Source organism: Vibrio sp. THAF190c (assembly GCF_009363355.1).
Lineage (GTDB): Bacteria > Pseudomonadota > Gammaproteobacteria > Enterobacterales > Vibrionaceae > Vibrio > Vibrio fortis_A.
The window spans coordinates 461371-576713 of record NZ_CP045339.1; the positions used below are offsets into that span (position 1 = coordinate 461371).

The window sequence follows — 115343 nt, forward strand, 5'->3', positions numbered from 1 at the left end:
TTGTTGTCGTTTTTAAACTTGAGGTTTGAAAGGTCTTTTTTACCAGTTTCTCCGAGGTGTTTGCTAATACGGACAAACCACTTGATCCCATCAAGTGCTTTTGAAAAAACAGAAGTGAAGCCAAAGTTTTCAAAATCGTTTTCCGCCATTTTTGACGCTGCTTTACTAAAATAAGCAGTTGCTACTACTCCAAGTCCAGCTTGTGCCCATCCAGCAACTGTTTCAGGCACTAAAGCCTCCCAGGACCCTTTTTGTACCCTCATTGGTATTTCAAAGTCGATATGCTTCAGATCTGGCGCTTGTTTAGAAATAAGCTCTCTAATAGCGCCATCATATGCAAGTAAAGCTTTGGCTTGCCTCCTTGCATCCATTAGCCCACTTTCAACTAACTCACCATCATACTTTATGTAGCCCAAGTACTTTTCTTGTTCCATTGTCGAACCTCAAGCAATATTTATTTTGAGACTGATATAACAACGAACCAAATAGTGTTTGAACATCAGTACCTTAGCGATAAACCGCTTTTATGATACTACTTTTGTATACAATTGAGTGCAATTATAGAAGCGTGATACACATTACAAAATCATAATAGGAGTACCTAAAATACACAGTAGTTTTCTATATGACTTAATATTGAAATATCACGAAATACTATTTATTAATTTCAATCATCGTCATCTATTTCCAATCACGACATACCTGTTGTCGTGGTGTTCACTCGCTTATTGCATGCTGCACTCTTTAAACTCACGCCATCTTTTCGAGTTTAGAGGTTGTTATGATCCGTTTCTTACTGTGTAGTTTTAGCTTTGTACTGCTCTACCCGACTGCCATTGATCTGTATTTAGTCGGCTTGCCGCAAATCGCGGCGGATCTTAATGCGACCGAATCACAGCTACATACTGCGTTTTCGATTTACCTAGCAGGCATGGCGAGCACTATGTTGTTAGCCGGTAAAGTGGCAGACCAACTAGGGCGCAAGCCTGTCATCATTATTGGTGCTTTGATCTTTATCGCGGCATCTCTGTTTGCGGGCAGTACCGAACAAATCTCGGTGTTTTTAACCGGTCGCTTTTTCCAAGGGGTTGGGGCTGGAGCGTGTTACGTGGTCGCCTTTGCGATTCTTCGAGATGTGTTGGATGATCAAGCCAGAGCTAAGGTGCTGTCTATGCTCAATGGCATCACTTGTATTATCCCAGTGATAGCTCCGGTGGTTGGGCATATGATCATGCTCTACTCACCATGGCAAACCCTATTCACGGTGATGGCCGCGATTGGTGTTTTGGTATGTGTTCTCGCCACCTTTGTGCTGCGTGAAACCTTGACTAAAGAACCATCCAAGGCCACTCAAGAACAGAGCTCCGAGTCTTTTATCAATGGCTACTTTTTAAGAAGATTGGTTATTACGACCTTAGGCGTTGCCACCATTCTTAGTTATGTGAACGTATCACCGATGGTAATCATGGGAACGCTAGAGATGGATCGTGGTGGTTACTCATCTGTCATGGCATACACCGCACTGGCGGGCATGCTCACCTCTTTCTGTACACCGTTTGTCCTGAATTATGTGAATCAGAAAACCCTAATCGTTAACGCACAGCTTCTATTTGCGACTGCGGCGACTGGGTTGTTGCTCTCTTCTCAATTACAGCTCGCTACACCGTATTATCTCGTATCGTTCGTCGCCTTGTGTATTGGCTTCTCTTTAGGCTTTGGGGTAACAATGAGTCAGGCATTAGCGCCATTTAGCCAACGTGCGGGAGTTGCCAGCTCACTACTTGGCATTAGCCATGTCTCTTTCTCGGCAGCCTATATCTGGCTGATGGGAGTGCTAGGCATTAATGCATTGAATATTCTGTTCTTTATCCTAGTCTTAGGTAGTATCGCCAGTTGCGCTCTATTACTATTAGAACGAGTACAAACAACGAATCGTCACTATGAAGAAAGCTCTCAACCGTCTTGATCTCAACTTACTTTTCACGCTGCAATTGCTAGTGCAAGAACGCAGCGTGTCAATGACAGCAAAAAAACTCAACGTTACGCCGTCTACTGTGAGCAAGTCTTTGAACAAGCTGAGGGATTGGTTTGACGACCCTCTGTTTGTGAAAACACCAAAAGGATTAGCGCCTACGCCCCTAGTCGAGAGTATGGAGCAAGACCTATCAGAATGGTTGCAAAAAAGCCATCAACTAATGGACAAACGCAGCGAAGCCGCAACCAATAAGGTGCACTTTGATCTTCATATTGAATCTCCCTTGTTGCTGACGTTCTTGAACGACCTACTACTCAAAATTGAGCAGCGTTATCCCAATGCAAGTGTTAAAACCAGCAACTGGGATTATGATTCGATAGACGCGTTAATTCGTGGAGAGGCTGATATTGCGTTTACAGGGCGTGAGACTCACCCAAGGTCAAAAGAGTCTCTGGATCTGATGCCTTACTCTATCGATTTTGAGGTGTTGTTCAACGACGAGCCTAAGGTATTCCTACGCAACGATCATCCCGCTTTAAATGAAGAATGGACGCTCGACACCTTTCTCAAATATACCCATATCAACATCGTATGGGAGAAAAGTGAGACGTGGGCACTGGATGAAGTTCTAAAAGAGATAGGGAGAACCCGCAATGCAGGTTTAACCCTATCTAGCTTTGAGCAGGCGCTTTATATGGCCGCGCAACCAGGGCATCAAATGCTGACGACGTCTCCCGGTTATTGTGAGGACTATATCAAGCAGCTTCACCCAAACCTTGTGGCACTGCCTCTGCCATTCGACAACGAACAGTTAGAGAAAATGACGATTCCGTTCACTATGATTTGGCACAAGCGCAATGCTTATAACCCTAAGCTCGTCTGGCTCAAAGAGACACTCAGAAGCTTAATGGCGAACTGAGCCTAATAAAGCAGCCTTTGCCGGTTTATTTTGCTTGGTTTACAGCATCATGCAGTAACTGCAGCGAAGCTTTCAGCTGCTCCAATGGCGCAGCAAAGTTCATGCGATAGAAGTTCTTATCAGGTTCGCCAAACCAAGTACCTGGAGTCAACGCCAATTTCGCATCATTTACAAGCAGTGATTTAAGTTGTTCGGCCTCTAGGCCTAATCCCGTAAAATCAAACCAAATCTGATTGGTACCTTGTGGCTTGAACACTTTTACTTGCGGTAAGTGCTCAGCCATAAAGCTAACAATCCAATCACGACTCTGTTGAGTGTATTGGAGGAATTGCTCAAACCACGCTTCCCCCTGTTGGTAAGCCGCAATCGTCGCATAGGTGGTAAAAGCGTTACCGTGATTAAGTGCCATGGATTCTACAGTCGCGTTAATTTGCTCTTTCAGCTCATTATTAGCTGTGTAAATGTAGCCATTGGAGATGCTGTTGAGGCCGAAGTTTTTCGCCGGAGATCCAATAATGGTCACGCTATTTTCATAATCGAACTCGGCCATGCTGGTAAATTTCGCGCTATCGAAAACAATATCCGCGTGTACTTCATCACTCACGATCAAAGTCTGGTATTTCTCTGCGATCTCAACCATTCGAGCCAGTTCCTGCTGTGTCCAAACTCGACCAACTGGGTTATGAGGGTTGCACAGCAAAACCATCTTCACATTACCATCACGAAGTTGATTTTCGAACGCATCAAAGTCCATCACATAATGGTCTTGTTCAATCTTAAGTGTGTTATTGACCACGGTTCTCCCTGCCGACTCAATCAAGCGGCGGAATTGATGGTAGACCGGAGTTTGAATAAGGACGCCCTCACCTTTCTCTGTAAACTCGCGAATAAGAAGCGCAATCGCACTTAACACACCCGGCACCTGCACGAACTTAGTTGGCTCTAACTCCAAGCCATGACGTTTCTGATTCCAAAGCGCGATCTCTTTGAAAATGGTTTCAGAATCAAACTCATAGGAGTAACTTTCACGGCTCACTAAATCCTGCATGGCTTTAGTAATTGGCGTCGCGATAGGAAAAGCCATATCGGCAATCCAATAAGGGGTAACGTCATCCGAGCCATAAACTTGTTTGAGCATTTTGCTGTCATGCTTAATGAATTTATCGGCGGCGTTTGGGTTGTCAGGAATGGCTTTAAACATCGTTTCTCTCTACTAATCTTAAGTTTTGTATCTATAAGACGTCGCAGCAGAGAAAAAGATGCAAAATATTTTCGATTTTTTCGAAATATAACCGTTTTCTTACAATAGTCGATTCTTATACTGCTCTGGTGTTTGCCCTGAGTACTTCTTAAACATAGAAATAAAAGGGCTGGCTTGGTTGTAGCCTAGGGTGAGCGCAACCTCTTTCACCGATTGGCCGTTACGTAGCAGATCCATTGAATAGAGATAGCGAACACGTAAACGCCACTCAGTGAAGCTCATGCCTAACTCACTTTGGCAATGGCGTGACAAGGTACGTTCAGTGGTGTGAACGCGCTCTGCCCAATCCTTAAGAGAAATCTCATCGGTTGGGTTCTCTTCAATCGCAGCAAGGATTGGGGCTAAATACTTGTTGTCGGTTGACGGTAAGAAGTGGTGTTCAACTTGTCGCTCTGCTAATTGATCAAGCAGTACCTGCACTAAACGCTTGTCGGGTTCGCTTTCAGCGACATTGATGTTCCTTTCTCGAAAATCATCAATGATCGACGATACGATCGGCGTGATCTTTATTAGGCTGGTCTTTTCTGGCAAGTGTTGAGTCAGCTCTGGCGCAATATTCAGTGAGCAGTAATCTAGGGGCTTACGATTATAGCTACAGTGCATCACGCCAGCTGGCACCCAAATAGCAAGATGTGGCGGTGCTAAGAAACGCGTTCCTTCCGCTTCCATTTCTAAGATGCCACCACTGATCAGTTGTACTTGTCCCCATGGATGGCTGTGGACTCGGGTTTCAGTATTAGAGAGAAACGCTTCGAAATTCATAAATACGTTGGATGGTGCCTTATCAATTGATAAGGACGGATGAAGGTTTCTTGATTGTTTTTTCAAACTTGTCTTCCTATCGCGTTCGATGTCTTTTTAAAGATATCTGTTAGTGTAACGACCTGTCAAACTATGCACATCAACTCATTCTGCGATGGAATTCACATGTCATATCTTCTGCCATTTTTTACTGTTTGTATCTGGGGTGCCAATGCTATTGTGAATAAGATGGCGGCGAGCGTTATCGAGCCAAGCGCAATGAGTTTCTTCCGTTGGTTTGTCGCCATGCTCATTCTTACGCCTTTCTGCCTGCCAAGTGCCATTAAACAGTGGCCTGCGATCAAGCCGAATCTGGCTAAGCTAGCATTTCTAGCTTTGCTGGGAATGGTTCTGAATCAATCTCTTGGCTACTATGCTGGCCTTACCACTAGTGCATCAAACATGGCGTTGATTACCTCGCTGGTACCCTTGATTAGCGTGTTTTTAAGTGTTCCGCTGCTGCATAAGTCGATCTCAGGGCTGAGCATTGTCGGTGGCGTGCTATCGCTATCGGGCTTGGCATTTATGCTGGGTAAAGGTGATCCACTGTTTTTCTTGCACCAAGAACTCACCCAAGGTGATGGCTATATGTTGATTGCGGCTTTTGTCTACGCCTCATACTGTGTACTGCTCAAGCGTTGGAAGATGCCGGTGAGTAACTGGGTAGTGATCTACATGCAAGGTCTATTTGCGGTCGCGATGTTAACGCCTCTATGGTTGTCAAGCGAACAGCTGATGCCTTCTCAAGAGTCGCTACCACTTATCGCTTACGCTGCAGTTGCTGCTTCAGTATTGGCTCCTTGGATGTGGGTGAAAGCCATCGATGCAATTGGAGCAGACTCTAGCGCTATGTTTATGAACTTATTGCCTGTCGTTGCCGTCGTTCTTGCAGCCACTTGGCTTGGTGAAACGGTACATGACTACCACTTCATGGGCGGTATCATGGTGATCTCTGGCGTGATTATGGCGCAAATCAAGAGAAAGCAGGTGGTCAAAGCGGCTGTTCCCCAACAAGGATAGTGCCGGTTAATCGAGAAAGTAGGCATGAAAACCTATGTAGCCGCTAAAAGCTCTGGCGATAACACCAGAATGACTCGCTCTTGAGCATTTGGTGGCTACCCAAACCTTCAACACTAATAAATCACCTGCAGCAATCCCTCTTTATTACCATATCCAAACTTGCTTTGTAGGTAACTCCTTGAAAGGTTTACCAATCATTAATCCGAAGGGAAACATCTACGCGAAGGTCCCATATCTTGTGGTGAAATGTTCAAAATTGTATGGCAATACCCACACAATTAGTATAGGATACGCTTTAGTTAACCGAATAAGCAACGGTTAGTTGGCTATAAAAATAGAGGCTAGATAATCAGCCCAATCATGGAAGGCACCGAGCTCAATACTCGGTGTTTTTTCATATCCGCACCAGTTAATTCTCCCAATAGCTCTCGCGTCAATATTTCCCCGCTCAACCAGCAAACTCTGCTTTTAATTCCTACGACTAAAGTATATGTTATTGGTAAGTAACATAGTTGTTGCAGTACAACATAAGAATAAAAAGGACTAAAGATGAGCAGTAGTCAAAATGGAAAGCGCGACGTAACCTTGCGTTTTTTAGCTGAGCCCGGAGATGTAAACTTTGGTGGTAAAGTTCACGGTGGTGCCGTGATGAAATGGATCGATTTAGCAGCCTACGCTTGTTCAGCAGGTTGGAGTGGCAAATACTGTATTACGGCCTATGCCGGTGGTATTCGTTTTGTTGCGCCGATCCACGTGGGTAACTTGGTCGAAGTAAGTGCAAAAGTGATCTACACAGGCTCTTCTTCCATGCATATCGCGATTGATGTACAAGCGAGTGATCCGAAAGAGCTCAATAACCGCCTAACGACCCACTGTATTGTTATCATGGTGGCAGTTGATGAAAATGGCTTGCCAACCAAAGTGCCAGAGTGGGTACCAGAAACCCAAGAAGATATTGAGCTACGCGATTCTGCTGTTCGCCTCATGAACATGCGTAAAGAGATTGGCGAAGAGATGGAAGCACACGTCAAATATCTGAAATAAATCTTAGGGTTACACACTTAACCATTGAGTGTGTAACTCCATTTTCTCTTCTTGTTCGTTTATCAAGTCACGAGTCTGTAAAATATTATAACTGTAATAAAGTCGTCATTTAGCTCTGCTTAAATACTGCCATCTAACATGGACATCACTGTATTTCTGGAGCACCTCTTGAGCGTTACGCGCACTACTTTGAGTGAATCAACCCTAAACAATCTTAAGGCGGTTGAGTATCAATGGGTAAGAACCCTGTACGTAGAAGGCTACAACAACGAAGAGATCAATCACTATATCCAAACCTGTTTTGGTGGCGATAACACCTTCGCAGACCTCTTTAGACGCGTCGCATTAGACCAAGAGAGTATCTACGTATTGCTGCAACATCTCGGCTGCGCTCCGTCCAATAGAGAACTCTAATCCAATACATTTCAGTCGCTTATAAATAGTGAATTATTGATAAGCGACTAATCCCCTTGTGGAACTCATCTTCAAGCAGCCTTGCCATACATTTTTTATGCAACACTGATCATTGTTGCATGACTTTCATTGAAGTCTCACGCAGTGGGCTTTGACCAAAGTATCAATTCCCTTTTGCCTATTTATACTGGCTTTACGATTAGTTGGTAACGAGACAATGAATGACTAGAGCTATGATGAGCATGTCATCTCGAACAGGGTAAGAAGATCTTAAAGAGATGTAAGCGCATTTGAAAGGAGTGGTTTTCTGCAGATATAAAAAAACCCAAGTAAGTACCTGGGTTAGAGTTACAAAAACCACTAATCATTGAATAGCGTAAGGAACCTGATTAGTAGCCAGCTATGCGTAACCTGAGGGTTATTTTTATTACTGATCGGCGGCCAAACCAAATGATGTAATAAAAATGCCAATATAGAGCGACCTTGCGGTCGCTCTTTGTCTTTCTTATAAGCTCTAGCTTATCCTTTTACACCACCTGCCGTCAAACCACCAACTAGCCAACGTTGCGCTAATAGGAAGACGATAGTGATAGGAAGTGCCGATAGTACTGCTGCCGCCGCAAAGTCACCCCATAGGTAGTTTTGTGGGTATAGATACTGCTGCATACCAACCGCTAGTGTGTAAGAGTTCACGTCTGAAAGCAGGATAGATGCAACCGGAACCTCACCAACAACACCGATGAACGATAGGATAAATACTACCGCTAGAATTGGCACAGACAGTGGTAATAGTACCAATCGGAATGCTTGCCACGGCGTAGCACCATCTAGCGCTGCCGCTTCTTCTAGAGAGTTATCAATCGTTTCAAAGTAACCTTTGATTGTCCAAACGTGCAGTGCAATACCCCCTAGGTAAGAGAAGATAAGACCACCGTGTGTGTTCAAGCCTAGGAACGGAATGTACTGACCTAGTTTGTCGAACAACGCGTAGATTGCAACCAATGCTAGTACCGCTGGGAACATCTGGAAAATCATCATCGCTTTTAGAATCGTATCTTTGCCTTTAAAGCGCATACGAGCGAAAGCGTAAGCTGATGTTGTAGACAGTGCCACAATCAGGATTGATGTGATACCTGCAACTTTTACTGAGTTCCATAGCCAAGTTAGTACTGGGAATGGAGGTGGTGTTACCGAGCCATCTGCGTTAGTTACTGGGATACCCAGTGCCAGTTTCCAGTGCTCCAGTGATGGGTTCTCTGGAATCAAGCTACCTGTCGCAAAGTTACCTTCACGGAATGAGATCGCGATGATCATCAGTAGTGGGAAGATAATCAGTGCTAGGAAGCACCACAGCGCAATATGCGTTGCCCACACTCGGTATTTCAGGCTTTTACCTTGTACCATAGCCATTGTCGTGCTCCTTAATCTTGAGACAGTTTAGTGAAACGAAGGTTTAGTAACGCTAGGGCACCTACTAGTAGGAAGATAAGCGTTGCGATTGCACTTGCTAGACCGAAGTCTTGACCGCCGCCGCCTTCAAACGCGATTCGGTACGTGTAGCTTACAAGCAAGTCTGTGTAACCCGCAGGCTCAGAAGTACCAATCATGTTTGGACCACCATTCGTCAACAGCTGAATCATTACGAAGTTGTTGAAGTTAAATGCGAATGCTGCAATCAGTAGTGGTGTTAATGGCTTAATCATCAACGGGAACGTAATGCGCTTGAAGTTATCGATGAAGTTCGCACCATCAATCGCAGACGCTTCGTATAGGTCATCAGGAATCGCCTTCAATAGACCCATACATAGGATCATCATGTAAGGGAAACCTAGCCATGTGTTTACGATAAGCACCATGGTCTTCGCTAGGATTGGATCAGAGAACCAGTTCGGCTTAAGACCGAAGATGCTCTCTAGCACCATGTTGATTTCACCAAAGCTTTGGTTGAACAAACCTTTAAAGATAAGGATTGAGATAAACGCTGGTACTGCGTAAGGCAAAATCAGTAGAACACGGTAAACAGCGCGGCCTTTCAGCTCTTCCCACTGTACGATATTCGCAAGAATCAAACCGATAGCCAGAGTGAAGGCAACGGTACAAATCGAGAATACAACCGTCCAAATAAAGATGCTGATGAAAGGTTCTTTGATGCCTTCATCTTTCCAAACACGCTCAAAGTTAGCCGTACCGATTTCAACAACGAAGCCCGGAGAGATAGTATTACCAATGAATGCACCGTTCTCATCAACTGGTTGGTAGAAACCTACTTCCATATTTGGTTTTAGAGTTTCACCCGTTTCGTTGTTGTATAGCGTTTCGCCATCGTCTTGCATTGTGTAAAGCGGAACCACAGCAGCAAACTTACGTAGGCCGCTCATGCGGATGTCTTCACCTGATGGTAGGTGGAAATCAACAGCACTGATTGCAGTACGATTTTGGATGATCGTTTTGATCTTCTCTTTTTCGCCTTGAGCAGAGTCGATTGCCTTCAGATCCATGTCAGTGGCGTTCAAGCCGTCTAACGAGAACTCTTCAGTCGCGAGAAGTTGCTCACCATCTTTAACCACGATTTGGTGGCCGTTGTCTGTTTTGTACAGAGTGAATGGGAAGCTGTCACCGCTTTGGAACGTACGGTCCATGAGGACAGTTTGAGTACGCTCAAGCGAAAGTTGGTTTTTTGCACTGTAGTTAGTGAACGCAAGACCGACGGTATAAGCCAAAGGGAAGAGAATGAAAAGAATCATTCCGGCAATACCAGGGTAGATGTAACGGTGTGCGTAAGTTTTCTTGCTACCGAAAACGTAAAGAGCTAAAGCCGTTAGGATCACTGTAAGCAACGCGAATGCGAGCTCACCGCGAGAATACATTAGGATTGTAGCGTAGCCATTGATTAAGCCAACGCTACCAAGCAATCCCCACTTAATGAAGACGCTTTTACTTCCTGGAAGGCTTGTTGGTGCTTGAATAGCATCTGTACCTTGAACTGACTGCATAGAGGAACCTGCTAGCGATATATAAAATAGAAAAGTAAGGAGGGGTTACCCCCTCCTTAAAAGGGTGTTTCGTCGATATTATTTAGTCATGCGTGTTTCAGCAGCTTTAAGAGCTTGGTCTACAGTTTGACGACCGTCAACTACGTTACCAATTGCCTCTTCCATGCTGTACCAGAACGTTGTGAACTGAGGGATGTTAGGCATGATTTCGCCGTTCATCGCGTTGTCCATTGTCGCCGCGATACGAGTATCGCTGTCTAGTTGACGTTGGAAAGAGTTAAGCGCTACAGCACCTAGTGGCTTGTCGTCGTTTAGGCTCTTAAGACCTTCGTCAGTCAGTAGGTAGTTCTCCATGAACTCAACCGCTAGGTCACGGTTTGGAGAAGCAGTGCTGATACCACCAGCCCATACACCAACGAAAGGTTTAGATGCTTTACCGTTGAATTTAGGTAGAGTTGCAACACCGTAATCTACGCCAGATTTCTCGATGTTTGCCCAGCCCCAAGGACCGTTGATTGTCATTGCTACGTTACCAGCAACGAACTCAGATTCTGCTACAGAGTAATCCATGTCAGCAGAGATCACTTTGTCTTTAACCATCTTCTCGATGAAGCCTAGAGACTTCTGAACACCGTCAGTCGCTACGCCAGCATCTTTAATGTCGTAACCTTCAGCGCCTTGCTTGAATGCGTAACCGCCGTCAGCAGCAAGTAGAGGCCATGTGAAGTATGCGCCGCCACGTAGAGGCCACATGATCGCTTTCTTACCGTCTTTTTGTAGCTCAGCGTTAAGTGCTGGGATCTCTTCCCAAGACTTAGGTGGCGTTTCGATAAGTGCTTTGTTGTAGATTAGAGAAACTGACTCAACCGCTACAGGGTATGCAATTGTTTTACCTTCGTACGACACTGCGTCCCATGCGAAGTCTACGATACCTTCTTTAGTCTCTTTAGAAGGTTTGATATCCACAAGAAGACCCGCTTCTGCGAAGCCACCGAAACGGTCGTGTGCATAGAAAATCATGTCTGGGCCGTCACCCGCAGCTGCAACTTGAGAGAATTTCTCTTCTAGTTTGTCTGGGAAAGCTACAGTAACTTTTACGCCTGTGTCTTCTTCAAAGCGTTTACCTACTTCTGCCATGCCTTCGTAAGCTTTATCACCACCTACCCAGATTGTTAGTTGGCCTTCTTCGATAGCAGCGTTTGCACCGAAAGAACCCAGAGCAACTATTGTACCTAGAGCTACAGCGCTTAGAGCGTTTTTCATGTTAATATCCTTTTTATATTTATACGTAGGGCGCATTCATTTAAGACGAGCCAGTTTTCGATAGATATGATCTGAAAAAACCGTCTTAAGCTCATCATCCTAGCCACTACGCCCCAGCTATTATGGCTTAAATTCGTGATCACCATCGGGTCGGATTAGAGAGCGAAATCACAAAAATCGTAAGCACCGTGATCAATATCACCGTTATCCGATGAATTTATTTGAAGTGGATCGCCTATTGCGTTTCACCCTCTTTATCTACTCCTCCCCTCCTACTCCCCCTCGTTAATTTTCCATTAGGAGGATGTACTCTTTCTTGGATTAACCGAAACTGCAGTCATCCAAGAGTGGATAGTAAGAACCCTTTACCGGCAATTGTTTGTTGCTCTTATATAGACCGAACAATACTTGTTGGCTTGCATTGCCCGCTTTTGTCTTAAATTAAGCATCAAGCTAAACCAGTGATGGAATCACGGGGGAGGTTTAACTTGATGTGGGGGAAAGAGACATCTGCTTGGCTATGAGGGTGTGCTTGGTTGGACTGACAATTTGTTGAAACCACCAAGCACACCCGTTTTTTCTTACACACTCAATGCTTACCAATTCCTACAGTTACTGCTGACCCAATAATCTCTTATAATGATAAGCAGTAAATTTTAAAATTTGATCGATCGAGGACGAGCTAGATGGCGAGTGTCACGTTAAAAAACGTTTATAAATCATATGGTGATGTACAGATTTCTAAGGACGTAAACTTAGAGATCAACGAAGGTGAGTTTGTAGTATTCGTTGGACCATCAGGTTGTGGTAAATCGACACTATTGCGCTGTATCGCAGGTCTAGAAGATATCACTTCAGGTGATTTGTACATTGGCGACGAGCGTATGAACGACGTTGAGCCATCTAAGCGCGGCGTGGGCATGGTATTCCAATCTTACGCTCTATACCCTCACCTAAACCTATACGACAACATGTCTTTCGGTCTTAAGCTAGCGAAAGCAGACAAGGCTGAGATCGACAAACGTGTTGAACATGCTGCTGAAATCCTACAGCTAGGTCATCTGCTAGAGCGTCAACCAAAAGCGCTTTCTGGTGGTCAACGTCAACGTGTTGCTATCGGTCGTACTCTGGTTTCTCAACCAAACGTATTCCTGCTGGATGAGCCTCTATCTAACCTAGATGCGGCACTACGTGTTCAAATGCGTTCTCAAATCACTAAGCTACAACGTCAGCTTGGTTGTACCATGATTTACGTAACGCACGACCAAGTAGAAGCAATGACGATGGCAGACAAAATCGTTGTTCTTGATGGCGGTTACGTATCTCAAGTCGGTAAGCCTCTTGACCTATACCACTACCCTCAAAACCGCTTCGTAGCAGGCTTCATCGGTTCACCTAAGATGAACTTCATGTCTGTTCACATTGAAGCAGTAGAGTCTGAGCGTGTAATGGTTCAACTTTCAAACGGCATGACTTTCTGGGTTCCAGTAGATGGCACGACAGTTAACGTTGGTGACCGTATGTCACTGGGTGTTCGTCCTGAGCACTTGCTGTCTGCAGAAAACGGCGACGCAACCATCGAAGGCGACGTGATGATTGTTGAGAAACTAGGTAACGAAACTCAGGTTTACTTAAACCTAGAGAGTGCAGATGCTGACGTTATCTTCCGTCAACCAGATACATTAGACGTTGAAGTAGGCGACAAACTTGCTATCGGTATCCCAGCACACCGTTGTCACCTATTCCATAGCGACGGTAAAGCATGTCGTCGTCTATACGTAGAAAAAGGTACAGAGTAAGCCTCGACTATAGATTCAAGCTCTGTTTCTAAGAATAAATTGCCCTATCAAAATCCCTCCTCGTGAGGGATTTTTTGTCTCAAAGGCAGGGTGAATTGATACCAACTAGATGGCCAACATGAGTAACCTATAATACCAATCGTAGTAAATAACTGCTCGCCCTAGCTTGTTAAAATGCTCGATAACTGCGTTAGAATTTTTGATTGTAGAATAACTACTTATCGAAAAATCTTGCCTTGTTCTCAAGCCTTTTTTCTGCGCTATTTCTGAGCATTTACTTACTGTGATTGGTATAAGGCGGTTCTACTCCCCTACTCCAAACCATCTAAAAGCCCTGTCAGCCCCTACAAAAAAGGCCCAGCACTCGCTAGACCTTTGTCATTCTTTAGAGGGTTGCCCCGGCACCGACCAGATTAATGGATTGGTGTGTTCTTTTGGTTGAACTTACCGAAGTGCTCTTCTAGTACTTCTGGTGTCAGTTTACCTTCCGCTTCTAGACGCTTAAGCTCAGCAACAACGGCTTTTTGCTCTTCTAGTGACGGTAGCTTCACTTCTGGCTCGTCGCCCATCTCTTGAGACATAAGCTCAAGTTCTTTTTCAAAATCGCTCATGATTTTTTCTTACCTAAACATTAATACTAAGACAATTTTACTCATTTCTAAGCAATGATGCTAGGAGCTTTGGCCTTACCCCAAAAACTAAGGTAAGGCCGATGCGCAAATCAATATTTTAAAACTATAAGCTTAAAGCTTAAATGAGCCAACCATCTTATCAAGACGAGAAGAGAGCGAACGTAACTCTTGGCTTGCATCAGCCAGTTGTTCAGCTGTACCCGTCGTTACTTCGTTAATCGCGTTGATCTCTTCGATGTTCTGGTTGATGGTGTGAACTACTGTCGATTGCTCTTCAGTCGCTGTCGCCACCTGAGTATTACGGTCGGTGATGTCTAGGATTCGATCTGAGATGCCACCTAACACTTCAACCGCCTCATCAGAAGCTGTTACACCTTCCATCGTAATGATCTTGCCAGCACTCATTGCGGTCACCGCGTCTTTCGCATCGCTCTGCAGCTGGTTGATCATCTTTTGAATCTCTTCCGTTGAATCTGCAGTGCGGCTTGCTAGGTTACGAACCTCATCCGCTACGACAGCAAAACCACGACCTTGCTCACCAGCACGCGCCGCTTCAATCGCCGCGTTAAGAGCCAATAAGTTAGTCTGCTCAGAGATATCACGAATCACACCAAGAATAGAGCCGATGTCTTGAGTGGTTGACGCTAGCTGCTCGATCACCTGACCTGTGCTCTCAATGTCTTGAGCCAGTCGGCTGATTGCATCTTTCGCTTTGTTCACCACTTCACGACCGACTTCAGTGTTGTCTGAGGCGTGAGTCGCTGTTTCTGCAGCCGTTGCCGCATTAGACGCGATCTCGCTGATGGTCATACCCATCTGGTTGATTGCCGCTACCACTTGAATGGTTTGGTCACGCTGCTCTTGGCTGTTGTCATGCGTAATGTGGGCTTTGCTTGATACGCTTTCCGCCGCGACTTGAAGCGCTTGGCTGGTTTCGCATACCTCTTTCATCGATAAGTGAATCTTTTCGATGAAGCCATTAAAGCCTGCAGATAGCTGTGCAATCTCGTCGTTACCTTTTACTTCGATACGCTGCGATAGGTCGCCATCGCCTTTACCTAGGTCAGTAAAGCGCTCAGAGAGAAGTTTAATTGGCTTGGTGATGCTGTTCGCCAATAAGAAGCCCATAAAGATGAACACTAGAGCAACAATCACCGTCATGATCAGCATCTTTTGTGCGGTTGCATCAAGTTCTGCAAACACTTCAGACGTTGGAACCACACCGATTACGAACCAATCCATTGACGAAACATACAAGCTTGCAACAAACAGTTCTTGGCCTTGGAACTCTGTCGTGATCAGGTTAAAGCCTGATTTGTTCAACAACTGGCTTGCTTGCGCGCCATATAGTTGTTGTAGAGATGAATCACTGCGCGCTCTGTCACGGTGAATCTGTACATCACCTTGGCTGTTGGTTAAAAAGACAAAACCAGTATTCTCAATCTTGAAGCTGTTTAACAAGTTAACCATGTCATCCATGGACTTAGACAAACCAGACATCGCTTTGCCAGCAGGTTGCTGATAGTTCGCGAACATCTTCACTTCGCCGTTCGCTTCTTGGAACATGCTTACCATGGTCGGTTGACCAGATTGAGTAAAACCAAAGAACCAGCCATCTTGCTGCTGGTTAAGCTGGCGTAGGAAGCCATTTTGGTTCCAGTAGTAAGCCGTTTCACGGTTTGCTACCGAGGCATCATTCAACTGGTATTGATTGCGAACGTTGTTGAGCTGCTTGACTAACTTGGCTTCAACTTCAGGATCGCGATAGGTTGATTCAATCGCATCAGCAATAAACTCATTCGACGCAACTTGTTCAGCTGCAAGTAGCAGTTGCGATACTTCACGGTCGATTTCGCCATTGATGCGCTCGAGTAAGCCTGGAAGCTCGATATCTATCAAACGGTGGCTTAGTACGTCTCTAGCTTGGCGCTGGGCCATTGCACCAACGATGACCGTTGACGCTAGTACCGCAAATGTGATTCCGGCAACCACTTTCTGCTTAATACTCATTGAATTTAAATTGAACATCTCTCTACACCTAAATTGGGCAAGTAAAATTGTAACTCACTTATTATCGGCCAATTATTCATAAGCTTTAGCGTATGGCAACACTAAAACCATAAATCTCGATGACCTTTAAGCAAACGTTTGGAACGGCAAACATTGCTACCAATATGCGTGTAAATGTTAGTAAAAGACGAGAAAACGATGCGTTCTTCTGCCTAAAAAATATTAATTATTTTGATTATTGTCACTGAATTGAAGATAAAACCATCAATCAAAATCAGTTCTTTGTTAGTTCTTAACATTCTGCGGAACTTTTGGCTAGATTTTCTAACCAAGTAGCTAATACACTGTGATTACACAGAAAATTCCTATTTCAATACAAGATACTCCGAGACAACGTCATGCATTCAAACGCCTTCAACACGCTGAAAACTTATCTAGAGGCTCAAATCATTGGACAAGAGGAGCTGGTTAAACAGCTAATGGTTGCGCTGCTCGCCGATGGTCACATTTTGGTTGAAGGGCCACCGGGCTTGGCAAAAACTCGCGCCGTTAAATCGCTTGCAGATTGCGTAGAAGGTGACTTCCACCGTATTCAATTTACGCCGGACTTATTGCCTGCCGATCTAACCGGAACGGATATCTTCCGCCCTGAGACGGGGGACTTTACCTTTCAGGCGGGGCCAATTTTTAACTCTTTGATTCTTGCCGATGAGATCAACCGAGCGCCCGCGAAGGTACAAGCTGCAATGCTAGAGGCAATGGCAGAAAAACAAGTGACAGCCGGACGCAAGACTTATCCACTGCCAAAGCTTTTTCTCGTCATGGCGACGCAAAACCCGATTGAGCAGGAAGGCACCTACCCGTTGCCAGAAGCACAGCTCGACCGTTTTCTACTGCACCTTGATGTCGCTTACCCAGATATGGAAAGTGAACTAGCAATACTTCGCTTAAATCGAGGTGAGGCTCAAGGCCAAGCACTCGAGCAGCCAGAACCAATGCCGCAACAAGCTGTATTTGAAGCGAGACAAGAAGTGTTGAATGTGCACATGGCTGAGAGCATTGAGCAATATATTGTGAGACTGGTTATGGCGACTCGTCAGCCAGAGAAATACAGCCCACAGCTCGCTCAATGGTTAGAGATGGGGGTTAGCCCTCGTGCCACTATTGCGCTTGATCGCTGCGCGCGTGCTCACGCATGGTTGTCGGGCCGTGACTATGTCACTCCTGAAGACGTACAAACGATGGCCTTCCCAGTGCTGCGTCACCGTTTATTACGTAGCTACCACGCACAAGCTGAAGGTATCACCCCAAATCAGGTGATCACTCATCTTATCTCTCTTGTTGGCAGCGCGTAGTTTTTAGCATGAATCAGCAACTCCCTCGGCACAGTAACGGTGTGTTACTCAGCTTAGATGAACTTTTGCAATATAAAGCTCAAGCGATTCGTTGGCTGCCACCCGCAAAAAGCCTTTGGTCCCAGCTCAACGGCCAACATGAAAGTCGTAGTAAAGGTAGAGGCATGAACTTTTCAGAAGTTCGTCAATACCAAGCTGGCGATGACATTCGCAGTATTGATTGGCGCGTCACGGCTCGTACTGGCAAGCCACATACTAAGATATTTTCTGAAGAGCGAGAGCAACCTGTCATCCTCTACTTGGATATGTCGAATAGCATGATGTTTGGGTCGACTCTATTGTTAAAGTCGGTTCAGCTTGCTCATCTAACCAGCCAACTCTGCTGGCTGACGATTGCTGGTAAAGACCGTATAGGTGCAGTTATCGATGACGGCCAAACGCTAACTGAGATCAAACCAAGCTCTAGCCACCACGCACCATTACGTATCTTGCAGCAGTTGATTGCGATTAATAACCAGTCGGTGCAATCGACTAGGCTTCCTTGTCAGACGGATTTTTCAATGGCACTCAAGTCATTGAACCGACTCAGTCCTAAAGGCAGCGACATTATTTTCTTAAGCGACTTCAATCGTTATAAAGATAGTGACTACTCACTACTAAATCAGATGCGTCAACACAACAGAATCCGTTTTGTTCACTTCTATGACCCTTTAGAGCAAGGCAACACCAGTTTTAAAGGCATGAAACATGTCAGCGATGGTGAGCGAACTCAATGGTTTAACTTCTCTTCAAAAGCGGAGAAGAACAAGCTAAAGACCGCCTTCGAAGAGCATCAACAACAGATCAAAGACCTCTGCTTACGTCTTGCTATTCCCCATAGTTCAATCACCAGCGCAGAGCCTTTGATGAAGCAAATTTCTGGGGGTAAGCATGACGCCTAAATTAGACCTCAGCCCCGTTATTGCTCCCGAAGCACCACATTGGTGGCCACTCGCTTGGGGTTGGTGGTGCCTTGCTATTGCCGTCATCGCACTCGCTGTGATTGGTCGAATGCTTTACAAAAAATATAAGCAGGAGCGCAAGGTTCAAAACATCGCTCTAACCAAACTGACGGAGAACCCTGAGCTTTCACCCGCAGAGGCGCTCGCAACAGTTCGCCAAGCGGCAATGAGCTACTTCCCTCGAGAAGCGATCGCCTCTTTGCAGGGAGAACAGTGGTATCAATTTCTTGATGCGCAGATAAAGTCACCTCGTTTTGTTGACCATAGCGAGGCGTGGCAGCGAACTCTATATCAGAGCGAGCAGGCTCCAATCGATCCCTCAACACGCGACATGCTAATCGATGATTGCATCTATTGGGTTCGCCATGCATTGCCACCGAAGAGAGTTCAATTATGAGTAGTTTATTGAATATTGAATTTGTGTGGTGGTGGATGTTTTTGCTGTTGCCGTTACCACTGCTTGTACTTCGTTTGGCACCAGCCGCCAAGCCAACAGACACACTGACACTGCCTTTTTTACCTAGCAACACCAAGGGTAAAGCGCCTAGCACTCGCCTACCTAAAGTTCTAGCCTCGTTGATATGGCTGATGTTAATCACGGCCAGTGCCAGACCCGTCTGGTTCGGCGAGCCGGTTGAGTTTCAACCTAAGCACCGTGATTTGATGTTGGTGGTAGACCTCTCTTACTCAATGAGCCAAGAGGATATGGCGTTTAATGGCGAGTACATCGACCGTTTATCGGCAGTAAAACGTGTGCTCAGTGACTTCATCGATAAACGCAAAGGAGATCGCGTCGGACTCGTACTGTTTGCCGATCACGCGTATCTACAAACGCCACTCACGCTCGACAAAAACACACTCAGCCAGCAGCTTAATCAAGCGGTGTTGAGGCTCATCGGCACTCAAACAGCGATTGGCGACGGCATTGGCCTTGCCACTAAAACCTTTGTCGACAGTGATGCACCACAGCGTGTGATGATCTTGCTCAGTGATGGCAGTAATACCGCTGGCGTTCTCGATCCGCTTGAAGCGGCTGATATTGCCAAGAAGTTCGACACCACTATTTACACCGTTGGCGTGGGCGCTGGCGAAATGGTGGTCAAAGAGTTTTTTATGTCGCGTAAGGTGAATACTGCCGAAGACCTAGATGAGCGAACATTAATGGACATAGCAGAACGAACCGGGGGCCAATACTTCCGAGCTCGCGACAGCCAAGATTTGGCGACTATCTATGACACGATTAATAGTTTAGAGCCAATATCAGGCGCAACTAAGGTATGGCATCCACAGCAAGAGTGGTTCCACTGGCCGCTTACAGTTGCTGTCGCTTTATCACTGATTTTGTTAGTCATTAGGAGAAACAATGTCTAACTTTACCTTTATCTATCCAGCTTGGTTGCTCGCTTTGTTTGCGCTGCCTGTGATTTTGATGCTATCGCGCCGTAACCAAAAGCAAGGATTACTCGCGCCACACATCGCGCAGTACTTAGACCCGGCGAAAGCAACCAATTCGCGCAGCAAGTTATCCCTTTTCTCTGTTTGGTGGATCATCACCATCATCGCGCTAGCGGGCCCAAGTTTCAGTACCAGCGAACGCCCAAGCTTTGAAAAAACGCAAGCACGAGTTTTGATCATGGATATGTCAATGTCGATGTATGCCACCGACGTGAAACCTAACCGATTAACCCAAGCTCGTTACAAAGCGTTGGATCTATTTTCTCAATGGCGTGAAGGAGTAACAGGCATGGTGGCTTACGCGGGTGACGCTTATACTGTCAGCCCTCTTACGACCGACAGCGCGACCATCGCAAACCTTGTCCCTAACTTGTCGCCAGATATTATGCCTTATCAAGGTGCTGATGCAGCCAAGGCGGTCGAACGAAGTATCGAGATGCTACAACGTGCCAATGTCTCTCAGGGAGATCTGATATTGATCGCTGATGACATCGACGACAATGAGAAAGGAGCGATCAATGACCTACTTTCTGGTACACCTTGGCGCTTGTCAGTTTTAGCCGTTGGTACTCGAGCTGGTTCACCGATCACGATGAGCAATGGTTCCATGCTCACTCAAGATTCAGGCCAAACGGTAATCGCCAAAAGCGACATCAGTAACATGCGTTCAATCAGCCAGTCCAACCAAGGTGCGTTTGCTTTGGTACAAGCTGACAACTCAGACATAGAGACAATTACCCAGTTTATTGAATCTCATAGCCTAACCGCTGAAGTTGAGAAGACGACACAAGGTGTCACTAGCCGCGTTAATCACGGCTTTTGGCTACTGCCGTTAATTCTACTTCCTGCGTTAGGGCTATTCCGACCGGGCGTGATTTGGAGCGTACTAGGCTTTGCGTTATTGGCTACTCAACCAAACCCAGCATTCGCGAGCCCTTGGTTCACCGATGATCAAATAGCCCATCAATACTATGAACAAGGCGACTTTGAGCAGGCAGCAAAGCTGTTTACTGATCCGGAATGGAAAGGTGTCGCTCAATATCAAGCAGGGCAATATCAAGAGGCCGAAAACACACTCTCTGCTCTAGATACGGAACGTGCTCGCTACAACCATGCCAATGCGCTCGCACAACAAGGTAAGTTCGGGCCCGCTATCGACGAGTACAAGCGCATCCTTGAGAACAACCCTAACCACGCCTTTGCTAAAAGCAACCTAGAGATTCTGGAGCAACAGCAACAGCAACAGCAACAGCAACAGCAACAGCAACAGCAACAGCAACAGCAACAGCAACAGCAACAGCAACAGCAACAGCAACAGCAAGATGGTGATCAGAACCAACCTCAAGATCAAGCGAACCAGCAAGGTCAGCAAGGTCAGCAAGGTCAGCAAGCAGAAAATGACCAAAGCCAGGATAGTTCGTCAAGCTCCCAAGGCCAGTCACAACCATCGGCTTCTGATTCAAGTGGAGAACGACCTCAGCAATCGGCAAACCAAAGCCAACAGCAAAATGACAACAGTGGTGACGGCCAAACATCATCATCTGAACAAGAACTATCACAGACAAGCGGCAGCAATGCTAACCAAACTCAAGCTGGCGAGGGGGATGAAAAACAAGGCTCAACTGCCTCGGCTACTCCCACTTCAGCCCAGCAACAAGAGTCTGATTCCGAAGGTTCGCCGCAAATGGCACATGCTCAACCCTCAGAAGCCTCGCAAGACCCAGACCGTAAAAAACTTGAGCAAGTCGAGAGTGTACGCGACCCAAGTCGCCTGCTTCGAGCTCAAATGATGTTACAAGCGCAAGAACAAGGCGCTCCAAATAACCAATCGAAAAAGTGGTAACCATGCAACGTATTCATACACCATTTTTAACGCTGCTGTTCGCGCTCATCATAAGTATTTTCAGTAGCCATACCGCCTATGCAGCGACAGCCGTTGCTAGTGTTAGCGAGAACCAAGTTACTAAAGACGAAGTATTTCTATTAAGAGTTTCAACCGATGAAAAAGTCAGCTCAGACGCATTAGATCTAACTGCGCTTGAAAATGACTTTTACATTGGCAGGCCAAACTTTGGCTCTTCGATTCGCATCATCAATGGTAGCCGCACCGTTTCAAGCGAATGGACCATCACCCTAGCACCACTGCGACTGGGTAAGTTAACCATTCCAGCCTTTGATATCGAAGGGACGCAGACTCAACCGATTGAAATCAATGTCGCTCAAAACAAAGCCGCACCGACACAAGATCAGATGGCTGAGTTCAAACTCGACCTGAACAGAGATTCGCTCTATGTCGGTGAGGTGGCGATTTTAGATGTGAAACTGATCATCAAGGCGGACCCAAGACGCTTGCAAGATCCGCGCATTGATCCCCCGAGTTCTTCGAGCCTAAAGGTTGAACCTATTGGTGAATCAAAACAGTACCAAGATGTATACCACGGCAAAGAGGTGACTGTTGTTCAGCAGAGCTTTGAGATATCGTCAGATACTGCGGGTAAGTTTAAGTTGCGCGGGCCAAAATTGACAGGTGCGGTTGTCTACTCTGCTAACAACTCAAACAAGACACGTCTGTTCCAGCTCGACACGCCAGTTCAAACGCTGCCAGTCGAGGTATTAGCCATTCCGGGCGATGCACAAGGTGATTGGTTGCCAACGGCTGACTTAAACGTCAATCAAGTATGGAGCATTAACGATACTAGGCTTACTCGCTCCCCAGAACAATTAGATCTAGAAGCAGGTGATGCCTTAACACGTACCATTACTGTGAGTGCTAAGGGCATTAAAGCTCATCAGTTGCCAAGTGTTAATGTTCAGTACCCAAATAGCGTACGTGTTTATGAAGAGAAACCTCAGTTTGGCAAAACTGACTCTGGAGACAATCTTGTCGTCTATAAACAGGTATTGATTCCAAAATCAGCAGGTACGATTGAGCTCCCGGGGCTGGAACAAGCTTGGTTTAACACTGAAACCAAACAGAAAGCCACCAGCCAAATTAAAGGGCTAACCTTAAACGTCACTGGTAATAACGATGCGCCAGTGCAGGCTCCAACATCAACAGATAAGCCAAATAACGTTGAAGTAGTAACAACTTACCAACCAGGTATTTGGCCTTACCTAACCGCGCTTTTTGCCTTATTGTGGCTAATCACTTCTGTATTTGCCTTAAGCCTATGGCGTAAAAAAGGTTCAACGAGCACAGTGACACCGAAAGTCGTCGGCAAAGATGAGACCCAAGCTGAGCTTATCGACGCGATTCAGAGAAAAGATGCCCTGATGGCGAGCGCCAAACTCAGTCAGTGGCAACAAGAGAATCCAGATCTTCCACAGCAGCACCTTGATACTGTGAAGCAAGAAATCGACACACTCAACCAGCACTTATTTGGTCCGCAATCGGATGACGGGGCTGGCTGGTCACCAAATTCAGCCATCGAAGCAATTAATGTAGCCAACCGCAACCGTACGATAAAAACAAATGACCAACTTACGGCTTTATAGCTTGTCGTTAGAAGCTTAAAACACAAAAACTAATAAGCCCCTGAGTTCGAGAGAGAACTCAGGGGCTTTTTTATCCGGTCATCTAATTTAATAGGCCAGCGCTTGGCTAATAAAATGTCGCCTCTATCTGGCTGTTTTCAAATGCTGAGACCACGCGATTACGTCCGCGATCTTTAGCTTGATACAGCGCCTTATCTGCCATGTCATAGAGTAAGTCGAAGTCAAGACAATCCAAGCTCGCACTCAACGAGGCAAAACCCACTGAGGCTGTTAGATAGTCGCTGGTTGAACTCTCACTATGCGGGATCTGCGCTTCTTCAATACAACGTCTGATACTGTCGGCACGCTGCTTGGTTTCACTATCACAAGTATCCACCATCAATAGCATAAATTCTTCGCCACCAATGCGGCAGAAGGTGTCATTCTCATGCAGAATATGGTCGTTTAGAATTTTTCCAACCGAACGCAGCGCAGAGTCACCTTCCGTATGACCATAAACACTGTTGTATAAACCGAAATGATCTAAGTCGAGCAAGATCAATCCAAAAACGACCTTCTCATTCGGTCTGCTTGGTTCGAAGTGGGTTGAATTCAGGTTCTCCAATACCTGTGCCAACATACGGCGATTGCCGAGGCGCGTCAGAGGATCCAACTTGGAGATAACATCCAGTTGCTCATTAGCCAATTGCAGCTCTAAGGTGCGTTTTTTCACCTCTTCCTCTAGCCTTTCATTGAGCTCCTTAAGCTCTTCCTGCGCCATAGTTCTTTGCAGCACTTCAGCCAAGCTCGATGCAAAGATGCGTATTACCTCTCGAAGCTGAGAAGTTAATGAACTGCGCGTTAATAAGTTATCAGCAGCAATAAAGGCAATCGGCACACCAGTATTACTGGTCAGTAGTGTCATCGCCGTCCAGCCCACCCCGACGATATTGTAGTCATGGTAGATAGGCACAGACTCTTCAAAAGCGACTTCGTTAGGGCGCGACCTTGCTGCTGCTACAATGTCACGTTCAACCAAGTCAGAGTGATAGTAAGACTCATCGACAATATTACCTTGGATATCGGTACCCCAAGTCCCCTGCATGTAGGAGCACTCTTTATCGGTTAAGAACACGGCTAATCGATCAATACCAAGATGTTGAATGGCGAAGCTTACCGCCGATTTGCACACCGCACTGACGTTGTCACAGCGTGATAGTTCGACCATGCTGGAGTGCAACATACGAATGTTCTGCTCTTGGCGTTTGCGAATGTAGATCTGAGACAATAGCGAGCCAAAAGACTCCAACATCTGTTTTTGATAACCGGTTATTGGGGCGCGATTAATGTAGTTATCCATCGCTATCCAGCCAACAGGCTTATCCCCTTCCCTCAAGATCAGCATTCCATTCCAACCCTGCCCCACCACTTGGCCTGCGGTATAAAGCGGGGCTTGTTCGATGATAACCAAATTGGTGTGGTCGTCAGAAAGCGCCTCTATGTATTCACTTTCCAACTGATGGAGATCGTACTGAGTATGGTGTTCGCTGTTGGTCTTTCCATGCTCATCGGTACCGTAAGTGCCACTAAAGCAGCGCTTCTTCATATCAAGCAACATGAAGATTGCGCGATCAAACCCGAGACGATCTCTAACCGCTTCAACCGACGCTTTATAGAGCGCATCTAACGAATCTGGGTTAGAAAGATCTAACGCGACCTGATGCACTAGCTTCATGTTCTCAACGAACTGCTCTCTGAGGTTAATCTCATCAAGGTACTGCGCTTCACGTGTGTCTCTATTCTTTATTTCAATTGCGGCATTTTTTTCAGCACGTATACATTGCCACCTCGCTGCCGCCAACTGCAGCACATCAACCCCATCACGGAAGGTTTGATTCACTCTTTCAGCAGCGCAGTTCTGAATAATGAGATAGGTTCGACAACTCGGACAGTTGTCTAGCATCAAGATAAAAGACTCACCACCGAGGGCATCGAAATGATCCCAATTACAGGTATTGATCGCCATAGGCAAAACGCCATCAGCGGTATCAAATTGAGAAACCCAAGTCCAAAAAGTCGCTGGGTAATTGTTTAGACTCGCCAGTTCACCACACTGATACATGGGTGTGCGATTAGAGAGAGAGGCTGGCTCGACAAAAATGCCAATACCATGTGGATCCAATAGATGAGATAGGTATTCGAACAGAGAATCAGCCAAAAGACGGTGGTCGCGAGTGGAAGATATTTGTTTTGCAAAGGCTTTTACTGGCACGACGTTCCATCCAATGGTTGTAAGAGTGTAGCAAAAATACCTAAGCCTTAATATGCAATCAATCGAAGACAAAATGAGATGTTAAGCGACTCGCAATTTCCTATTTTCCTTTATCACAAGCTTGAGAAGCGCTACAAAAATGGGATTTTCTACCCAAAATTTCGTCGACAAAATAGCTTTCTTCTATACACAAAAAAGCCCCACGAATCAGTGGGGCAAAAGTCCATCGCTTATTATTGTAGTGATATGCCAGTATATTAAGCGCGGTGATGGCAAAGGTTAAAATTAACCAAAATCACCATTTACGTAACCCTTAGTACGGTCGTCTTTCGGGTCACTGAAAATAACTTGAGTGTCATCGTGCTCAACCAATTCACCCATTAGGAAGAATGCAGTTCGGTCTGAGATACGACGAGCTTGTTGCATTGAGTGCGTTACGATAACGATGGTGTAGTTCTTCTTCAGATCTTCCATCAGCTCTTCGATCTTGTGTGTCGCGATTGGATCAAGTGCCGATGTAGGTTCATCCATCAAGATAACGTCTGGTTCCATCGCGATAGTACGAGCAATACATAGACGTTGTTGCTGACCACCAGACAGACCAAATGCGTGCGATTTCAAACGATCTTTCACCTCATCCCAAAGTGCTGCACCACGTAGTGAGCGTTCTACTACTTCATCAATATGCTTCTTATCTTTGATACCTTGAGCTCGTAGACCGTATGCCACGTTCTCGTAGATGCTCATTGGGAATGGGTTTGGCTTTTGGAAAACCATACCAACACGGATACGTAGGTCTGCCACATCGATGTCACCATAGATGTTCGTGCCATCCATATCCAGCTTACCCTTAATCGTTACGCCTTCGATTAGGTCGTTCATGCGGTTCAGGCAGCGTAGCAGTGTAGATTTACCACAACCTGATGGACCAATCAGAGCCGTTACTTGGCGCGTTGGGATTGGCAGGTTGATAGATTTAAGTGCTTGGTTTTCGCCGTAAAACAGATCTAGGTTTTCAATATCAAATTTGTTCATGTTCTTAATCTCTAAATTCTTAAATTCGTGTCTAACTTGATGCTTTGTCAGTGGGCTCTCCTTAGAGCCCTGTACTATGGGCATTTCTCTTTCTATGCCCGGGAGTCGTTAGTACGTTGCTGTGTTAAAGCGTCTTGCAATTAGTTTTGTGACCATGTTGATCAGAAGAACAAGCACAATCAGGACTGTCGCTGTACCGTAAGCTTGGTTCCACTCATCGATAGTGAATAGCTCGGTGGTTAGCTTATATAAGTGAACCGTTAGTGTTCGACCGGAATCCATTAGAGACTCTGGAATACGCGCCACCATACCTGCTGTTAAGAAAACAGGCGCTGATTCACCGATTACACGACCAATACTAAGAATGACCGAAGTTAAGATACCTGGCATCGCGCTAGGCAAGATTAAGCGCCAGATAGTGTAGATTTTTGAAGCGCCAAGGCCGTAAGAACCTTCGCGGTATGTTTGTGGTACCGCCATCAATGCTTCTTCTGTAGTACGGATGATTACAGGAAGAATCAGGATACTTAGTGTTAGGGCGCCCGATAGAATCGAGAAACCAAGACCAAGAATCGATACGAAGAAAGTCATACCAAACAGACCAAAGATGATCGATGGAATACCCGCTAGTGATTCAGTACAGAATCGAATGACTTTCACTAAACGGCTACCCACTTTCGCGTATTCCGTTAAGTAGATTGCCGTCATGATGCCCAATGGTGCTGCCACCGCAATCGATGCGATAACCATGTAGATGGTTGCAACGATCATTGGGAAGATACCGTGTTCAGTACCCGTACGTGTGTAATTATCCGTAATGAAATTCCAATCTACGTGCTGTAGGCCGTTAGAAAGGATGTACCAGATGATCCAAAATAGGAAACCGACTGTGACAGCCGCTGCTGCCCAAATAAAGGCATTCAAGATATTGTCTTTATTCTGGCGAGACTGCTTTAATTTTACACGATCCATTTTTTCCACCTTCCGCTTACTTTGCTTTTTCGCGGTTTAGATAAAGTAGAGCACCATTTAGCATCATGATGAACACTAGAAGTACCACACCCGTTGCGTACAGAGCGTTAGCATGAACACCACTTGCGTATGACATTTCAATCGCGATGTTTGCTGTTAGTGTACGAGCTGAGTCTAAAATGCCTTCAGGCATCGCTGGGGCGTTACCCATAACCATGATGATTGCCATGGTTTCACCAAGTGCACGACCGATACCCAGAATCACACCTGTCATAATGCCCGAACGAGCAGCAGGAACGAGAAGTTTGAAGATGGTAAAGATCTTAGAAGCACCAAGTGCTAGAGAGCCTTCTTTGTAGGTACGAGGTACCGCACGAATTGAAGTCTCAGATACTGTGATAACGGTTGGTAGAATCATGATACCCAGAACAATGATACCCGCTAGGATAGTGTTACCCGCTGGTACTGAGAAGATGTTCTGAATCATTGGAACAATAATGACAAGGCCAAAGAAGCCGTATACCACTGAAGGAATACCTGCCAAAAGCTCAACTGCTGGACGGATAATGTCAGCAAGGCGCTTTGGTGCGATTTCAGCGATAAAGATAGCAGTTAAAACACCAACGGGTACACCTACTACAACCGCGCCTAATGTTGAAACGATAGAAGCAACAATCATGGTTGCAACACCGAATAGCGCTGGTGGTAGCCAATCTACACCGAGAACGATGCCAGAGACGCCAGCCTCTTGAAATGCAGGAATACTCTCTGCAACGATAAAATAAGCGATTACTGCCAGTGAAACGATGCCGATTACAGCACTCGTTAAGAATAAACCGTGGAAAATGCGTTCTTTCCAGTCGATACGCTTTTTAGTACGTAGGCTCGGCTTACTAACTTGTGTAGCTTCAGTATTCATAAGCTTTTCACTATGTGCGATGGTCATATTTAAAATCTCATGCTTTGTGGACGACAAAGCTGAAAGAAAAGGCTCAGCCTAAAGGCAGGCTGAGCAATAATTAAAGTCTTGATTAAATTCAGATTAGTTTACAGTGATGTAACCTTTCTTAGCTGAGATAGCTTGAGCTTCGTCAGCTACCATCCAGTCTAGGAACTTCTGAGTTTCAGAAGATGGCGCGCCATCTTTGTAAAGAACTAGGAAAGGACGAGCTACTTTGTAAGAACCGTTCTTAACGTTATCAACTGTTGCTGCTGCGCCGTCGATAGTTAGAGCTTGAACAGAGTTGTCTACAGTACCTAGAGAGATGTAGCCGATTGCGTATGGGTTGCTTGCTACAGATACCTTAAGAGCACCGTTACCGTTAGCAACTTGAGCGCGTTGAGAGATTGCTGATACTTTCTTGTCACCAATCTTTTTCTTAAGCTTTAGGATGTCTTCGAATGCACCACGTGTACCAGAAGCTGTATCACGAGTGATTGCTACGATAGGCTTGTCAGCACCGCCAACGTCTTTCCAGTTAGAGATCTCGCCTTTGTAGATTGCTGTAATTTGGTCTGCTGTTAGTGCAGATACTTCGTTGCTTGGGTTAACTACAACCGCGATACCGTCACGAGCGATAACTAGCTCTTTTAGGTCAGCTGTTTTTTCTTCAGCTTTCAAGTCACGAGAAGAGATACCTAGGTCAGCACTTCCATTTTTTGCTGCTTTGATGCCTGCAGATGAGCCAGGAGCTTGAATCTCGATGAAAACATTTTCACCTTTATTCATGTATGTTTCTGCAAAAACTTCAACCAGTGGAGAAGCACTGTTAGAGCCAACTACAGAGATAGTTTCTTTAGCTGAAGCTGTATTCACTGTTAGTGCGCCTAGTAGTGCCATTGCACCGATAACTGTCTTTTTCATCACAATTTCCTTAAGTGGCGTTATTGCCGTTGTGTTTTACTTGAACGGTGCTCACTTTAAGTTTCGAATATGACAGTTGTGTTTCAGTAAATTGAAGCCTATATGACAACTGCAATTTTTGTATTTCTATTCCTCCCACCTTCTAGAGTGACTTTGCTAACTCTTTGTTCCACAAGACTCTTTTTATTTATAAATTCGTAAATTAATCCTACATATCTTTATTTCATTTCTGTAATATGTCGCACGACTCACAATAACTATCAATATAAGTGAGTAATCAATCAGCATATTAATTACTAAATGTAATTCAACATGGCTCGCACATAACAAAATGTAATCTTTTATTGATTGAAGTATCAGTCTCATTAGTTAGAATTCAGTTTCAAATATAACAAATAAGAACAATTCTCAATTACGCATTACCAAGAGGACCTATTCATGCGCCAGTTACTCAATGGCTTATCCATTAAAATGCAAGTTTTACTCCCCGTACTTTTCTCCGTCGTTCTACTGCTCGCCGGAGTCATTATAGGAGGAGAGAAGCTTGAAGAGGCTTTCCAAGACGTTTCTACAGCAACAGACAACCTGATTGTCCATAAAGAAGAACTGAGCGACATCGTCGACAATAGCTATGGTATGCGTATTAAAGCTATTTACAGTCTGTTTAATCCAGAAGACATTCGGACTTTAATGGATGTCCTCAATCAGAAATTCCAAGCCAACAACCAACTACTTAACTCTTTAAGCACCGTTGATGGATTGCAAAATGAAGTGGCAGACCTTCGTAAAGCGATGACGCATTATGTCGACTTCTCTCAACATACCATGCTCCCTCTTTTGAAAATCAAGCACAGTAATGGTTTCCCGCCGAACAACTTTGAGTCTCAATACCAAACCGCCATTGTTCAATATCGAAACGCTGGTAATGCAATGGTAAAAGCGATCAATGACCTATCTAAAAAGCTCAACCACATTGCTCTACAAGAGGTTGAGACAAACGGTGCGAAACATGACACTACGTTAACTTCAGCGAAGATCGGTCTTATCGTCATTCTATCTATCGCTCTGATCATCAGCTGGACTCTGGCAGGTGTGATCGTTAAACCTATCCGTGAGCTTCAAAAAACCATGCGTGAAGTTGCTAAAGGCAACCTATTGGTGAAAGCAAAGGCTGAAGGCGACAACGAGATCACTCACCTTGCTCAAGACGTAAACCAAACCGTTGACCAACTTCGTGAAACCGTCGGTTCATTGTCTCGCATCAGTATTGAGGTGGCGTCAGCTTCGACAGAGCTTGCTGCAGTAATGACTCAATCTAGCGTCAACTCTGATCAAGAAAAGCAAGAAGTGGAACAAGTAGCCTCGGCAATTAACCAACTGGAATCGACGGCAACAGAAGTTTCAAGCAACGCTCAACAAGCTGACAATGCTTCAAGCCAAGCTAGCCAACTCACAACGCAAAGCTTAAACATGTTTGAAGAGAGCACCCGTGCAAGTGAAAAGATGGCTGACCAACTAAACAAAGCAGCAGACGTTGTGACTTCCCTTAAGGATCAATCAGAACAGATTGGTAAAGTCATCGAAGTAATCGAAAGTATCTCTGAGCAAACTAACCTACTGGCACTAAACGCAGCGATTGAAGCGGCTCGTGCAGGTGAAAGCGGCCGTGGTTTTGCAGTAGTAGCAGATGAGGTTCGTATGCTTGCAGCTCGAACTCAAGAGTCGACTAAAGAGATCCAGACCATTATTGAAGAGCTACAGACTCAATCTGGCCAAGCGAATGAGAGCATGCACTCAAGCCTCGCTATGCTTGAAGATAACCAAGTATTAGCAACAAAGGTAAGCGGCTCTTTAAGTGACATCAACAACGCGATTGCTGACCTAAATAGCATCAACACTCAGGTGGCAACAGCCTCTGAAGAGCAGAAACAGGTTACTTCAGACATCAACAATAACCTGAGCACCATTTACGAACTAGTAAGCCAAAATGTAACTGGCATTACTCAATCGGCAGCTGCTGCTCATGAACTGTCTGGTCTATCGGAAAGACAAAAGCAGGCACTGAATTACTTTAAGGTGTAGACAATAGAGAAATGTTTACATAAAAAAGCACCGCCATATTGGCGGTGCTTTTACATTAAGTTCAGTTTACTTGTCTTCATCGGTTACCAGTAAAACAGAAAATGCATTGGAAGATTCCAGAGGGTTCCAGTTGTATACTTCACCATTCACGGAATCGAATACCATTACATTAGCGCCATCACCATTCGGTGTGTTACTCCAAATGTAACCAGCATAGTCACCCAATTCTAACTCATAGCCACTTGCGAATGCAGTGCCGTTCAGGGCTGGTCCGTAACATGCTCGCTCGGTCAGTGCCACAAGCTCCTTAATGTTCGGCAGTCGCCAGTTCTTTTTACCGCCAAAATCATGTAATGCATGATTGCCATCTTCATCACGAATCTGTTTTGCAGTAAGAAGCGCACTCTGCCATGTCACTTTATCAGCTGAACCAGTACATGCTTCACTAGTCTTGTCCCAAGTTGTACCTACCGGGCAACGCATCCAAGTTAGACCCGTTTTAAGGTCTGTCACTATACCAGCATCAGAGTAGGTGTATCGTGTGTTAGGTGCAGATTTAGAAAAATCAACAGAACACTCTTGAGCAGCAAAAGCCGTTTGAGAAACTAACGCTAGAGATAATACGGAAATTAGTTTTTTCATCTTACTGTCCTTTAACTGCAACTAGACGAATTGGAAATTGGTATGAAGTACCGCTATCACGCTCAACTTTATCAGAGTAGATCTCAACAAAACTAACATAGCCGCGATCCGCACCTTTAGTTGCGATTACAGCGAACTGAATCCCGCCATCGTAGTTATAAGCTGAGTAGTTCACATGGCTAAAGTCATCCAGCCAAACTGCACCTGTTCCAACGTCAGGACTTCCTAGACCTTGTTGAGGGAAGTACGCGTAGTTCAAACCATAAACATTGTCGTCAGCATCTTTCTCGGTCTCGCCTAGATCCAAGACATCGTAAAACTCTTGATAAGTAGGTAAGCGCCAATCACTAACGCCACATAGAGATTGCTGGTTAATGTGTAATGCATATTCGCTTGTTGAACAGATGTTGTCGCCCGCGGCAACACAACCAACAACAGCTACATCCTCGTAGTATGGTTCAAAGGTATCTGACTCATAGACAAACGTACGGTCCTTAAACTGTACTGAGTTAGTATCGGCACTCTTGTTTTCCCAAATAAGTCCCGTTCTCTCATCTAAAGTACAAGACCATTCAGTTGCATCCGCCGCTAGTGTTGCACCTTTGTCATCAAGCTTCACGAACTTGAAACCAGCACCCGTTGCTGTTTGAAGGTCATCTTTATCAAATCCATACTCGGCATCCTGACCTGGGAAATCGGTCTGAGCGTCTGCAACATCGCTAGCACCATCGGCAAAGTACAGTACTGCACCTGTGTCGTTCGAACCTGATGTTTGAGCAGCAACAAGAGATAGCTCTTGAGTAAATGCCGTAGTTTCAGCCGCTGATAGTAAACCTGAAACAAGAGATTTATTTTCGTAACTCAACTTCTTAGCAACTAGAGCGACACCTTGAGTCATTTCTTCTACTTTCATCTCAGTAAGTAGCGCAGTGGTATTCTGCTCAAGGTTGGTTAGCTCATTTACCGTTGGATCAGACATCACTGTTCCGGTTAGCGAGACACCCGCACTTGTTACTTGTTCTTTGACCATTTCATCGGCTTGGGCGACCGTTTCACCATCAATAACCAGACTAGCAACCAAAGTAGTAACTGCATTAATAGAGTTACCCGATGCTAAACCTTGGCCCGGAGCGGCAATACGCAGTGTTTTGCTCGAACCAGCATCGACTTCCGCAAGAATAGTGCTATTCAAAATGTTTTTGTCTGTCGAAGTCAGCGTAAATTGACCTGTATTGTCACTTTTCGCACTTGGTTCGTTACTATCACATGCGAAGTTTTGGTTTAAATCAATACAAACAGGAGTATCAAGCAGGGAACCTTGGGAACGAATAGTACCAGCAACATCGTAAGTTGGCGCCGCTGCTGCGTCACTACCAGAGCTACCGCCACAGCCAGCAAGGGCAAGCGATACAGCAATGAAAGAATATTGTAACTTCATAGATTTATCTTCTTTTAATTAATAGTTTGTGGCTTATCGAGAGCGAATCACTCTCACCATTGATAGCATTAGCAGGACAATCAAACCCAAAGGTGAACCACTACCACCTGAGCTACCGCTACTGCTTTCATTAGTGGCATCAGCGTTACACTGATATCGAGCAAAGTGACTCACACCCCACTCTTTCAAGACCCCAGAATTTCCTGAAACACGATCAGAAACTTCAAGGCGCCAAGTTCCCCAGCTCGGTTCACCGACAAGTTCTTTTAACTCGTCGTCATATTGAGCTGTGAAATAACCTTTAAAACCATTACTGCTGCTTGATTGGTGATTAAGTAGCACCACCGACTTGCCTTGAGGAGACACCAATTTGACATGCAGATCGTCAAGCGAGGCATGTTCAATATTCAGATAGACAGCAAAGGTGTCATCGATCTTTGCTTCTTTGTCCGATAAGGTTTGAACATAAATTTTGTCACCCTGCGCTGGAAGCGTTGAGTTTGACGCGGTTGGCTGTGTGGTTAACTTTGGAAGACCATTAACCAACTTAGTGCTGCTTACCCACTGGTGCGTTTTTAGCTCTGCACCAAATTGATAGTCTAGTGAGATTTCAGAATCGAATTGCACGCCACAAGCCAAGTTAGAAGGTAATGAAACGCTCATACTTGATGAATCAGACACAGTTTGATCAATGTCGAAAACCGACTCATTATTCAGTCGCCATTGACCTTTCACCGTGGCTTGGCGACCATTTTGTGCCAAATGAACAGTGACATCATCGCCTTCACTGATATAGCGTTTATCATGACGAACCACAAAAGGAGGCTTCAATAAGTTATGTTGATTGAAGCTATCAGTAAGAAATTGAGCATACTCTTTGTCTGGAAACAGTGCGTTAGCAGCAAATACCGTCGACTCAGCGAGATCATGCATTTTTACGCCACGACCGACACCATAAAGTCCTTCAACAACAATGGCGTCGAACTCGCGAAAAACGCTATCTGTGCCATCACCATAACGCTCTATAGCAGCTTTTAAAGCTTGGAAAAGCGGAGTTGACCAAAGCTCGTCACCCAGCTCCCCTCCCACACTCACGTGGGCAGGGTATTCTGCTCGTTCAAAGTAGCGCGCGCGCTGATTCCACAAACTACGAGTAGTGCGGCGAACACCAAACAAACCATCCCAGTTAAACACGGTATCCAGTTCGAATTCTTGTCCACGGCGAGACGCGTCTAAGTACTGGGTACGATAGCTCGCACTACCAGCCCAATAGTCACCGACACCTTCGCCGATAGCACCAGTATGACCGTAAGCCCAATCCGGTACGGCTTGGTAATGAATACCGTGTCCAAGTTCGTGTAAGACAACATCTGAATCAACAGCATCTGGTGAAGCGCCGCCGATACCAAAAGTGACCACCCTCGGACCGTAATAGTATGATGAGTTATCTAGAGATAACCCTCTTCCATCAAAGCGCAACGGGTCGTCAAACAATTGATATGACAAACTTTCTAGATATTTCAAAGACGTATCAAGGTGATAGAAAGCCATAATCTGCGGAAAAGCATCATCACCAAAACGCACATTTTCAATGGCTTCAACGCTATCGAACGATTGAACACCTTCTGGACTCAAGAAACCGGAAGTATCTCGAACCGGTTCTCCTCCATCAGAGGGCACAGTGATCAAGGCTGTAATATCAACCTGGTTCAGCCTTGAATTAGACAGATAATAGTTACCACCGGATTGCAGAACCTCAATAGACTTAGTTACATATTCGATTGGTTGGGGGTATTCTGAAACCAATGACCAAGTCGATGCAGGCGCTTCCTGTTGCTGCATGGTTCTTAAATCGGGATCAAATAGATATACATCGACATTCACCAAGTTCCCCGAGTTCAGTGCTGGAGGCGCATCCGCTTCAAGAGAGCGCGGCGCTTCTAATTCAGCAGCAACAGTAGGTACACCCGATCTTAATATCGTATCTTCAAAACTTTTAAACACGCGCACGATGCGCTGTGTCTTATCGGTGGTTACAACAACTGTACGTTGCGGCTGATATTCACCGTTGACCCAAACATTAAAATTGAAATGCTCGCCTAACTGCGACTCTGTTTTGTAACGAAAGACAAAATCGCCAAACTCAGAGTAATTGGAGTCGAGGTAGCTTTTGACTGCCGCTTGATCGTTAAGTACAACGTTAGCTGAAGGGTAGTCCCACTCAGCAGCCTGAACGATCGGAGCGCATGCGAGAACAAGTGATATTGCTAATGGCTTAAGTTTCATGATGCTGCCTTAGAACTGATATTTAGCGTGTACAGTGAAGTAACGTCCAGGCTCTGTAGAGTAGTACTTGTGTGAGTCAATAATGCCCGCTACGTCTTGGTATCGGATGTACTCTTTGTCAAACAAGTTGATTACATTTGCAGAAACGTCTAGCCCAAAGTTCCAGGAGTAACTAACGCCCATGTCGACGGTTGCCCAGCCAGACGTTGTTGCACAATCTACCGCCAAACCAATATCAGATTGACATTGCGGAACGTCATCCATAGCTTGCACCCAATTAAGCATGGTGTAAGCAGAAAGAGATTCTTTGTCGTAATTCAGTGCGACGTTTCCTTCCCATGGTGTCAATGTACGGATCTTCTCGCCTTCATCATCCTCACCATCAACAAAGCCCAGTTTGGTAGTAACACTCCAAAATTCATTTAAACGTTGAGCTGCTGTCGCTTCAAAACCATAGGTCTCGACCCCGCTAATATTCTGGTATTGCTTATAGAGCATTCCATTGTTGGTTGTATCAGGAGCGGACGATATTTGCTTAATATCGATGAAGTCTTCAAACTTTTGATAGAATACGGCTGCATATAACTTTGTTTGACCATTATCGAACTTACTCCCCAATTCAAATGAATCGCTGGTCTCTTTATCGAGGTCCTCATTAGGAATAATTTCAAACGGTGTAATCGGCACAAAATCGTGGTTTTGATAGCCATAAATTTTGTCGTACGTAGGAGCTCGGAAACCATGGTTATAGGAAACGTATGAGTTCAAAGAGTCGGTGATTTCGTAAGAAACAGACAAGCTTGGTGAAAATTCACCAGTTGTCTTATCGCTTAACTTATAGCCTTCGATCGTACCTTCAGAGTCTGGGGTAATTTGGTGGACATCAACACGCGCACCCGCTGTAATCGTCCAACGATCTACTTCAATTACATCTCTTAGATGCGCAGCAAAAACATAAGAGCGTGCAGACGCAAAAGGTTTCGCATCTTTCTGGTTAAGACCATTCCAATCTAGGATTACGGAATTACTTGGACGCTCATGAAAAGTAGTATCGAAGCTCACGCCATAAGAGAGTGTATGACTGAAACCCGAGCCAGAGAAAGAGCTGATAAAATCTGCTTCTGCGCCGATAACTTCATCTGTGAAATGACGATCATCGATCAATCTACGAAATGCAATAATGTTACCTTGCTGTTGCGAAATCAGTGCATTCGTCGCTTCATCGGCCACAGTATTGCGCCAATAAACTTTTGTATCGAGTTCTTCAAACCAAGAGTTTGTTGGGAAATATTCTGCCCCCACGTAAGCTGTGTAAGACTCAGTATAGGTTTGTTGATCATACTCTTCAGTCTTCCACTTGCCATCTTTTTGAATTTTCGCTTCGCCCGCTTGCCTACTGAGATTTTCTTTGTAGTAATCGACTTTGGCTTTGAACATAAGGTCATCTTGAGCCCAGTAGTTCAATGTGTACGCGCCGCTAACACCATCAATATCGCGTTTGTACAAGTTCTCTTCAAAATTACGCGTTTCTCCACCTTCCCAGTACGCCAGATTGATCAAGCTTTCAAAGCTTCCTGTGCGATACGCAAGCCTCGTTGAACCTCGATATTTATCGCTTACCCCTGTGTAAGTACCCGACACGTCACTGTAAAAGTCGCTATCTTTAAGATAATCCCCTGGTTGTTTAGTTTTAATAACGACAACACCGCCAATAGCCCCGGAACCATGAACCGAAGAGCTCGCGCCTTTGACAATCTCAATACTGTCGATGTCCGCAAGATCAAACGAGTTGCGGCCTACTTTGTCGTTAATGTCGTTTGCACCAAAACCATCTGATGACTTTATTCCATCTTTAACCACTAAAATTCGGTTGCCTGTCATACCACGGATAGTAATATTCTGAGGTCGACCAGCCCCGCCACTCACGCTAACACCCGGTTCATTTCTGATTGCATCATAAAGCTCAGTCGCGCCGTTTTTTTCGATCTGTTCACCATCGATAACAGCAACGGATCCAGCCACTTCAGATAGGGGTTGTTCGATTTTATTCGCGGTAACCACAACCTCTTCAAACTCGAAAACCTCGGATTCGGCGTGCACGACGTTGGCAGCAAGTACACTCAGTACTGCCGCTGATAGGGGTGAAAGCTTCATTTACTGCTCCGCTTTAGTATTTTTATGCGTAAGTGATAATAGGAATGCGTATTCGAACGCTTGTTGTGATAAAGACTGCCGCCTGTCACTCGAATGACCTTGACTAAAATTGGTCGACAGCAAATAAGGGCCACTTCCTGTCGTCAAAGATTTCAACTTGGCTTGATATTTAGCGCCTTCCCAATAGGGAACCCGTCGATCATTTAGGCCAACACTGATTAAAACAGGTGGATAGTCGGCTTTGGAAAGATTGAAATATGGGTCATAAGCCTTCATGACTGACAGTTCAGACTCTTTATGAGGGTCACCCCACTCGGCATACTGCTGAGCAGTTAACGGCAACATCTCATCCGACATACTATTGATCACATCAACAAATGGGACCTTAAGGGACGCGCCAGCAAATTCTTCAGGAGCTTCATTTAAGGCTCCTGCCACTAAGGTGCCGCCAGCACTTGACCCCATTGCCAAGATAGCTCGTTCGCCTTGTTGAAAGTTTTGAAGTGCTCTAGCTGCAGCAACGAAATCAGCGATACTGTTCGATTTGTTTAGGCCTTTACCAGCAAGATACCATTGTTCACCTTTAAAACCTCCGCCTCTGACATGAGCAACAGCGTAGATCACGCCACGGTCGAGTAAGCTGATAGTTTGTGGCATGAAGTATGGCTTCATTGTGACTCCATAAGCGCCATACCCATATAGGACTACCGGACTCTGCTTATTAAGAAGTTCTTTTCGGTAAGCGAGCGTCACTGGGACAGCATGTCCATCATTCTCAATATTCAGAGTTTGGGTAACATACATGTCTGCTTGATAATTTGGATAAACATCTTGCCCAATCGATTCACGAGTTGCCGTTAGCGTATTAAAGCGTTCCCAAAGACCCGGTTGGATCATAGACATACTTCGGATATGTAGCTTATTGCTGTTGTAGTCTCCCACTTGGCTTACCCAAGCGACGCCACCTTCACGAGCTACGTTTTCAATCTTTATCAGCTTGTCGCTTTCATCAAAGACGTGCAGTTTTTGATTACCTTGCAGATTGGTTTGAACCACGACACCTGAACGGAATAGGTGAAAGTTGTTGATTGCCTCATCCGCTTCAAAATCACCAAATAAATGCCAAGCCTCTATGTTCATTAAATCAGAACGACTCACACGATAGATCTGGAAATTTTTGCGTTGGTGATTGCTATTGATATACACATGATCGGCAAAACGATCTGCATAGTATTCAATGCCTTCTTGGCGCTGTTGAATGGGTGGTGATAACTCACCAGTGTTAAGATCGAGAAAGCGTTGTTCACTGCTGTTGTCGCTGTTGCTCTGGACAACGGCGAAATTTCTATCGCTTGTTAGGTATGTTGAAAGCAGCCAAGCATTTTCATGTTCTTGAAAAAGCGATGTCTCAACTCCGCTTTTCAATGACTTATTGATCAAAGTATGTGGCCGCTGTGTCTTTGGCTCCTGTTTTACCAAATACAGCGATTTCCCATCATTCGACCAAACGATAGATGGCTCAACACCAGTGATAAGGCGCGTGATTTTATTGGTCGCTAACTCAACAATGCTGATTTGATACTGTTCAGAACCATCAAGATCTTCTGCAATAGCGAGTAAGGAATTGTCAGGGCTTAGTTTCCAACCACCAATTTGGTAATACTCGTGTTGATCAGCGTGATGTTTGGCATCGAAAATGACAGTTGTCACACCAACACTGCTTGGTGCGCGCGACAACAGTGTGTAGTCATTCCAAGCATATTCTACGCCATTAGTTTCTCGCCAAGGCTTCTCTGAAGGTTGCGGTCGGTTCTCTCGCCACATGGATTGCAGCGAGTCGATTTCATTTTGTAAGGTCTTCTGATACGCGTCGGTCGTCTCATTCTGTTTCTCGAGATAACCCAATACGCGCTCACTGCTTCTAGAATCGTCTCTCAACCAAGAGAACTGATCCGCAGCAGTCACGCTTCCTGAAACTAAAGTTGCTAAAACAAGCAGGCAACACGTTTTCATAAACCCAATAAATCCATACGCCAATTTAATAAATTTCGCGTATACTGCACTCAAATGGTAATGAGATCAATTATCATTTTCACAATTTGGTGATATGAATCTCAATTATTGTGCTCGATTGACTAGATTTACTGGTTTATTATTCTGTCTAACTATTCATTTTAAGGGTGTTAAGCGATTACTTTAGTTTTTTTCACTATCATGAATTCGCTCTAGCGCTTCTACTCGCTTTATCTGTTGCTCGGTAAACAGATCGTTTCTCAACAAAGCAACTTCCTGTGCTTGCTGATCTGCACTCAAATTTGGGTTATCAAGTATCGTCTCTCTTTGAGTGATAAACCGTTGGAAATCACTATCAAATTGCTCACGTTGGGCGTCTAATGCACTTAAGCGTTGTGCAGCACTTTCGCCGACAATCTCTACTCGATTGAGGTATTTTTGCTGGTTATCTAAACTGTTTGCGTGACTAAGCTGGGTTAAGGTTAAAGTATTTTTCTGCGTTTGTTGAACATACTCAGGTTGAAGAGTTAATGCCTCGAGCCACTGCTTTTCAAATTCAATTGGGTCAGTATATTCTTGCCTCATTTTTAGTTTTTCAATCGCTAGCTCGCGCATTCGATTTTCATGGGCAAATAGCAACTCTTGTTCACTCACAGTAAAGTGATAGGCCTGTTGATCCATCAACAGCTCGTGTAACTCTGTCAGCTCTTCAATGCTTAAATTAGAATAATTATTCGAAAAATCTATCTGTTCTAGTGCCGATTTGTACTCCAAATATTTTTCAAATAATCGATCATCTATCACGCTATTAGGAGCGATATTATTGAAGTCGGAGACATTCTCTTTGATCTGATCGAGGTCAATATCAACCATTGCAGCCATGAAATAATCCATCGTATCTTTGGCTGAACTTTGGTCGATCTCTGTGTCGCTTTGAGATTCACTCTTGAGGTGCTTTGCCGATACGGCTTGCGCTCGTGATTGGCCTTGGTAAAAGACCGCACTGAAACTACCTACAGCGATCATTGATATCAGTAACAGTGTGGCCTTTTTCATCGATTAACTCCTTTAATACTGATCAGCTTTATAAACCAGCCAGCTTGAGGCGATTGGCGTGTTGACGATAGAGAGTGACAGGGTCTGTTTCAAAAAGGTGGTGGATCCCTAACGTCCCGTTGATTTCATCCAAATGATTCATTTTGTAGTTGTCGCCAATCACACGACCTAAATGAGCACTACAAGTCCCCACTAGACCATCACTAGGACCATCAAACGCTAAACCTAAAATTGTCATGGCTCCATCCGTAGGGTCGAGCAAGTTGGTAAAGGTCGACGATCCCGTCCAAGAGTAGTAATAGACACCATTGCTCGCTTGCCATTCGCCATCTCCACACGCCGATGTCGGTACACCCTCCGGGTAATGCTGATTAAATGCTAGAGAGCCCTCAGTCGTGAGTGCTTCTAATGAAGCGAGCCCATCTTGTTCAAGATCGCTTCCGCCTGAAAGTAAGTTAATCAATGTGGTTAGGCCACCAGCCAACTTAACTGCAATCGACTCAGTAATGGATCCTTCTGCGACATTGCCTCGCACTAAATCCGCGACTTTAGAGCCTTTATGAACCCCACCGACACTGGTAACCGATGCTACAAGATCAGGCCTCACCGAGCCTACATATCTTGCTGTAGGACCACCATGGCTATGACCAACTAAGTTAACCTTCTCAGCCCCAGTAACGGCGATAATGGTTTCTACTTGAGCAAGAAGCTGTTCTCCTCGCACCTCTGAGCTGTTCGTCGCAGAGACCTGAGCGACATAAACTTTGGCCCCATCTTTCGCTAGAGACTCGGGAATACCGTAAAAGTAATCGACACCAGCTAACGTGTCGAAACCAAATAACCCGTGTACCAACACAATTGGGTACTGTGTTTGCGTGTACCCTGAATGTTCCAGTGGCGCGGTGCTCGTTCCAGCGTACACACTGGCACTTCCCACGCAAAGGGCCGCTATCAGCATCATCTTTTTCAACGTCTTTCTCCTTAACTAATTAGACCTCGGATGAGTTGAAAAGCTAGGAGAGGAATTCAAAAAGTAGAAATTTATAAATTAAGAATCGTGAGCAATAACGACCATTCAACATCTAAATTAAACATCAACCACTCATTCACAGGAGTACAGTTCCTACGATTCCGCCTCTGTTAAGAACTCAGAAGCCTTAATGACACTTCTATATTTAAGACATTGTTTTTTATTGAATTAAAGTAAAAGTCCATACATTCGCAATCAGTAAAAATGAGGTTTAGCGAACAAGACAAGGTTGTTTTTTAGACAGATTGTCGTTGAAAAATGGATCTTAGTACCAGATAGAGAAAATTATAAAATCAAATGGATTGACCAAAACGCATCACTAAGACATATAGGTCTGACCAGTTTTCAATAAACAATACTGATTACTGGTCTATTCAATTCCTCACACTCAATTGAAAGATCCTACATATGAAAAAAACAACGTTAGTTTTGGCTCTATTGATGCCATTTGGTGCGGTTTCAGCACAAGATAACACCATGACTCCAGAGTCAATCACGTCAGCGCAAGTTGCACAAACACAATCTGATTCCACCTATACCTACGTTAGGTGCTGGTATCGAACAGATGCAAGCCACGATTCACCCGCTACGGATTGGGAGTGGGCTAGAAAAGAAAACGGTGACTATTACACCATTGACGGTTACTGGTGGTCTTCAATCTCCTTTAAAAACATGTTCTACAGCGAGACCCCACAACAAGAGATTAAACACCGTTGTGCAGAGACATTAGATGTTCAACACGACAAAGCCGATATTACCTACTTTGCTGCAGACAATCGCTTCTCTTACAACCACTCCATCTGGACTAACGACCACGGCTTTCAAGCCAATCAAATCAACCGAATCGTCGCTTTTGGCGATAGCCTTTCAGACACAGGCAACCTATTCAATGGCTCACAGTGGATCTTCCCTAACCCAAACTCTTGGTTCTTAGGTCACTTCTCGAATGGTTTTGTTTGGACTGAATACCTAGCTAACGCTAAGGGCGTCCCACTCTATAACTGGGCTGTGGGTGGCGCAGCAGGGACCAATCAATATGTCGCTCTCACTGGCGTCTATGATCAAGTAACTTCGTATCTTACTTACATGAAGATGGCGAAGAACTATCGACCAGAGAACACCCTGTTCACATTAGAGTTCGGGTTGAATGATTTTATGAATTACGGACGCGAAGTGGCTGATGTAAAAGCCGATTTCAGCAGCGCACTGATCCGCCTAACCGACGCTGGCGCAAAAAATATTCTTCTATTCACCCTACCAGATGCGACCAAAGCGCCTCAGTTTAAGTACTCAACTGAACAAGAAATCGAGACCGTTCGTGGTAAGATTCTCGCGTTCAACCAATTCATCAAGGAACAATCAGAGTACTATCAAAGTAAAGGTGACAACGTGATCCTCTTTGATGCTCACGCACTATTCTCGAGTATCACCAGTGATCCACAAAAACATGGATTCAGAAACGCAAAAGATGCCTGCTTAGACATTAATCGCAGCGCCTCTCAGGATTACCTGTATAGCCACAGCTTAACAAATGATTGTGCAGCTTACGGCTCTGACAGCTACGTGTTCTGGGGCGTAACACACCCAACCACGGCAACTCACAAATACATCGCCACACATATACTGATGAACTCAATGTCGACCTTCGACTTTTAAAGGCATCACACCGTTTAGATAAAAGAAAACCGCCATTAACGGCGGTTTTCTTATTTATTCGTCGTCGACTTTAGGTGCGACTTTCTTTTTAGGGATAAAGACTGAATCACCCACTGCCACATTTTGGTGGAAGCTCTTATCGCGCTTAACAGGTTTCTTCGGCGCTTTCTTCACTTGTGGCTTATTAGCCTTCTTCGCAGGACCGCCTTTCTTGAAAGCTGGCTTACGAGGTTTGATACCCTTGAACTTACCTTTCAGGCCTTCAAGTACTGAGAAAGTAAGATCTTGTTGTAGGTAAAGCTCTACACGCTTAAAGCTGTCCCAGTCTTTTGGACCAACCAAAGAGATTGCATCACCTTTATTACCAGCACGGCCGGTACGACCAACACGGTGAACGTACTCTTCAGTGTGCTTAGGCATATCAAAGTTAATCACGTGACTCACGTTCGGGATATCAATACCACGAGATGCAACGTCTGTCGTAACCAAGATCTTGTACACTGCACGCTCAAACTGACTCATGATCGCGTTACGTTGTGTTTGGTTAAGGTTACCGCTCAACGCTACTGCTTTTAACTTCTTCTCGTTCAGCTTTTCTGTAAGACGATCAGTATCAGCACGTGTTGCCGTGAAGATCATCACCTGACGGTATTCTGCTTCTTCCAAAACACGATCAAGAATCGCTTCTTTATGATCAAGATGATCACATAGGTAGAACTTCTGAGTGATATCTAGGTGCTCTTCATTTGAAACACCGATTGCGATACGTTTCGGGGCATCTAGCATTTCGTTAGCAATGCCATTTACCTCCGCGTGATCCAGCGTTGCAGAGAACATCAGCGTTTGACGACGACGATGCTTAGCTGCGTTAGCAATACGGCGAAGCTCTGGAGCAAAACCCAAGTCAAGCATACGGTCTGCTTCATCTAAAATCAGTGTCTCAACACCATCTAAGAACAATGAACGATGCTCTAGGTGGTCAGCAAGACGACCTGGTGTTGCCACAATAAAACGTGGGTATTTGCGGAGTGCTTTCACTTGATCGTTAAAGTTTTCACCACCAAGAATTAACGCTGCATCGTAAGACAACCCACCAAGCATGCTACGAAGTTCGCCATACACTTGTTTTGCTAACTCACGTGTCGGAGCCAAGATTACACCACGTGGATCACGAGCAGAAAACGCTTTTGTTTTTAATGCTTTGTGAATCATCGGCAGTACAAATGCCAATGTTTTACCTGATCCCGTTTTTGATGAAGCCAATAGATCCTTACCGGCAATAGCAACAGGGATCGCTTTCTGTTGGATCTCTGTCGCTTTCTTAAAGTCATAATGTTTTAAGTTCTTCAGTAAGCGGTTATCTAAGCCTAAATCTTTAAAGTGCAAAGGACTCTCCAGTCTTGATGGTATTGAACAAAATTATTTTAACATGACATGATACCGCGAAACCCCGTTATAAGGATAGAGATCACAGAAAATTTATCCGGGATTCTTAGTGAGTGTTCTATCACGGATACGGTAAATTCGTGTTAAGCATCAAAAAGATATGGCCCTGACAAAGAAGAAGGTCATGGCATTCTCATTTTTGAGAATCCGTGTGACACCTTGCTAATTACCTCAATAATTTGGCAATTTTTCCTAGGATCGCTTTTGCGCTTAAGTAATTAGTCGCTACAATCAATGTTGAAGCGACTATATGATTAAGAATGTATAGCGCATCTAATGATGATTAATAAGCAAGGAGTTCTTATGAATAAGGTGTTAATCGCAGCTGCAGCCTCTGTATTTGTATTGTCAGGTTGTTCTTCTGGTCCTGAAGAGGCGGCAATGTCGGATGTGGAACAGCTATCTAATCAAGTTGCTCAACTAACCAGTGAAGTTGAAGCACTTAAGAGTGAAAAAGCCGAAGCAGAGATGAAAGCTCAAGAAGCAAATGACGCGGCGATGGCAGCGAAAGAAGAAGCGATGCGTGCTAACGAGCGTATCGACAATATCGCAAGCTCTTACACTAAGTAATCTATTTACTAAAAGGGTTCATGCGCCACTGTTTTTGCAGTGGCGCTTTTGTTTTCGACCAAATATGGTTTACAAAGCTGATTGAGAGAGCTGAATTGCAGGAAGAATTAAAGACTTATGCCTACCACTGCTGAGTAGGCGGTGCTATCTCTACAGGCACACCGTTCTGAGCAAAAATCACGGATTTAGCTTTCGAGTTAGATACGTCAGCTTCATCCAGCCACCACTTCAACTCGATAGGAATCGTTAATGGCTTTTTCGAACCATCGCTACGTGTTAAGGGCTCATGCGCTTCAACAAATACGCTACGATCGGGCTCCAATGCCACTTTGATCGGTTCATTGATTATCGTGACCTTCTCGCCCTTATTCACTTTCTCGAACAACCATTCAATGTCTTTCGGCTCCATTCGAATGCAACCGGAACTGACACGTAGTCCAATACCAAAGTCTTTATTGGTTCCATGGATAAGATAGTCTCCTGCACCGTAAGCCAACCTCAACGCATATTCCCCTAGTGGGTTCTCTGGGCCTGCTGGTACGACTGGCGGAAGCTCAATACCTTTGCTCAAGTACTCTTCACGAATGGATTTCGGTGGCGTCCATGTAGGATTCGGTCGCTTTTGGCTAATCGTCGTTACCATCTCTGGTGTATCTCGCCCTACTCGACCTATCCCCACAGGAAACACATGAACAAGATTCCTCTCCGGTTCAAAGTAATAAAGCCTCAACTCGGCTAGATTGATGACAACACCTTGGCGTGGAGTATCAGGAAGGATAAACCGACTAGGAATACTTAACACATAGCCTTCAGCCGGCAAGAATGGGTCGACCCCTTTATTTGCAGCCATTAGAGACAAAAAGCCAATATCATACTGCTTAGCGATCAGAGCTAACGTTTCTCCAGCAACGACTTCATGGTGCTGTATTCGGCCAACAACACGACTATCACTCGGTGGTAACTCAAAGGTTGCCCCGACACTAAAGGCGGAATAAAGACTAGTAGCCAGCAGCGAAGCAACGGCAATGCGTGTTTCAATTATTCGTTTTTTTACTACGTTAAGAAGCGTTGAGCTTAAGAGGTACGACATAAACAACCCTGTTTTTTATTATTATCATTTTAGATTAATGTTGAATCCTTGTCTCGACAATGCTCATTATCGGCGTTTCGCACACGAATCACGCCACATTCGCGGCTTCCTTCCTCAAATCAACAGATATCTGCTTGGCAAAATCGATTGCCTTTACGGTTTCAACATTTTTAGTTATTAATGATCAAACAATTGTTGGAAACGCCTCTTTTTGTGACCTGCTTCTCAAGGAACACCGTTTTAACTCGCTAATATTGCCTCAACGAAACGAATTCAATTCAACAGAAACGGTAATTAAAAATTCTGTTCCTATAATTACCGCTATAAATTTGGAGAACGACAATGGCTACACCTCATATTAACGCACAAGCTGGTGATTTCGCTGAAACTGTACTGATGCCGGGTGACCCACTTCGCGCAAAATACATCGCTGAAACATTCCTTGATGACGTGAAGCAAGTTTGTGATGTTCGTAACATGTTCGGCTACACAGGCACTTACAAAGGTAAGAAAGTTTCTGTAATGGGCCACGGTATGGGTATCCCTTCATGCTGCATCTACGTACACGAACTTATTGCTGAGTACGGTGTAAAAAATGTTATCCGTGTTGGTAGCTGTGGCGCAGTACGTGACGACGTTAAACTAATGGACGTTGTTATCGGTATGGGTGCATCAACTGACTCTAAAGTTAACCGCATTCGTTTTAACGACCACGACTTCGCAGCAATCGCTGATTTCGGTCTTCTAGAAGAAGCTGTAAACCAAGCGCGCGCTCAAGAAGTACCAGTGAAAGTAGGTAACGTATTCTCTGCAGACCTATTCTACACACCTGAAGCAGACATCTTCGAGAAGATGGAAAAACTGGGCATCCTAGGTGTAGACATGGAAGCGGCAGGTATCTACGGCGTTGCTGCAGACCTAGGCGCGAAAGCACTAACAATCCTAACAGTTTCTGATCACATCATCCGTGGTGAAAAACTAAGCTCAGAAGAGCGTCAAAAATCGTTCAACGACATGATGAAAGTAGCTCTAGAGACAGCTATCAACATCTAATCATTGATTAACGATACTTTGAAAAGCAATACCCCGCAGCCAAGTTCGCTTGGCTGCCCAAATAATCCCGAGGGGGCGATCGTGTCCAACGACGAGCTGCCAAAAGACGCGGACGGTTTACAACTCAACTTTTGTAAAACATTGGCGTGTGACAACTTTGGCTTGAGCGATGCAAAACGTTATGTTTTGCAACATGCAAACCCAAAGCGTCCAGCGATGGTTTGTCGTGAATGTGGAGCTTTCCCCCCCTTACTTAACAACCATGAAGTTTTGAATGAACTTCATCGGCTTCGTCACCTCCATAGTGACGGCCTTCCTGCTTGTCGCAATGATGATTGCGATAACTTTGGGCTTTCTGTCCACACTCACAAACACCTATACCATGCTTTTGGCTACAGCGGAGATCGACAACGCTATCGCTGTAAAGATTGCCAATCGACGTTTGTTGATAAATGGTCAGGCTCTAATAAAAAACTGCAATTCCAAGAAAACCTCATGGGCCTCTTGTTCATGGGTTATTCCGTACGTGAAATCTGCCGCAAGTTAGAGATCAACCCAAAAACCTTCTACGATCATGTGGATCATATTGCGAGCCGCTGTCGTCGCAAACTAGCGATGATCGATGCACGTTGGGTGAATCACGCGAAGGATTACCAATTTGCTTCCGATTACCAACGACTACAACCACACAGTAACAATGGCGTTGTGTGGATCGCCACTGGTGAAGCTCACTCAGGCTACATCCTTTGCCAACACGTCAACTACTCGCAAAATGAAGAGCCCATTGGCAATGTTGATCATAACCCTTACGACTCTGTCGCTCGATTCGTCTCAAAAGAGCACTCTTCTGAGGCTAACTTAGAGCTACCAACCACGTCTGATGATCTTAAAAAGCGCATTGAGCAGCAATACCAAGTGATTCTTGCTCGCGGCAATGTCGAAGATCCGATGGGTAACCTCACCTCTTTTAGCTACCCATCTAAAGGGGCTTTGGTTCGTCCGCCTTATACCTCCTATGCTCATTTCTTACATGTGTTAGACATGTGTGACGAGAGCAAACCGGTGTCTATCTACTTGCCTCAAGATCCGCTATTGCGTTCAGCGGCATTGAGTGTCTGCCTACCAAGGATCCAAAACAACAACGTCGATCTGATGTATGTTGAAGAAGATGCCTTGTGGGATGACAGTCTAGGGTTTGAGAAAATCGATATTGTGCACATGAGTTGGTGGCGAGACCGTTGGGCGATAGCTAATCAAGGTGACAAGCAAAAAGGTATCTGTTACTTAGCTGGTAACAACACTCAACCAGAACATTGGTTCGAGCACGCATCCCTAAAACAGACCAAGTTCTATCAACAGCGATTCCAGGTCCTGTTTGATGGCTTTATTAACGAACCAAGACGTAAACTGCGTCCTGGTGGCATCCTTCCTCTGCTCGATATCTTTAGAGCTTGGCATAATTTGTGCTATCAAGATAAAGAGGGGCTGACCGCAGCACAGCGCTTGGGTGTTGCTGAACAACCTCTCACCTTGAAGCAACTGCTGTCGTAACGAAAAGATAGTCATCTAGCTGAATATGCTAGAAGTGGTTGAATACCAAGTAATAACATGAGGTAGCACTCATTAATCAAAAAGATCATTACTTGGTATCACCTCTTCGTTAGATAATTAGTGCTTATCCTAAATCACACACTTATAATGATGGTGTTATCAGTATGTTCGATAATTAATGGACTTATGCCTTGGACAAAAACCAGTATCTAATTGAAACAGAGCTTGAGCAACTCAAAAAGCGTATAGACTCAGAACCCGCCGTCGTCTTCGAGGTAGCTGAGCAATGCTTGGTGAGAGCAGAACAGGTTCTGTTTGAAGAGGGAGCGATTCAGTCATTGATGTTGATGTCTCGCTGTTGCTGGAATCTTATGGATTATCGCAAAGGCTTAAAGTACATCAAAGAGGCCTATAAACGCCAAAGTCGACTCGATACTGATCTCTTTCTTCCTGAAATTCTCCACCTTCATGCGCTTCAGTTCTGGGGCCAAGCTAAATACTACTCCGCTCAACAATACTGGATTAACGCGCTCGAACAGTCTGCGTTGGTCGACGAACTTGAAATTCAAATCGAATGTCTAATTGGGCTTGGTAACATCTGGCGCATCACCCATGAGTACAAACTCGCTCGCTCTACCCACCAGCTTGCCGTAAAGGTGGCAAATAATAGCCGAATTGGGTGGCTGGAAGGCAAAGCACGGATCCTACTCGCGTGGGACTACTACCTGCTCAATAACTACGTTGAGATGCTCTCGGTGCTTGATGGTGCAGAAGAAGCGCTAAAAGACCACCCAGATAACACGTGGCATGCAGAGGTTTGGGACTTTAGAGGATTGGCACTGCTTGGGCTTGAACGTCTTGATGATGCTGAACAAGCGACCGCCAAAGCGCACAAGCTGGCTGTTGAACACAACCTGGTGTGGATGAAAGCGCACTCCTTCATTAGCCGTGCTCGCTTAGAGTTATTAAGAAAGCGCCCACACCAAGCATCTGAACTACTTACCTATGCGGAGCAATCAGCAAACGAGTTTGATAACGGTGAGTTGCTAAGCCAAATTTGCTACCAACAATCTCTGGTTGCTGAAGAGAATCAAGATTACGAAGCGGCACTGATCGCCTTTAAAAAATACCGTCAATATTCGACCAACATGCTTCGTGAGCAGACGACACGTGTCGGATTAGATAAAGCTCGCAGCTCAAAACGCCAACTCGAACAACGCGCCCGTAAATTGATTAACCGAATTCGCGGTCAGTACGAGTATGACCCAGAGAAGCAATTCTCTCACGTGGTATCAGAAACGTTTTGGTGGGAGCAGTTGGTGCTATTTAAAACCGAGCTCAAGCGCTCAAATCACAGCATCATTATGTTCCAGCACGACGACCCCAACTATCTCGAAGTGTGTACTGAACTCGCTCACACCTTCTGTAACCAAGAAGATTTCATCTCACGTTTGAGCGGTGAACGCGTTGCGCTCATGCTGGCAGAGAAAGGCAACGCAGCGCAAGCTATCTTCGACAAACTCACCACCATGCTCAACATCTACCCTTGGCATAGAAAGGGACTTAAAGGCGCTCCGCCCGTCGTGACACTTCATGACATCTTGACCTTCCCGTTCACATTAGAACAACTAGAAGAAGACGAAGCTGAGAAAGAGACTGATGGAAACGTTATTAAATAAGATCACGGACGCAGGTTTAGACCCTTCTTCAGTTTCTGGCGAAGAAGCGATCATTTTCTGGGATCACATTCGCCAGCACATCGCGACTACACAACAAGAGCAGGCACACTGCTACATTATTAGTTCTGAATATCGTGCTGAGTTGCAACAGAATCAAATCAGTATCGATGAGCTGCGCGCCGCGCTCGATCTTCTAACCTTGCCCAGCGATGTTGAAGACATACTAACCGTCAAAACCAGTCTTAGCAGTCGCTTGGTGGAAAAAGGGGATTACACTGCCGCACTCAATGAGTTTATCAGCTCATCGACGATTGCCGTTGAACACGGGCATATTGACGAGTACGTAATGGCCATCTTGGGCATGGGTAACCTGTGTGATGCTTATGGCGATCACAACCGAGCGCTGCGCTATTACCAAAAAATCAGCAGTATCGATCATGCCATCAGTAGTCGTCTACTGCGTTTGAAGTTCAAGCTTCACATGGTCGCTAGCTTCCTTCATCTCAACCGAATCACCGCAGCCAGTGATCTGCTTCGTGAGTGTGAAGAGCTGAGTATTTTGGTGAGTAATAAACTACTGACCGCACAGATTTCGCTCTACCAAGCCAAAGTTTACCGCGCTCAGAAAAAATATCACGAAGCCTTACGCTGCATCTCATCTGTTCAGCATACAGCAACCAACACACAAGCGAGTTGGTTAGCCACTATGATTCGTTTAGAGCTCGCACATTGCTTAACTATCATCAACAAGCAAGATTACGCGAGTATGATTCTCGAGAGCACCAGCAAGAGAGTAAAAAGCTACTCATCGCCGGTGTTGGCTAAGCGCTTCTACGACTCCATGAGTGAAGTGTGCATGCATCAAGGGCGCTATAAAGAAGCGTTAGAGCACGAGAAGAAAGGTTATCGCATTGAAACCGACTTGATGAAACAGATCCCAATCAGTGAGCTTGGGGCAAGCCAACTGCGTCGGCTATCTCGTTTCGAATTGCAACTGAAACTCATCTTATCTGAGCAAGAGAACAAAGAGCTTAAAGAGACCACGGAACAACACAAAAATGCGGTAGCTCAGCTGCAACAAGACGTATTTACCGATCCACTGACAGGTTTACATAACCGTCGCTGGCTGGATGTGAAACTCAAAGACCTTCTCATCCACAATACACCGTTTGCACTGCTGGTCGTCGATATTGACCACTTCAAATCGATCAATGACGAGCTAAGCCACCTAGTCGGTGATAAAGCGATCGTTAGTGTGGCGCAAGAGCTAGCGGGTTACTTTAAATTCCGCGGCGCTTCTTGTGTGCGTTTTGGTGGTGAAGAGTTCTTGGTTATTTTGGAAAATGCCACTCAAGCACAAGCCGCTATGCACGCGGAGAATTATCGAGAACGCATATTCCAATATGGTTGGCATGAAATATTAGGTGAAAGAGGACTAACCGTCAGTGTTGGCATTACGCTACATCGTGATGGTGAGAACACGCAACGTACCTTCTACCGTGCTGATAAGGCGCTCTACCGAGCTAAAGCGAATGGACGAAACCAAGTCTGTACCGAGTAACCTTATCTGATAGAAGGCTTGGTAAATAACAACGATAAAAATAGAGAGGTCATCGCCTCTCTATTTTTGTATCCAGTATCTCAAAGGAAAAACAGAGAAATACCGCCTACGGCGCACAACGTCCCTATCAAACTCTGCTTGGATATTGACTCCCCTTTGAAGGCATAAATACCCAGAATAAACACTGGGCTAGTCGCAATTAGTGTTTGTGCAATCGCGGGATTGGCATGCTTAAGCGCCACTTGTTGAAGCCAGAGTGCGAGGAAGGTCCCGACAAAAATCGCCCCCAATAGCCACGCTTTGTCGTTTTTGCCCATCTGTTTTAAGTGTCTAGCCATGCTAGAAAATGGCTTAGGTTCGAAGAATCGAATCATTAGGATCACTGCAAAAACACCAACCGCTAAGCGGATCAAAGCACCAAGTAAAGGCGGGATATCACCGGCGACCAATGCATAGTGCGAAATAACCACTCCGGATGCCTGACAAACACTGGCCAACAAACCGTAACCGACGCCACTCCAATCAACACTTTCTTCTTGCTGACTAGGCTGAAACACGACAAATGTGACCGCCATTGTGGTAATAATCACCCCTAGCCAACTCTGCAGGGAGAGTGCGGCACCGAGCAGCATTAAAGCCAACACGCCAGATAAAGGCGGCGCGAGCGATTCAAGCAATAACGTCTTGTTCGCCCCTATTCTTTTCAATGATGCAAAATAAGCGCTATCACCTATCGCGATACCTATGATTCCTGATACCGCTAACACCAAGATATGGGTCGACTCTAATTGGAGCTCGGGCATCGGCATCAAAGGGATAACAAGCATCATCATCGCCGAGGCTACAACCCCTTTGACGATATTCAACTGCATCGCAGAGAAACGATGGCTAAACTGACTGTAGATCCACGTAGCCCCAGCCCACACAATAGCGGCTCCAATCGCCGCTACTTCACCTACATAACTCATTGGCTCACCTGCTTTCTCACCTTATCGCTCTCCTTAGCTTTAGAGTAGTAAGTGCACACTAACAAAGGCTCTAATAGTATCAATCTATTGTTTATCGGTGTCCGTTCTAAAAATCATATGCAAACAAATCATTTTTATAACAATTACTTGTACGATAGCGTACTATATTGATAACTCATAAATAACATTACAAGGATCTGTTATGTTTTTAGACTATTTTGCACTCGGCTTATTAATTTTTGTTGCACTAGTCATTTTTTACGGAATCATCGTGATTCATGACATCCCATATGAAATCGCTAAAGAACGTAACCACCCTCATCAAGATGCCATTCATGTTTCCGGCTGGGTTAGCCTGTTTACACTTCATGCCATTTGGCCATTCCTTTGGATTTGGGCAACGCTATGGCGTACAGACCGTGGCTGGGGCTTCGCCAAACTAGAAGAAGAACAGCACGATACTCATCACCGTGTTGATACGCTCATCGACCAAGTCACCGCTCTGCAACAAGAAGTAGCAGCACTCAAACAAGCGGTGGCAACACAACCATCACCAGACGCTACAAGCCAAGAAAAGTCAAAAGATCAGGAGGTTAAGTAATGGATTTACTACTGATAATGACCTATGCGGCGCTTTGTATCACCATTTTCAAAGTGTTCAATATCCCTCTCAACAAGTGGACAGTCCCAACCGCTGTATTAGGTGGCGTGGTGATTATTGGCACCCTTATTTTGTTGATGAACTATAACCATCCATTTACTCAAATAGGGAACCAAGTTTACTCAACCACGCCGATCGTTTCTGGTGTCAGAGGTAAGGTAATTGAGGTACCGGTTGAACCAAACAAGCCCCTGAAACAAGGCGACATCCTATTTAAAATCGACCCTATCCCATTTGAAGCAGAAGTGGCGAAATTAGAAGCGAAAGTAAAAGAGGCAAGCCAAGGGGCGCTAGGTCTTGAGTCTCAGGTTGCTGAAGCGGAAGCTGCGAAAATCAAAGCGATTGCTGAACGTGACAAGGCGCAACGTGAATTCTCTCGATACCAACGAGGCTTTAATAGCGGTGCCTTCACCGAGCAACAACTGGATACTCGTCGCCAAGCATACAAAGCGGCAGAAGCAGCGCTTAAAGTGGCTGAAGCAAGCCAAGAGCAAGCACAGATTGCCCTTAACTCTGAAATCGGTGGTGAGAACACGGCAGTAGCGGGCTTATTGGCTGACTTACGTAAAGCGCAATTCGATCTTGACCAAACGGTAGTTCGTGCTCCAACAGACGGCTACGTGACTCAATTGGCACTGCGACCTGGTGTTATGGCGGTTCCACTGCCACTCGCACCAGTCATGACTTTTGTTCACACTGAAGAGCAGTTCTATACTGCGGCATTCCGTCAGAACTCGCTACAGCGTCTACAGCCAGGCTTTGAAGCAGAATTCCTATTCCGTGCGCTTCCGGGCAAGGTATTCAAAGGGCGCATTGAAGAGGTACTTCCAGCGATTGGTGAAAGCCAATTCCAAGCTCGTGGTGCACTCCTGGGTACTGAAGCACTCAAAACCAGTGGTCGCGTATTTGCGAAGCTAACGATTACCGACGATCTATCGGAATATCACCTTCCAATGGGAACAGCGGTCGAAGTTGCGGTTTATTCTGATAGCTTCACCCACGTATCTGTTATGCGTAAGGTTCTGATTCGTATGAAAAGCTGGCAAAACTACCTCTACTTAGATCACTAACGCTTTAAACACGCTCAATCGAGTGCTAACGACAACACCAAAAGCCAGACACTGTCTGGCTTTTTTTGATTGTTAGCGGCCAAAAACTCCGCATTTCCATCACCCTTTAACCAAGCCCTTAAAGTTATTTAGACATCCAGACACTTATCTTTCCTTGTGGCGTATTTCTACTGTATAATGCTCGCCTTATTTTTTATATTTGCCTAAAAAATCGTCTTTAAGACTTCTTATAATTCAATGGCGAATAAACGCTCTTTATAAAGCAAATTTTTCATTTGAGGTTATCTATGAACTTTTCAGCGAAAACTGTCGTCGTCATTGCCATCGGCGCTGCCCTATACGGCATTGGTGGTCTACCTATGTTTGGTGTACCTGTCTTTGCCAACACCACTCTTAAGCCAGCAATGGCAGTGCTTGCGCTGTTCTCTGTTCTATTCGGCCCAATTGTAGGCTTCCTTGTCGGCTTCATCGGCCACTGGGTTACCGACCTTTTCGCTGGTTGGGGCGTTTGGTTAACTTGGGTACTGGGTTCAGGTATCGTTGGTATGGTTATTGGCCTATTCCCAGTAATGACGAAAAACCGCCTTGCTCAAGGTGAGCTACCAATGAAAGATTTTGCTCTTTTCGTCATCTTAGCGTTAGCAGGTAACGTGGTAGGTTACGGCTGCTCAGCATTCTTAGACACAATTCTTTACGCAGAACCGTTCACTAAAGTCTTCACGCAACTTTCTATCATTGCAGCAGGCAACACAGTACTGATCGCTGTGGTTGGCTTCCTAATTTTGAAATCTGTTGCAAAACGCAATAAGCAAAGCCGTAACCTAACAGAGGCATAAGCGTTTAATGACTATTGCATTTTCGAACTTCTCTTTTAGATATGAGTCGCTGGATAAACCGACGCTAAAAAATATCAATCTAAGGATAGAGAAAGGAGAGAAAATCGTCATTATTGGACCAAGTGGTAGCGGCAAGTCTACCCTTGGTCAATGTTTAAATGGCTTAATCCCTCACGCTACAAAAGGCGAAGTGACCGGTAAACTGGAGATGTCTGGCAAAGACTGTGCTAGCTTCTCTATGCATGACTTTACCGAACAAGTCGGCACCGTTCTTCAAGACACTGACAGCCAGTTTGTTGGCCTTAGCATCGGTGAAGATATTGCCTTTGCACTAGAAAACCAACTGATGTCAAACATCGACATGTACCCGTTAGTGAAATCGACCGCAAAGATAGTCGACCTAGCAGACATGCTTGAGCGTTCGCCTCACGACCTCTCTGGCGGCCAAAAACAGCGTGTTTCACTGGCAGGCATTCTTGTTGACGAAGTAGATACACTACTCTTTGATGAGCCGTTAGCGAGCTTAGACCCAAAGACGGGCAAAGCGACTATCGAGATCATCGATCAACTGCATCGAGAAACCAACAAAACCGTCATTATTATCGAGCATCGTCTTGAGGATGTGCTGCATCGCCATGTCGACCGTGTGATTCTGATGGACCAAGGTGAGATCATTTCCGACTCGACGCCTGATGAGCTACTTGCGTCAGGACTTCTCGAAAAGCACGGGATCCGTGAGCCTCTGTACCTATCAGCGCTAAAAGCTGCACAGGTACCACTTTCAGCAAAAGACACCCTCTCGAACTTAAAGTCTCTAGATTACAAAGCGTTTAGGCCAACAGTTCAAGGTTGGTTTAACCAACGTCCACCAGCACAAGCTGAAAAGCAATACACACCGCTACTTGAAGTACACGGTCTTACCTACTCCTATGATGGTGAAAAAAACGCGCTTGAAGATGTCAGCTTTAAAATTGGCAAAGGTGAGTTTGTTTCGATCTTAGGCAAAAACGGTTCTGGTAAATCGACCATCACTAAGTTGATCATGGGCGTGATTGAGGCTGATTCGGGTTCTGCTTACCTTAACGGTGAGGACCTAAGCACACTCTCTATTTTTGAGCGTAGCCAGAAAGTCGGCGTTGTTATGCAAAACCCAAATCATATGATTTCACACCATATGATTTTCGATGAAGTGGCATTTGGCCTACGTAATCGTGGTATTGATGAAGAGAGCATTAAACAGAAGGTTGAATCAGTACTAGAGCTTTGCGGCTTGAGCAAGTTCCGTCACTGGCCAATTGAAGCTCTAAGCTACGGACAAAAGAAGCGTGTCACCATTGCAGCTATTCTTGTTCTTGAGCCAGAATTATTGATTCTCGATGAGCCAACAGCCGGTCAAGACTATCGAAACTACACATCTATGTTGGCGTTTATTCAAAAGCTAAACAGAGAATTGGGTATTACGGTGGTGATCATCTCTCATGACATGCATCTGGTGCTTGAGTACACCACACGCTCTATTGTGATTGCTGACAGCAAACTTATTGCCAACGCACCGATGACTGAAGTCTTCAGCCAACCTTCGCTGTTAGACCGTGCCAACTTGTGTACCACCAGTATTTACGAACTTGCGACAATGATGAAAATCGAAGATACCAACGCATTTATGCAGTACTTCATCGACTACGAGAGAAGCGCAATATGAATGCCTCTAAGATAAAGTTTGGTATCAACTATATCGATACTCAATCTCCACTGCACGCATTGAACGGTATCACTAAGTTCGCACTGTTTCTCGCTTGGGTGACGGTCGTACTGACAACCTTTGACTTGCGCTTGATCGTATTGCTAATCACAACAGGTCTATTGCTGCTCAAAATGACAAGAGTACCGGTCAGTGTTTATAAGCCACTGCTGATTGGTACATTTAGTGTTCTGAGTTTGAATGCGTTGTTTATGTATTTGCTTGCCCCTCAACAAGGTACTGAACTGATTGGAAGCGAGCACATTCTACTGACGCTGCCGGGTAACTACTCTTTGAGCCAAGAGACACTGTTTTATCTCATTACAGTGACTCTGAAGTACATGAGCATGTTCCCAATTGCATTAATCTTTGTGTTTACAACGCACCCAACAGAGTTTGCAGCAAGCCTTAACCGCATTGGCGTACCTTATAAGATCGCTTATGCCGTTAGCCTGACACTGCGTTACCTACCAGAGGTTAAAAAGGACTTCATCAACATCATGCATGCCCAACAAGCACGTGGTGTTGAGTTGTCAAAGAAAGCGCCGCTCGTGGCTCGCATTAAGAATGTTGCTAAGATACTGGGTCCACTCATCTTTTCGAGTTTAGACCGCGCTGATGAGATTTCGAACGCGATGACACTACGTGGCTTCGGACGTCATAAGTCACGTACTTGGTACAGTACAGCACCGCTTAAGAGGGCAGATTACATCGCTCTGGTTGTTATAGTACTGATTGTCGCTCTAGCGATTACCAAGCGGGTATTAGAACCAGAGCTATTTTGGTATCCCTTCTAATTAGGTCTCACCCTAAAATACTAAGTTATGAAAAGCCGCTTTAACCAAGCGGCTTTCTTATTGTTATTTTTGAAACTTATTTTTTTATAAAAATTAATATGAATTATTTGTTTCATAATTGCGATATTTAAGTTATCGGATTACCATACTCTAAATCCAGAACAGCATCCCAATACCACATGGCTCGTATTACCCAGCAACAGAAAATAGAAAACCAAAAAAAGTACAACCAAGTCGTTCTAGACCTATTCTTGGCGGAAGGTCATGAGTCGCTCACATATGCACGTATCGCGAAAGAGATTGGCGTGAGCTTAACAACACTGCAAGGTTACTTTCCATCAACTCGCGCGATTAGAGCGGCTCTACATGGGCATATATTACCAATTATCATGAAGCCTTTAGATTTCACGAATGAGAACACCTTCTATGAATCTTGGGATAAAGCTCTGGATGAGCCACAATTTCAGAGCGTCATGAAACTGATCTTCTTCCATGCATCACAAGCAGAACAACCAGAGGGGTTTGATTTGCAAGCTGATGGTGTTTTTCGTGAAAAAGCTATCGAAAGCTTTGGTAGTAATGCAAGACAAGTTATTGAAACTGTTATTGGTCGCTCGCTTCTTAGAATGACTAACTTTAGGCCGAGCTAAAGGCACTGCCTAGTTAACAAGAATATATTAATGACGATTAGCAGACATAAAAAATGGGAGCCCTGAGGCTCCCATTTTGCTTTCAATCTTACTTAGAAATCTTTAACACTAGTTCAGCTTGTAGAAGACTGTCGCCAGTGGTGGAAGTTTCAGTTCAATCGACGTGTCCAAGCCTTCGCTTTGCACTGCTTCGATTTCAGCCACCTCTTTTACTTCAAAACCACTGCCGTTGTATTTAGCATCATCAGTATTGAGTAATAGGCTGTACTGACCTTGCGCCGGAACACCCAGACGGAAGTGCTCGTGCGGTACCGGTGTAAAGTTCGATACCACCAACACGCGTTCACCTGATTCACTGATACGCTCATGAGCCAAGATACTCGCCTCTGCAGAGTCTTGAAGACGCCACTCAAAGCCTTGTGGGTCGAAATCTAAGTCATGCATCGCAGCTTCATTACGGTAAAGATGGTTGAGATCTTTCGTCAGCTTTTGAACACCTTGATGACGTTCGTAGTCAAGTAAGAACCATTGCAGTTGGTCATCGTGGTTCCATTCTGCTGTTTGGCCGAACTCTGCTCCCATGAAGTTAAGCTTCTTACCCGGCTGCGCATACATGTAACCCATGTAAGCACGCAGGTTAGCCGTTTGCTGCCACTCATCACCTGGCATCTTATTGTGGATAGAGCCCTTACCGTAAACCACTTCATCATGCGACAGAGACAATACGTAGTTTTCACTATGCGCGTAAACGAGTGGGAACGTAATCGTGTCGTGGTGATACTTACGGTTGATAGGGTCTTCTTGGATGTAAGACAAGCTATCGTGCATCCAACCCATGTTCCACTTAAAGCCAAAGCCCAAACCACCCATGAATGTCGGTGCTGATACACCTGGGAATGCCGTTGATTCTTCCGCGATGGTCATTGCATTCGGGAAGTGTTTGTAGACTTCTTCGTTCATCCACTTCAATGTTGCGATGGCGTCGTAGTTTTCATTGCCACCGTCGACATTCGGCACCCATTGGTCATGGCTGCGCGAGTAATCAAGGTAAAGCATCGAAGCCACAGCATCCACACGGATACCATCAATGTGGAATTGCTCAAACCAATACAAAGCATTAGAAACTAGGAAACGACGAACATGCTCACGACCTAGGTCGTAGATGTACGAGTTCCAATCCTGATGCCAACCGCGACGTGGATCTGGATCGTGGAACAGAGGCGTGCCATCGAAGTTAGCTAAGCCATGATCATCACTTGGGAAGTGTGCTGGAACCCAGTCAAGTACCACACCAAGACCAGCTTGGTGACACTGGTCAACAAAGTATTTGAAATCGTCTGGTGAGCCAAAACGGCTCGTTGGTGCAAATAGACCAACGGGTTGATAACCCCATGACCCGTAGAACGGGTGCTCTGAGACAGGCATCAATTCAACGTGGGTGTAACCAAGATCCGTTAGGTATGGAATCAGTTCTTTTGCAAGATCACGGTAGTTTAAGAAGTCACCATTAGCGTCACGCTTCCAAGAACCCGCATGCAGCTCGTAGAAAGACAATGCTTCTTTGCGCTTTTCCGTTACTGGACGGCTCTGCCACTGGCTGTCTTGCCACTGGTAACGAGCGTGATCATAAGTAACAGAAGAGAACGATGGGTACTGCTCAGAATAGAAGCCCCAAGGGTCCGCTTTGTGCGGTAGACCTTCGCCATTTGGACCTTTCAATTCGAATTTGTATTGCGCGCCCTCTTCTAACTCAGGGATGAATAGACCCCAAATGCCATAATCAAGACGCTGCATTGGGTGACGACGGCCATCCCAAGAGTTGAAGTTACCCACCAAGCTCACCGCTGACGCATGTGGTGCGTAAACTAAGAATCGAGTACCAGAGATTGTGTCTCCACCACGCTCTAACGTAATAAACTGAGCGCCCATATGATGGTACATATCTTTTGGTGTATGTAGTGCTTCGTAACTCGCATACAGCTCATGGTATTGATATGGGTCGTCTAAGATTTGTTCTACACCAGCCCAATCAACAGCCAGTTTGTAGTGCGTAAAACGCAAATCGCGCTCTTGCTTTAGGACAAAACCACTGTCGCCTTCGCGCACTAATTCAACACGAGGTTCGTCGCCAACAATCAACTCAACTTTGTCTGCGCCCGGGATCCATACGCGCAATGCACCTTCATCAGAAGGAAGATACGGACCTAAACATGAGAATGGGTCAGCAAACGAAGCCTGTGATAGTTGGGTATATATTTGTTCTTGCTTTGAAATTGAACTCATTTCCAAAACCTTTCTCCCTAACCAAACATCCAAAAAATATAAAATAAAAATGCCCGCTATGGATGCGGGCAATATAACGACGATCTATTGTACCTGACGTACGGAAACGTTTGAGTGACCAAGATTATAGTTTCTTATGCAACAAGCAAAAATCTCAGTATTATCGGGCCACTCAAGCATATTAGTTACCCGCTTTTTCACGAACTTCGGTCAGACGAGAAGCAATACGGTTAACACCATCGTGAGCAAAAATTTCATCAAGGTTCATCGATAGCTTACGACGCCAGTTCGGGTATTCGTCTACCGTACCTGGAATGTTTACAGGCTGATCCATTTCTAGCCAGTCTTCCAATTGAACACTTAGAAGCGTTGAAGAACCTGCTGCAACGTGAAGTTGTAGCGCTTCAGCCAGGTAAGAGTCCATTGGCACTTGGCTCGCATCACGACCTACACCATCCGGTAGGAAACCATGCCATGCAACAGAATCTAGAATGCCCTGCTTACACTCAAGACGGTCATCAAACAGACCATTCAGCTGCTCTTGATTTGGGTACAGGCCAATCTCTTGACCCATCTTCAGGTCATCACAGTGCCAGAAGCCACGTAGCGTCGGCATATCGTGCGTACACAGCGCCGCCATTGATTGTGATGCGTAGTGTTTTGGTGAAATGAAGCCACCGTCTTCCTCAGATGTTTCGAAGAAGAATACCTTGTATGAGTGAACGCCAGCATCCGCTAGGATATCGACGATTTCATCAGGCACAGTACCCAAGTCTTCACCAATTACAGAACATTGGTAGCGGTGTGATTCAAGCGCTAAGATCGCCAGCATGTCTTGAACAGGGTAGTAGATGTAAGCACCCTGTGTTGCATCTTCACCTTTTGGAATCCACCACAAACGTAGTAGGCCCAGTACGTGGTCGATACGTAGCGCACCACAGTGCTTCATGTTTGCGCGTAGTAGCTTGATGTAAGCATCGTAACCCGTCGCCTGAAGTACTTCTGGGTTTAGCGGTGGAAGACCCCAGTTTTGACCTAGAGGGCCTAGAATATCTGGTGGAGCACCAATGCTCGCATCCATTACTAGGTTTCCTTCATCTGCCCAAGTTTCACTACCAGAATCAGCAACACCCACAGCAAGGTCACGGTAAAGGCCTACAGCCATACCCTTCTCTTCAGCCAAAGACTGTGCATCGTTGATCTGACAATCCGCTAGCCATTGTAGGTACATGTATAGGTGTACTTTCTCAATGTTCTCTTTGATGTATTTTTGAGTTGCTGGGCTTTCAAATGTACGGTATTTCTCTGGGAATACAGGCCAGCCCCACATGTTTGAATCTTCGGCATGCAGCTCCGCATGCAATGCATCGAACGCTGCTTGATGCATTAGGCTATCACCGCCCTCTTCAACGAACGCTAGGAATGCTTGAGCACGGTCGCTGTTTTTGTCTAGGTGACGATGTTTGAATTCAGTGAATAGCAGCGGAAGAATGCTCATCTTCAGCTCAGACACTTCTGTGTAGTTCACCCAGTGTGCGTCGCGAGCTTTCTGCAGACGCTGTTGGAATTCTGCGCTGCCTACTGTTTGTTGCGCTTCTGCGCTCAACGCAAACTCAGGCACTGAGCTCACATCGATATATAGGATGTTCAACCAACGGCGTGAAGATGGGCTGTATGGGCTTGCGCCTTCTGGGTTTGCTGGGAACAGAGAGTGAATTGGGTTAAGACCCACGAAATCACCACCACGCGAAGCGATGTCAGCCACCAACTGTTTAAGGTCACCGAAATCGCCGATACCCCAGTTGTGTTGAGTGCGAAGTGTGTAAAGCTGAACACTTGGACCCCAAAGCTTCTTACCCTGCTCAATTGGGTTCTGTTTGAAACACGCTTTTGGCGTAATGATCAGTGTCATTTCGTAAGGCTTTTTACGGCGCTTACGGCTAACCACAAGTTTGTGATAACCCCATGCCAAATCGTTTGGCAATGCAAACACTAAAGGGCCACCCTCTGCACGTTCGTCTCGTACAACTTGAGATTGAAGATAGCCTTCAAGTACCTCTCCTTGCTCCGTTTCTAAACGCCAGCTGAACTCACTTTCACGAGCACTCACACCTAGATTTAGTGCAACCTCTACAGGCTCACCATCGCGCAAGACAAGAACTGGGTCTAATACATCTTTCTTGTGTTTTTTCTCTGCAGACTTAAGCAGAGCGTCGTCGCTGCTTGTGTCGTAGCCCAATGAAGCCAATAGACGAGTTAATGTTTCGTCAGATACTTGTGCTTCATCGCCCCACGCACTTACGTAACTGTCGGCAAGGTTTGCCATTTCTGCGACTTGTTTTAATACGCTTTGTTCTTTCATCGCTCTCTCCGAAAACGCGCTAACGCTTTCAATTTTGTAGGGTTATTTGTCTAAGTTTATTTTTTCAATTTAGCTTTGAGCCAACTAATTGAGCCAAGGCAGAAACTGCCTTGGCTTATTTGGGGTCTATTAACGTTTAACCGCTTCTAGTTTCCAAATGTTGTTCACGTAGTCGCGGATTGAGCGGTCTGATGTGAACTTACCAACCAATGCGGTGTTAAGGATGGCTTTCTTAGCCCAGCCCGCTTGGTCTTTGTATTGCTTGTCCATGTCTTCGTGTGCTTTCACGTAAGAAGCGAAGTCCGCTAGACATAGGTATGGGTCACCGCCATCTAGTAGGCTATCAAACGTTGCACGTAGTAGACCTGGTTGACCTGGAGTGAACTCTTCACCCGTTAGTAGGTCAAGTGACGCTTTCAGTAGCGGGTCTGCGTGGTAGTAGTCGTAAGGGTTGTAACCTTGCGCCTTCACCGCTTGAACGCCATCAACGTCTAGGCCGAAGATGTAGATGTTCTCTTCGCCAACTTCTTCGCGAATCTCAACGTTCGCACCATCCATCGTACCGATAGTTAGAGCGCCGTTTAGAGCCATCTTCATGTTACCCGTACCTGATGCTTCTTTACCCGCTAGCGAGATTTGTTGAGAAACATCTGCCGCTGGGATAATGATTTCAGCCATGCTTACACGGTAGTCAGGGATGAATACCACTTTCAGTTTGTTGCCAATGCGAGGATCGTTGTTGATCTTCTCAGCAATCTTGTTCACCGCGAAGATAATCTCTTTCGCTAGGTGGTAACCCGGTGCTGCTTTCGCAGCAAAGAAACATACGCGCGGCTCACATTCGAAACCAGGTTCGTTCAGGATACGGTGGTATAGAGATAGAATGTGTAGCAAGTCTAGGTGCTGACGCTTGTACTCGTGCAGACGCTTGATCTGTACGTCGAAGATAGCGTTAGTATCTAGCTCGATACCCATGTTCTCTTGAACCCAATCAGCAAGACGCTGTTTGTTTTCTTTCTTAACAGCCATGAATTCTTTTTGGAATTTCGCGTCTGTCGCGTACTTAGCAATACCTTCTAGCTGCTCAAGTTTCGCTGGCCACTCTGAACCAATCTTGTCTGTGATTAGCGCAGACAGGCCTGGGTTACAGAACTTCAACCAACGACGTGGCGTGATACCGTTTGTTACGTTAGTCAGTTTGCCTGGGAAGATCTCGTTGAACTCAGGGAATAGGTCTTTCTTAACTAGCTGAGAGTGAAGCGCTGCTACACCGTTTACTTTGTAAGAGCCGATTACACATAGGTTTGCCATGCGAACCATGCGGTGGAAACCTTCTTGGATGATAGACAGCTTAGCTTGCTTCTCACCATCACCAGGCCACATCTTACGAACTTCTTGTAGGAAGCGGTGGTTGATTTCAAAAATGATTTCCATGTGACGTGGAAGTAGACGCTGGATTAGCGACTCAGACCAAGTCTCAAGAGCTTCAGGAAGCAGTGTGTGGTTCGTGTAAGCGAACGTGTTTGCACTGATGTCCCAAGCAGTATCCCAATCTAGGCCTTTCTCATCGATAAGGATGCGCATTAGCTCTGGGATAGCGATTGTTGGGTGCGTATCGTTCAGCTGGATAGTCTCTTGCTTAGGTAGATCCGCTAGAGCAAAACCTGCTGCTTCGTGACGACGTAGAATATCGCGAACAGACGCTGCAGAGTGGAAGTACTGCTGCATTAGACGAAGAGTCTTACCTTTTTCGTGGTTGTCGTTCGGGTATAGAACTTTAGTGATGTTACCAGCATCGATTAGCGCGTGTTGTGCTTCGAAGTAGTCACCGTTGTTGAAGCTTGCTAGTGAGAATGGCGCGATAGCCTGACATTCCCAAAGACGCAGTGGGTAAACTGTGTCTGACTCGTAACCAACGATTGGTAGATCCCAAGGCATTGCTTTAACAGACATACCTGGAACCCATTTACGAACTTGCTTACCGTTCTCTTCAACCACTTCAACGTGACCGTAGAAGCCGATTTCTTGTGCTAGTTCTGGACGAGCCACTTCCCATGGGTAGCCTTCAACGCCACGCCATGCATCTGGAGCTTCTTTTTGACGACCGTCTTCGAAAGACTGTTTAAATAGGCCGTATTCGTAGTGTAGGCCGTAACCTACAGTTGGGAATTCTTGTGCTGCACAAGAGTCCATGAAACATGCTGCTAGACGACCTAGACCACCGTTACCTAGTGATGGGTCGCGTTCTTCTTCTAGAAGATCCGTTAGGTTTTGACCTAGCTCTTCCATCGCGTGAGTGATTTGCTCATAAAGACCCATGCTGATCAGGTTGTTACCTGTTAGACGGCCAATTAGGAACTCTAGAGATAGGTAGTTAACGCTCTTAGCGTTCTTAATCTTCTCATCATTTTCAGTAGCAAGCAGATCAAATGTTGTCAGTTCTGCTAGAGCACGGCCCATTGCTAGGTACCATGCGCGGCTGTCCGCAGCTTCTACTGTTGTTGCGTAGGTTGCAGATAGGTGTTTCTTAACACTTTCTTGGAACGACACTTTATCAAAAGTTTTTTGCTGAGTTGCTTTCATTTCAGAAATCTCGCTTTTATTTGTTCTAATTCATCTGTGACATATCGTGCATGGTCACAATTAACTAAACATCATCCCGGCCTAACGGCTGACTAGGAGTAGATGAAAGGGCGTAGGGGGCGTACTGACGTTGGGTTAGTGATCTAAATCTCATGTTCAGCTCCAGAATAAAAAATTGGAGTGATTATGATCACAAGCCCCCGTTCCATAACTTAACTTTGAATGATGAATTTTTTGTTTACCTATTTTCACTTTCTTGCGAGTTCTGATATTTAGATCACGAAATATTTTTCATGTTCTCATCTTTTTCACAAATTCATGTGTAGAAACGAGCAACATCACGATCACAAACCACCCCATTTAGTGACAAACATCACAATTAAAGGGCGTAGTTGGGTCAAAATATGCCACAGTGCAAGGTTTCTGAGGCTGATCATGGTCTGGGCCATTTTTCTTCACGTAACATAGCTTCAGAATTAATTCATAACGGCTTTTGTTTTGATGGTCGGTTATACGCAATCGACTCTCCTCATAAAGACAAGAGCCATGGAATAGGTAACCTTCGACATGTGGATCCCGTCTAAACTGACTCGCCCGGGGCGATTACACAACGCAATCTTAAGACCACGCGTATTAGATCTGCTGCAAAATGCCGACTGCTATAAGCTCGTATTATTCCGCTCTCCCGCAGGCTATGGAAAAACCACCATGGCCGCTCAGTGGTTGGTTGATAAACCCAATGTAGGTTGGTACAGCATTGACGACAGTGACAATGATGCCTTCCGTTTCATCAACTACCTGCTGCAGTCTCTTAATAAAGCAACGCAAAACGCCTGTCCTAACGCACAAAAGTTAGCGGAAAAGCGTCAGTTCTCATCACTGCACTCTTTGCTAAGTGAAGTATTCGCTGAAATGGCGAACTTTCATCATGAGTGCTTCCTTGTGCTTGATGACTACCACCTTGTTAACAATGACGATGTGCATGAAGCGATGCGTTTCTTCTTAAAGCACATGCCAGATAACCTAACGCTTGTTGTCACAAGTCGCGGCACGCCACCGCTCGGTACAGCAAACTTACGCGTTCGCGATCTGATGATTGAGCTAGGCAACGATTCATTAGCATTCGATACAGAAGAGACAACACGCTTCTTCAACCAACGAGTTACGGACGGCGTCGATGACACGACTGCGGGTAGTATCTGTGCCTATGTTGAGGGCTGGCCTTCTGCACTTCAATTGATTGCCCTGCAAGCGCAACATCAAAAACGTACACTTGCTCAATCGGCGGAATCCGTTTCTCACTTTAACCACGCCCACCTCTGGGATTACTTAGTGGAAGAAGTCTTCGACCTGCTGGACAAAGAGACTCGCCACTTCTTAATGCAGTGCTCTGTACTCGACCACTTTAATGATGAGTTGGTGTGCGCACTGACCCAGCGTGAAGACGCATTGGGGATGATTGAGTCCCTCAACCGATTTGGGTTGTTTATCTACCCATTAGAGGGTGAGAAAAACTGGTACCGCTTCCACAATCTATTCGGTGAGTTTTTGGCTCACGAGCGTCAAGCGCGTATCCCACAGCAAGAAGCTGAACTGCATAACGCTGCCGCTCAAGCTTGGTTAAAACAGGACACGCCTCATCAAGCTCTTCGTCATGCACAAAGAGCAAACAATGCTGAGTTAATCGTCCAGATCTTAGGTACACACGGCTGGCAAATGTTTAACCAAGGCGAACTCTCTTCGTTAGAGATGGCGATCAAGCAACTCACGCCAGATCAGCTTTACAGCGATCCTAAGCTTTCGATGCTACGTGCTTGGTTAGCGCAGAGCCAACACCGTTACGACCAAGTAGGCACACTGCTAGAAGAGGCAGAGTCTCAATATCAAGCCCGTAATATTGAGCTTGATACCCAGCAGCAAGGTCAATACAACGCACTCCGAGCACAAGTGGCTATTAACAGTAACGAACCTGAAAAAGCACTCGAGCTCGCAGAGTTAGCGCTAAGCCAGCTTAATACCACCGTTTACCGTAGCCGTATTGTTGCCACCTCTGTCGTGGGTGAAGTTAACCACGTAATGGGTAACTTAAGCCGAGCATTGCCAATGATGCAGCAAACCGAAAAACTCGCGCGCCAATATCAGGTTTACCATCAAGCACTGTGGGCGATTCTGCAACAGAGCGAAATTCTGATCGCACAGGGTTACGTTCAAGCGGCATTCGAACTGCAAGACAGTGCCTTCAAGCTTATCGAAGAGCACCAACTCCAGTACGTACCGCTTCATGAATTCCTACTGCGTGTGCGTGCTCAGATTTGTTGGTGTTGGAACCGTTTAGACGAAGCGGAAGAGTGTTGCTACAAAGGACTAGATATTCTCGGTCACCACTCGCCAAGTAAGCACCTGCACAGCTACTCGATGTTAGCTCGCATTGCACTCAGCCGCGGCGAAATTGATAAAGCTGCGAAGTTTATCGACCAGATTCAACACCTTCTGCGCCAGTCCACTTATCACGTAGATTGGACAGCCAACGCCTCTCTTTCACTGCTGCTTTTCTGGCAAGTGAAAGGAGATAAAGATTCGATTCAAGATTGGTTGAACGTTGCGGTTCGCCCTGAATCAGCGAGCAACCACTTCTGCCAACTACAGTGGCGTAATATTGTACGTGCACACATCATGTTGGAGCAGTTTGAAGAGGCAGAAGAGGCACTGGTATTCTTGAAGAGTGAGGCAAAACGATCTCATCTTGTCACTGACACCAACCGCAACTTGATTGTTGAGGCTGTATTGCGTATTCAAACCAACGACGAAGAGAGCGCTCGTGTACTGCTTGAAGAAGCACTGCACATGACCAACCAAACGGGTATGGTCGGCAACTTCCTTGTTGATGGTTCAACGATTGGCCACATTCTTGATAAGCTGAGTAATAAACCTGGCCTAGGCGATCTAGAGCGTCACCGTGCGCAACAGATCATGAAAGACATCTCAACCACTCAGCGTAGTCGCTCTGTACACTTCGATGAAGACTTTGTAGAAAACTTGGTCAACCACCCTAACATTCCTGAACTAGTGCGTACTAGCCCGCTCACACAACGTGAATGGCAGGTACTTGGCCTAATCTACTCGGGCTTTAGTAACGAACAGATCGCACAAGAACTTGATGTGGCAGGTACAACCATCAAGACTCATATTCGTAACTTGTATCAAAAGCTGAATATCGCCAACCGTAAAGAAGCGATCAGTACCGCTGAGAACTTATTGCAGTTAATGGGATACTAAAGAAGATTCGAGAATCGAAGAAAAGAGACAGCTAGTCGCCGATGGTGGCTAGCTTTTTTTTTGCTTATAAAACAGGCAACACCAACTTACAGACAAAAAAATAGCCAACCGCAATATCCGCGATTGGCTCTATATATGTGTGAACAAAATTCAGGTTCACTAACAACGTCAGTTGGCTAGGTGACCCTCGGCTTAAGAAGGGTCACTTGGTATAAAGCAGGATGCGTGCCAACTTTTAAAACACAGTTTTTTGGGGGAATATCGCAAAAACGACTCTCTAAACGACTCTTAATATGCAAAATGCAATTGCATAATGCAAACGCGCGCAATATGAATAAGAAATCAATTTCATTTGATTCGGTAATAATGCGAGTCAAAATAGGATGCAAGGTTTATTACTTTGCTTCCCAGAATGAATGTGATGACACAATCCATACCGTCTCCGTGGACTAAGAATTAAAGTGACGTCCTCGATTGCATATTCATACTTTTTTTACACCAAAGTTTGTATACTGCACCAAACCATTATTAACTCTCAGAGACAAATGAACTACTTAAGTACTTTCTTTAAAGGCATGGCGATGGGTGCAGCAGATGTTGTGCCTGGTGTATCGGGTGGCACCATTGCTTTTATTACTGGCATTTATGACACGCTTTTAGAAAGCATTCGTCGAATCAACCCTAGTGTGTTAGGTATTTGGAAACGTGAAGGCTTTAAAGCTGCATTCAATCACATCAATGGCTTCTTCTTAATCGCTCTATTTGGTGGCGTATTCACTAGCATCGCTACCTTAGCAAAACTGATCTCTTGGTTACTGGTCGCCCACCCGGTGCCATTATGGTCTTTCTTCTTCGGTCTGATCTTGGTCTCTGTGTTCCATATTCTTAAGCAAGTTGAGAAGCGCGATGCAATACGTGGTCTATTTCTGTTACTCGGCGTTGCTTTTGCTTATAGCATTACGGTTCTTAAACCGCTGCACATGGAACCGACCAGCATTAATGTCATGCTTGCAGGTGCGATTGCAATCTGTGCGATGATCCTTCCAGGTATCTCCGGCAGTTTCATTTTGCTACTTATCGGCATGTACACACCTGTACTTGCTGCCGTAAAAGGTTTCCAAATTGACATCCTACTGCTGTTTCTTTCTGGATGTGTGATTGGTCTTTTAAGCTTCTCTCACGTTCTCTCTTGGCTACTGCGTTCATTTAGAGATGTAACTTTAGTGTTCCTCACCGGTTTGATGATTGGCACCCTGCCAAAAATCTGGCCTTGGAAAGAGACCATCAGCTGGCGCACTAACTCCAAGGGCGAGCAAGTGCCATTGATTCAAGAGAATCTTTCTCCATTTGAATTTGAATCCATTACTTCTCAACCATCACAATTGGTTCTAGCGGTAATCATGATGATGGCAGCGATTCTATTGGTGCTGGGCCTAGAGAAATTCGCAGAACGAAACGCTCATTAACAAGCCAGTAGACAGAAATTAATAGAAAACACCTAAAGCGAAGCAAGCAGCTTCGCTTTTTTGTATCTGGTATATCCGAAAAATCCATGACCAATATCCAGATAAATCTCCACAACAAAGCTTCTACCCTCCGCACAAAATTGTTTTTTGATACAAGCACGTAATGAGCTTTGTGATACCATCGCCCCTTAATATAAGGAATGATGAGAGCCCCTATGCACCCAGCACTTAAGGTTGCGATGGTAAGCGCCGCCCTGCTTGCCGGCTTCTTTGGCCCACAACTACTCGAGCAAGTTAATCACGCGCTAGACACTCAAACAGAGCAAGACATCAGTCAGTACTGTATGTTGAGCACGCAAGAGTGCGCTCAAGACTCGGTCACCATGGTGTTTGAGCACGATACTGCTCAACCTCTGGTTCCTGCTACTCTGACCGTCACTTGGGGTGGCACCAGTTCTGACCAACTTCAGTTATCACTCAGTGGTTTAGAAATGGAGATGGGTACGGCGAGATTTCAATTAAAGCGCACCGAAGGGAATACATTCCAAGGTGACGTCATTTTACCTGTGTGTACCATGGACAAGATGACATGGCTCGGTGAATTAACCGACGGCAATAATACGGTACACCCAGCAATAAGGATGGAAAGATGAGTAAAAACTGGTCACTCGCATTAGTCGTTGCGTTCGTACTCGGGTTCGGGGTCAAAACCTACCTTGATGAACAGAGTAAAGCTCAAATGCAGCTAGAGAAAGAGCAACAGATCTCAGCAACTACTCTGTTTGGTAAAGATAACCAACCCGTAGAGATCTTCGATGAAAATGATTCTCGAGTGCGCATTGTGTACTTTGGCTTCACACGCTGCCCAGACGTTTGCCCAACGTCACTAGCCATGTTGGCTGGGGCGCTCAATCAGCTATCTGAAGAAGAAGTCGCGAACGTTCGCCCGATGTTTATCTCGTTGGACCCTGAACGTGATGCTGCAGAAGCATCTTATGAATACGCGCAATACTTCCATCCGAATATGGAAGGATTAAGCGGCCCTCTTGATATCACAACTGCGCTGGCTCATAACTACGGCGTGATTTTCCGTAAGTCAGAATTAGAAGGCTCAGAGCTTGAGTACACACTCGACCACAGCTCTTACTTCTACTTTTTAAAACCTGATGGTACCTTGATTACTAAGGTTCCACATACACTTACGCCAGCACCGATTGTTGATGCAATCAAAAAGCTATAACGCCTAGCGATAGCCGTTAACCGATTCAATTAGATTGTTTAGGGAACCAAGTATAATGAAACTAAAAGCCCTCGCATTAGCAGGTATGCTGCTTTCTTCAGTTGCTCAAGCAAGTGACGTTATGATTCATGACGCCTACGCACGCGCAATGCCACCTTCTGCTGTAAATAGCGCTGTTTTTACCACTCTGATGAACCACAACGATGCAGATCGCACGCTTGTCTCTGCCTCGACACCAGCAGCTGGGAAAGTAGAACTTCATGATGTCATCATGGAAGGTGAGGTCATGAAAATGCGCCAGGTTGAAAGCATTCAAATCCCAGCGCATGGCAGCACAGAGCTGAAGCCGGGAAGCCTACACATCATGTTATTTGATTTAGCTGCTCGCCTTGAGGAAGGGCAAAGCATCACTCTAACCCTCAATTACGCGAACGGCGACGCCCAAACCGTCGAAGTTCCTGTCAAAAAAGTGATGAATGGCATGAAGAAAATGGACCATTCTCATCATTAAGTTAGAGTTTCCATTCAGTTTCGCATAATAATTGACCATGACAGCTTCTCGTTGTCATGGTTTTTTGTTAAAGTCGCCAAGCAATTTAGAGTCGAGTGGTATGACATTACGTTATACTCACTACTGTCATTAACTCACCAAGGAGAACGTCCATGATTGTAATGAACCCACTAGCGCCCGTAGTAAAAGAAGCGTACTACTCGTAAGGCAACAACCACTTACTTTCCCTTACGACCAATAAGTTACTTCGTATATATCTGTAACTTGTTATCCAGCATGGTGTAAACATCATTCACACTGGGCTGAAAAATCTAATGACCACTTCTTTTACCCGGTTTGCGCTGCAGACAAGCACAAAACCCGGGGTCCTATCTATTGAATTCGACCCATATTCTCATTTTTTGACATCGCAATAGCGCCAAAGTCGCGAATTGTATGTCGAGGTATAGCAATGAATTCTAAAAACGCATTTTCCGATCCAATTTCAATCTCGCAACTTGGATGGAAACCTATTTTTCAACAACAGCTAACACTTGAAGATTACGAGCAAGAAAACTTCGCAGCTCGCGTCATCGCACATCACCGAAGTGGCTATACACTTGCTTCTGAGCAGGGTGAAATCCATCTCGCGATTCACCATGCTTTGCCCGCAATGACAGTTGGCGACTGGGTGATACTCAAACCCAACCAACAATTTGAGCGATTATTGGAGCGCCAGTCACTGTTCAGCCGTAAGGCTTCAGGTACTCGAGTAGCGGAGCAATTGATATCGGCCAACGTTACGACCGTGTTTATCGTCGTATCCTTGAACCACGATTTCAATCTAAGCCGCATTGAGCGTTACTTAGCACTAGCTAATGAAGCGAAAGTGGAACCTGTCATCGTCTTAACCAAAAAAGACTTATGTGACGACTGGGAGACCAAAGTAAGCCAAGTTCAGAGCCTGGATCCGTTACTCATGATCGAGACCGTCAACGGACTTGATTTAGAGTCAGTTCAGGTACTCGCACCATGGTGTACATCTGGTGCGACTGTCGCTTTGATGGGCTCATCGGGAGTAGGTAAGTCGACTATCGTCAACTCTCTGATGGCTGAGCAAGCTCAAGCGACGGGTGGGATTCGTGAAGACGACAGCAAAGGTCGACACACAACCACATCACGTTCACTTCATTTGCTGAAAGACGGTGGTTTGTTGATCGATACTCCAGGAATGCGAGAGCTGCAACTTTCTGATTGTGCCGAAGGTGTCAGTGAAACCTTTGCCGACATCGAAGAGCTTGCTACGAATTGTCACTTCTCAGATTGCCAACATCAATCTGAACCAGGGTGTGCGATTCAACAAGCACTCGAAAATGGCGATTTAACAGAGCGTCGGTTCCACAACTACCAGAAACTGCTCCGTGAACAAGCGAGAAACAGTGCGACGTTAGCGCAGCAGCGTGCAAATTTTAAACAGCTAACTAAGATGTATCGCAGTGTGCAGAATGAAAGCCGTCATCGAAAACAGTTCGATGATTAATATGCATACTTAGTCATCAAGTAGCAGACAAAGATAAAGCAAACTATGCTGCCAGTGAGAGATCGCTTGGCAGCATTTTTACATCCAAGATATCAATTATGCATACATAGTTTGCATAACCATTCCTTGCCAATCACAACCACAGACACATCAACTGCATATCCATATTTGTAAAGATTTATATCTTAGATTACATACATAAATTTAACAATTAGAGCTAAAACACCCACACAGCGCAAACAATCACACCAAAATGAAACTAATCCTAGACACTGAGATTAATCAAGCTAATATGACCGCCCATTCGACTAGTGTATAGTTCGAAATGGTTCCATTTTATAAAAGAAATATCACTATAATAAGTTAACAATTGCAGGTAATTTATGCAAAATCACAACATGTTCGCCCGCATCGCTCGTGGAAATCTCGTTCTACAGATCCTTGCTGGTATTGTATTCGGTGTCGTTCTCGCCATGTTCTCGCCTTCGGCGGCTCAAGATGCAGGTCTACTAGGTAGTCTGTTCGTAGGTGCGTTAAAAGCTGTAGCCCCAATTTTAGTATTCATTCTTGTTGCAGCTTCTATCGCTAACCAAAAGAAAGGTCAGCATACCCACATGCGCCCAATCATTGTGCTTTACTTGATTGGTACCTTCTCTGCTGCTCTAACGGCTGTAGTTCTGAGCTTCATGTTCCCAACGACTCTAACTCTGGTTGCTGGTGCTGAAGGTGCAAACCCTCCTCAGGGCATCACAGAAGTTCTACAAACACTGCTATTCAAACTGGTTGATAACCCAGTAAATGCACTGATGAACGCAAACTACATCGGTATCCTTGCATGGGCGATCGGTCTCGGCCTTGCTCTACACCACGCTTCAGCGACAACCAAAGCGGTATTCGAAGACCTAAGCCACAGTGTTTCACACATTGTTCGCTTCATTATCCGTCTAGCACCTTTCGGTATTTTCGGTCTAGTATCTGCAACATTTGCGACAACTGGCTTCGAAGCACTAGCAAGCTACGGTCAACTACTGGCTGTACTACTAAGCTCTATGCTGATCATCGCATTGGTTATCAACCCAATCATCGTATTTGTTAAGACTAAGCAGAACCCTTACCCACTGGTTCTTCAATGTCTACGTGAATCTGGTGTAACGGCATTCTTCACGCGTTCAAGTGCAGCAAACATCCCTGTAAACATGAACCTATGTAAGAAGCTTAACCTAGACGAAGATACTTACTCTGTATCTATCCCACTAGGCGCAACCATCAACATGGCTGGTGCTGCAATCACAATTACTGTTCTAACACTAGCTGCTGTACACACTATGGGTATCCAAATCGATATCTTCACAGCGATCCTTCTAAGCCTTGTTGCGGCTGTATCTGCATGTGGTGCTTCTGGTGTTGCGGGTGGTTCACTACTACTTATCCCACTAGCGTGTGGCCTATTCGGTATCTCGAACGACGTAGCAATGCAAGTTGTAGCGGTAGGCTTCATCATCGGTGTGATTCAAGATTCTGCTGAGACAGCGCTTAACAGCTCAACTGACGTGGTATTCACTGCCGCTGTATGTAAAGCTGAACAGCAAAAGTCTGACGCTTAATCTCAGATTAAAATCGCAAAGGGGTAGCCACTGGCTACCCCTTTTTATTTGCTTCGATTCTTATACCAACATCGCTGATAGATTCGTTTTCTAGAGACTCAATGAGTATATTAAACTAGCTCTTCCAATTGGGCTGAACGGTCGACTGACTGAAATCGAGACCAGCGGAACCATCACTTGGTTTGTTGATTGATGCATCAAACGGGACTTGTGTGTAATCACTCACTTCCTTTGTCGGCTGCTCTAGTGCGACGTCTTCTGCTATCTCTTCAGGCATCACTTCGACACCCTCTTCTGTTTTCTTAGGCACAGGTACTTTGCGTTTATAAAGCTTATTAAGCGCCTTGATTACAGAGTGCTTGGTTACCGCTTCTTGCGATAACTTGGTCATAATAGGCTTGGTTAACGCCTGTAATCCAACGATCGAATCAACACCAAGGTTAGCTCCGACTTTGTCACGCTGCGCTTTAGCAGGTTCATAACCAAAGTGAGCAGATAAAAACAGCCAGATGTAAGCAATAGCATTACCGTGCTCACCATGGTCAATCCAAGCTTCACCCGCATGGAACATGGCTTCGGTATTGTTCTTCTCCGCAGCTCGCTCTAGCCAATAACAGCCTTGACCGTGGTTTTTCTCGACACCTAAACCATTCAAATAGCTCAGGCCTAACTTAATCTTTCCGTTGAGATCGTGCTTATCCGCCGCCATTCGAAACCACTCGACTGCATTTTCTGGAGAGTAGTCAGAGTTGTCTTTATCAAGGCACCAATCGCCCATAAACAACATTGCATCGGTGTGCCCACTGGTGGCTGCTTCTTCAATCAGAGCATACCCTTTCGGGATGTTCTTAGTGGTACCTCGACCGTGAATCAAGGCTTGCCCCATATTGAACTTGGCATCGGAATCGTTATCTAATGCAGCAATCGCTAACTGCCAAAAGTTTGCCTGCTCTCTCAAGATCAGGTCCTCTTTACGCTTCATGCTGAGGCGAACGATGCCATACATACCGTTGACATTATCTTGCTGCGCCGCTTTCTCATACCAATACAACGCCTCTTTGATATTGGTGCGTTCTGCTTCTTTCGCCAAATAGAGGACTGAAGGGATATGGCCAGTCTCAGCTTTGAACAAGCGGTCTTTCTTCTCTTGCAGGCGAGCCTTCTCTATCGCCTTTCGATAAGCGACCTCTCTAGCCTTACGTTCCTGCTCTAGTCGCTGCTTTCTCAGAGATAAAGAGATCAGCCAAATGACGACTAAAATCAGAGAAAGTGCGGTTGCACCGATAGCGATGCCCATTGTGCTCATAACGTCTCAACTATTTGTTGTTCAACTAGTGTTTATTTTCATATCGATACTAGTCGATAAATGGAGATTAGTAGGCTAAAGAAAGAACCTATAGCCATCATGAGTTTAGTATCTCAGGATTCTTGTGCCATAAGAAGCTAAACCGATTTGTTCAGAATGAAATGCTAGTGGGTGATGTGATATTGCTTCCAACCTATGTCCTTCGCTTGATGTCACTGCAGCAAGCAGCCATCTCACCCTTTGACCTTGTAAACCATCATACTCACTCTCAGCATATTTCCCTACTCAAGGTCACGAAAGTGTTACTGCGCTATCGTTTCGTTTATCAGCAATTTGCTAGTTTTAAGAAATAACCTTTGCCACAAGGTTACACCGTAACATTGTGGCAACTAGGCTCTCTCTAATCACCTCATTTTTACGCCTCTTTTTTGCTCAGTTTTACATTGTAAATCGGGGCACCAAAATTCCTCGGCAGACACCAAATACAAAAAAGCGGCTTGAAACTCATGTCTCAAACCGCCCAAGCTTACCGTTTTTGTTAATCTTACTATTTTTCGCTCTGCATTCTTTCCCAGATAGTCGGCGAGCCAATGTAATCTTGGACACAGCTAATGAACTCTTTCACCAACTTTGTCTGCTTTCTATGTGGATACACAGCGTAGATGGCCGTTTCTTCGGTTGATATACGATACCCAGGAAGTAACTGAACTAGCCCAAGGTCTTTCATTGGTGCGTGCAGGTTCGATTGGTCCAACAAACCATAACCCAACCCATCACTGACGCCCGAAACAATAGTGCGTACGTCACTCACCTTATAATTGCCTTGCAGCGACAACACTTGATACGTATCGCCATTAGGTTGCTCACTAATGCGCAATTGATCGAGCGTCATATCACCGTTGGTATAAATAATCGCAGGCAACGACAACAGATCCTGTGGCGTTTGTGGCTCACCATGCTCAGCGATAAAATCGTGCGATGCCACCAGCATAAAGTGACTATCTGCTATCTTCTTGGCGATAAGGTTTGATTCAACCAACTTACTGAAACGGAAGGCGATATCGATTTTGCCCGCAATGATATTCGCAATCTTATCGTCCAGTGAGAGCACGATCTGAACATCGGGATAGCGACGCATAAATTGAGTCACGATCGGCTGCAAATACTGTTGCCCAAAATAGATTGGAGAGGTAATCCGCAATACACCTTTAGGTTCAGACTGATACGAGTCGGCAATTCCTTGAATCTGATTTAGGGTGTCTTGAAGCACACGAGCTTGCGCTAAGATCTCTTCACCCGCAGAAGTCAGTGAAAACGATCGTGTGGATCGATTGAGCAGCTGAACACCAAGGTCAGCTTCCAAGCGCTTGATCTGCTTAGACAAAGACGAATTATCCATGTCATGAAGCGTTGCCGCTTTGGTAAAAGATCCCTGCTGAACCACATCAAGGAACAGAAGTAATTGGTTGGTATTTAACACATGACTCTCTTTAGAAAATAGATTCGGTTATCGTTCATCTTTCGGCGTATCCATCACCACCATGGTTGTGATGGATTGTACTTGAGGGCACTCACCCAACACATCCGCATGAAACTTTTTATAGCTGGGTAAATCTTGAGTTTCCACCCGCAACAGGTATTCGTTCGCTCCAGTAATGTTATGGCACTCGACTACCTCTTTTTCCAAACTTACATGATCTTCAAACTCTTGCTGCGCTGCTTTGCTGTGACTTGATAAACCAATAGAAACATACGCGATAAAGCCAACGCCCATTAAGGTGTTATCGAGCACGGCACGATAGCCCTGAATCACGCCTTGTTTCTCTAGTTCCTGAACGCGGCGTAATGTTGCAGACGGAGATAAACCGATGCGCTCCGAGAGCTCAATATTGGAGACTCTGCCGTCCGCTTTTAGCTCAAGCAATATCCTTTCGTCAAATCTATCCATAAGTGAATTTAATTGTGCAATTAATGAATTTAACTCGAATAAAAGCACATAATTGCCCGACTTTCCACTTAGTATGAATCGTGACCGGTCAGACACAACTGTAATTTTCACTATTTAGGAACAACGCCATGCCTTTTGAACAACTTACCGCACTCGCGTTATTTGCGTTTGTCTCGACCTTCACACCTGGCCCAAACAACATCATGTTGATGACTTCGGGCGCAAATGTAGGCTTCACCAAGACCATCCCACACATGCTGGGTATCGCACTTGGCTTCGCCATTATGCTGCTATTGGTCGGCTTTGGCTTAATGGGTTTGTTCCACAGCTTCCCTATTATTCACCAAATTTTGAAATATCTGAGCTTGGCTTACCTGGTTTATTTAGCGATTAAGATTGCCACCAGCGGTAAAGCAGAAGAGAAAGAAAGCTACAAGCCGATGTCGTTTCTAGCTGCTGCAAGCTTTCAGTGGGTTAACCCGAAAGGATGGTCAATGGCATTAACGGCAATTTCGGTTTACAGCACTGGCAGCTCATGGGTTGAGCTCGCAATCATCGCCGCTATCTTTACGCTTGCTAACCTGCCATCCGTGACATTTTGGACAGCAGCGGGGAAACAGCTCCAGCACTGGTTGACGACTCCCTTACGCATTAAAGGCTTCAACTACGCGATGGCATTGTTGCTGTTAGTTTCGACCGTACCAATGATTTAAGTGTTTACTGATTCACTTCTTACTGAATCTACAACCAGCTAAAAAGCGCCTCTTGAGGCAGAGTCAACATAGACTGTCCGTGAGGCGTTAATGTCCACACAAACCCTAGAATATTCAGACCACAGCAGATGAAAAACAGCGTTTTAAAGGGTTGTTTTTGAGTCTTATGTCGAAACTGCTGCTGGGCTATCAACGCACCTAGCCAGCCCCCACATAACGCAAGCAAATGAAGTGTATTCTCAGGGACACGCCACTCACCTTTTATTGCCGCTCGCTTATCTTTTGCGTAAATAAAATAAGTCATCAGCCCTATCAATAAATAGCCTCCAAGTATCAGTTTTGAGCTTGAATAAAAGACGATCGATAGGCTCACAATAAAGAGATAGGTAAACACAATTTTTAATGATGACGACAAGGTTATCCCCTTTTGCGCAGCAGCTCACGAAGCTCAATAACTACGCCCTGAATTCTTATAGAAAGGATGAGTAATAAGCCCGTTATTTACGCTAGCCTACTCGCCTCATCCCTACATAACATGATGGAAGTTAAGGAATTATAACCATGTACAATAAAAAACATACCATCTATCAAGTCTTTACACGGCTGTTTGGCAACCAAAACACCAACAATAAGCCTTGGGGCACAATTGAAGAGAATGGCGTTGGTAAATTCAGTGATTTTACCGACAAAGCACTTTCTGAAATTAAAGACCTAGGCATCACCCATATCTGGTATACCGGTGTCCCGCATCACGCAGTGATCAATGACTACCAAGAAGTGGGAATCACCCAAGATCATCCAAGCGTGGTCAAAGGCCGTGCTGGCTCTCCCTACGCGGTCAAAGACTACTACTCGGTCAATCCAGATTTGGCAGATAACCCGGAAAAGCGCGTTGATGAGTTTGAGGCTCTCATTAAGCGCAGCCACGAAAATGGGTTACAAGTTATCATCGATATCGTACCAAACCATGTCGCCCGTCAGTATCGCGGTAATCACAATCCAGCTGGCGTTGAAGACTTCGGTGCCAATGACGATACCAGTGTTGAGTATCATAGAGAGAATAACTTCTATTACATCCCAGATTCCCAGTTTGAGCTGCCGGATATCGACCCAACCTTTACGCCACTTGGTGGAGAAGCGCACCCTAGCCTAGAAGTACCGTTCGTTGAAAAGCCCGCCAAATGGACCGGAAACGGCTCACGTTTGGCTAAACCTAACTTCGACGATTGGTATGAAACGGTCAAAATTAACTACGGTATCAAGCCTGATGGCAGCAAAGACTTCCCTGAACTTCCGCAAGGCTATGAAGACAAAGACTACATCGAGCATTACCACTACTGGCAGCAGTTTGATGTACCTAGCTCTTGGGTTAAGTTCCGCGATATTGCGCTGTACTGGATCGCTAAAGGTGTTGATGGCTTCCGCTACGACATGGCAGAGATGGTGCCTGTCGAGTTTTGGAGCTACTTGAACTCATCTATTAAAATGCGCAAATCCGATGCCTTCCTGATGGCAGAGGTCTACCAACCGGATCTCTACCGAGATTACATTCGCCTTGGTAAGATGGATTACCTCTACGACAAGGTCGATCTATATGATGGTCTAAAAGAGATCATGCAGGGCAAAGCATCAACTGCGATCATTCCCGAAATTCAAGGTAAGATGCAGGACATTGAGCACCACATGCTGCATTTCTTAGACAATCACGATGAGCAGCGTGTCGCGTCGCCGGAGTTTGCTGGTAACCCTGAAATGGCAAGGCCTGCTATGTTAGTGAGTGCTTTAATCAGTAGCTCTCCAACCATGCTCTATTTCGGTCAAGAAGTCGGTGAAGCCGGCGCTGAAAACGCAGGGTTTGGCCAGCCGTCACGCACCTCAATCTTTGATTACATTGGTGTGCCACAACACCAGAAATGGATGAACCACGGCAAGTTTGATGGCGGTCTCCTAAATGAAAGTGAAATCGCACTGCGTAATTTCTATAAACGCATCATGAACTTCACGTTAGAGCACTCGTCGATGACAGGTGAATACATCGATCTCTTCGCCAAAGGCGAGCTCTCTGACACTAGCCACGCCTTTCTACGATATGATGCCAATGAGCTAGTTATCGCGACCAGTCGCTTTGCAACGCAAAGTAATGATTCGATTAAAGTGACTATCCCTGAAGAGCATATCTCCGCGATGAACCTAGCTGACGGGACTTACTCTTTGGAAGAGGAAATTGAAGGTCTGGAGACGCAATCACTCACGGTAGATAACGGCATCGGTTATTTCAGTTGTGAATTAAAACCATTAGCCGCATTAGCTTGGGTGTTGAAACTCAATTAATTCTATATTTATCACTAATAATAAAAGAGCCAAACGGCTCTTTTTTTTTGATAATTATTAAGTGGTAAATAAAGCGCTAGTAATCTCACAAAAATTAGGCTGAGTTCTCATCCTATTTACTCATCCTCCCTTCTACGCCTTTTTAAAATAATCACCCGTTTTGTGTGTTATCGATCCAAATAATTATTGTTTGGCCTAATACAAAATGTGATTCCGACACTAATTACTTTTAATTTCCTAATTTTAAATAACTTTGTTTATAAGGCTCACAAATAGATCACCGTATTCAACATTACGATATTCATCGAGAATAAAACTAATATGGATATAACACGTGAATACAAAAAACTTTAAACTCTCTACCCTTGCAAAAGCAATGCTGCCAATCCTTGCTGCAAGCGCACTAAGTGCATGTGGAGATGACGACAGCAGCTACACCGCACCAACACCAGGTACATCGGTACCGGGAGAAGTGGAACTCGCACCTAATGTTGATCTGCCAGCCGCAGCTGCAACTCCAAGTGCCAATGAAGTTTCACTAAGCTACATCGCTGATACCACTTCAAACGTGGCGCGCATGTCCAATACCACGACAGATTTCAGCAAATGGACTCTGGTATGTGGCGACAAATCCTTTACTGCGACATCTTCGGATCAATTTGGTCCAACTTGGCTAGTCGCGGCCAGCGAGGCAACCGGAAGCTGTAAGATCACCGATGGCACCACAGAGCAAGCATCGGTTAACCTTGATGCTTCTGATGCGGGTAGCACTGTTGGTGTAACCCATACGGGTGAGAAGGTTTCAGGTTCACGTCAGGACACCATGCTTAAGGGATACGGGCTTGACCAAGAAGGAACCGATGTAAAACTTCCTGAAGCGCAGCGTCCGGATGAGTTGCCTGCTCCACCAGCTAATCACTTCGCCGTTCATCTTTATGATCCTCTAGGCGATAAGAAAGAAGAAGGCGCAGACAAAGACGGTTACGGCAACCTTAACCTACACATCTGGAACGATTCAAAGTGTGCAGCTGGCGATCCAAGCTATTTCAATGATGATTGGGAAGACACCAGTGTCACACCAGACGACTCAGACGAGTTCGGCCCAGTTTGGTATGTTCCTGTCACCGATGATGCAAGCCAATGTTTCAATCTCATCTTCCGTAATGCCAATAAAGATAAGCTGATTGGTGCTGACCTTGTTATCGATATTTCTGGGCAAGCTGAAAATCCAGCTGTCACTTACATGGCTGGTAGCTCAACGTCTTATGCGACTCGCAGTGAAGCCTTTGAGGTTGCAGGTCCATCTTCTGAGTTCACTATCGACAGTGTTGGCGCGATCCTGATTGACGACCAAACACTGGTTTGGAGTGCAGGTAACGGAGCTGACCAAGTTCAGATTATGTTCAGTTCCAATGGTGAGTACCAAGTATCAGAAGATGGCGTCGTTAGCGGTGCATCTATCGTTCTTTCAAGTGCAACACTCACAGACGCTCAAAAAGCCAAATTCCCACACTTAGCGGATTACCCAGCGTTCGAACTTCCTGACTTACCAGAAGAGCTATCACTTAACTCATTAATGAAGGGCAGCTTAATTGCACTGGCTTCTTCTGATGGTGCTGAAGGCGAGCCAGCAGCACTGCGCTCTTCAACAGCGGTTCAATACGCAGGTGCACTGGATGCTATCTTTGCCGAGGCAGCTACTGACCTTGAATACGGTCCTATCTATGGTGAGGACGGTGTGACGTTCCGCTTATGGGCACCAACAGCCTCTGAGGTTGAGCTGGTTGTTTACAACAGTGACAAATCAGAAGCTTCTCGCCACACCATGATCGAAGACGCAGAAACAGGTAGTTGGAGTGTCGAAGTTGAAACTGACAGCGTAGACAGCAAATTCTATCGCTACGCAATGAAGGTCTTCCAACCAAGAGAGCAGAAAGGTTACAGCTACGAAGTAACAGATCCATACTCTGTCAGCCTATCTATGAACTCTTTCTACAGCCAAGCTGTGGATCTAGATTCTGACGAACTGAAGCCAGCTGGTTGGGATGGATTAGATGCCCCACACTCACAAAACCCAGACAATGGCGATTTAGCGAATATGGTGATCTACGAGTCACACGTACGCGACTTCTCAGCTCGTGATAAGAGCACTGAAAACAAGGGTAAATACCTAGCGTTTACTGAGCAAAACTCAGTACCAGTGAATCATCTTAAAGAGCTTAGTGACGCGGGCATGACACACCTGCACTTAATGCCTGTATTCGATATCGCAACCATCAACGAAGATCCAAGCCAAGTGGCAGATATCGACGAACCATTCAGCAAGCTTTGCTCTTTGAATGAATCGATTAAGAACGACAGCCGTTACAGCGACTACTGCACTAGCGGTGGCACAATCGCCGAAGCCTTTAAAGAGCTTAAAGCGACTGATACCAAAGACAACGCAGTGGTAGAAGGCCTTAACGAGTACGTCCGCTCTGTCGACTCTTACAACTGGGGCTATGACCCATTCCACTACACTGTACCAGAAGGTTCTTACGCAACAGATGCAGAAGGTACCGCACGTATTCTTGAATTCCGTGAAATGGTTAAATCGGTCAAGCAAGATGTTGGCATGAACGTGGTAGTAGACGTGGTGTACAACCACACTAACGCTTCGGGCATGAATGACAAATCGGTACTCGATAAAGTCGTACCGCTATATTACCAACGTCTGGTTCCAGATTCGGGTATGGTCGAGACTTCGACTTGTTGTGAAAACACAGCGCCAGAGCATGCGATGTTCGCTAAGCTGATTGACGATTCCATCCAAACTTGGGTTGAAGCGTACAAGATTGATGCATTCCGTTGGGACTTGATGGGCCACCACCCACTATCTCAAATGCAACAAACGCTCGCTGCAGCTCGTGAAGTCAATCCAGAGGTTTACTTCTACGGTGAAGGTTGGAACTTTGGTGAAGTTGAAAACAACCGTCGCTTTACACAAGCAACACAACCTAACCTAGGTGGCACAGGCATCGGTTCTTTCTCAGACCGACTCAGAGATGCTGTTCGAGGCGGTAGCCCATTCGATGGTGGTGAAGCGATTCGTAAGACTCAAGGCTTCGCAACAGGCGCAGCAACACTGCCAAATGAGCTAATAGCCGATGATGAAGGTAATGTTTCTGACGTCGAGCTAGAGCGCGCGCTACACCAAATCGACCTGACTCGTTTGGGTATGGCGGGTAACTTGAAAGACTTCAAGATGGTCGACTTCGAAGGCAACACCCAAGTAGGTTCATCCATTGACTACAACGGCCAAGAAGCGGGTTACGCAGAGCAACCATGGGAAGTACAGAACTACGTATCAAAACACGATAACCAAACATTCTGGGACATCAACATGTACAAGGTATCGGAAGATGCTAGCGTAGATGTACGTGTTCAAATGCAGACCATTGGTATGTCTACTGTACTACTAGGTCAAGCAATGCCGTTCAACCACATGGGTGGTGAGCTGCTGCGTTCAAAATCGATGCAACGTGACTCGTACGACTACGGCGATTGGTACAACCTCGTTGATTTCACTCTTACCGACAGTAACTGGAACAAAGGTCTGCCAGCAAAAGATAAGGATGCGGATAACTACGACCAAATCGCTCGTGCAACTGCGGATCTAAACTCTCAGCCTCAAGCTGAACACATGGAGCGCATGTACAATAACTACAAAGAGTTGTTGATGCTTCGTTCTGCCTCAGATCTAATGACGCTTCCAAGCGCACAAGAGATCATCAATCGTGTTGATTTCCGTAATACGGGTAAAGGTCAAACGACCGGTGTGATCGCAATGACCATCGATAACGGCAGTACCCAAACCGCGGATATCGACAGCTCAGTTGATGCTGTTGTCGTTATCATCAATGCAACGCCAGAGACGCAAACAGTCGGAGATTTCGTTGACCACGAGAGCAAGCCAATTGTTCTGTCTGACTTTGAATTGAGTGCTGCGCATCAAGACAACGGTATTGCTGGAAATGCATCCTTCACTGAAGGCAAGTTCTCAGTACCGGCTTGGTCTACTGCAGTCTTCGTTCAACCACGAGGTTCTGAACGCGGCCTAGGTCTACCAGTTGCGGAGAAGAAAGCAGACTTACCACCGTTTGGTAAAACTAAGGTCTACATTGCAGGCGGCTTCGAGCAAGCTAGCTGGGATCCAGCAGCGATTGAAGTGCCTTACACCAACAGCGGTTTGTACACTATCGAGTTAGGCTTGGCTTCTGACACTGGTTACAAGTTCACGCATGGTGATTGGGACTCGCAAATTAGCTGCGGCGGTGAGAACTGTCCTTCAAACTTCTCTGATATGGGTATGTATGAGTTCTCATTGGACGCTTCTGATGTGGAAAATCCAGTAATTGTCGAAGCTAAGCTTGCTGAAAGCTACAAAGACAAAACTTGGTACATCCCAGGCACAATCTCGGGTAATTGGGGTCACGACGATGCACAGAAGATGACCACGAATGCACAAGACGCAACTATGGTGAGCTTCACCACTGCAGAACTGGCTGCAAACCAAGAGTTCCAATTCAAGTTTACTTGTGGAGATTGGGGACAGTGTGAGCATGGCTACAGTGATGTCGTGGTTGCTGAAGGTTCACTTGCCGTTACTGACAATGGTGGCAACCTAGCCTTTACGCCTGCAAGCGAAGGCACTTACACAGTGACATTCGATATCATCTCTAAACAGGTTAATATCGCAGCGACTAAGTAATCGCTCGTTCAACGCCTACAAAAAACGCTGACTCAGGTCAGCGTTTTATTTTTCAACTCGTTTAAAAACGTAAGATCGCAGAAAATTCAAGCTCGCAGAAATTAGGGCACACTAATAAGAGTGTTGCTGAAGAATCTCGATAAAGGCCTCGATCTTTTTATCCTTCACGCCCTGCTTTGCGTAAAGCCCAACATTCCCCAAACGTTCACTGTTCACCAAAAGTGTCTCAACACCCTGCTCTTCCATCCACTGGCACATGGTGTGACTATATGGCATAACCGCATCGGTCATTTTCAACAGATCGATGCTGGCCGATAGAGAGTCCACATCATAGATATCTCGGCCCAGGTGTTCGCTCTCTTTGGTCATGATTTGAGAGTTTACATGATCACTCAATACCGAGTTGTGACGCGAGTGATCTGGCGTAACCCGCAAGATCGGATAAGCCTCGGCCTCAGTCATCAACACCTCAGTCGATAACTTTTTCCGTGTCAATAAAGGGTGTTCAGCCCTCACAAACATCGCTTCTTTATCTCTAAACAGCGGATAAAAGGTCACTTTACATCGCTCATGCAAACCGTAGATTTCGTGGCCAACAAACAGATCGATATCGCCTTGTACCAAGTGATGCATCAAAGAGAGATTGTTGCCGAACTCCAGATGAAGTGATCCCGAAGGCTCTTGCTCTTTGTAGGTTGCTACCGCATCGCGAACAAACTGTTCCCACCAAGCTTCGCCCGTACCCAACTTCAACTTACCCAGTTGACGCTGCTGCATATCGGTAAAACGATGCATTAAAGAAAGGTGCTTCTCTTGCTGCTCTTGAGCATGTTCACGAAAGAGTAAGCCATACTCAGTGAGCTCAACACCTTTCGACTTACGAACAAAAATCGGCACGCCAATATCGTTCTCAAGTTTCTTAATCGCAGCGGTCAATGATGGCTGACTGATATTGAGCTTTTCAGCAGCACCTTTAATACTGCCTGTATGCGCAACCATCAAAAAATATCGGTAGAGCTTATTCATCGTATTCTCTTAGTTTGCATCGGATCACAAAATGTAAGGTTAGAATTTCAACAGTTTTAGACAGCTAAGACTGGATCCCGCCTCAAACCACAATGATATAGGATTTTTCTATAGAGAGCACCATTCTCGCTATTTCCCAGAGAGAGGTGAAATCTCTATAGTGACGAAAGTGAAATGAATAAGTGAGATCGTACAATGGAACAAAAATGGTGGCATGACGCGGTAGTCTACCAAATCTACCCTCGCAGCTTTCTAGACTCTAACAATGACGGTATTGGTGACCTAAACGGCATCATTAGCAAACTTGACTATCTAAAACTACTGGGCATCAATGTCATCTGGTTGTCGCCAGTTTATCAATCTCCAATGGATGATAACGGCTATGACATTTCAGACTACCAAGCGATAGCCGAAGAATTCGGTAGCATGGAAGACATGAAACGTTTGATGGATGAAGCCAAAAAGCGCGATATCAAGATCGTTATGGATCTTGTGGTCAACCACACATCAGATGAACACCGTTGGTTCGAACAGGCTCGTTCTTCAAAAGACAACCCATACCGCGATTACTACATCTGGCGTGACGCAAAACCAGATGGCAGCGCACCGGATGATCAGCAATCTATTTTTGGTGGCAGCGCATGGCAATGGGACGAGCAAACAGAGCAGTACTACTTCCACCTATTCTCAAAACGTCAGCCTGACCTAAACTGGGAAAACCCAAAAGTACAAGAAGAAGTTCACCAGATGATGAATTGGTGGATTGATTTAGGTATTGGTGGTTTCCGCCTTGATGTGATTGATCTTATCGGCAAAGAGATTGATAAAGGCATCACTGGCAACGGCCCACGTCTTCACTCCCTATTGAAACAGATGAACCAAGCGACCTTTGGCAACAAAAACCTACTCACAGTTGGTGAAACCTGGGGCGCAACGCCTGAAATCGCTAAGCTATACAGCGCACAAGATCGCGATGAGCTTTCGATGGTATTCCAATTCGAACACATAACCCTGACCTGGGAAAATGGCGACAAGTGGAATCCAATCCCGCTAGATCTGCGTGAATTCAAGAACGTACTCACCAAGTGGCAGGTAGAACTGGCTGACGATGGCTGGAACTCGCTATTTTGGAACAACCACGACTTGCCGCGCTTAGTCTCTAAGTATGGTGACGACAAAAAGTATCGCGTTGAATCAGCGAAAATGCTCGCAACGTGTCTGCACTTCCTAAAAGGGACACCTTACATCTACCAAGGCGAAGAGATCGGCATGACCAACGTTGCTTTCGATACGTTAGAACAATACAAAGACATCGAGACTCACAACTTCTACAAAGTAAAAACAGAAGCGGGCGTAACCCATGAACACATGATGGGCGCGATTCACGAGAACAGCCGTGACAACGCTAGAACGCCTATGCATTGGGACAACAAACCTAATGGTGGATTTACAGAAGGTACACCTTGGATCGAACTGAACCCGAATTTCCCAGAGATTAACGTAGAGAGTGCACTGAGCGATCCAAACTCAATATTCTTCCACTATCAAAAACTGATTGAGCTTCGCAAAGCACATCCTGCAATCGTTTATGGTTCATTCACTCCGGTCTTTGAAGAGCATGACCAAGTGTTTGCGTACGTGAGAGAACTGGATGGCGAAAAGCTGTTTGTGGTTTGTAACTTCTCAAACGATAACCTGACACTGGATATGCCTGAACAATACCAAACTCAGACGCTTGATTGCCTCATCAATAACTATCAAACGATCACTGAGTTGCCAGCCAAACTTGAATTGGCACCGTATGAATCATTCGCTATAAAACTGTAATCATACGTTAAATTCAACACACCAAAGGCAAGGCTCTCCTTGCCTTTTTTATTACACAAAGCCATCGATTCTATCCAACATTTCACATCTTAACCTAAGCAACCTAGCGCTTAGTTTTGGATGGCTTTCAACACCCCAAAATAGTTTGAGCCCGCCTTCACATTTCTCTATACGCGCCACTTCACAAAACTATGGCAATAGCCTGTAAAACAGCACTATATCAGCATTGCTATAGTTTTTTACTATATCAAAGGTGCGTTTACCTATTTCTCAAAGGCTAAATTAGTCGATATTATTTTCAGCAGATAATAAGAACTGGTAGAAGCGTTTCCCGTTACGGATAACCTTCTTAATATGGAACAAGACTATGAAACCTCTATTAAAAACACTTTCAATTTGTACCCTTGCTGCTCTATGCAATGCTCCTGCTATTGCGATGGAAGAAGGCGAAATCACTATCTGGATCAATGGCGATAAGAGCTACGCTGGCCTTGCTGAAATCGGTAAGCAGTTTGAAGAAGACACAGGCGTTGCAATCAAGGTTCAATACCCAGATTCTCTAGAAGCGAAATTCCAACAGCATGCTGCAACAGGCGGCGGCCCTGACATCATCTTCTGGGCACACGACCGTTTTGGTGGTTACGCGGAAGCTGGCCTGCTTCATGAACTAAACCCAAGCAAAGAATTTAAAGAAAAACTTGTCGACTTCAGCTGGGATGCAGTAACAGTAAACGGCAAAGTTGTTGGTTACCCACTGGCAATCGAAGCACCTTCTCTTATCTACAACAAAGACTTACTGCCTACGCCACCAAAAACTTGGGAAGAGCTAGCTGACATTCAAAAAGAGATGGCGAAGCAGAACAAGAAAGCGATCATGTGGGACGTGAAAAACGCTTACTTCACATGGCCGATGATCTCAGCGGGTGGTGCATTCGCATTTGAGAAAACAGCGACAGGTTACAACGCAAAAAGCACAGGTGTGAACAACGCAGCTGGCGTTCGCGGCCTACAGTTCCTAGTGGACATGGTTGACCAAGGTGTTGTTGATCCAAACATGGATTACTCTGTATCTGAAGCTGAGTTCACTAAAGGTGAAGTAGCAATGACCATCAATGGTCCTTGGTCTTGGGGTAACCTAGATAAGCTAGGCGTAAACTACGGTGTTGCTGAACTGCCAACATTGAACGGCGGTAAAGGTAACCCATTCGTAGGTATCCTAAGTGCGGGTATCAACGCTTCGAGCCCAAATACGGATCTAGCTGTTGAGTTCTTAGAAAACTACCTATTCCAAGACGACGCGCTAAAAATCATGAACGATGATAAGCCTCTTGGTGCAGTAACACTGAAATCATTCCAGAAGATTCTTGAGAGTGATGAGCGCATCAAGTCAACAATGACTAACGCAGAAAACGGCGAAATCATGCCAAACATCCCACAAATGACCGCTTACTGGTTCGCTGAGGGTGCTGCAATTGATAACGCAATGCAAGGCAAGCAAACCGTGCGTGAAGCGCTAGACACTGCCGCAAAACAAATTACTAAGTAAACCATTCCATAATTAATATCCTATGTCCTTTGGCACAGCAGTTTGCTGTGCCTTTTTTTGTTTTGGAACCTTCATCCTATGCAAATCCCAACACTCTACCTAAAAGGTACGTTTAATGGCTGGGGACTCGATACCCCACTTACAGCAATCAACGACCATACACTGCAAGCCACGTTATGCCTCTCTACAGATCAATACCGCTTTAAGATCTCCGATCTCGATGGCACCAAGCAATGGACGTTATCAGGCCACCCAACCAAAGCCGTAGAATGTGCTCTAGAAAACGTGTTACCACTGGTTAACACTCAAGGCATTGGTAATGACTTACTCTTCACACCTCAAGCCGCAGGCCACTACACTGTGACCATTGACCTTGCATCTGACACGCCAGCCATGACCATAGAGCAAGGTGAACAGCAATCAGAAGCTGTGACACAGAGGCCACCTGTCGATATTGCATTAGAGGCAATCGAGGCCGAGCAACAAGAGTGGAGAAAGCCTAGCTTCGCTTTAGAGGCGAACGATCTTTTTGCCAATCTTGCGATCACCGAAACAACGCCGTTTACTTTCGTGTTTGGCGACAACGTTGATGGCTACTATCACGGTACCACGCACACCTTCATCAACAGCGGCAAATATCGCCATCATCAAGGTTGGTTGTTTGGTGGGTTTGCAAGCTTCATCAATCGCGTTATCAATGACAAAACCCAAGCAAAACAAGCGTCTTTGATACCTTATGGGCTTGAGCATCACTATCCATCGAGCCAAGACTGCTTGAGCTTGATGCAAGAGAAAAGACAGGTCGCAATTTCCGTTAAGAGCGATACTGAGCAGACATTAAACCTACTGCCTGAACTCAATATTCCAAGCCATTACGTGCAGGTTCACCAGTCTTCTAACCACATCATCCTAGAGCTCGATGACCAGGTTTGTCCTGAAGGGTGCCCTAAGTTTGTTTCACTCATAGCCAATCACGCCGTACAAGTTGAAGAGCTTACGCCAGAGCAAGTCCGCTCTATCGCTGAGCCTATGCAGCTCTCTTCAAACAACATCAATCTGCTGTTCTCAACAAAAGAAGAGCAGACAGAACTGGTGCTGTACATAAGCTTTGCACATCAGCGACAAGAAGCTGAATACATGGCAGAAGACGCTGCAGAGAAAGGTGCACTTGTTCGCCACCAGCAAGCGATTTACCAGTTCCTATGTAACAACTACTTGTGGACCAACGACGTTGAGTACAACAGAGCAGTAATGTGGGCTCGTTTGGCCAGCCGTACCTTTGTGAGCCATGAATTCGGTACTGGGATATGGGCTGGCTTACCTTGGTTTAAAGACTGTTGGGGACGAGATACCTTTATCGCGCTATCTGGAACTAGCCTGGTTAACGGTTTCTTTGAAGAAGCAAAGGCCATTATTGAGAACTTCGCAGCAATGCAGATGACCGACGAATCTTCGGTTAACTTTGGTCGCATTCCAAACCGAGTCACCAGTAAAACTAATATCATCTATAACACCACAGATGGCACACCATGGATGATTCGTGAAGCGCTAGAATACATCAACTACTCGGGAGACGAGGCCTTTGCTAAAGCCATCTACCCAGCTTTAAAACGCTTTATCTCAGGCGTAGAGAAGCATTACCTTGCGCAAGATGGCCTAATGAGCCACCGACATCCTGATACTTGGATGGATGCTAAAATTGACGGCGCGATTCCATGGTCACCAAGAGGACCGAAAGCGAATGATATTCAGGCACTCTGGTTCGAAAGCCTTCATTGTGCGATGGCTTTAGCTGACCTTGTTGGTGATGATGAGAGTAAACAGCAGTGGCATACACGCGCTTCTCAAGTAAAGCAAAGCTTCATCAGCCAGTTTTGGAACTCAGAGCAAAGTTGTTTAGCGGACCATCTAACCGATGGCGATAAGCCTGACTATAGCGTTAGACCAAACCAGCTAATGACAATATCGATTCCGCAGCAAGAGTCCCTGACTACGCCTGACATTGAGCAACACATCGTCAAAAATGCGGTCGATAAGTTGTTGTTCCCTTGGGGTATCTGTTCTCTGCAGCAGCAACATATCGACTTCCACCCCTATCACGACAATCAAAGCCAATATCACAAAGATGCGGCCTATCACAATGGAACAATCTGGGGCTGGAATGCCGGCTTTACCGTAACGGCGTTAACTCGATACAAGCAACAAGACTTTAGCTACCAACTGTCTAAGAACCTTGCCAAGCAGATCCTTAATCAAGGATGTCGTGGCACCATGAGTGAAAACTTAGATGCCTACCAACACGACAGTAACAAGTTGGTTGAATCTGGCACCTTTGCACAAGCTTGGTCGGTATCAGAGTACGCAAGAAACGCTCAGCAAGATTACTTAGGCTACCGCCCTCAATTGCTCGACAATCGTATTAATATTGCGCCTAAGCTACCTCAGCAGTGGACGAAATTTAACGCATCGCTACCTTATGGCGACAATAAACAAATTGTCTTAGGTTATTCGTCAGATAATGAAGTAACTCGATATGCTTTCTCATCGAGTGAAGAGTCGGAAGCGATGTCTGATATCGAGCTGGTTTTAACCCTAGATATTAATAACCGTCACTACGCAGAAGTTCGTGCGCCTCTTGCGATTGATCTAGAGATCATCATTAATCAAGAGAGTGGTGAAGTGACAACGAATACTTCTAAGGCGGCAGTAACCATTCATAACCAACCAAATTATGAACTGTTAGAAGAGCTTGAGTTTGCACAACCTGATATTTCAATCGCCCACAATAGTATTCTTAATCAGGACTACTTACGTAATAAAAGGGAAAATCAGGAATTCGCAGTAGCGAAAGACTAATAGTAAATAAAAAAGCCTGAACAAAAATATATCAAATAAGTTGTTCAGGCTTTTTTCTAGTGGTTCATAATAAATCGAATAAAATCTGGAAAGCGTTTCGCCCAGGCAATTTCATTATGTTCATGCCCTTCTCCTTCCATATAAATAAGAGAGACATTGTCTTTATTTAATAAAATATCATTCATAGAGCGGGAACCCTCTAAATATACCTGAGCAAAATCTACGCTGGTATCTTCTCGTTTTTCATTGGTTCCCATATCCATATAGATCTTAACAGGAAGCTCAAACTCCAGACCAGAGGCATAATTAAAATATTCACAGTGGTTAAACCAAAACGCAGGTGAAAACACGCCTAGCGCACCGAAGGCATGCTGATGCTTGCCACCGCCATACAAACTGATCAATCCACCCATTGAGCTGCCCGCTAAATAAGTGGAGTTACGTTGTGGTTGGGTTCGGTAATTACGATCAATATATGGCTTTAACGTATCAACAATAAAGTCGACGTAGTCATCCCCTTCACCACCAAAATCGCAAAGCTCGTCTGGAATACCAAACTCACTGATCTGACTTGTCGCTTTCCAAGGCGAATACTCATTGTAGCGTCCCATTTTATCGAGCTCATCGCTGCTGTCGATCGCGACTAAGATGATGCCATCCGTTTCACCTTGCTTTTGCATCTCATCCAAGGTGGTCTTTGCTTGCCAGCACATGCCATAAGTCGCAGTAAGCTCGTCAAACACATTTTGGCCATCGTGCATGTAGAGCACGGGGTAGTGTTTGTTAGATGTAGCGTAATCGTAAGGGAGGTAAATTCGTAGGGTGCGAGTGCGCTTTAATTGAGGCATAGGAAACGCCTCAATCAATAGCAGGTCATCTTGTTCTATTTGTGTCATTACAAAAACCGTTAACTCTAGATAAAAAAATAGCGCCTATATTAGGCGCTATTCCTGTTCAATTACTTAGCGTTGACTGCTCGTACAAAGGCTTCTTGAGCTCCTTCGACATTCAGTGCTTTGGCTTCGTCTAATAGGCTGAGTGCTTTTGGCACATCACCGGACTTAACTGCATTTTGAATGGCAGAGATGTAGAAGTCTTGAGTCTCTTGTTGAACACGGATTTGCGTTGTCGGCTTCTTCGTTTCAGCGACAACTGGTGCTGCGGCTACTGCTGCAGGCACAACAACTGGCTGGGCACGATAAGGGCGAAGTTTTAGAGTTTGAACTTCCAGCTCCAAGCGACCACCTAACTGTTTTGTGTAAACAGGGTCAGTCACCATTGGCATCACTTCACCAAACTCTTTGGCACGCACCTTGGCTGGGTGATCAACCTGAATCGCTTTACCTAATTGATCCGCTGGTGTGTAAACAACCATAAATGGGGTTTCGCTTGCATCGATACGCACGCGCTCAATATAGCTAGTGCGAGTAAAAGCATCTGATGCGCGAATTTTGAAATCTTCAAATTTCAGTGTTTTTACTGGCTGAAAATTTTCATCCAATAGAATTGCTTCCGGAGCAAACACTGAGTCATCAATCATCAGGCTAGACAGCGTCACTACCATTTCTCCGGAGCGATCACTGAATCTAAAGGCCGCAAAATGGCTATTGCCTGCTGTAAAGGTACCGACAGGAGAACCTAAGTCGATATCAAATTTTAAATCTTCATTGTCGTTAAGTTGGGCGTATGGAAATTGCGAAAAATCGCTACAACATACTTCTGCATTGGTTGGGGGCGTTAATTGTGTTTGTACTTGAGCATCTGAAGCACAACCGCTTAGCAAGGCACCTAGTAAAACGGCTAACATGGAGCTTTTATTTGTCATTGTAATCTCTCTCACTATTGGTTGTTAGTAGGGGGAAACGGAAAAAGGCAGCCAATCGGCTGCCCTTTACTATAAATGGTTTAGAACCAGATTTCAGTGTGAACACCGAATACAAATTGGTCTTTACCGTTTTCGATGCCGATTTGTGATGCACTTGCTTCATCATCAGCTTTGATGTAGCTGATGTAAGGCTTCACTTGTGGGCGACCGAAGTAGTCTGAGTTAGCTGTGAATGCAGTTGCAACTTCTAAGTTGATGATGTTGCTTTCAACAGCGTCACCAGTACGACCCCAGTAACCTTCATCACCTTCTTCGTGACCGTAAGATGCAGTTGCTTCTAGACGAACATTGTCGTTCAGTTTGTAAGAAGGACGAGCTGCTACGATGTAACGAGTTAGACCTTCAGCACCCCAAAGTTGGTCAAGAGCTGTAATGTAAGTTACTTCTGTACCTAGTTGAACACGATCAGAAATGTTTAGTACACCGTAAGAAGTTAGGAATAGTGATTCAGCGTTGTCGTCACCGCCAGACCAGCCACCGAAGTTCACACCACGGTTTTGCATTACACCTTTACCGTAAGCGATCGCGTTCTGTGTCCAACCGTCTAGGCCGTAGTAGCTAGTGTTCAATGTTACAGAAGCACCGAAGCCGTCGTCATTCTCGCCGTCTAGAGCTTGCTGACCGTATTTGAAGTCAAAGTCTAGAGAACCGATACCAGCATCTACACCGTAGTAGTAAAGGTCTAGAGAAGATAGAGTTGCACGGTCTGCACCATTGTTAATTGAATCGTCAGTATCTGCCATCATGTAAGCGATACCAGCAGTGTTGCCGCCTAGCTTAGTTTGGATACCAGCACCGATACCAGAAGATTGCTTCCAGAACTCACCAGATAGGATACCTGCAGCACGGTTTAGGAAACGTTGACCACCCCAGATAGACGTGTCTTCGCCAAGAATGCCACCTAGCTCAACAAACGCTTCTTTTACTTCAAACTGTGCAGTCGTGTTGTCTTTTTGGCTGCCTGAAGAAGTGTATGCGTAAGAGTTACCGTTACCATATTCAGTACGTAGAACGTAGTCCGCCCAAACACCGTTTTGGTACTCTGAGTGCTTCTTAACTACAAATTCAACTTGGTTAGTACTCTTACCGTGTGTACCTGCTGTTTTGTAATCTGGCTTACCAAATTCAGTATCAACTGTTTTGCCATCTACAACGCGAACGTTAGAAGACATGTAACCGTGGATTTCCCAACCATCAGCAATCACGTCAGTTGGGTTAGCTACCTCAACTTCCATTGCCTCATCACCACTTGTTACATCAAGAGCTACTTCTTCTGCGTATACTGAGCCAGCCATTAGCGCGGTAGTCACTGCTGCAGCAATCAAACTTACTTTTTTCATTCTTAACTCCATTAAGGACGATTTATTTTTAGGTTTTATATTTTTGCTCTCTTGCGACAGCCAAAGGCAGTAATGGCGGACGTAAGATAGAGAGGTTTAGGGTTTCCCCTGATTCGTTTCAACGGGGTCAATATTAAGGGGGGCGCACAAGTTTGACTTCCTCCACCCCTAACTAAATTAAGGGGGATGAGAAGGGAGTAGAAATTTTACAGAATGGTGTTTAGAAGAGTTAGATCACTTAATCTAGGAGGAGTAGACAGTACACAGATCTAATTATTCATATCAAATGAGATCCAGCTCAAATATATTGTTTGAACTTAATCGGTAAATTATTTTTTTAACAATAAATTCTTCTTGAAGTTGCTTGACCTTAAAGAGACAAAGCTTTTTACTAATAGTTCACCAAAGCTGTTTAACGAATAAGAAATAAAGCAATGACTAGAACGCTCGGACGCCCATATCCACTCGGTGCAACGCTAGATGACACTGGCTGTAACTTCTCTATTTATTCCCCTGACTGCCCTAATCTCTCACTCGCCCTCTTTGACGAGAATGATGAATTTGTCACTTATAAATTAGAAAACGAATACGCTGGCATTAAGTACACCTTTGTCGAGGGTATCTCTGCAGGTCAAAAATATGGCTTCATCGTTGAGACAGAAGAAGGATCACTGCTGCTCTCTGACCCTTATGGCAAGGCACTCAGTGAGCCACTTCATTATCAAACGCCTTATACGCCGGAAAAGAGTTTCGGTATGGCAAAGTGTGTAGTGACAGATGACAACTTCGATTGGCAAGGCATTCAAGGGCCTAAGATTTCCCGAGAAGAGACAGTTCTATTCGAAACCCACGTCAAAGGCCTCACCAATCTGCACCCTGAACTAGAAAGCAGCAGCAAAGGGCGTTACATGGGATTAGTCAGCCCTGAAATGCTCAGCTTCTACAAAGAACAGAACATCAACTCGCTGCAACTTTTACCGGTTGCTGCTTGTATGCACGAACCGCATCTTTTAGACATGGGCAAGGTTAACTACTGGGGTTACAACCCATACCTATTCATGGCTCCAGACCCTCGTTATGCAGAAAAAGACGCCGTCACTGAGCTCAAAACAGCCATCCGTGAACTTCACCGTAATGGCATTGAGGTTATCCTAGATGTTGTCTACAACCACACTGCGGAAGGTGGTGAAGGCGGTTGTACCTTCAACCTAAAAGCGCTCGATCATCGTCATTACATCAAGCACGGTTGCCACTACGCAAACTTCACTGGCTGCGGCAATACGGTTGACCTAACATACCAAGCATCACTTAACTTGGTGATGGATACGCTGCGCTACTGGGTGACTGAATTTAAGGTTGATGGCTTCCGCTTCGACCTCGCTGCAACTCTGGGTCGCCAAGGCGATCAATACAGTCCAGAAGCGGCGTTTTTCAAAGCAGTAGCTCAAGACCCAGTGTTGAAAGAGACCAAATTGATTGCTGAACCGTGGGATATTGGTCCGAACGGTTATCAAGTGGGTAACTTCCCACTCGGTTGGAACGAATGTAACGACAAACTGCGAGACATTACCCGCAGCTTCTGGCGCGGTGATCAAGGCTATCTAAAAGAGTTCGCGACACGCCTAATGGGCTCACGCGATATCTACAGCGCCGCACACTGGCCTTATAAGCTGACGGTCAACTACATCACTTACCATGACGGCTTCACCATGCAAGATCTTGTGTCTTACAAGCATAAGCACAATGAAGAGAATGGTGAGAACAACCGCGATGGTCACGGTGATAACCGCTCGGAAAACTATGGTGTAGAGGGTGAAACTGAAAATACCCTAGTGATCGCGACCCGTGAGAAACAGAAACGCAACTTCATGGCGAGCTTACTGTTTGCCTTTGGTATCCCACACATTCTGACAGCAGATGTGCTGTCTCATACTCAAAACGGCAATAACAACGCCTACTGCCAAGACAGTGAGACGAGTTGGTTAAATTGGGAACCAAGTGAGCGTAAGTCTGACTTTAAACAGTGGCTCTCTGACATGGTTTCAGCACGCCAAGAATATATGGTGCCATTCATCAAGGCGTTTAGTGGTGAACAGCGTAACTCGAACCGAATCTTCTGGAGCCGTGTCGATGGCACGCTGATGGAGCACGATGACTGGAATCGACTCAGCTCTGTCGCTCTACATCTGGGAATTGGTGAAGATGGCGATGAGATGATCTACTTGATCAACCAAACCAATGCGCCAGCTCGCTTTAAACTGCCAAATGACAGAGAGCAAAACTGGGTAACGATCTGTGATACCAATTCTCACAACGTAAAACCAGGCTCTGCAGAAGGCGAAATGCTGCTTTCACCAACGTCGATGGCTATTCTGCACTTTACAGCGCCTAGCCAAGAGAACAGCGTAAACATATAGAAAAACGCTCAATATAAGAACGATTTACATAAAAACCAGTTATATTTATAGCTGGTTTTTTTATTCGGTGAATATCACAAATCCGTTTCTTTTATATGGAATCATTTGCATTGATGTGATTACGAAAACTGTTTAGTATGCTGCCACTATAAAAATGAATCTATAACGTCTTTGGATATCATGGCTTTACCTAAAACATTAATTCGTCTTTTCAAACCTTATATTGTTTTACTCACAGGAGGAATGATCTATTTAGCGGCAGCGCAGTTAGAGCGAATGGAGAACTCAGCGCGGGAGCAGTCTGCTTCTAACATTCGGATTGGTAACTCTATTATTCGGTCCAACATTGAAGCCACTTTTGGCAAGCTCTACCTCCTGGAAACCAGGTTAGAACGAGGTCAAACGGCCTCGAAAAGCGCCTTCATCAAACTGAGTGAAAACATCCTCAAACGCACACCTAACTTCTCCGATATCGTCCTATATCATTTAGATACCAAGCAATACCTCTCTAGCCGCGGCTTATCCCTCCCCTCGTCGACACTAAGCAGCCTAACATGGCACAGAATCGATAGTGTCGCAGAAGATTTCTATATCTCTTCCGTCTATCAAAAAACTGATGGACGTTGGGTATTCGCGGTTAAGCACACTATTTCAGACCGCCCGAAAGAGATATGGATCGAGTTTGATCTTCTTCACACCACCCAAGGTTTACGTGATCTGAAAACACTGAATAATGGCTACATATTTGTTGTCGACCGCTCAACAGAAAGGCTGATCTTCCACCCAGACCCGACACGAGTAGGCACAAAATCGATCAGTTTTCATGCGGGAATCAGCCACCAGCTATCCTTGGGGCAAACCTCTGGGCAGCACGAGTACTACTATCAAGATCACTTTAAAGTATCGGTTTATGATGCAGATAACAGCCTAAACTGGGTATTCATTGCCGGTACCGATCGACAAGACATACTGACGAGCTCACATCAGTTTACCTTGACCGCGATTGTGCTTGGTTCACTACTACTACTCTGGATTGTCGCCAATTATCTAATTCACAGGCTCAACCTAACACTTTCACTCCTCAATCAAGTGGATGATATAGCAGGCTTTAAACGTCAGCTTAAATCAGTAATCAATCACTTCTGCTACAACAAGGGCATTCAATTTTGTCTCTATGATTCAACGAGTCACGCATTTAGCACGATCGATTACCATGGAAACAAGCGCATTGTGCACACCAGTCAATCCCTAGCACAAAGCTTACTGCCAGATAGTCTAATCTACCGCAATGGAGGGTATGCTGACTCACTGGCTCGAAGCCTTAAAATTACTGAGCGTCACTACTGCATTCCACTCCATTCACGCAAGCAGCTGCTCGCCGTGCTCTACATCAACAGCACATTCCCTATTAGCCGCTCTATTCTGCGCATGGTTCGAAGCGCTACTGAAACATCATTAGCGAATCTTCTATTGCACCATCAACTAAGTTGCAAAGATCTGATGACTCAGCTTGATAACAAGAACAACTTCAATGCTGCCTTAGCGTCTCATCTTAGTGAACCTGATACCTTTATCGCTCTACTGGATATTGACCATTTCGAGCACCTGAATAACGCTTATGGCGAAACCATCGGTGATCGTTTAATTAAGAACACTGCCGAAGCCATTCGCTCCAACTTTCCAAAACCAAAGAGTTTGAGTTTGGCACGAATGGGTGGCAAAGAGTTTGCCATTCTTTTTAAAGCCAACAACGAGAATGATGCTAGAACACAGCTAGACCAGTGCAGGATATCCATTGCATCAAGCACAATTAAGACGCCTGATATTGATCTTTCAGCCAGCGTCAGCATTGGGTTTTCTTCGCTCGAAGGGGAGTCAGAACCCGCTCTGGCGTTAGCGGAACAAGCCAAAGTGATTGCTCAGCAACTAGGCCGAAACCGCGTCGAAGGTTATTTCAAACCTATATCACCGGAAGACTCAGCTTCCTCCGCCGCTGCATAAAACCGATAAAGCAAACAAAAGCACTGAGCTCCCTCTTCGGTGCTTTCGTTTTTTCTGAAACCGACTACAATGCCTCTCCGGTCAAATCCAACGCAGTCATTCGCTCAATAGAAAGAACCTACTCATGATAAAGCTCAGTCATCGACTTCAATCTATCAGTGACCTCATTACTAAACCCTATGACCATATCTGGGATTGCTGCTGCGATCATGGCCACTTAGGTATGCAGCTATTGATTGAGCAAAAAGCGCCGAATATTCACTTCGTCGATATTGTTCCCAGCCTGATGAGCGAGCTTGAAGCAACTCTTAGTCAGCACTTTGTCACTAACAATCTGGGCAACCAAGATAGCGAAACCACTCAACCGTGGCACGTGCACTGTATGGACATGAGCCAACTGCCACTTACCGATCACAAAGGCAAACATCTGGTTGTCATTGCGGGTGTCGGCGGAGAACTAACACAGGCGCTAATAGAAGCTGTCATTTCAAATAACCCGAATATCTCCTTAGATTTTCTACTGTGTCCAGTGCATCAACTGTTTGAGCTGCGTGAGTATCTCGGGAAAGGTGACTTCTCAATGATCGATGAAAAGCTCGTGGAAGAGAACCGACGCTTCTACGAAATTCTGCATGTAACTTATCAACCAACCACTAGCGGGTTAGCTGGTACTCACTTACACCAACATAAAGTGTCTCCTGTCGGCAACAAGATTTGGTTACCCAACAGTGAACAAGAACAACAGGTAATCGAGAAATACAAACAGCGTACTTTGCAACACTATCAGCGCATCTCTTTTGGTTTAGAAAAGCAAGGAAAGCCTAATTCGGTGGCTCATATCATTGAGCACTACCAAGCCGTTTAAATAGCTAGAACTGCGAATCGAAGACAAAGAAAAAGCCGATTGGAATCAATCGGCTTTCTTGTGTCTGGCATCAATGACGTAGGCTATTGCTTACTGCTATACACACCATCAAGGTACTGGTCTTTCTCTTCCCAGGTTCCGTTTAACCAACCGTGGAAACGACGCTTGAAGACTTTGTCTTCAAAGTAGTTGCCGTCTAAATTTTCATCCATTGGGTGTACCTTAATTCGCACCACAATTTTGGTCATCTTGCCCTTAAGCATATCCTCAAATGGTGATTCTTGATTCTCTGGATACGCCAGTGTCACATCTACGACACCATTGAGCATATGCCCCATATTAGAAAGAGCAAACGCCACACCACCCGTTTTTGGCTTTAGTAGATGTTGGTAAGGAGTTTTCACTGTCGCCAGTTTATCAGCATTCACGCGCGTGCCTTCCACGAAGTTCACTACAGTCGTCGGGTTGTTTTGAAACTTCTGACAAGATTTCTGAATCGCATTGAAATCATCGTTGCGGCGCTCTGGGTTTTTAAGCAGAAACTCGCGCGAGTGCCTTCTCATAAACGGCATATCCAAGCCCCAACACGCCAAGCCCACAAACGGTACATAAAGAAGGTCGTGCTTAAGGAAGAACTTCGGCATTGGCATTCTGTCTTTCATCACCGAGGCTAAAACCACAATATCCGCCCAGCTGCGATGATTCGACATCATCAAATACCACTGTTCTTTTGATAGTTCCTCACCCCCTTCAATTTGCCAATCGATACGGTTCATCGAAGACAAAATACCGAGATTCACAGTCGCCCAAAGCCAAAACACAGCATCAGACGCACGGTTAGACAATTTCGTTACCGAGGCAACAGGAATGAGCAGTTTAATCAAGGCAAGCAAAGAGATCAGCACCGTTATCACGGCAGTGTTGATAGTCACCAAGGTAACACTGATGACTAAACGGAGGTTATCTAACATATTGGTAAACAGTAACTTAACGAAATTCGGTATAAAACAGGAGCGCATATTATACCTTTTTCACAGCCTCTCTATCTACCGATTGAAATATTTATGACATATTTACCGAGTGGTCATAGCAGTTAGACTTTAGCGAATTTGTCACGCCATTGGGTGGGAGCCAAGTTAAAAGTCGCTTTAAAGTGCTTGCGAAAAACACTCTCAGACCCAAAGCCTGCTTGCTCTGCCACTTGGTGAATTGCGTAGTCGGTGGACTCTAACAATCGCTGACTGAGTTTCAAACGCTGTTGCAGTAACCATTCACCAAACGAACACCCATACGCAGCTTTAAACTGACGCGTAAACGTACGTCGACTCATTGCACACAATGAAGCGACTTCATCTAGGTTGTATGACTGAGTTAGGTTCTGCTCTATCTCTTGAATCACACCTTCAAAGCTAATTGCCTGACTTGGCTTAGTTTGTATCGGCGTCGGAATGTATTGCTGTTGACCACCAGAGCGATACGGGGCAGTGACCATGATACGCGCAAGTTGAGTCGCGACCTCAGTCCCACATACTTTCCTCACAATATGTAGGCAGCAATCCAACGCAGCTGCGGTACCCGCTGAAGTAATCGTGCTCTCGTTATCAATGAACAGAGGCTGTTCATCGAATTTGACAAGAGGAAAGCGCTCCTTGAACTGCTGACTAAAAGCCCAGTGAGTCGTCGCCTTCTTCCCGTCGAGTAACCCCGCTTCTGCCAACACAAATGCACCCAAGCAGAGCCCTACAATGGTTTTACCCTTCGAATGACACAATATCAGTTCATCAATTAGGGCTTTCGGCACCTGAGGTAAAGAGTTGGGCCAACTCGGCACTACAATAATGTCGCAATCGCGGGCACGCTCAATCCCCTCTTCTATACTGATACCAAAGCCTGATCCCGAGGAAAACTCAGCCCCAGAGACACTGCACAAGCTCACTGAAAACTTGGGTTGCTGCTCAATGAATACATCTTGAAAAACCAAACAGGGCACCGACAAATGAAATGCGCTGATCCCTTCAAACGCGATCACAGCGACTTTTACAGGCTCAGTAGAAGACGAAAGCATAAAAATGACCTCAATAGAACAATGGCCCAATTTGAGCGATAGATTACCTTAAACACAGTATTACACTTTTTCACTCTGCATCATAATTGTTGGACATTAATTCATCGGAGCAAACATCATGAAAATTCATCACCTTCGCAGTGCCACTTTTATTATTGAATCAGGCCAATACCGTATTCTGATTGATCCGATGCTAGGTGAAAAAGGCTCACTGCCTCCGTTTTCTGTATTGCGCTTCAAAGCAGCCAAAAACCCGACCGTAGACTTGCCCGCCAATGCAGGGCCACTACTTGATACGGTGACTCATGCTTTAATCACACACAGTCAAACCTTTGGTTTCAAACCCCTACAACATGGTGACCATCTAGACACAGCAGGTGAAGCTTTCTTGGTTAATAACGGCATTACAGTCGCCACACCAAGCAAAGATAAAGCTTACCTAGAGAAGTATGGGATTACCGTGAGTCATGGTTTAGACAGCTGGGTCGAGACGGATTATCTAGAGGGGAAGATCACTGCGGTGCCTGCGCAACATGGTCATGGCTGGATCCATAAAGTGATGGCAAATGGCTGTGGATTCTATTTAGAGCTTCTAAATGAACCCTCAATTTATATTAGTGGTGATACGGTACTGACTGACGACGTCAAGCGTGCGCTAAACGAACTGAAGCCCGATATTACTGTGGTCGCAACTGGTCAAGCTCAAATGGATGTGGGACAGCCTCTGTTGATGCCAACCGATGAGGTGATGGAGTTTATCCGCCTTTCTCCAGGTAAAGTGATCGCCAATCATATGGAAGCGTTGAATCACTGCCCTATCGAGCGTTCAACATTAAAGCAGACACTTGAACATCATCAGTTAGCTGACAAGGTATTGATTCCTGAAGATGGTGAAACACTAGAGTTTTAAACAAGAGATATTAACTCTAAATATCAAAATTTCTGTCTCCAAAAAGAACAAACCCCGCGTAATGCGGGGCTTGCTCTGGGCAGTGTCTGTTTTTTTAGAAGCTGTAAGCAACAGAGGCTTTGAAGTTACGACCTGCTTCGTAGCTGGTGTACTTCTCAGAACCCCAAGAGATACCAAAGCCTGTGTGCTCAGCGTACTTCTTATCAAATAGGTTATCGACAGCAAGGTTAACCGACAGGTCCTTAGCAAAATCTGGAACGTAAGCCGCCCAAATGTTGTGAGTACCGAAGCCAGCACGTTCAATCTTCACACCTTTTGCATCTGTGTAATCATTACCCGGTACGAAACGCGCATCCCAACCAAACACTAGCTCGTTAGATAGACTGTAATTGAAACCTGTTTTGATGTTGTGGATACCTGTCTTGTTCATATGGCTTGTTGTGCCATCTTTTAGACTAGTTTGGTCACCGTCGGAGAACGAGTGGTTTGCGTATAGCGCAAAGTCATCGATGCTGTAAGTAAATACTGTCTCTACACCCCACACTTCAACATCGTACTGGTTTGCCAATGTTGTGTTGTTTTTCGTTGGGTGCATTTGGTTATCAAGGTCGTACTGGTAAGCCGTGAAACCTAGGATTGCGTGATCAGCTGCAAGCAAATCAGACAAATCGTAATCGAAGCCCGCTTCGTAGTTGTTACCTGTCATCGCCTTAGTATCCGCTTGATTTACATCGCTCGCGGCTTTCATGGTTAGCGTTTCAGGAAGTGCAGCACCCTTGAATAGACGACCATAACCAACACGTAGTCTTAGGTTGTCTGTTGTTTGGTGCTCACCTTGGAACTTAGGTGAAAGCTGGTCGTACTTACCAGAGAACACGCCACCTAGTTCGTGCACGTCATAACGAAGACCTGTCACAAAACGGAAGTCACTGATTTCAAAGGCGTCTTGAGCGTAGATACCGTAAGCAGTAACGGTACCACCATCCATGTCGTAGTTCTTAGTTTCACCTGCTTTAGTACCTGAAGTGTAAGTACCTAAACCAGAGTCAATCCACTGTTTCGCTTTGTAGCCTTCAACACCATAAGTCAGCTCATGATCACCGACCCATGAGATATTACGGATATCACCACCAATGGTTGTTACATTGTATTCACGATCTGGAATAGACAGTTCGCCGTCTTTAGTGAATACCCAGCTACCTGATGAATTATCCCAGTTACCGTAGTCTTCAGTTAGTGCATCACGGTCCATGTACTGACGGTTGTAGTACAGGTCAGTTGTTAGGTTTACAAGATCGCTGCCATTGTCGTAATGGTGGTTTAGTGTCACTGTATCGCGGCTGATTGCATGGTAGTTATGCTCATCATCTGCGTACAGCGCACCCGCTTTTTCACCTGAAAGCTGGCGCTTACCACCATCTTCGTATTTGTTGAATGTCAGCTTAAATTCGTTGGCGTCGTTTGGAATAAATACCACTTTCGCCAAGCCAGACTTTAACTCGCCTTGCTTAGATGTAACGTCATCTTCACCAGGGATATGTAGGTCACCATCTTCAGAGTAGTTAGCGATACCCATGAATTGCAGTTTGTCGTTTAGCTTCGCGTAAACAGCTACGTTAGTAGTGAAACGCTCATAAGCCGTTTGGTAGCCAGTCTTAACACGTGCACCAACTGTTTCGTCACCACGCAGTAAGTCACTCGGATCTTTTGTTTCGTAGCTGAATGAGCCGTTAATCGCGCCCGCACCAGAAAGTACAGAGTTACCACCTAGAGTGATTTCTGCTGATTTCAGCATTGCAGGATCAAACGTCTGGTCACCTGAGTGGTGGAACAATTGACCTTCTTGGCGAGCGCCATCAATGGTAACAACCGAGAACTTGTCTTCCATACCACGGATGAAGACTTTACGAGAGTAACGAGCGTTACCATCTACCGTTACGCTCGGCATGGTATTGAGAACATCTTTAATGTCTGACGCTTGTTTCTGTTCCAGAGTATCAGAGTTGATCTCAGTTTGAACGTGTTGATCTAGGGCGGAACCGACAACAACGACGGTTTCATCGGCAGCTTGGGCAGCAAAAGTAGTAAGTGCAACGGTAATCGCTGCAGAGAGTGACTTCAGTTTCATAATGGTACTTATATTTTATAAACAACAACAAGAGCGGTGCATAATACACGATGCAAATGATAATTCATCTCATTTACATTCTTTACTTTTCTATGCTTTATTTTTATAAAATCACAATGTAGTATTCATAAAAGTTCACTGAACTCTTGTTTTTTGAACTGAATATTTCAAAAAATCCTAGAAATAGGTAGCCATCAGTCTCTATCTGGTGGCTTTTTAAAAGAAACCCGCACGAAACCCACCCAAACCGTTCGAAATAAGCTAATAATTACCAACAGGGTAAATCCAAAAACTGAATACAAGATCACATTACTATTCAATTAATTGGTTATATTCTGGTTTGGACACTTCACAATAATTCGATGGCTTAACTTTCCTTACCGCGCTTACATGTCGTTACGCCAGATAACAGATGCCCTTGCTATGATGATTCACGACATAACAAAACCGCCACCATCGCTATCGAAAAATTCTTATGAAAACTCTTTACCAACTTTCGGACTCTGACTTTGAACAATACCTCCTTTCAATCAAACCCATAGTCAGAAGAAGTGCCAAATCTCAGCGTGAAATAGAACAAGTTGCTATCGAGTTTGGTTATCAATTTACCGATAGCTATCACTACCAAAATCAGACCACAAAGGTTTCTCTGCTTTGCCCAAGTTGCAACCACATCGTCTTTAAACAACCTCGCTCAATACTCACCAATCCTGCTTGTCCTAGCTGTAAAGTGGCAACCAAAACAAAGCCATCCAACAACAAGGCCACTAACCGTTCAATTCGGCTTGATGACTTGATATCGACCCAAGGCTCAAAAAAGCTCGCTAAAGCAATTAGGGATTCCAAGATCTAAAAATAAGTCATTTAGACACAGCCAAGTCATAGGGAAATAAATTTTATTGAGTCATATGGACTCTTAAATCAACTGAAAATATTCCCAAACCCCATTTGATAACGATTCTCATTAATGGCATGTAACCTGCTAATATTAAGTCAGACTCTTTGATTATGCTTATTAGAGCCTTGCTATCGAGGCACTCAATAGGAGATTAAGATTATGACAGAACTACCCCACGGCTTAGTGTCAGGTACAGTGATTGAGAGAACTGATTGGAACCATCAACTTTTTTCGATTGAAGTGAAAGCGCCTGTCTCCAGTTATCTTGCGGGACAATTCACCAAACTAGGGCTCGAAAACGAGCAAGGAGAATTAGTCAGACGCGCCTACTCAATGGTGAATGCTCCTTCACACACAAAGGGCCATCAACATTTAGAGTTTCTGATAGTGAAAGACTCTGACGGACAACTGTCTCCCAGACTCCACCAGCTCCAACAAGGTGATGAGGTGTTTGTTGGGCAGGATCCTAGTGGATTCATGACGCTCGAAGAGATCCCTCCGACCGCGAAAGATCTCTGGATGTTGTCAACAGGTACCGCAATTGGCCCATTTCTATCGCTTTTAGAACAGCTTCAACAACAAGAGACACCTCTGCCGTTTAAGCACCTCATCCTCGTTCACGCGGTAAGGACTCAAGCTGATCTCACTTATCAAGAACGCATCCAAACATTCATCCAACACTTTCAAGGAACGCTTCATTATGTGCCAATTATTTCACGAGAATCCGTTACCGGAGCTTTGCGCGGACGAATCCCAAGTCTGTTACTTGGAGGCGACCTTGAGCAAGCCACGACTGTCACTATCAATAAAGAGCGTAGTTTCTTCTACCTTTGCGGCAATCCAGAAATGGTTCGCGACACCAGCGCAGCCTTAAATCAGCTCGGATTAGAAAAGCACCTACGTCGTAAACCCGGTCAATTCAGTAGCGAAAATTACTGGTAACCCGAATTCATTCTCTTCAAATTCAATGACAAAAGGATCACTTTATGGCCCATTTACGTATTCCAAAACACTGGACGATTCAACGCTCAACGCCCTTTTTCACCAAAGACAATATCCCAGCGGCACTACTCAACCACCACAATACCGCCGAGGGTGTGTTTGGGCAGATCTGTGTAATGGAAGGGACTGTCACTTTCTATGGCTTTGCTAATGCTGATGCTACAGAGCCAGAGCAGGTCATCGTGATTGAAGCGGGTCAATTTGCTACGAGCCCTCCTCAATACTGGCACCGTGTTGAACTCAGTGACGACGCGCAATTCAACATTAACTTTTGGTCTGAAAAAGAGACTAAGAAGATGTTCAACACTCGTAAATAACAGTGTGCTCTTAAGATCTTCAATAACGAGTAGTCCTATAAAACCACAAAATAACCATAATAAAAACAATGACTAATCATGATAGACAACACATCTAAAGTGGCGCACACTGCGTGAATTGATCATTTTGATACTTATTATTGATGTTTAAGGTAAGAGAGGAAGCCATGCTCAACATTGCTTTTTTTAGCTCAAAATCATACGACGAAAAGTCATTTACACTGGCGAAAGGTGAACTCAAGGCTGAGTTTCATTTTCACGATTTTCGTTTAACCACCACGACAGCGAAGATGGCTCACGATTGTGAAGCAGTGTGTGCCTTTGTAAACGATGATTTATCTCGCGACGTTTTGGAAGTATTGGCTCAAGGTGGCACTAAGCTGATCGCTATGCGTTGTGCAGGCTTCGACAAAGTTGACCTCGAGGCAGCAAAAGACCTTGGTCTTCAGGTTGTTCGCGTTCCAGCTTATTCACCAGAATCCGTGGCTGAACATACCGTCGGCATGATGATGTGTCTAAACCGAAAACTGCACAAGGCATATCAGCGTACTCGTGACGCGAACTTCTCTCTTGAGGGCTTGGTTGGTTTCAACTTTCACGGTAAGACCGTTGGTGTCATCGGTTCAGGTAAAATTGGTCTCGCGACCATGCGTATCCTGAAAGGCTTAGGAATGAACATTCTGTGTTACGACCCATACCCTAACCCACTTGCTGAAGAGCTGGGTGCAAGATATGTCGAGCTGGATGAGCTATACCAGCACTCTGACGTGATTTCTCTGCACTGCCCTATGAGTAAAGAGAACTATCACCTACTTGATGCTACAGCATTTAGCAAAATGAAAGATGGCGTGATGATCGTGAATACCAGCCGTGGTGAACTGCTGGATTCTACGGCGGCAATTGAAGCTCTAAAACAGAGCAAGATTGGCGCACTAGGCCTTGATGTTTACGACAACGAGAAAGAGCTGTTCTTCCAAGATAAATCTAACGATGTGATTGTCGATGATGTATTCCGTCGTTTGTCTGCATGTCACAACGTACTATTCACTGGCCACCAAGCGTTTCTGACTAAAGATGCTCTATCAAACATTGCCAACACCACGCTCGGTAGCATTACGGCTTACTTTAGTAATGAAAAGAGTGGCAATGAGCTTATCGAGCTATAACCGATAGCTCTAGATACGAATGACCACGAGCTGACTTGGAGCTCGTGGTTCATTAAAAGGTCCTATATACAGAAGTGGCAGTTTTCCGTATCTAAGCCATGCATACCGTTTCGAATCGCCAAATGTTCATTACCCGCATCGATACCCATTTGGTATCCCTCACTCAATAGCGTCTGGTCCATGGTCAGCCTTTTTACTCCAAAATTCTCTGGTGGCGCGATCACTTTGATCTTGGCATCCTTCGGTGGGTTACGAATAAACTCTAACGACTGGTTATAGTTTTCAGCACGTACCGCCATCGATTCTGCAATATTTGGATACTTTGAAAGCAGCTTTTTGATCACCCACTGATATTTTTGTGGCTTCATCTGATAACTCAATGGATGCGACAAAATCACCGTAATATCACGTGCACCACGACGATAAGCTTCTCGAACAGGAATAGAGTCCGCGACACCACCATCGGTATAACAACCGCCTGAAAAGCATGGTGTTTCTCGATAAGCGATGGGTAAAGCGGTTGTCGCCTCTACAACATTGGATAGATTTTCTGGATTAATTTGATAGTAGTTCGCGTTGCCAGTTTCAACATTGGTCACCGCTGCATAAAACGGAATGCCGCCAAATAGACGGCTGTAATCTAATGGGTAACGTAAGTTCGACTCTTCCCACAACCATTTCACGTCTACCAAATTGCCACCCTTGGCAAAACGCGCTGGGTTAAAAAAGGCTTTGTCTGTCGCCATGGTGGTGATCACATCTAGACTACGACGTGGTGCATGAGACAGATAGCCGATTAAGTTGGAAACGCCAGCCGACACACCGAATGCAAAATCATACGGTTTAAAACCCTCCGCCATGAATGCATCCAATACACCCGCTGCGAAAATACCTCGCATTGCGCCACCTTCTACAATCAGTGCTTTCTTACTCATTTTTCTACTCTATTTACTGCTCTAAAACTGATAAAAGGAATAGTAAAACTCGCTAGCTCCAAATGATAATGGGATAAATTTATAGATTCGATAGGCAAAATCTATCGACAAAAAACCGCAGACAAAATCGCCTGCGGTTACAAAGATTTAGATAAGCCAAGTCTATGAAGATCAGTTAAGAATGGTAGAGCCGAGTTTTAATGTCGCGGCTATGTTTCGTGCTGTTCGAGTTAGGTTGGTTTCTGCCTCTTTCAATACTTGCTCTAGCGGCTGAGGAGAACGTACTGTGCCAAAAAGCGCTCCCATCGCAGAGTAGAGTTCATCGACTTCAGTGCCCAGCGAACCCGCAATTCCTATCGTTGGGATGCCCTGCTTTTGTGCTCGCAGCGCAATACCAAAAGGGGTTTTACCTTGCAAGGTTTGGTTGTCCATCTGCCCTTCTCCAGTCACAACCAATGAAGCGCCTTTAAGTACCTCGTCAGCATTAAGAGTGTCGAGCACCATCTCAATACCTGGCTTTAACTGCATTGCAAACAGCAAACTCAACCCCATTGGCGTGCCGCCCGCTGCACCATAGCCTGATATTTCTAAAGTGTCGCTTCTGGTAACATTAGGATGTTGTTGTATGGCAACAGTCGCAAAGTGATGAAGAGCCGAATCCAACGCTTGTACTTGGTCAGACGATGCCCCTTTCTGTGGACCAAAAATATGACTCGCGCCATTTTCCCCGCAAAGTGGGTTTGAAACATCACAGGCAACTGTTAGGTCAATATTGCGCAAGCGCTCATCTAGTTCTGAAAGATCGATAGACGTTAGCTGAGACAAAGCAAATCCACCTAACGCGATCTCCTTACCTTGTTCATCGAGCAGTTTTCCTCCTAGTGCCTGAACAATACCTGCACCGCCATCATTGGTCGCACTGCCACCTAACCCAAGTATGATCGCCTCTGCACCTTGCTCAATCGCTTCAAGCATTAATTGCCCAGTACCAAACGACGTCGCTAGCATTGGGTTACGCTTATCTGGAGCTAACAAATCCAAACCGGAAGCTGCGGCAATCTCAACAAGGGCAGTACGCTTTGGATTACTGGGTGAAGGCTCTAGCATTGCCCATTGCGCGGCAACTGTATTACCAAGCGGGCCCATAACTTCAGTGGTGTGCTTGTTCCCCGACAATCCCTGAAGCAGCACATCGACTGTGCCCTCTCCGCCATCAGCTAGGGGAAGCGCCACATACTCTGCATCCGTAAATACTTCTCGAAATCCGTTTTCAATACATTTCGCCACAGAAGCAGCGTCTAATGACTCTTTGAATGAGTCTGGTGCGATAACTATTTTCATTGGTAGGCACTCTACTAAATCAAGAACCAACCACGTTACTATATAGAATAGAGAATATCGAACACGTAATAACGTAGTCCAACTCAGGTCTCCTTTACGAAATAAGCGATAGTTTTCTCTATTAAAATCTTATTTTGAGAAGGTACACCTACGTTTTGCATGGGATACGGTAGAGTTAGGTAAATTGAAAATGATATAGTCCTGAAAAATTCAATTAATGAGATAATGACATGCATTCAACCGACGCAATTGAACTCGTCAAACTAGGCGTAAACATCGAAATCGCCAAAGACTCTTCTCTACACCCAACAGACGCACTAGAAATCGTAAAGATTGCCAGTGAAATTGGTACTCACGTTACCGTGAAGAAGAAGTACCATACCGATGTGCTAATGGAGATGGCAAAGGTAGGACGCGACCACATCACTGTTGCTATCTAACCAACGGCGATCGAATTCTTCACCGCAGATAAAGCAGGACGTGCAACATATTGGGGGCAATATGCTGCACGTTTTTATTGCCAGAAAGGAGCATGAATTTTCTGACATTAGCGATGTTTGATTCGCTAAAAGGTTAAGCCAACTTAGCTGCTATCTCTTGTTCTTGCGCAATCTCAATCTGCGCGATTAGCTTCTAAGCGATTCTTTTCCAAACGATTCACTTCCAAGCAATTAGCTCTAAATCATTCATTTCCAAACAGGGGTATTACACCCGTTTGACGACAAACTTCGTTTAAGCGAACTTGAGCTTTCAAGATGTTCTCTTTCCAGTGTTCATCTTGCGCCCACATCTCGATAACAAGTGGTACTACGCACTCCGTTTCTTTCAATGTTTTGAAAATCGCATTGAAATCGACTTCTCCCTCGCCAATCACTAAATCACGGAACTGCCCTTTATATTCAGGAGTGACGCGATATGTGTCTTTAAGGTGAATCTGAGTAATGCGCGGCTTACTCAGCTTAAGCTCTGTCACGATGTCATAGTTCCAACCCGAGATATTGCCTACGTCTGGATACGCGGTGAAATAGGGCGAGTCAATCTCACGGCTCAACACTTCAAACTTGCTTAACGAGTTCAGGTAATCCGTATCCATGATCTCAACAGCTAGCATCACCCCAGCGCGCTCCGCCAGTTGTGCCGAGAGCTTCATACCTTCGATAAAACGTAGGTGTGTAGCCTTATCTGCAGGCTCGTAATACACGTCATATCCTGCAAGCTGAATGGTGCGAATGCCCAACTTGTACGCCAACGTAATGGCCTTCTCCATATGGATAACGGCTTGCTCTCTCACTTTCGGATCGGCTGAGCCAAATGGGAACTTGCGGTGTGCACTCAAA

The 115343-nt window shown here is 45.2% G+C and carries 87 protein-coding genes (2 of these 87 only partly in view); 47 read left to right on the forward strand and 40 right to left on the reverse strand.

Annotated elements, in window-relative coordinates:
* Window positions 1-434, reverse strand: the beginning of a protein-coding gene (locus FIV04_RS17120; RefSeq protein ID WP_152469855.1) for a hypothetical protein. It extends 523 nt beyond the left edge of the window; the window shows 434 of its 957 coding nt (coding positions 1-434); the start codon lies at window positions 432-434; the stop codon falls past the left edge of the window.
* A gap of 347 nt (window positions 435-781) precedes the next feature.
* Between FIV04_RS17120 and FIV04_RS17125 the strand changes: the two genes are divergently transcribed.
* Entirely contained in the window at window positions 782-1966 is a 1185-nt protein-coding gene (locus tag FIV04_RS17125) for an MFS transporter (RefSeq protein WP_152469856.1), read from the forward strand.
* Complete coding sequence (yidZ, locus tag FIV04_RS17130) at window positions 1941-2894, forward strand: HTH-type transcriptional regulator YidZ (protein WP_152469857.1); 954 nt, start codon at window positions 1941-1943, stop codon at window positions 2892-2894. Before FIV04_RS17125 ends, yidZ begins: the two co-directional genes overlap by 26 nt.
* Window positions 2895-2919: 25 nt before the next feature.
* On the opposite strand, the gene FIV04_RS17135 is transcribed toward yidZ, so the two are convergent.
* Window positions 2920-4095 (reverse strand): MalY/PatB family protein, encoded by a 1176-nt coding sequence (locus tag FIV04_RS17135; protein ID WP_152469858.1) that lies wholly within the window; start codon window positions 4093-4095, stop codon window positions 2920-2922.
* Window positions 4096-4194: 99 nt separating this feature from the next.
* Complete coding sequence (locus FIV04_RS17140) at window positions 4195-4983, reverse strand: helix-turn-helix domain-containing protein (RefSeq protein WP_032550484.1); 789 nt, start codon at window positions 4981-4983, stop codon at window positions 4195-4197.
* Between the two features lie 99 nt (window positions 4984-5082).
* Here FIV04_RS17140 and FIV04_RS17145 point away from each other — a divergent pair, with 99 nt between their 5' ends.
* The 3 genes from FIV04_RS17145 (at window position 5083) to FIV04_RS17155 (ending at window position 7434) form a co-directional block, all read left to right on the forward strand.
* Window positions 5083-5976, forward strand: a complete 894-nt coding sequence (locus FIV04_RS17145) for a DMT family transporter (protein WP_152469859.1) — start codon at window positions 5083-5085, stop codon at window positions 5974-5976.
* Between the two features lie 549 nt (window positions 5977-6525).
* Window positions 6526-7020, forward strand: coding sequence for an acyl-CoA thioesterase (locus FIV04_RS17150; RefSeq protein WP_032550487.1), 495 nt, complete (start codon window positions 6526-6528; stop codon window positions 7018-7020).
* Window positions 7021-7188: 168 nt separating this feature from the next.
* Entirely contained in the window at window positions 7189-7434 is a 246-nt protein-coding gene (locus FIV04_RS17155) for a hypothetical protein (RefSeq protein ID WP_032550642.1), read from the forward strand.
* A 519-nt stretch (window positions 7435-7953) separates the two neighbouring features.
* Here FIV04_RS17155 and malG read toward each other — a convergent pair.
* The 3 genes from malG to malE (FIV04_RS17170) form a co-directional block, all read right to left on the reverse strand.
* Window positions 7954-8844 (reverse strand): maltose ABC transporter permease MalG, encoded by an 891-nt coding sequence (malG, locus tag FIV04_RS17160; RefSeq protein WP_150869968.1) that lies wholly within the window; start codon window positions 8842-8844, stop codon window positions 7954-7956.
* Between the two features lie 11 nt (window positions 8845-8855).
* Window positions 8856-10427: a maltose ABC transporter permease MalF gene (gene malF / locus FIV04_RS17165; RefSeq protein WP_152469860.1), complete on the reverse strand. Its 1572-nt coding sequence runs from the start codon at window positions 10425-10427 to the stop codon at window positions 8856-8858.
* A 78-nt stretch (window positions 10428-10505) separates the two neighbouring features.
* Window positions 10506-11690 (reverse strand): maltose/maltodextrin ABC transporter substrate-binding protein MalE, encoded by a 1185-nt coding sequence (gene malE, locus FIV04_RS17170; RefSeq protein ID WP_032550490.1) that lies wholly within the window; start codon window positions 11688-11690, stop codon window positions 10506-10508.
* 686 nt (window positions 11691-12376) lie between these two features.
* Between malE (FIV04_RS17170) and malK the strand changes: the two genes are divergently transcribed.
* The gene (malK, locus tag FIV04_RS17175; RefSeq protein ID WP_150869967.1) at window positions 12377-13489 is read left to right on the forward strand and encodes a maltose/maltodextrin ABC transporter ATP-binding protein MalK; all 1113 of its coding nucleotides are present in this window, start codon (window positions 12377-12379) and stop codon (window positions 13487-13489) included.
* Between the two features lie 413 nt (window positions 13490-13902).
* Here malK and FIV04_RS17180 read toward each other — a convergent pair whose 3' ends face one another.
* The gene (locus tag FIV04_RS17180; RefSeq protein WP_032550492.1) at window positions 13903-14100 is read right to left on the reverse strand and encodes a hypothetical protein; all 198 of its coding nucleotides are present in this window, start codon (window positions 14098-14100) and stop codon (window positions 13903-13905) included.
* 132 nt (window positions 14101-14232) lie between these two features.
* Window positions 14233-16149 (reverse strand): methyl-accepting chemotaxis protein, encoded by a 1917-nt coding sequence (locus FIV04_RS17185; RefSeq protein WP_152469861.1) that lies wholly within the window; start codon window positions 16147-16149, stop codon window positions 14233-14235.
* Window positions 16150-16529: 380 nt separating this feature from the next.
* Between FIV04_RS17185 and FIV04_RS17190 the strand changes: the two genes are divergently transcribed.
* From FIV04_RS17190 to FIV04_RS17215, 6 genes are read left to right on the forward strand one after another with little or no spacing between them, the layout of a single operon-like run.
* The gene (locus tag FIV04_RS17190) at window positions 16530-17486 is read left to right on the forward strand and encodes a MoxR family ATPase (RefSeq protein ID WP_152469862.1); all 957 of its coding nucleotides are present in this window, start codon (window positions 16530-16532) and stop codon (window positions 17484-17486) included.
* 8 nt (window positions 17487-17494) lie between these two features.
* Complete coding sequence (locus tag FIV04_RS17195; RefSeq protein WP_152469863.1) at window positions 17495-18427, forward strand: DUF58 domain-containing protein; 933 nt, start codon at window positions 17495-17497, stop codon at window positions 18425-18427.
* Window positions 18417-18884: a DUF4381 domain-containing protein gene (locus tag FIV04_RS17200; protein ID WP_152469864.1), complete on the forward strand. Its 468-nt coding sequence runs from the start codon at window positions 18417-18419 to the stop codon at window positions 18882-18884. The genes FIV04_RS17195 and FIV04_RS17200 overlap by 11 nt, the downstream gene beginning before the upstream one ends.
* The gene (locus FIV04_RS17205; protein WP_152469865.1) at window positions 18881-19858 is read left to right on the forward strand and encodes a VWA domain-containing protein; all 978 of its coding nucleotides are present in this window, start codon (window positions 18881-18883) and stop codon (window positions 19856-19858) included. Before FIV04_RS17200 ends, FIV04_RS17205 begins: the two co-directional genes overlap by 4 nt.
* A complete protein-coding gene (locus FIV04_RS17210) occupies window positions 19851-21785 on the forward strand; it encodes a VWA domain-containing protein (RefSeq protein ID WP_152469866.1) in 1935 nt (644 codons plus the stop codon). Before FIV04_RS17205 ends, FIV04_RS17210 begins: the two co-directional genes overlap by 8 nt.
* Window positions 21786-21787: 2 nt before the next feature.
* Window positions 21788-23437 (forward strand): BatD family protein, encoded by a 1650-nt coding sequence (locus tag FIV04_RS17215; RefSeq protein WP_152469867.1) that lies wholly within the window; start codon window positions 21788-21790, stop codon window positions 23435-23437.
* Window positions 23438-23543: 106 nt separating this feature from the next.
* Here FIV04_RS17215 and FIV04_RS17220 read toward each other — a convergent pair whose 3' ends face one another.
* The 5 genes from FIV04_RS17220 to FIV04_RS17240 all read right to left on the reverse strand — a co-directional run bounded on the left by FIV04_RS17220 (window position 23544) and on the right by FIV04_RS17240 (window position 29559).
* Window positions 23544-25688, reverse strand: a complete 2145-nt coding sequence (locus FIV04_RS17220) for a GGDEF domain-containing protein (protein WP_152469868.1) — start codon at window positions 25686-25688, stop codon at window positions 23544-23546.
* A gap of 285 nt (window positions 25689-25973) precedes the next feature.
* Window positions 25974-26723, reverse strand: coding sequence for a phosphate ABC transporter ATP-binding protein PstB (gene pstB, locus FIV04_RS17225; RefSeq protein WP_032550501.1), 750 nt, complete (start codon window positions 26721-26723; stop codon window positions 25974-25976).
* Window positions 26724-26831: 108 nt separating this feature from the next.
* Window positions 26832-27695, reverse strand: coding sequence for a phosphate ABC transporter permease PstA (pstA, locus tag FIV04_RS17230; RefSeq protein WP_032550502.1), 864 nt, complete (start codon window positions 27693-27695; stop codon window positions 26832-26834).
* Window positions 27696-27711: 16 nt separating this feature from the next.
* Entirely contained in the window at window positions 27712-28641 is a 930-nt protein-coding gene (gene pstC, locus FIV04_RS17235; protein ID WP_032550503.1) for a phosphate ABC transporter permease subunit PstC, read from the reverse strand.
* Window positions 28642-28737: 96 nt separating this feature from the next.
* Complete coding sequence (locus FIV04_RS17240) at window positions 28738-29559, reverse strand: phosphate ABC transporter substrate-binding protein (protein ID WP_152469869.1); 822 nt, start codon at window positions 29557-29559, stop codon at window positions 28738-28740.
* Window positions 29560-29997: 438 nt separating this feature from the next.
* Here FIV04_RS17240 and FIV04_RS17245 point away from each other — a divergent pair, with 438 nt between their 5' ends.
* A complete protein-coding gene (locus FIV04_RS17245) occupies window positions 29998-31641 on the forward strand; it encodes a methyl-accepting chemotaxis protein (RefSeq protein ID WP_152469870.1) in 1644 nt (547 codons plus the stop codon).
* Window positions 31642-31707: 66 nt separating this feature from the next.
* Here FIV04_RS17245 and FIV04_RS17250 read toward each other — a convergent pair whose 3' ends face one another.
* The 7 genes from FIV04_RS17250 to FIV04_RS17280 all read right to left on the reverse strand — a co-directional run bounded on the left by FIV04_RS17250 (window position 31708) and on the right by FIV04_RS17280 (window position 42200).
* Window positions 31708-32283, reverse strand: a complete 576-nt coding sequence (locus tag FIV04_RS17250) for a DUF1566 domain-containing protein (RefSeq protein ID WP_152469871.1) — start codon at window positions 32281-32283, stop codon at window positions 31708-31710.
* 1 nt (window position 32284) lies between these two features.
* A complete protein-coding gene (locus FIV04_RS17255) occupies window positions 32285-33721 on the reverse strand; it encodes a DUF1566 domain-containing protein (protein WP_152469872.1) in 1437 nt (478 codons plus the stop codon).
* 33 nt (window positions 33722-33754) lie between these two features.
* Complete coding sequence (locus FIV04_RS17260) at window positions 33755-36007, reverse strand: proprotein convertase P-domain-containing protein (RefSeq protein ID WP_152469873.1); 2253 nt, start codon at window positions 36005-36007, stop codon at window positions 33755-33757.
* Between the two features lie 9 nt (window positions 36008-36016).
* A complete protein-coding gene (locus FIV04_RS17265) occupies window positions 36017-38161 on the reverse strand; it encodes a TonB-dependent hemoglobin/transferrin/lactoferrin family receptor (protein WP_152469874.1) in 2145 nt (714 codons plus the stop codon).
* A complete protein-coding gene (locus tag FIV04_RS17270) occupies window positions 38162-40174 on the reverse strand; it encodes a prolyl oligopeptidase family serine peptidase (RefSeq protein WP_152469875.1) in 2013 nt (670 codons plus the stop codon).
* 183 nt (window positions 40175-40357) lie between these two features.
* Window positions 40358-41230 (reverse strand): lipase secretion chaperone, encoded by an 873-nt coding sequence (locus FIV04_RS17275; RefSeq protein ID WP_152469876.1) that lies wholly within the window; start codon window positions 41228-41230, stop codon window positions 40358-40360.
* A 28-nt stretch (window positions 41231-41258) separates the two neighbouring features.
* Entirely contained in the window at window positions 41259-42200 is a 942-nt protein-coding gene (locus FIV04_RS17280; RefSeq protein WP_152469877.1) for a triacylglycerol lipase, read from the reverse strand.
* 468 nt (window positions 42201-42668) lie between these two features.
* On the opposite strand from FIV04_RS17280, the gene FIV04_RS17285 reads away from it, so the two are divergent.
* Entirely contained in the window at window positions 42669-43916 is a 1248-nt protein-coding gene (locus tag FIV04_RS17285) for an SGNH/GDSL hydrolase family protein (protein ID WP_152469878.1), read from the forward strand.
* Window positions 43917-43970: 54 nt separating this feature from the next.
* Here FIV04_RS17285 and FIV04_RS17290 read toward each other — a convergent pair whose 3' ends face one another.
* On the reverse strand, window positions 43971-45302 hold the full coding sequence (locus FIV04_RS17290) for a DEAD/DEAH box helicase (RefSeq protein WP_152469879.1): 1332 nt from the start codon (window positions 45300-45302) through the stop codon (window positions 43971-43973).
* 363 nt (window positions 45303-45665) lie between these two features.
* Between FIV04_RS17290 and FIV04_RS17295 the strand changes: the two genes are divergently transcribed.
* The gene (locus tag FIV04_RS17295) at window positions 45666-45932 is read left to right on the forward strand and encodes an Lpp/OprI family alanine-zipper lipoprotein (protein WP_152469880.1); all 267 of its coding nucleotides are present in this window, start codon (window positions 45666-45668) and stop codon (window positions 45930-45932) included.
* Between the two features lie 121 nt (window positions 45933-46053).
* On the opposite strand, the gene FIV04_RS17300 is transcribed toward FIV04_RS17295, so the two are convergent.
* On the reverse strand, window positions 46054-47022 hold the full coding sequence (locus tag FIV04_RS17300) for a L,D-transpeptidase family protein (RefSeq protein WP_152469881.1): 969 nt from the start codon (window positions 47020-47022) through the stop codon (window positions 46054-46056).
* A 342-nt stretch (window positions 47023-47364) separates the two neighbouring features.
* On the opposite strand from FIV04_RS17300, the gene deoD reads away from it, so the two are divergent.
* The 4 genes from deoD (at window position 47365) to FIV04_RS17320 (ending at window position 52866) form a co-directional block, all read left to right on the forward strand.
* The gene (deoD, locus tag FIV04_RS17305) at window positions 47365-48075 is read left to right on the forward strand and encodes a purine-nucleoside phosphorylase (protein ID WP_032550517.1); all 711 of its coding nucleotides are present in this window, start codon (window positions 47365-47367) and stop codon (window positions 48073-48075) included.
* An 81-nt stretch (window positions 48076-48156) separates the two neighbouring features.
* Window positions 48157-49626, forward strand: a complete 1470-nt coding sequence (locus FIV04_RS17310) for a lactate dehydrogenase (RefSeq protein WP_152469882.1) — start codon at window positions 48157-48159, stop codon at window positions 49624-49626.
* 191 nt (window positions 49627-49817) lie between these two features.
* Window positions 49818-51305, forward strand: coding sequence for a hypothetical protein (locus FIV04_RS17315; RefSeq protein ID WP_152469883.1), 1488 nt, complete (start codon window positions 49818-49820; stop codon window positions 51303-51305).
* The gene (locus tag FIV04_RS17320; protein WP_152469884.1) at window positions 51286-52866 is read left to right on the forward strand and encodes a GGDEF domain-containing protein; all 1581 of its coding nucleotides are present in this window, start codon (window positions 51286-51288) and stop codon (window positions 52864-52866) included. The genes FIV04_RS17315 and FIV04_RS17320 overlap by 20 nt, the downstream gene beginning before the upstream one ends.
* Before the next feature lie 80 nt (window positions 52867-52946).
* Here the strand turns inward: FIV04_RS17320 and FIV04_RS17325 are convergent, their stop codons facing one another.
* The gene (locus FIV04_RS17325; RefSeq protein WP_152469885.1) at window positions 52947-53834 is read right to left on the reverse strand and encodes a DMT family transporter; all 888 of its coding nucleotides are present in this window, start codon (window positions 53832-53834) and stop codon (window positions 52947-52949) included.
* 202 nt (window positions 53835-54036) lie between these two features.
* Here FIV04_RS17325 and FIV04_RS17330 point away from each other — a divergent pair, with 202 nt between their 5' ends.
* The 6 genes from FIV04_RS17330 (at window position 54037) to FIV04_RS17355 (ending at window position 59589) form a co-directional block, all read left to right on the forward strand.
* Complete coding sequence (locus FIV04_RS17330) at window positions 54037-54435, forward strand: DUF3302 domain-containing protein (protein WP_152469886.1); 399 nt, start codon at window positions 54037-54039, stop codon at window positions 54433-54435.
* Complete coding sequence (locus FIV04_RS17335) at window positions 54435-55565, forward strand: HlyD family secretion protein (RefSeq protein ID WP_152469887.1); 1131 nt, start codon at window positions 54435-54437, stop codon at window positions 55563-55565. The genes FIV04_RS17330 and FIV04_RS17335 overlap by 1 nt, the downstream gene beginning before the upstream one ends.
* Before the next feature lie 287 nt (window positions 55566-55852).
* Window positions 55853-56401: an ECF-type riboflavin transporter substrate-binding protein gene (locus tag FIV04_RS17340; RefSeq protein WP_032550524.1), complete on the forward strand. Its 549-nt coding sequence runs from the start codon at window positions 55853-55855 to the stop codon at window positions 56399-56401.
* Window positions 56402-56408: 7 nt separating this feature from the next.
* The gene (locus FIV04_RS17345; RefSeq protein WP_152469888.1) at window positions 56409-58103 is read left to right on the forward strand and encodes an ABC transporter ATP-binding protein; all 1695 of its coding nucleotides are present in this window, start codon (window positions 56409-56411) and stop codon (window positions 58101-58103) included.
* The gene (locus FIV04_RS17350) at window positions 58100-58939 is read left to right on the forward strand and encodes an energy-coupling factor transporter transmembrane protein EcfT (protein WP_152469889.1); all 840 of its coding nucleotides are present in this window, start codon (window positions 58100-58102) and stop codon (window positions 58937-58939) included. Before FIV04_RS17345 ends, FIV04_RS17350 begins: the two co-directional genes overlap by 4 nt.
* A 179-nt stretch (window positions 58940-59118) precedes the next feature.
* Window positions 59119-59589: a TetR family transcriptional regulator gene (locus FIV04_RS17355; protein ID WP_152469890.1), complete on the forward strand. Its 471-nt coding sequence runs from the start codon at window positions 59119-59121 to the stop codon at window positions 59587-59589.
* Window positions 59590-59697: 108 nt separating this feature from the next.
* Here FIV04_RS17355 and glgB read toward each other — a convergent pair whose 3' ends face one another.
* The 3 genes from glgB to FIV04_RS17370 form a co-directional block, all read right to left on the reverse strand.
* The gene (gene glgB, locus FIV04_RS17360; RefSeq protein WP_152469891.1) at window positions 59698-61878 is read right to left on the reverse strand and encodes a 1,4-alpha-glucan branching protein GlgB; all 2181 of its coding nucleotides are present in this window, start codon (window positions 61876-61878) and stop codon (window positions 59698-59700) included.
* Between the two features lie 175 nt (window positions 61879-62053).
* Window positions 62054-64234, reverse strand: coding sequence for a 4-alpha-glucanotransferase (gene malQ, locus FIV04_RS17365; RefSeq protein WP_150896783.1), 2181 nt, complete (start codon window positions 64232-64234; stop codon window positions 62054-62056).
* Window positions 64235-64363: 129 nt separating this feature from the next.
* On the reverse strand, window positions 64364-66817 hold the full coding sequence (locus FIV04_RS17370; protein ID WP_150869935.1) for a glycogen/starch/alpha-glucan phosphorylase: 2454 nt from the start codon (window positions 66815-66817) through the stop codon (window positions 64364-64366).
* A 567-nt stretch (window positions 66818-67384) separates the two neighbouring features.
* Between FIV04_RS17370 and malT the strand changes: the two genes are divergently transcribed.
* The 7 genes from malT (at window position 67385) to sstT (ending at window position 76433) form a co-directional block, all read left to right on the forward strand.
* Window positions 67385-70093, forward strand: a complete 2709-nt coding sequence (gene malT / locus FIV04_RS17375; RefSeq protein WP_032550533.1) for an HTH-type transcriptional regulator MalT — start codon at window positions 67385-67387, stop codon at window positions 70091-70093.
* 545 nt (window positions 70094-70638) lie between these two features.
* Window positions 70639-71559: a DUF368 domain-containing protein gene (locus FIV04_RS17380; protein ID WP_152469892.1), complete on the forward strand. Its 921-nt coding sequence runs from the start codon at window positions 70639-70641 to the stop codon at window positions 71557-71559.
* A 215-nt stretch (window positions 71560-71774) separates the two neighbouring features.
* On the forward strand, window positions 71775-72212 hold the full coding sequence (locus FIV04_RS17385) for a hypothetical protein (RefSeq protein WP_152469893.1): 438 nt from the start codon (window positions 71775-71777) through the stop codon (window positions 72210-72212).
* The gene (locus tag FIV04_RS17390) at window positions 72209-72799 is read left to right on the forward strand and encodes an SCO family protein (RefSeq protein ID WP_032550537.1); all 591 of its coding nucleotides are present in this window, start codon (window positions 72209-72211) and stop codon (window positions 72797-72799) included. Before FIV04_RS17385 ends, FIV04_RS17390 begins: the two co-directional genes overlap by 4 nt.
* A 55-nt stretch (window positions 72800-72854) precedes the next feature.
* Window positions 72855-73310 (forward strand): copper chaperone PCu(A)C, encoded by a 456-nt coding sequence (locus FIV04_RS17395; protein ID WP_150896789.1) that lies wholly within the window; start codon window positions 72855-72857, stop codon window positions 73308-73310.
* A gap of 451 nt (window positions 73311-73761) precedes the next feature.
* On the forward strand, window positions 73762-74829 hold the full coding sequence (gene rsgA / locus FIV04_RS17400; RefSeq protein ID WP_152469894.1) for a ribosome small subunit-dependent GTPase A: 1068 nt from the start codon (window positions 73762-73764) through the stop codon (window positions 74827-74829).
* Between the two features lie 383 nt (window positions 74830-75212).
* The gene (gene sstT, locus FIV04_RS17405) at window positions 75213-76433 is read left to right on the forward strand and encodes a serine/threonine transporter SstT (RefSeq protein ID WP_032550540.1); all 1221 of its coding nucleotides are present in this window, start codon (window positions 75213-75215) and stop codon (window positions 76431-76433) included.
* A 115-nt stretch (window positions 76434-76548) separates the two neighbouring features.
* Here the strand turns inward: sstT and FIV04_RS17410 are convergent, their stop codons facing one another.
* From FIV04_RS17410 to FIV04_RS17420, 3 genes are all read right to left on the reverse strand, one after another.
* Window positions 76549-77730 carry a tetratricopeptide repeat protein gene (locus tag FIV04_RS17410; RefSeq protein WP_152470656.1) on the reverse strand — a complete coding sequence of 394 codons (1182 nt, stop codon included), beginning with the start codon at window positions 77728-77730 and terminating at the stop codon, window positions 76549-76551.
* Between the two features lie 556 nt (window positions 77731-78286).
* The gene (locus FIV04_RS17415) at window positions 78287-79219 is read right to left on the reverse strand and encodes a LysR family transcriptional regulator (RefSeq protein ID WP_152469895.1); all 933 of its coding nucleotides are present in this window, start codon (window positions 79217-79219) and stop codon (window positions 78287-78289) included.
* A gap of 27 nt (window positions 79220-79246) precedes the next feature.
* A complete protein-coding gene (locus FIV04_RS17420; protein WP_032550543.1) occupies window positions 79247-79687 on the reverse strand; it encodes an Lrp/AsnC family transcriptional regulator in 441 nt (146 codons plus the stop codon).
* Between the two features lie 128 nt (window positions 79688-79815).
* On the opposite strand from FIV04_RS17420, the gene FIV04_RS17425 reads away from it, so the two are divergent.
* Window positions 79816-80400, forward strand: a complete 585-nt coding sequence (locus tag FIV04_RS17425; RefSeq protein WP_150869929.1) for a LysE family translocator — start codon at window positions 79816-79818, stop codon at window positions 80398-80400.
* A gap of 28 nt (window positions 80401-80428) precedes the next feature.
* On the opposite strand, the gene FIV04_RS17430 is transcribed toward FIV04_RS17425, so the two are convergent.
* Complete coding sequence (locus FIV04_RS17430; protein WP_152469896.1) at window positions 80429-80815, reverse strand: DUF1294 domain-containing protein; 387 nt, start codon at window positions 80813-80815, stop codon at window positions 80429-80431.
* A gap of 146 nt (window positions 80816-80961) precedes the next feature.
* Between FIV04_RS17430 and FIV04_RS17435 the strand changes: the two genes are divergently transcribed.
* Window positions 80962-82731 carry an alpha-amylase family protein gene (locus FIV04_RS17435; protein ID WP_152469897.1) on the forward strand — a complete coding sequence of 590 codons (1770 nt, stop codon included), beginning with the start codon at window positions 80962-80964 and terminating at the stop codon, window positions 82729-82731.
* 334 nt (window positions 82732-83065) lie between these two features.
* Window positions 83066-87481 carry a pullulanase-type alpha-1,6-glucosidase gene (gene pulA / locus FIV04_RS17440; RefSeq protein ID WP_253895510.1) on the forward strand — a complete coding sequence of 1472 codons (4416 nt, stop codon included), beginning with the start codon at window positions 83066-83068 and terminating at the stop codon, window positions 87479-87481.
* A 111-nt stretch (window positions 87482-87592) separates the two neighbouring features.
* Here pulA and FIV04_RS17445 read toward each other — a convergent pair whose 3' ends face one another.
* A complete protein-coding gene (locus FIV04_RS17445) occupies window positions 87593-88507 on the reverse strand; it encodes a LysR family transcriptional regulator (protein WP_152469898.1) in 915 nt (304 codons plus the stop codon).
* A gap of 195 nt (window positions 88508-88702) precedes the next feature.
* On the opposite strand from FIV04_RS17445, the gene FIV04_RS17450 reads away from it, so the two are divergent.
* The 3 genes from FIV04_RS17450 to FIV04_RS17460 all read left to right on the forward strand — a co-directional run bounded on the left by FIV04_RS17450 (window position 88703) and on the right by FIV04_RS17460 (window position 94736).
* Window positions 88703-90334 (forward strand): alpha-glucosidase, encoded by a 1632-nt coding sequence (locus FIV04_RS17450; RefSeq protein WP_152469899.1) that lies wholly within the window; start codon window positions 88703-88705, stop codon window positions 90332-90334.
* A gap of 367 nt (window positions 90335-90701) precedes the next feature.
* Entirely contained in the window at window positions 90702-91880 is a 1179-nt protein-coding gene (gene malE, locus FIV04_RS17455) for a maltose/maltodextrin ABC transporter substrate-binding protein MalE (protein WP_150896795.1), read from the forward strand.
* A gap of 78 nt (window positions 91881-91958) precedes the next feature.
* Complete coding sequence (locus FIV04_RS17460) at window positions 91959-94736, forward strand: amylo-alpha-1,6-glucosidase (protein WP_152469900.1); 2778 nt, start codon at window positions 91959-91961, stop codon at window positions 94734-94736.
* A gap of 56 nt (window positions 94737-94792) precedes the next feature.
* On the opposite strand, the gene FIV04_RS17465 is transcribed toward FIV04_RS17460, so the two are convergent.
* The 3 genes from FIV04_RS17465 to FIV04_RS17475 all read right to left on the reverse strand — a co-directional run bounded on the left by FIV04_RS17465 (window position 94793) and on the right by FIV04_RS17475 (window position 97961).
* Entirely contained in the window at window positions 94793-95632 is an 840-nt protein-coding gene (locus tag FIV04_RS17465; RefSeq protein ID WP_152469901.1) for an alpha/beta hydrolase, read from the reverse strand.
* A 62-nt stretch (window positions 95633-95694) separates the two neighbouring features.
* Complete coding sequence (locus tag FIV04_RS17470; RefSeq protein ID WP_150869924.1) at window positions 95695-96561, reverse strand: MalM family protein; 867 nt, start codon at window positions 96559-96561, stop codon at window positions 95695-95697.
* 80 nt (window positions 96562-96641) lie between these two features.
* On the reverse strand, window positions 96642-97961 hold the full coding sequence (locus FIV04_RS17475) for a carbohydrate porin (RefSeq protein WP_050487373.1): 1320 nt from the start codon (window positions 97959-97961) through the stop codon (window positions 96642-96644).
* A 434-nt stretch (window positions 97962-98395) separates the two neighbouring features.
* On the opposite strand from FIV04_RS17475, the gene glgX reads away from it, so the two are divergent.
* From glgX to FIV04_RS17490, 3 genes are all read left to right on the forward strand, one after another.
* The gene (gene glgX / locus FIV04_RS17480) at window positions 98396-100378 is read left to right on the forward strand and encodes a glycogen debranching protein GlgX (protein ID WP_152469902.1); all 1983 of its coding nucleotides are present in this window, start codon (window positions 98396-98398) and stop codon (window positions 100376-100378) included.
* Window positions 100379-100621: 243 nt separating this feature from the next.
* Window positions 100622-102379: a diguanylate cyclase gene (locus FIV04_RS17485; protein WP_152469903.1), complete on the forward strand. Its 1758-nt coding sequence runs from the start codon at window positions 100622-100624 to the stop codon at window positions 102377-102379.
* 127 nt (window positions 102380-102506) lie between these two features.
* On the forward strand, window positions 102507-103244 hold the full coding sequence (locus FIV04_RS17490) for a tRNA (adenine(22)-N(1))-methyltransferase TrmK (RefSeq protein WP_152470658.1): 738 nt from the start codon (window positions 102507-102509) through the stop codon (window positions 103242-103244).
* Window positions 103245-103327: 83 nt separating this feature from the next.
* On the opposite strand, the gene FIV04_RS17495 is transcribed toward FIV04_RS17490, so the two are convergent.
* Together FIV04_RS17495 and FIV04_RS17500 are read right to left on the reverse strand one after the other, a co-directional pair.
* Window positions 103328-104215: an acyltransferase gene (locus FIV04_RS17495; protein WP_150869921.1), complete on the reverse strand. Its 888-nt coding sequence runs from the start codon at window positions 104213-104215 to the stop codon at window positions 103328-103330.
* Between the two features lie 122 nt (window positions 104216-104337).
* Complete coding sequence (locus FIV04_RS17500) at window positions 104338-105309, reverse strand: GlxA family transcriptional regulator (protein ID WP_152469904.1); 972 nt, start codon at window positions 105307-105309, stop codon at window positions 104338-104340.
* A 118-nt stretch (window positions 105310-105427) separates the two neighbouring features.
* Here FIV04_RS17500 and FIV04_RS17505 point away from each other — a divergent pair, with 118 nt between their 5' ends.
* Window positions 105428-106219 carry an MBL fold metallo-hydrolase gene (locus FIV04_RS17505; RefSeq protein WP_152469905.1) on the forward strand — a complete coding sequence of 264 codons (792 nt, stop codon included), beginning with the start codon at window positions 105428-105430 and terminating at the stop codon, window positions 106217-106219.
* 94 nt (window positions 106220-106313) lie between these two features.
* Here the strand turns inward: FIV04_RS17505 and FIV04_RS17510 are convergent, their stop codons facing one another.
* On the reverse strand, window positions 106314-108347 hold the full coding sequence (locus FIV04_RS17510; protein WP_152469906.1) for a TonB-dependent receptor: 2034 nt from the start codon (window positions 108345-108347) through the stop codon (window positions 106314-106316).
* 475 nt (window positions 108348-108822) lie between these two features.
* On the opposite strand from FIV04_RS17510, the gene FIV04_RS17515 reads away from it, so the two are divergent.
* The 4 genes from FIV04_RS17515 to FIV04_RS17530 all read left to right on the forward strand — a co-directional run bounded on the left by FIV04_RS17515 (window position 108823) and on the right by FIV04_RS17530 (window position 111730).
* Window positions 108823-109200: a hypothetical protein gene (locus tag FIV04_RS17515; protein WP_152469907.1), complete on the forward strand. Its 378-nt coding sequence runs from the start codon at window positions 108823-108825 to the stop codon at window positions 109198-109200.
* Window positions 109201-109404: 204 nt separating this feature from the next.
* On the forward strand, window positions 109405-110187 hold the full coding sequence (locus FIV04_RS17520) for a ferredoxin--NADP reductase (RefSeq protein WP_152469908.1): 783 nt from the start codon (window positions 109405-109407) through the stop codon (window positions 110185-110187).
* 44 nt (window positions 110188-110231) lie between these two features.
* Window positions 110232-110564: a DUF1971 domain-containing protein gene (locus FIV04_RS17525; protein WP_152469909.1), complete on the forward strand. Its 333-nt coding sequence runs from the start codon at window positions 110232-110234 to the stop codon at window positions 110562-110564.
* A gap of 167 nt (window positions 110565-110731) precedes the next feature.
* A complete protein-coding gene (locus FIV04_RS17530) occupies window positions 110732-111730 on the forward strand; it encodes a 2-hydroxyacid dehydrogenase (protein ID WP_152469910.1) in 999 nt (332 codons plus the stop codon).
* Between the two features lie 62 nt (window positions 111731-111792).
* On the opposite strand, the gene FIV04_RS17535 is transcribed toward FIV04_RS17530, so the two are convergent.
* The gene (locus FIV04_RS17535; protein WP_152469911.1) at window positions 111793-112665 is read right to left on the reverse strand and encodes a patatin family protein; all 873 of its coding nucleotides are present in this window, start codon (window positions 112663-112665) and stop codon (window positions 111793-111795) included.
* Window positions 112666-112836: 171 nt separating this feature from the next.
* Window positions 112837-114006: a glycerate kinase gene (locus FIV04_RS17540; RefSeq protein ID WP_152469912.1), complete on the reverse strand. Its 1170-nt coding sequence runs from the start codon at window positions 114004-114006 to the stop codon at window positions 112837-112839.
* Window positions 114007-114236: 230 nt separating this feature from the next.
* On the opposite strand from FIV04_RS17540, the gene FIV04_RS17545 reads away from it, so the two are divergent.
* Window positions 114237-114446: a hypothetical protein gene (locus FIV04_RS17545; RefSeq protein ID WP_128165148.1), complete on the forward strand. Its 210-nt coding sequence runs from the start codon at window positions 114237-114239 to the stop codon at window positions 114444-114446.
* A 242-nt stretch (window positions 114447-114688) separates the two neighbouring features.
* On the opposite strand, the gene FIV04_RS17550 is transcribed toward FIV04_RS17545, so the two are convergent.
* Window positions 114689-115343, reverse strand: partial view of an L-ribulose-5-phosphate 3-epimerase gene (locus FIV04_RS17550; protein ID WP_152469913.1) — the 3' portion only. The gene runs 230 nt beyond the window's last position; the window shows 655 of its 885 coding nt (coding positions 231-885); the start codon falls outside the window, past its right edge; its stop codon occupies window positions 114689-114691.

What these genes read in the sequence shown, in the direction of transcription:
- FIV04_RS17125 (WP_152469856.1), top strand. Translation starts at nt 782, where the DNA reads ATGATCCGTTTCTTACTGTGTAGTTTTAGCTTTGTACTGCTCTACCCG.
- yidZ (WP_152469857.1), top strand. Translation starts at nt 1,941, where the DNA reads ATGAAGAAAGCTCTCAACCGTCTTGATCTCAACTTACTTTTCACGCTG.
- FIV04_RS17135 (WP_152469858.1), bottom strand. Translation starts at nt 4,095, where the DNA reads ATGTTTAAAGCCATTCCTGACAACCCAAACGCCGCCGATAAATTCATT.
- FIV04_RS17145 (WP_152469859.1), top strand. Translation starts at nt 5,083, where the DNA reads ATGTCATATCTTCTGCCATTTTTTACTGTTTGTATCTGGGGTGCCAAT.
- FIV04_RS17150 (WP_032550487.1), top strand. Translation starts at nt 6,526, where the DNA reads ATGAGCAGTAGTCAAAATGGAAAGCGCGACGTAACCTTGCGTTTTTTA.
- malG (WP_150869968.1), bottom strand. Translation starts at nt 8,844, where the DNA reads ATGGCTATGGTACAAGGTAAAAGCCTGAAATACCGAGTGTGGGCAACG.
- malF (WP_152469860.1), bottom strand. Translation starts at nt 10,427, where the DNA reads ATGCAGTCAGTTCAAGGTACAGATGCTATTCAAGCACCAACAAGCCTT.
- malE (WP_032550490.1), bottom strand. Translation starts at nt 11,690, where the DNA reads ATGAAAAACGCTCTAAGCGCTGTAGCTCTAGGTACAATAGTTGCTCTG.
- malK (WP_150869967.1), top strand. Translation starts at nt 12,377, where the DNA reads ATGGCGAGTGTCACGTTAAAAAACGTTTATAAATCATATGGTGATGTA.
- FIV04_RS17180 (WP_032550492.1), bottom strand. Translation starts at nt 14,100, where the DNA reads ATGAGCGATTTTGAAAAAGAACTTGAGCTTATGTCTCAAGAGATGGGC.
- FIV04_RS17185 (WP_152469861.1), bottom strand. Translation starts at nt 16,149, where the DNA reads ATGTTCAATTTAAATTCAATGAGTATTAAGCAGAAAGTGGTTGCCGGA.
- FIV04_RS17190 (WP_152469862.1), top strand. Translation starts at nt 16,530, where the DNA reads ATGCATTCAAACGCCTTCAACACGCTGAAAACTTATCTAGAGGCTCAA.
- FIV04_RS17195 (WP_152469863.1), top strand. Translation starts at nt 17,495, where the DNA reads ATGAATCAGCAACTCCCTCGGCACAGTAACGGTGTGTTACTCAGCTTA.
- FIV04_RS17200 (WP_152469864.1), top strand. Translation starts at nt 18,417, where the DNA reads ATGACGCCTAAATTAGACCTCAGCCCCGTTATTGCTCCCGAAGCACCA.
- FIV04_RS17205 (WP_152469865.1), top strand. Translation starts at nt 18,881, where the DNA reads ATGAGTAGTTTATTGAATATTGAATTTGTGTGGTGGTGGATGTTTTTG.
- FIV04_RS17210 (WP_152469866.1), top strand. Translation starts at nt 19,851, where the DNA reads ATGTCTAACTTTACCTTTATCTATCCAGCTTGGTTGCTCGCTTTGTTT.
- FIV04_RS17215 (WP_152469867.1), top strand. Translation starts at nt 21,788, where the DNA reads ATGCAACGTATTCATACACCATTTTTAACGCTGCTGTTCGCGCTCATC.
- pstB (WP_032550501.1), bottom strand. Translation starts at nt 26,723, where the DNA reads ATGAACAAATTTGATATTGAAAACCTAGATCTGTTTTACGGCGAAAAC.
- pstA (WP_032550502.1), bottom strand. Translation starts at nt 27,695, where the DNA reads ATGGATCGTGTAAAATTAAAGCAGTCTCGCCAGAATAAAGACAATATC.
- pstC (WP_032550503.1), bottom strand. Translation starts at nt 28,641, where the DNA reads ATGACCATCGCACATAGTGAAAAGCTTATGAATACTGAAGCTACACAA.
- FIV04_RS17240 (WP_152469869.1), bottom strand. Translation starts at nt 29,559, where the DNA reads ATGAAAAAGACAGTTATCGGTGCAATGGCACTACTAGGCGCACTAACA.
- FIV04_RS17245 (WP_152469870.1), top strand. Translation starts at nt 29,998, where the DNA reads ATGCGCCAGTTACTCAATGGCTTATCCATTAAAATGCAAGTTTTACTC.
- FIV04_RS17250 (WP_152469871.1), bottom strand. Translation starts at nt 32,283, where the DNA reads ATGAAAAAACTAATTTCCGTATTATCTCTAGCGTTAGTTTCTCAAACG.
- FIV04_RS17255 (WP_152469872.1), bottom strand. Translation starts at nt 33,721, where the DNA reads ATGAAGTTACAATATTCTTTCATTGCTGTATCGCTTGCCCTTGCTGGC.
- FIV04_RS17260 (WP_152469873.1), bottom strand. Translation starts at nt 36,007, where the DNA reads ATGAAACTTAAGCCATTAGCAATATCACTTGTTCTCGCATGCGCTCCG.
- FIV04_RS17265 (WP_152469874.1), bottom strand. Translation starts at nt 38,161, where the DNA reads ATGAAGCTTTCACCCCTATCAGCGGCAGTACTGAGTGTACTTGCTGCC.
- FIV04_RS17270 (WP_152469875.1), bottom strand. Translation starts at nt 40,174, where the DNA reads ATGAAAACGTGTTGCCTGCTTGTTTTAGCAACTTTAGTTTCAGGAAGC.
- FIV04_RS17275 (WP_152469876.1), bottom strand. Translation starts at nt 41,230, where the DNA reads ATGAAAAAGGCCACACTGTTACTGATATCAATGATCGCTGTAGGTAGT.
- FIV04_RS17285 (WP_152469878.1), top strand. Translation starts at nt 42,669, where the DNA reads ATGAAAAAAACAACGTTAGTTTTGGCTCTATTGATGCCATTTGGTGCG.
- FIV04_RS17295 (WP_152469880.1), top strand. Translation starts at nt 45,666, where the DNA reads ATGAATAAGGTGTTAATCGCAGCTGCAGCCTCTGTATTTGTATTGTCA.
- FIV04_RS17300 (WP_152469881.1), bottom strand. Translation starts at nt 47,022, where the DNA reads ATGTCGTACCTCTTAAGCTCAACGCTTCTTAACGTAGTAAAAAAACGA.
- deoD (WP_032550517.1), top strand. Translation starts at nt 47,365, where the DNA reads ATGGCTACACCTCATATTAACGCACAAGCTGGTGATTTCGCTGAAACT.
- FIV04_RS17320 (WP_152469884.1), top strand. Translation starts at nt 51,286, where the DNA reads ATGGAAACGTTATTAAATAAGATCACGGACGCAGGTTTAGACCCTTCT.
- FIV04_RS17325 (WP_152469885.1), bottom strand. Translation starts at nt 53,834, where the DNA reads ATGAGTTATGTAGGTGAAGTAGCGGCGATTGGAGCCGCTATTGTGTGG.
- FIV04_RS17330 (WP_152469886.1), top strand. Translation starts at nt 54,037, where the DNA reads ATGTTTTTAGACTATTTTGCACTCGGCTTATTAATTTTTGTTGCACTA.
- FIV04_RS17335 (WP_152469887.1), top strand. Translation starts at nt 54,435, where the DNA reads ATGGATTTACTACTGATAATGACCTATGCGGCGCTTTGTATCACCATT.
- FIV04_RS17340 (WP_032550524.1), top strand. Translation starts at nt 55,853, where the DNA reads ATGAACTTTTCAGCGAAAACTGTCGTCGTCATTGCCATCGGCGCTGCC.
- FIV04_RS17345 (WP_152469888.1), top strand. Translation starts at nt 56,409, where the DNA reads ATGACTATTGCATTTTCGAACTTCTCTTTTAGATATGAGTCGCTGGAT.
- FIV04_RS17350 (WP_152469889.1), top strand. Translation starts at nt 58,100, where the DNA reads ATGAATGCCTCTAAGATAAAGTTTGGTATCAACTATATCGATACTCAA.
- FIV04_RS17355 (WP_152469890.1), top strand. Translation starts at nt 59,119, where the DNA reads ATGGCTCGTATTACCCAGCAACAGAAAATAGAAAACCAAAAAAAGTAC.
- malQ (WP_150896783.1), bottom strand. Translation starts at nt 64,234, where the DNA reads ATGAAAGAACAAAGCGTATTAAAACAAGTCGCAGAAATGGCAAACCTT.
- FIV04_RS17370 (WP_150869935.1), bottom strand. Translation starts at nt 66,817, where the DNA reads ATGAAAGCAACTCAGCAAAAAACTTTTGATAAAGTGTCGTTCCAAGAA.
- malT (WP_032550533.1), top strand. Translation starts at nt 67,385, where the DNA reads ATGTGGATCCCGTCTAAACTGACTCGCCCGGGGCGATTACACAACGCA.
- FIV04_RS17380 (WP_152469892.1), top strand. Translation starts at nt 70,639, where the DNA reads ATGAACTACTTAAGTACTTTCTTTAAAGGCATGGCGATGGGTGCAGCA.
- FIV04_RS17385 (WP_152469893.1), top strand. Translation starts at nt 71,775, where the DNA reads ATGCACCCAGCACTTAAGGTTGCGATGGTAAGCGCCGCCCTGCTTGCC.
- FIV04_RS17390 (WP_032550537.1), top strand. Translation starts at nt 72,209, where the DNA reads ATGAGTAAAAACTGGTCACTCGCATTAGTCGTTGCGTTCGTACTCGGG.
- FIV04_RS17395 (WP_150896789.1), top strand. Translation starts at nt 72,855, where the DNA reads ATGAAACTAAAAGCCCTCGCATTAGCAGGTATGCTGCTTTCTTCAGTT.
- rsgA (WP_152469894.1), top strand. Translation starts at nt 73,762, where the DNA reads ATGAATTCTAAAAACGCATTTTCCGATCCAATTTCAATCTCGCAACTT.
- sstT (WP_032550540.1), top strand. Translation starts at nt 75,213, where the DNA reads ATGCAAAATCACAACATGTTCGCCCGCATCGCTCGTGGAAATCTCGTT.
- FIV04_RS17410 (WP_152470656.1), bottom strand. Translation starts at nt 77,730, where the DNA reads ATGGGCATCGCTATCGGTGCAACCGCACTTTCTCTGATTTTAGTCGTC.
- FIV04_RS17420 (WP_032550543.1), bottom strand. Translation starts at nt 79,687, where the DNA reads ATGGATAGATTTGACGAAAGGATATTGCTTGAGCTAAAAGCGGACGGC.
- FIV04_RS17425 (WP_150869929.1), top strand. Translation starts at nt 79,816, where the DNA reads ATGCCTTTTGAACAACTTACCGCACTCGCGTTATTTGCGTTTGTCTCG.
- FIV04_RS17435 (WP_152469897.1), top strand. Translation starts at nt 80,962, where the DNA reads ATGTACAATAAAAAACATACCATCTATCAAGTCTTTACACGGCTGTTT.
- FIV04_RS17445 (WP_152469898.1), bottom strand. Translation starts at nt 88,507, where the DNA reads ATGAATAAGCTCTACCGATATTTTTTGATGGTTGCGCATACAGGCAGT.
- FIV04_RS17450 (WP_152469899.1), top strand. Translation starts at nt 88,703, where the DNA reads ATGGAACAAAAATGGTGGCATGACGCGGTAGTCTACCAAATCTACCCT.
- malE (WP_150896795.1), top strand. Translation starts at nt 90,702, where the DNA reads ATGAAACCTCTATTAAAAACACTTTCAATTTGTACCCTTGCTGCTCTA.
- FIV04_RS17460 (WP_152469900.1), top strand. Translation starts at nt 91,959, where the DNA reads ATGCAAATCCCAACACTCTACCTAAAAGGTACGTTTAATGGCTGGGGA.
- FIV04_RS17465 (WP_152469901.1), bottom strand. Translation starts at nt 95,632, where the DNA reads ATGACACAAATAGAACAAGATGACCTGCTATTGATTGAGGCGTTTCCT.
- FIV04_RS17470 (WP_150869924.1), bottom strand. Translation starts at nt 96,561, where the DNA reads ATGACAAATAAAAGCTCCATGTTAGCCGTTTTACTAGGTGCCTTGCTA.
- FIV04_RS17475 (WP_050487373.1), bottom strand. Translation starts at nt 97,961, where the DNA reads ATGAAAAAAGTAAGTTTGATTGCTGCAGCAGTGACTACCGCGCTAATG.
- glgX (WP_152469902.1), top strand. Translation starts at nt 98,396, where the DNA reads ATGACTAGAACGCTCGGACGCCCATATCCACTCGGTGCAACGCTAGAT.
- FIV04_RS17485 (WP_152469903.1), top strand. Translation starts at nt 100,622, where the DNA reads ATGATCTATTTAGCGGCAGCGCAGTTAGAGCGAATGGAGAACTCAGCG.
- FIV04_RS17495 (WP_150869921.1), bottom strand. Translation starts at nt 104,215, where the DNA reads ATGTTAGATAACCTCCGTTTAGTCATCAGTGTTACCTTGGTGACTATC.
- FIV04_RS17500 (WP_152469904.1), bottom strand. Translation starts at nt 105,309, where the DNA reads ATGCTTTCGTCTTCTACTGAGCCTGTAAAAGTCGCTGTGATCGCGTTT.
- FIV04_RS17505 (WP_152469905.1), top strand. Translation starts at nt 105,428, where the DNA reads ATGAAAATTCATCACCTTCGCAGTGCCACTTTTATTATTGAATCAGGC.
- FIV04_RS17510 (WP_152469906.1), bottom strand. Translation starts at nt 108,347, where the DNA reads ATGAAACTGAAGTCACTCTCTGCAGCGATTACCGTTGCACTTACTACT.
- FIV04_RS17515 (WP_152469907.1), top strand. Translation starts at nt 108,823, where the DNA reads ATGAAAACTCTTTACCAACTTTCGGACTCTGACTTTGAACAATACCTC.
- FIV04_RS17520 (WP_152469908.1), top strand. Translation starts at nt 109,405, where the DNA reads ATGACAGAACTACCCCACGGCTTAGTGTCAGGTACAGTGATTGAGAGA.
- FIV04_RS17525 (WP_152469909.1), top strand. Translation starts at nt 110,232, where the DNA reads ATGGCCCATTTACGTATTCCAAAACACTGGACGATTCAACGCTCAACG.
- FIV04_RS17530 (WP_152469910.1), top strand. Translation starts at nt 110,732, where the DNA reads ATGCTCAACATTGCTTTTTTTAGCTCAAAATCATACGACGAAAAGTCA.
- FIV04_RS17535 (WP_152469911.1), bottom strand. Translation starts at nt 112,665, where the DNA reads ATGAGTAAGAAAGCACTGATTGTAGAAGGTGGCGCAATGCGAGGTATT.
- FIV04_RS17540 (WP_152469912.1), bottom strand. Translation starts at nt 114,006, where the DNA reads ATGAAAATAGTTATCGCACCAGACTCATTCAAAGAGTCATTAGACGCT.
- FIV04_RS17545 (WP_128165148.1), top strand. Translation starts at nt 114,237, where the DNA reads ATGCATTCAACCGACGCAATTGAACTCGTCAAACTAGGCGTAAACATC.